The sequence below is a fragment of the Stenotrophomonas sp. SMYL86 genome (assembly GCF_036320025.1).
Lineage (GTDB): Bacteria > Pseudomonadota > Gammaproteobacteria > Xanthomonadales > Xanthomonadaceae > Stenotrophomonas > Stenotrophomonas maltophilia_A.
In genome coordinates this window covers 1-98,035 of the sequence record NZ_JAWIRU010000008.1, presented here as the reverse complement: position 1 = coordinate 98,035, position 98,035 = coordinate 1, and the positions used below count along the sequence as shown (strand labels likewise).

At 66.9% G+C, this 98,035-nt stretch carries 81 protein-coding genes and 1 pseudogene; 36 read left to right on the top strand and 46 right to left on the bottom strand.

Annotated features, from left to right (window positions below; genetic code table 11):
- The first annotated feature begins 222 nt into the window (after positions 1-222).
- Complete coding sequence (locus V3B64_RS10875) at positions 223-1,215, top strand: patatin-like phospholipase family protein (protein ID WP_019337382.1); 993 nt, start codon at positions 223-225, stop codon at positions 1,213-1,215.
- A 39-nt stretch (positions 1,216-1,254) separates the two neighbouring features.
- Here the strand turns inward: V3B64_RS10875 and V3B64_RS10870 are convergent, their stop codons facing one another.
- Together V3B64_RS10870 and V3B64_RS10865 are read right to left on the bottom strand one after the other, a co-directional pair.
- The gene (locus V3B64_RS10870) at positions 1,255-3,255 is read right to left on the bottom strand and encodes a hypothetical protein (protein ID WP_329914135.1); all 2,001 of its coding nucleotides are present in this window, start codon (positions 3,253-3,255) and stop codon (positions 1,255-1,257) included.
- A gap of 87 nt (positions 3,256-3,342) precedes the next feature.
- Positions 3,343-3,825: an Lrp/AsnC family transcriptional regulator gene (locus V3B64_RS10865; protein ID WP_004153377.1), complete on the bottom strand. Its 483-nt coding sequence runs from the start codon at positions 3,823-3,825 to the stop codon at positions 3,343-3,345.
- Between the two features lie 125 nt (positions 3,826-3,950).
- On the opposite strand from V3B64_RS10865, the gene phhA reads away from it, so the two are divergent.
- A complete protein-coding gene (phhA, locus tag V3B64_RS10860; protein WP_094001749.1) occupies positions 3,951-4,844 on the top strand; it encodes a phenylalanine 4-monooxygenase in 894 nt (297 codons plus the stop codon).
- Between the two features lie 105 nt (positions 4,845-4,949).
- On the opposite strand, the gene V3B64_RS10855 is transcribed toward phhA, so the two are convergent.
- Positions 4,950-6,005 carry a LacI family DNA-binding transcriptional regulator gene (locus V3B64_RS10855; protein WP_329914134.1) on the bottom strand — a complete coding sequence of 352 codons (1,056 nt, stop codon included), beginning with the start codon at positions 6,003-6,005 and terminating at the stop codon, positions 4,950-4,952.
- 239 nt (positions 6,006-6,244) lie between these two features.
- Between V3B64_RS10855 and V3B64_RS10850 the strand changes: the two genes are divergently transcribed.
- The 4 genes from V3B64_RS10850 (at position 6,245) to V3B64_RS10835 (ending at position 9,253) form a co-directional block, all read left to right on the top strand.
- Entirely contained in the window at positions 6,245-6,835 is a 591-nt protein-coding gene (locus V3B64_RS10850) for a cysteine dioxygenase family protein (RefSeq protein WP_088023016.1), read from the top strand.
- Positions 6,836-6,951: 116 nt separating this feature from the next.
- Positions 6,952-7,590 (top strand): bifunctional 4-hydroxy-2-oxoglutarate aldolase/2-dehydro-3-deoxy-phosphogluconate aldolase, encoded by a 639-nt coding sequence (eda, locus tag V3B64_RS10845; protein WP_329914133.1) that lies wholly within the window; start codon positions 6,952-6,954, stop codon positions 7,588-7,590.
- Between the two features lie 96 nt (positions 7,591-7,686).
- Entirely contained in the window at positions 7,687-8,715 is a 1,029-nt protein-coding gene (gene adhP / locus V3B64_RS10840; RefSeq protein ID WP_094001751.1) for an alcohol dehydrogenase AdhP, read from the top strand.
- A gap of 127 nt (positions 8,716-8,842) precedes the next feature.
- The gene (locus V3B64_RS10835) at positions 8,843-9,253 is read left to right on the top strand and encodes a hypothetical protein (protein WP_329914132.1); all 411 of its coding nucleotides are present in this window, start codon (positions 8,843-8,845) and stop codon (positions 9,251-9,253) included.
- Positions 9,254-9,290: 37 nt separating this feature from the next.
- Here the strand turns inward: V3B64_RS10835 and V3B64_RS10830 are convergent, their stop codons facing one another.
- The gene (locus V3B64_RS10830) at positions 9,291-10,064 is read right to left on the bottom strand and encodes a hypothetical protein (protein ID WP_329914131.1); all 774 of its coding nucleotides are present in this window, start codon (positions 10,062-10,064) and stop codon (positions 9,291-9,293) included.
- Positions 10,065-10,334: 270 nt separating this feature from the next.
- Here V3B64_RS10830 and V3B64_RS10825 point away from each other — a divergent pair, with 270 nt between their 5' ends.
- A complete protein-coding gene (locus tag V3B64_RS10825) occupies positions 10,335-13,088 on the top strand; it encodes a TonB-dependent receptor (protein ID WP_329914130.1) in 2,754 nt (917 codons plus the stop codon).
- 101 nt (positions 13,089-13,189) lie between these two features.
- Here V3B64_RS10825 and ligD read toward each other — a convergent pair whose 3' ends face one another.
- From ligD to V3B64_RS10810, 3 genes are all read right to left on the bottom strand, one after another.
- The gene (gene ligD / locus V3B64_RS10820; protein ID WP_329914129.1) at positions 13,190-15,676 is read right to left on the bottom strand and encodes a DNA ligase D; all 2,487 of its coding nucleotides are present in this window, start codon (positions 15,674-15,676) and stop codon (positions 13,190-13,192) included.
- A 3-nt stretch (positions 15,677-15,679) separates the two neighbouring features.
- Complete coding sequence (locus tag V3B64_RS10815) at positions 15,680-16,585, bottom strand: Ku protein (RefSeq protein WP_329914128.1); 906 nt, start codon at positions 16,583-16,585, stop codon at positions 15,680-15,682.
- A 139-nt stretch (positions 16,586-16,724) separates the two neighbouring features.
- Positions 16,725-17,123: a hypothetical protein gene (locus tag V3B64_RS10810; protein ID WP_014035432.1), complete on the bottom strand. Its 399-nt coding sequence runs from the start codon at positions 17,121-17,123 to the stop codon at positions 16,725-16,727.
- 146 nt (positions 17,124-17,269) lie between these two features.
- Here V3B64_RS10810 and V3B64_RS10805 point away from each other — a divergent pair, with 146 nt between their 5' ends.
- A complete protein-coding gene (locus tag V3B64_RS10805) occupies positions 17,270-17,614 on the top strand; it encodes a hypothetical protein (RefSeq protein ID WP_088023001.1) in 345 nt (114 codons plus the stop codon).
- A 78-nt stretch (positions 17,615-17,692) separates the two neighbouring features.
- On the opposite strand, the gene V3B64_RS10800 is transcribed toward V3B64_RS10805, so the two are convergent.
- The gene (locus V3B64_RS10800) at positions 17,693-19,783 is read right to left on the bottom strand and encodes a TonB-dependent receptor (protein ID WP_094001756.1); all 2,091 of its coding nucleotides are present in this window, start codon (positions 19,781-19,783) and stop codon (positions 17,693-17,695) included.
- Positions 19,784-19,954: 171 nt separating this feature from the next.
- Here V3B64_RS10800 and V3B64_RS10795 point away from each other — a divergent pair, with 171 nt between their 5' ends.
- The 3 genes from V3B64_RS10795 to V3B64_RS10785 all read left to right on the top strand — a co-directional run bounded on the left by V3B64_RS10795 (position 19,955) and on the right by V3B64_RS10785 (position 23,415).
- Positions 19,955-21,157 (top strand): amino acid aminotransferase, encoded by a 1,203-nt coding sequence (locus V3B64_RS10795; protein WP_088022996.1) that lies wholly within the window; start codon positions 19,955-19,957, stop codon positions 21,155-21,157.
- A 425-nt stretch (positions 21,158-21,582) separates the two neighbouring features.
- Complete coding sequence (locus V3B64_RS10790) at positions 21,583-22,599, top strand: class 1 fructose-bisphosphatase (protein WP_014035428.1); 1,017 nt, start codon at positions 21,583-21,585, stop codon at positions 22,597-22,599.
- Between the two features lie 108 nt (positions 22,600-22,707).
- On the top strand, positions 22,708-23,415 hold the full coding sequence (locus V3B64_RS10785) for a 2OG-Fe(II) oxygenase (RefSeq protein WP_329914127.1): 708 nt from the start codon (positions 22,708-22,710) through the stop codon (positions 23,413-23,415).
- Between the two features lie 55 nt (positions 23,416-23,470).
- On the opposite strand, the gene V3B64_RS10780 is transcribed toward V3B64_RS10785, so the two are convergent.
- From V3B64_RS10780 to dnaA, 15 genes are all read right to left on the bottom strand, one after another.
- On the bottom strand, positions 23,471-24,562 hold the full coding sequence (locus V3B64_RS10780; protein WP_329914126.1) for a PA0069 family radical SAM protein: 1,092 nt from the start codon (positions 24,560-24,562) through the stop codon (positions 23,471-23,473).
- Positions 24,563-24,709: 147 nt separating this feature from the next.
- Positions 24,710-25,453, bottom strand: a complete 744-nt coding sequence (locus V3B64_RS10775) for a pyridoxine 5'-phosphate synthase (protein ID WP_329914125.1) — start codon at positions 25,451-25,453, stop codon at positions 24,710-24,712.
- Between the two features lie 9 nt (positions 25,454-25,462).
- Complete coding sequence (locus V3B64_RS10770; protein WP_032129280.1) at positions 25,463-25,732, bottom strand: hypothetical protein; 270 nt, start codon at positions 25,730-25,732, stop codon at positions 25,463-25,465.
- A gap of 40 nt (positions 25,733-25,772) precedes the next feature.
- Positions 25,773-27,233: a cardiolipin synthase gene (cls, locus tag V3B64_RS10765; protein ID WP_329914124.1), complete on the bottom strand. Its 1,461-nt coding sequence runs from the start codon at positions 27,231-27,233 to the stop codon at positions 25,773-25,775.
- Between the two features lie 101 nt (positions 27,234-27,334).
- Positions 27,335-27,748 (bottom strand): biopolymer transporter ExbD, encoded by a 414-nt coding sequence (locus tag V3B64_RS10760; RefSeq protein ID WP_032129281.1) that lies wholly within the window; start codon positions 27,746-27,748, stop codon positions 27,335-27,337.
- Positions 27,749-27,751: 3 nt separating this feature from the next.
- Positions 27,752-28,177 (bottom strand): biopolymer transporter ExbD, encoded by a 426-nt coding sequence (locus V3B64_RS10755; RefSeq protein ID WP_012509603.1) that lies wholly within the window; start codon positions 28,175-28,177, stop codon positions 27,752-27,754.
- A 57-nt stretch (positions 28,178-28,234) separates the two neighbouring features.
- Positions 28,235-28,996, bottom strand: a complete 762-nt coding sequence (gene exbB, locus V3B64_RS10750) for a TonB-system energizer ExbB (RefSeq protein ID WP_004132614.1) — start codon at positions 28,994-28,996, stop codon at positions 28,235-28,237.
- A 94-nt stretch (positions 28,997-29,090) separates the two neighbouring features.
- Positions 29,091-29,648, bottom strand: a complete 558-nt coding sequence (locus V3B64_RS10745; protein WP_180836271.1) for an energy transducer TonB — start codon at positions 29,646-29,648, stop codon at positions 29,091-29,093.
- Between the two features lie 254 nt (positions 29,649-29,902).
- Positions 29,903-31,090, bottom strand: a complete 1,188-nt coding sequence (locus tag V3B64_RS10740) for a tetratricopeptide repeat protein (RefSeq protein WP_032128511.1) — start codon at positions 31,088-31,090, stop codon at positions 29,903-29,905.
- Between the two features lie 132 nt (positions 31,091-31,222).
- Positions 31,223-32,029, bottom strand: a complete 807-nt coding sequence (locus V3B64_RS10735; RefSeq protein WP_032128510.1) for a M48 family metallopeptidase — start codon at positions 32,027-32,029, stop codon at positions 31,223-31,225.
- Between the two features lie 71 nt (positions 32,030-32,100).
- A complete protein-coding gene (locus tag V3B64_RS10730; protein WP_049399023.1) occupies positions 32,101-32,946 on the bottom strand; it encodes a CPBP family intramembrane glutamic endopeptidase in 846 nt (281 codons plus the stop codon).
- A gap of 67 nt (positions 32,947-33,013) precedes the next feature.
- Positions 33,014-35,473, bottom strand: coding sequence for a DNA topoisomerase (ATP-hydrolyzing) subunit B (gene gyrB / locus V3B64_RS10725; protein WP_032128508.1), 2,460 nt, complete (start codon positions 35,471-35,473; stop codon positions 33,014-33,016).
- Between the two features lie 112 nt (positions 35,474-35,585).
- Entirely contained in the window at positions 35,586-36,680 is a 1,095-nt protein-coding gene (gene recF / locus V3B64_RS10720; RefSeq protein ID WP_032128507.1) for a DNA replication/repair protein RecF, read from the bottom strand.
- 991 nt (positions 36,681-37,671) lie between these two features.
- On the bottom strand, positions 37,672-38,772 hold the full coding sequence (dnaN, locus tag V3B64_RS10715) for a DNA polymerase III subunit beta (RefSeq protein ID WP_005411731.1): 1,101 nt from the start codon (positions 38,770-38,772) through the stop codon (positions 37,672-37,674).
- Between the two features lie 275 nt (positions 38,773-39,047).
- The gene (gene dnaA / locus V3B64_RS10710) at positions 39,048-40,379 is read right to left on the bottom strand and encodes a chromosomal replication initiator protein DnaA (RefSeq protein WP_005411730.1); all 1,332 of its coding nucleotides are present in this window, start codon (positions 40,377-40,379) and stop codon (positions 39,048-39,050) included.
- Positions 40,380-40,634: 255 nt separating this feature from the next.
- Here dnaA and rpmH point away from each other — a divergent pair, with 255 nt between their 5' ends.
- The 6 genes from rpmH (at position 40,635) to V3B64_RS10680 (ending at position 48,495) form a co-directional block, all read left to right on the top strand.
- Positions 40,635-40,775, top strand: a complete 141-nt coding sequence (gene rpmH / locus V3B64_RS10705) for a 50S ribosomal protein L34 (RefSeq protein ID WP_005411729.1) — start codon at positions 40,635-40,637, stop codon at positions 40,773-40,775.
- Between the two features lie 5 nt (positions 40,776-40,780).
- The gene (gene rnpA / locus V3B64_RS10700) at positions 40,781-41,275 is read left to right on the top strand and encodes a ribonuclease P protein component (RefSeq protein ID WP_072168770.1); all 495 of its coding nucleotides are present in this window, start codon (positions 40,781-40,783) and stop codon (positions 41,273-41,275) included.
- Entirely contained in the window at positions 41,275-42,990 is a 1,716-nt protein-coding gene (gene yidC / locus V3B64_RS10695) for a membrane protein insertase YidC (protein ID WP_049399025.1), read from the top strand. Before rnpA ends, yidC begins: the two co-directional genes overlap by 1 nt.
- Before the next feature lie 115 nt (positions 42,991-43,105).
- A complete protein-coding gene (locus V3B64_RS10690; protein ID WP_329914123.1) occupies positions 43,106-45,778 on the top strand; it encodes a polysaccharide deacetylase family protein in 2,673 nt (890 codons plus the stop codon).
- A gap of 3 nt (positions 45,779-45,781) precedes the next feature.
- The gene (gene mnmE, locus V3B64_RS10685) at positions 45,782-47,131 is read left to right on the top strand and encodes a tRNA uridine-5-carboxymethylaminomethyl(34) synthesis GTPase MnmE (RefSeq protein ID WP_329914122.1); all 1,350 of its coding nucleotides are present in this window, start codon (positions 45,782-45,784) and stop codon (positions 47,129-47,131) included.
- Between the two features lie 248 nt (positions 47,132-47,379).
- Entirely contained in the window at positions 47,380-48,495 is a 1,116-nt protein-coding gene (locus tag V3B64_RS10680) for a glycerophosphodiester phosphodiesterase (protein ID WP_329914121.1), read from the top strand.
- A 145-nt stretch (positions 48,496-48,640) separates the two neighbouring features.
- Here the strand turns inward: V3B64_RS10680 and V3B64_RS10675 are convergent, their stop codons facing one another.
- Together V3B64_RS10675 and V3B64_RS10670 are read right to left on the bottom strand one after the other, a co-directional pair.
- Entirely contained in the window at positions 48,641-49,411 is a 771-nt protein-coding gene (locus V3B64_RS10675) for a rhomboid family intramembrane serine protease (RefSeq protein WP_329914120.1), read from the bottom strand.
- Positions 49,412-49,517: 106 nt separating this feature from the next.
- Complete coding sequence (locus tag V3B64_RS10670; protein WP_032128501.1) at positions 49,518-50,480, bottom strand: TerC family protein; 963 nt, start codon at positions 50,478-50,480, stop codon at positions 49,518-49,520.
- Positions 50,481-50,845: 365 nt separating this feature from the next.
- On the opposite strand from V3B64_RS10670, the gene V3B64_RS10665 reads away from it, so the two are divergent.
- Entirely contained in the window at positions 50,846-52,015 is a 1,170-nt protein-coding gene (locus tag V3B64_RS10665; protein WP_049400342.1) for a class I SAM-dependent rRNA methyltransferase, read from the top strand.
- 178 nt (positions 52,016-52,193) lie between these two features.
- Entirely contained in the window at positions 52,194-53,435 is a 1,242-nt protein-coding gene (locus V3B64_RS10660; RefSeq protein WP_329914119.1) for a dipeptidase, read from the top strand.
- 92 nt (positions 53,436-53,527) lie between these two features.
- Here V3B64_RS10660 and V3B64_RS10655 read toward each other — a convergent pair whose 3' ends face one another.
- The 5 genes from V3B64_RS10655 to V3B64_RS10635 form a co-directional block, all read right to left on the bottom strand.
- Positions 53,528-54,955 (bottom strand): amino acid permease, encoded by a 1,428-nt coding sequence (locus V3B64_RS10655; RefSeq protein WP_107432535.1) that lies wholly within the window; start codon positions 54,953-54,955, stop codon positions 53,528-53,530.
- A gap of 177 nt (positions 54,956-55,132) precedes the next feature.
- Entirely contained in the window at positions 55,133-55,822 is a 690-nt protein-coding gene (locus V3B64_RS10650; protein ID WP_329914118.1) for a suppressor of fused domain protein, read from the bottom strand.
- A 5-nt stretch (positions 55,823-55,827) separates the two neighbouring features.
- On the bottom strand, positions 55,828-56,235 hold the full coding sequence (locus V3B64_RS10645; RefSeq protein ID WP_329894051.1) for a hypothetical protein: 408 nt from the start codon (positions 56,233-56,235) through the stop codon (positions 55,828-55,830).
- Between the two features lie 17 nt (positions 56,236-56,252).
- On the bottom strand, positions 56,253-56,882 hold the full coding sequence (leuE, locus tag V3B64_RS10640) for a leucine efflux protein LeuE (RefSeq protein WP_005411716.1): 630 nt from the start codon (positions 56,880-56,882) through the stop codon (positions 56,253-56,255).
- A 15-nt stretch (positions 56,883-56,897) separates the two neighbouring features.
- Positions 56,898-57,869 carry a LysR substrate-binding domain-containing protein gene (locus tag V3B64_RS10635; RefSeq protein ID WP_329914117.1) on the bottom strand — a complete coding sequence of 324 codons (972 nt, stop codon included), beginning with the start codon at positions 57,867-57,869 and terminating at the stop codon, positions 56,898-56,900.
- Between the two features lie 91 nt (positions 57,870-57,960).
- Between V3B64_RS10635 and V3B64_RS10630 the strand changes: the two genes are divergently transcribed.
- Entirely contained in the window at positions 57,961-58,968 is a 1,008-nt protein-coding gene (locus V3B64_RS10630; RefSeq protein WP_049420932.1) for a zinc-binding alcohol dehydrogenase family protein, read from the top strand.
- Positions 58,969-59,089: 121 nt separating this feature from the next.
- On the opposite strand, the gene V3B64_RS10625 is transcribed toward V3B64_RS10630, so the two are convergent.
- Positions 59,090-59,695, bottom strand: a complete 606-nt coding sequence (locus V3B64_RS10625) for a glutathione S-transferase N-terminal domain-containing protein (RefSeq protein ID WP_329914116.1) — start codon at positions 59,693-59,695, stop codon at positions 59,090-59,092.
- 45 nt (positions 59,696-59,740) lie between these two features.
- Here V3B64_RS10625 and rmuC point away from each other — a divergent pair, with 45 nt between their 5' ends.
- The 3 genes from rmuC to V3B64_RS10610 all read left to right on the top strand — a co-directional run bounded on the left by rmuC (position 59,741) and on the right by V3B64_RS10610 (position 62,429).
- Positions 59,741-61,276, top strand: a complete 1,536-nt coding sequence (gene rmuC, locus V3B64_RS10620; RefSeq protein ID WP_329914115.1) for a DNA recombination protein RmuC — start codon at positions 59,741-59,743, stop codon at positions 61,274-61,276.
- 71 nt (positions 61,277-61,347) lie between these two features.
- Positions 61,348-61,746: a hypothetical protein gene (locus V3B64_RS10615; RefSeq protein ID WP_049400350.1), complete on the top strand. Its 399-nt coding sequence runs from the start codon at positions 61,348-61,350 to the stop codon at positions 61,744-61,746.
- A gap of 137 nt (positions 61,747-61,883) precedes the next feature.
- Complete coding sequence (locus V3B64_RS10610; protein ID WP_010487473.1) at positions 61,884-62,429, top strand: glutathione peroxidase; 546 nt, start codon at positions 61,884-61,886, stop codon at positions 62,427-62,429.
- Positions 62,430-62,513: 84 nt separating this feature from the next.
- Here V3B64_RS10610 and V3B64_RS10605 read toward each other — a convergent pair whose 3' ends face one another.
- The 6 genes and pseudogenes from V3B64_RS10605 to V3B64_RS10580 all read right to left on the bottom strand — a co-directional run bounded on the left by V3B64_RS10605 (position 62,514) and on the right by V3B64_RS10580 (position 66,610).
- Positions 62,514-63,527, bottom strand: a complete 1,014-nt coding sequence (locus tag V3B64_RS10605) for a VacJ family lipoprotein (RefSeq protein ID WP_049420935.1) — start codon at positions 63,525-63,527, stop codon at positions 62,514-62,516.
- Between the two features lies 1 nt (position 63,528).
- A complete protein-coding gene (locus tag V3B64_RS10600) occupies positions 63,529-63,840 on the bottom strand; it encodes an STAS domain-containing protein (protein ID WP_032128488.1) in 312 nt (103 codons plus the stop codon).
- Entirely contained in the window at positions 63,830-64,492 is a 663-nt protein-coding gene (locus V3B64_RS10595; protein WP_010487479.1) for an ABC transporter substrate-binding protein, read from the bottom strand. Before V3B64_RS10595 ends, V3B64_RS10600 begins: the two co-directional genes overlap by 11 nt.
- A gap of 56 nt (positions 64,493-64,548) precedes the next feature.
- Positions 64,549-65,013: pseudogene (gene mlaD, locus V3B64_RS10590) on the bottom strand (outer membrane lipid asymmetry maintenance protein MlaD); the annotation flags it as partial.
- 59 nt (positions 65,014-65,072) lie between these two features.
- Complete coding sequence (locus V3B64_RS10585) at positions 65,073-65,822, bottom strand: MlaE family lipid ABC transporter permease subunit (protein WP_005414955.1); 750 nt, start codon at positions 65,820-65,822, stop codon at positions 65,073-65,075.
- The gene (locus V3B64_RS10580; RefSeq protein WP_049462908.1) at positions 65,822-66,610 is read right to left on the bottom strand and encodes an ATP-binding cassette domain-containing protein; all 789 of its coding nucleotides are present in this window, start codon (positions 66,608-66,610) and stop codon (positions 65,822-65,824) included. Before V3B64_RS10580 ends, V3B64_RS10585 begins: the two co-directional genes overlap by 1 nt.
- 189 nt (positions 66,611-66,799) lie before the next feature.
- Between V3B64_RS10580 and recC the strand changes: the two genes are divergently transcribed.
- The 3 genes from recC to recD are packed head-to-tail and all read left to right on the top strand — an operon-like array spanning position 66,800 to position 75,701.
- Entirely contained in the window at positions 66,800-70,147 is a 3,348-nt protein-coding gene (gene recC / locus V3B64_RS10575; protein WP_329914114.1) for an exodeoxyribonuclease V subunit gamma, read from the top strand.
- Positions 70,144-73,824 carry an exodeoxyribonuclease V subunit beta gene (gene recB, locus V3B64_RS10570; RefSeq protein WP_329914113.1) on the top strand — a complete coding sequence of 1,227 codons (3,681 nt, stop codon included), beginning with the start codon at positions 70,144-70,146 and terminating at the stop codon, positions 73,822-73,824. Before recC ends, recB begins: the two co-directional genes overlap by 4 nt.
- Positions 73,821-75,701, top strand: coding sequence for an exodeoxyribonuclease V subunit alpha (gene recD, locus V3B64_RS10565; protein WP_329914112.1), 1,881 nt, complete (start codon positions 73,821-73,823; stop codon positions 75,699-75,701). Before recB ends, recD begins: the two co-directional genes overlap by 4 nt.
- A 162-nt stretch (positions 75,702-75,863) precedes the next feature.
- Here recD and V3B64_RS10560 read toward each other — a convergent pair whose 3' ends face one another.
- The 6 genes from V3B64_RS10560 to V3B64_RS10535 form a co-directional block, all read right to left on the bottom strand.
- The gene (locus tag V3B64_RS10560) at positions 75,864-76,259 is read right to left on the bottom strand and encodes a hypothetical protein (protein ID WP_049446855.1); all 396 of its coding nucleotides are present in this window, start codon (positions 76,257-76,259) and stop codon (positions 75,864-75,866) included.
- A 61-nt stretch (positions 76,260-76,320) separates the two neighbouring features.
- The gene (locus V3B64_RS10555) at positions 76,321-78,360 is read right to left on the bottom strand and encodes an FUSC family protein (protein WP_293799478.1); all 2,040 of its coding nucleotides are present in this window, start codon (positions 78,358-78,360) and stop codon (positions 76,321-76,323) included.
- Between the two features lie 3 nt (positions 78,361-78,363).
- The gene (locus V3B64_RS10550; protein WP_329914111.1) at positions 78,364-79,824 is read right to left on the bottom strand and encodes an efflux transporter outer membrane subunit; all 1,461 of its coding nucleotides are present in this window, start codon (positions 79,822-79,824) and stop codon (positions 78,364-78,366) included.
- Positions 79,821-80,738, bottom strand: coding sequence for an HlyD family secretion protein (locus V3B64_RS10545; RefSeq protein WP_324187357.1), 918 nt, complete (start codon positions 80,736-80,738; stop codon positions 79,821-79,823). Before V3B64_RS10545 ends, V3B64_RS10550 begins: the two co-directional genes overlap by 4 nt.
- On the bottom strand, positions 80,735-80,944 hold the full coding sequence (locus V3B64_RS10540) for a DUF1656 domain-containing protein (protein WP_010487502.1): 210 nt from the start codon (positions 80,942-80,944) through the stop codon (positions 80,735-80,737). The genes V3B64_RS10545 and V3B64_RS10540 overlap by 4 nt, the downstream gene beginning before the upstream one ends.
- Before the next feature lie 108 nt (positions 80,945-81,052).
- Positions 81,053-81,508 carry a MarR family transcriptional regulator gene (locus V3B64_RS10535; protein ID WP_012481667.1) on the bottom strand — a complete coding sequence of 152 codons (456 nt, stop codon included), beginning with the start codon at positions 81,506-81,508 and terminating at the stop codon, positions 81,053-81,055.
- Between the two features lie 668 nt (positions 81,509-82,176).
- Between V3B64_RS10535 and folE the strand changes: the two genes are divergently transcribed.
- The 4 genes from folE to V3B64_RS10515 all read left to right on the top strand — a co-directional run bounded on the left by folE (position 82,177) and on the right by V3B64_RS10515 (position 88,455).
- On the top strand, positions 82,177-82,788 hold the full coding sequence (folE, locus tag V3B64_RS10530) for a GTP cyclohydrolase I FolE (RefSeq protein ID WP_004141296.1): 612 nt from the start codon (positions 82,177-82,179) through the stop codon (positions 82,786-82,788).
- A 112-nt stretch (positions 82,789-82,900) separates the two neighbouring features.
- Positions 82,901-84,370 (top strand): DUF3375 domain-containing protein, encoded by a 1,470-nt coding sequence (locus V3B64_RS10525; protein WP_075675801.1) that lies wholly within the window; start codon positions 82,901-82,903, stop codon positions 84,368-84,370.
- Positions 84,357-85,058, top strand: coding sequence for a DUF4194 domain-containing protein (locus V3B64_RS10520; protein ID WP_087924080.1), 702 nt, complete (start codon positions 84,357-84,359; stop codon positions 85,056-85,058). The genes V3B64_RS10525 and V3B64_RS10520 overlap by 14 nt, the downstream gene beginning before the upstream one ends.
- Positions 85,059-85,074: 16 nt before the next feature.
- Positions 85,075-88,455: an SbcC/MukB-like Walker B domain-containing protein gene (locus tag V3B64_RS10515; RefSeq protein WP_049446864.1), complete on the top strand. Its 3,381-nt coding sequence runs from the start codon at positions 85,075-85,077 to the stop codon at positions 88,453-88,455.
- 291 nt (positions 88,456-88,746) lie between these two features.
- Here the strand turns inward: V3B64_RS10515 and V3B64_RS10510 are convergent, their stop codons facing one another.
- Positions 88,747-89,526, bottom strand: a complete 780-nt coding sequence (locus V3B64_RS10510; RefSeq protein WP_032130226.1) for a TSUP family transporter — start codon at positions 89,524-89,526, stop codon at positions 88,747-88,749.
- Positions 89,527-89,628: 102 nt separating this feature from the next.
- Between V3B64_RS10510 and V3B64_RS10505 the strand changes: the two genes are divergently transcribed.
- Positions 89,629-90,021, top strand: a complete 393-nt coding sequence (locus tag V3B64_RS10505) for a YchJ family protein (protein WP_049400368.1) — start codon at positions 89,629-89,631, stop codon at positions 90,019-90,021.
- Between the two features lie 3 nt (positions 90,022-90,024).
- Here the strand turns inward: V3B64_RS10505 and V3B64_RS10500 are convergent, their stop codons facing one another.
- On the bottom strand, positions 90,025-91,305 hold the full coding sequence (locus V3B64_RS10500) for a GGDEF domain-containing protein (RefSeq protein WP_329914110.1): 1,281 nt from the start codon (positions 91,303-91,305) through the stop codon (positions 90,025-90,027).
- Between the two features lie 150 nt (positions 91,306-91,455).
- Here V3B64_RS10500 and egtB point away from each other — a divergent pair, with 150 nt between their 5' ends.
- From egtB to V3B64_RS10475, 5 genes are all read left to right on the top strand, one after another.
- Positions 91,456-92,727: an ergothioneine biosynthesis protein EgtB gene (egtB, locus tag V3B64_RS10495; protein ID WP_032130220.1), complete on the top strand. Its 1,272-nt coding sequence runs from the start codon at positions 91,456-91,458 to the stop codon at positions 92,725-92,727.
- A complete protein-coding gene (egtD, locus tag V3B64_RS10490; RefSeq protein ID WP_329914109.1) occupies positions 92,724-93,698 on the top strand; it encodes an L-histidine N(alpha)-methyltransferase in 975 nt (324 codons plus the stop codon). The genes egtB and egtD overlap by 4 nt, the downstream gene beginning before the upstream one ends.
- A gap of 84 nt (positions 93,699-93,782) precedes the next feature.
- On the top strand, positions 93,783-95,051 hold the full coding sequence (locus V3B64_RS10485; RefSeq protein WP_329914108.1) for a lytic murein transglycosylase: 1,269 nt from the start codon (positions 93,783-93,785) through the stop codon (positions 95,049-95,051).
- 40 nt (positions 95,052-95,091) lie between these two features.
- Complete coding sequence (locus V3B64_RS10480) at positions 95,092-95,958, top strand: D-hexose-6-phosphate mutarotase (RefSeq protein WP_329914107.1); 867 nt, start codon at positions 95,092-95,094, stop codon at positions 95,956-95,958.
- 49 nt (positions 95,959-96,007) lie between these two features.
- Positions 96,008-96,781, top strand: a complete 774-nt coding sequence (locus tag V3B64_RS10475) for a DUF2628 domain-containing protein (RefSeq protein ID WP_329914106.1) — start codon at positions 96,008-96,010, stop codon at positions 96,779-96,781.
- Positions 96,782-96,787: 6 nt separating this feature from the next.
- Here the strand turns inward: V3B64_RS10475 and V3B64_RS10470 are convergent, their stop codons facing one another.
- Positions 96,788-97,975 carry a benzoate/H(+) symporter BenE family transporter gene (locus V3B64_RS10470; RefSeq protein WP_121504942.1) on the bottom strand — a complete coding sequence of 396 codons (1,188 nt, stop codon included), beginning with the start codon at positions 97,973-97,975 and terminating at the stop codon, positions 96,788-96,790.
- Positions 97,976-98,035 lie beyond the last annotated feature (60 nt).

Genomic DNA, 98,035 nt, shown 5'->3' with positions numbered 1-98,035 from the left:
GCCGGGGCCGGATGCGGGACGGCGACAACGGGTCCTGCCCGCCCCCGGTAGGGCCGGCCGCTGGCCGGCAGCCTCATGAACCGTTGCCAGGTTCCCAATGATTGCCGGCCAGCGGCCGGCACTACCTTTATGAATGGGCGATGTTTCCTACCCTGCCCGCCCCGCCACGGCTTCGGTATGCTGGCGCCCTTTCCTGAATCCGGCGCCGCGAGCGCACTGCCGATGAGCCTGTTCCGCCCCCGCATGCTGCTGTCCGTCGCCCTGATCGGCCTGCTGGCCGGCTGCGGTGGCGACCCGGTCCGCCCCACACCGCCGCCGGCGCCGACCGTGGTGCCGCAGGCCAAGCCGGTGAAGATCGGCATCGCCCTCGGTGGTGGCGCAGCCAAGGGCTTCGCCCACATCGGCGTGATCAAGATGCTGGAGGCCAACGGCTTCGAACCGGCCGTGGTGTCCGGCACCAGCGCCGGCAGCGTGGTCGGTGCGCTGTACGCCAGCGGCATGGACGCGTTCCAGATGCAGAGCAAGGCAGTCGCCCTGGACGAAGCCAGCATCCGCGACGTGCGCCTGTTCTCCGGCGGCCTGGTGCAGGGCCAGAAGCTGCAGGACTACGTCAACGAGCAGGTCGCCAACCGTCCTGCCGAGCGACTGAAGAAGCCGTTCGCCGCCGTCGCCACCCAGCTCGAAACCGGCGAGCGTGCGATCTTCGTGCGCGGCAACGTCGGCCAGGCGGTGCGCGCGTCGAGCAGCATCCCCGGCGTGTTCGAACCGGTGAAGATCGGTGGCCGCAACTACATCGATGGCGGCGTGGTCAGCCCGGTACCGGTGGATGCCGCGCGCCAGCTCGGCGCCGACTTCGTGATCGCCGTGGACATCTCCAGCAAGGCCAGCGGCAAGGCGCCGACCGACATGCTGGGCATCGTCAACCAGTCCATCTCGATCATGGGCCAGCGCCTGGGCGAGCAGGAACTGGCACGCGCCGACATCGTCATCCGCCCGAAGGTGCTGGACATCGGCGCCGCCGATTTCAGCCAGCGTGGCACCGCAATCCTGGAAGGCGAAAAGGCCGCGATGGCAGCCATGCCGCAGATCCGCGCGAAGATCCAGCAGCTGCAGCGCGCACGTGCCGCGGCGGCCGCACCGGCACCGGTGGCCGCGCCGAAGTGCGAGGAAGCCTCGCGCCTGGGCAAGCTGATGGGCCGCAAGGACAAGTGCTGACCTGAGCCAGCGTGTCGCTGCCAGACAGCGACGCGCGTGCTAGCGCGCGGGCCGGTAACCGCTGGCCTGCTGCCGCTCGCGCCTGCGCATCTGGCGCGCCTGCTCCTGCAGTGTCGCCGTGTGCTGCAGCTGTTCCATGCCATCGGCCGGTACGTGCAGCTGGCGTCGCGCACGGGTCAGCGCCAGATAGACCGCGCGCACCGGGTTGTGCCAGATGCGCCCGCCCTGCCCCGCACTGAAGCAACCGGGCGACAGCGAGACCACGTCGAACTGCAGGTTCTTCGCGTGTTCGGCCAGGCACAGCGCCACCCGCCCTTCAGCGGGCGTGTCCTGGTCATCAAGCGCCAGCAGCAGTGACTGCACCCGATCGGCAGACGCAAACAGTTCGACCAGCGCGCCCTGCCCTTCGTCGGCCTGCGTGGCCAGGAAGCGCTCCCATTCCTGGTCCGATGCACTGTCGCGGCGCCGGCGCCACGCATCCAGCGGCCGCTGCAGCACGCTGCGCAGCGCGCGCAGCGATGCCGGATGCAGGTAGGGCCGCAGCCCGAGTGCGTGCAGCTGTGCCGCGTCCAGGGCCAGATCGGCGACGCTGCCATGGATGCGCAGGCCCTCGCTCGGCACCTGCGCCCAGTCGCGGTAATGCAGCACACCGGTGGCGCGGTCGGTGGCACCGACGAACGGCCCACTTTCCTGGCCCAGTCCATCCAGTGCCAGGGTCTGGTTGACCAGGCCCTCGACCTGGTTGCCCTGGCGCACCGACTGGTGCATTTCCAGCACCTTCGACGCGGCCCAGCGCTGCACCGTACCGGTCAGGCACTGGTGCGGATCACCCAGGCTGACCACGCCAGGCGCATGCCCGGCCAGCAACTGCTTCCACGACGGGCTCAGGTCATGCGCCTCGTCCACCAGCAGCATGCCCATGTCCTGCGGCGGGGTAACGCCGCGCAGCGCCAACCACTTGCCGATGTGCGCCGGGCTGAGGCTCAGCAGCGTGCCCCGCTGCAGCTCGGCGTCGAACATGCAGCGCCAGACGTGCTCGGCGGCCGCCATGTACGGCGACACATCGAGCATCGCAGCGGGCACCGAACGGTCGAAATGCTGGAACGCCAAGCCCGGGGCCGACGACGCGCACCAACGGTTGATGGCCTCGAACGCGGTCAGCAGCACCTGCTCCGGGCTGCGCCCACCGATGCCCTGCAGTCCGATGCGGCCGGCAATCTCGCGCGGCGTACGGGTGCTGCGCCGGTAGCTGGCAACGAAGCCACCGGTCTGGCCGCTGCGCGCGGCGTGCTGCGCCACGCGGTTGGCGAACTCGATCTGGGTCAGCAGGCGCACCGCAGTGCTGGCCGGCACGCGGGCGCGGAAGGCTTCCACCTGCCCACGCGAGGGCGCCACGTAGGTGTAGCGGCCCGGCCGCGCCTCCATCAGCGCCAGCACCAGGTGGCCCTTGCCGGTGCCGGCATAGCCATCGAGGTCGATCAGCTCATCGGGGTTGGCGGCGATGGCGCGCAGCACGCGGGCCTGCTCGGAGGTGTACAGGCCATGGTGCTCGACCGACCGCGCATCCGCGGCGGCGACGTCATCCTGCGTGGCCTCGTCGTCGTCACTGGAAAAGGTGGCGGGAAAGCGGATCTCATGTTCAACCAGGGTTTCCTGGCAGGCCTGCTGCAGGGCCAGGCCCGGGTACTCCCGTGGCGATTGCGCGATGACGTCCTGCAGGATCTCCGCCGGCGCCAGCAGCACGCCGTGGGCGGCCAATGCGGTCAACCAGGCATCCAGCTCCGGCTGGCCACCGCCACCGGGGCCGGCCAGCTGCGCGGCGGCACCTTCGTTGTCGGCAAACAGCGCGCAGGCATCATGCAGCAGGCGCTCGATCTCGGCCGCTGGATGCAGGCGCGTCCGGCACAGCTGCGCGGCCATCAGCCCGGCCTGCTCCAAGGCCGTCTGCGGTGGCGTGCCATGGGCGATATAGCGCGCCAGCGACTTGCGCTGCAGCGGCAGGAAGGTGGTGGTAAGCACCGGGTGCTGGAGTTCGGACATGCGTGGAACCGGAAAGGAACGCTGCGGCGCGCGCAGGGCGGAGATGCTCGGCTACCCGACCGGCGCCGTCAAATCGCGGCGGCGCGTTTATTCCAGCTGCGAAAGCGGCAATGCCTGGAAGCCCTTCACCGTGCGCAGCACGAAGCTGGAATTGGCATCGGCCACGCCGCCGGCATTGAGCAGCCGGTCCAGCAGGAAGTGCGAGAAGTGCTCCAGGTCACGCACGTAGACGTGCAGCAGGTAGTCCATGTCACCGGTCAGTGCATGGCAGGCCACCACTTCATCCCAGCCCTGCACGCTGTCCACGAAGTGGCCGATCGCGGCCTGGTCGTGCTTTTCCAGCTGCACGCGCACGAAGGCCTGCAGGCCCAGGCGCAGCTGGCGCGGTTCCAGCCGCGCGCCATAGCCGACGATCACGCCCTCGCTTTCCAGCCGCTGCAGGCGGCGCAGGCAGGCCGAGGGCGAGAGGTTCACCCGTGTCGCCAGCTCGGCGTTGGTGGCGCGCCCATCCCGCTGGATTTCAGCCAGCAGACGTATATCCGTGCGATCGAACTGGACTTCTCCGGCCATTGTTGCCCCGCAACATGGTGAGTACGCAAGGATATTGCGCCAACAAGGCCAATCGGCGCAACTTTTGCAACCCTGTTGCGCGCGCCCTGCCCTAGCATCGTGGGTATCCCGTCAAGGAGTGCCCCATGGACCTCGCCCAGCCCCGCCGCGTCGAACACCAGCAGACCGACAAGGGCTACGTGCCGGTGTATACCACCGCGCTCGTCGAGCAGCCGTGGGACACCTACAGCGCCGACGACCACGCCACCTGGAGCACGCTGTACCAGCGCCAGCGCGAACTGCTGGTCGGCCGCGCCTGCCAGGAATTCCTGGATGCACAGGACGAGATGGGCATGAACGCGCACATGATTCCGCGCTTCGACCAGCTCAACGAGGTACTGGGCGCGGCCACCGGCTGGACCCTGGTCGGCGTGGAAGGCCTGTTGCCGGAACTGGACTTCTTCGACCACCTGGCAAACCGTCGTTTCCCGGTGACCTGGTGGATCCGTCGCCCGGACCAGATCGATTACATCGCCGAACCGGACCTGTTCCACGATCTGTTCGGCCATGTGCCGCTGCTGATGAACCCGGTGTTCGCCGACTACATGGAGGCGTACGGCCGTGGCGGCGTCAAAGCCCACGCGATCGGCCCGGATGCGCTGCAGAACCTGACCCGCCTGTACTGGTACACGGTGGAGTTTGGCCTGATCGATACGCCCGACGGCCTGCGCATCTACGGCGCCGGCATCGTGTCGTCAAAGGGCGAGTCGCTGTACTCGCTGGAATCGGCCGCGCCCAACCGCATCGGTTTCGACCTGCAGCGGATCATGCGCACGAAGTACCGCATCGACACCTTCCAGAAGACCTACTTCGTCATCGACAGCTTCGAACAGCTGATGCAGGCAACGTCGCCGGACTTCACCCCGATCTACGCGGCACTGTCAGACCAGGCGCATTTGCCGGCAGGCGATGTGCAGGGCGATGACCGCGTGTTCCAGGCCGGCACCGGCGAAGGCTGGGCCGACGGCGGCGACGTGTAAGCGCACGGCGCACACCGCTTCGCACTGAAAACGGCGCACCTGGATGCGCCGTTTTCGTTGCTGCCTGCCTGCACCGTTACGGCGGTGCAGGCGAGGGCAGGGCAATCAGGCATCCACGGCCCGGCAGGAACCGCGCACCATCAATTGCGGATGCACGCTGGTTGCGGTCGGCACATCCGGCACGTCGGCCTGCACCAGCATCGCCGCCGCCATGCGTCCGATGTCGGACACATGGCGGCGCACCGAGGTCAGCGGCGGCCACAGCCGCGACGCCAGCGGGCTGTCGTCGTAGCTGACGATCGACAACTGCTGCGGCACCGCGATACCCGCACGCAACGCCACCTGGTACACGCCGGCGGCCATTTCGTCGTTGCCGGCAAAGATCGCACTGGGGCGTTGTCCGCCCATCAGCAGCCGTTCGGCGGCATGCACGCCCGACTCGAACGTATCGCCCGCTTCCAGCACGCGTTCACCCGGCAGGGTCAGGCCCACCTGCGCCAGCCGGTCGAGGAAGCCATGGGTGCGCTCGCGTGCGGTGCGGCGGTCGCCCGGACCGGCAATCACCGCGATGTCGCGGTGGCCGAGCGAGAGCAGGTAGCCCGCTGCCGCGGCCGCACCGTCGCGATCGTGGGTGACCACGGCCTGTGCCTCGTCATCCGATACATGCGCGTTGATGCGGACATAGCGGCATTCGATGCCGTCGAGCATCTCCGTCAACGCGGCCGACTCGGAGGCACGCGGGCCCAGGATCACGCCGTGCAGCTTCTGCTGCTGCACGAAGCGCCGCACGCCGTGCGCGCAGTCCGGAGACTGGCTGTCGCAGGGATGCACCACCAGCTCATAGCCGGTGCCGCGCAGCGCTTCCAGCGCGCCGTGCTGCAGGTCGACAATGCATTGGGCGCCCGGGTCGTCATACACCAGGCCGATCAGGAAGGAGCGGCGGAACGCGAGGCCGCGCGCCAGGGGGTCGGGCACGTAACCGACCTCGCGCATCAACGCCTCGACCTTGTCGCGGGTGTCTTTGCGCACCAGCGGCGAGTTGTTGATGATTCTTGAAACCGTTTTCTTGGAAACTCCCGACAGTCGTGCGATGTCGTTGATCGTGGCAGCCTTGCCCTTCGATGCCGGCAACGCGGCATCGCTAATAATTCGCACTGACATGTATAGAACCAGGTAAGTCGGAGAATTCTAGCCTTGCGCCCGTGGGGCGCGAAGTTGCGGAATGTCGCAGCGAAGATGAATCGCGTCGTGTTCGACCGCTTCTGCTGCGCGAGGTTCCATTGTGATCGCTCTACTTGATGTGCATCTGAACCGTTCTTCCGCGCGTGTTCACCTTGAATGCGGGCGCGACGCGCGCGAACGCCAACATTCCCTTAACCAGGCTCCGCTACAGTCGGGGCATGGACCTGCAGACCTCTCCGTTTCCGGCGTTCCGTGGCCGCGACCGGTTGATCGCCGCAGTCGACGCGGCGATGACCTCCGGTGATGCCGAGCGCATCACCGCCGACCTGCAGCTGGCGCTGCAGGAAGCCATCGCGGACAGCCGCATCGAGTTGCCCGAGTGCGTGCACCGTCCGGTCAGTGATCATTACGCGCGACGCCCGCTGTACCACAGCCGCGAACACGGCTACAGCGTGATTGCCATGAGCTGGGGCCCAGGGCAAGGCACGCCGCTGCACGACCACGATGCCATGTGGTGTGTGGAGGGAGTGTGGTCAGGCGAGCTGGAGATCACCCGGTATGAACTGCTGGAGTGTGCCGGCGAGCGCTGGCGCTTCCGCCGCCACGCCGTGCTGCGCGGGGGCTGCGGCAGTGCCGGCAGCCTGATTCCGCCGCACGAGTACCACACCCTGCGCAACGCCAGCGACGAAGCGCTGGCGATCTCGGTACACGTGTACGAGGCGCAGATGGAGCGCTCGGCGGTGTTCGATCCGCTCGGTGGTGACTGGTACCAGCGTCGCATCCAGGCATTGCAGGCCGACCCGGCCTGAACCGGGGACAGGGCGGGGCGCCACCAGCACCTTGGTGAGCCACGTGGCATCATGCGCCGCTGCGCTGCCGGCCCCGGCGGCGATCCGCGATGCCCCGTCGGGCAAGGAGCAAGACCATGTCCAGCGCTGATCCGCGCCTGCGCGCGCTGTTGAAGCTGGCACCGGTGATTCCGGTGTACACCCCCGAAGATGTGAATGAAGCGGTCGAAGTGGCCCAGGCGCTGTTCCGTGGCGGCCTCCCGGTGATCGAAGTGACACTGCGCACGCCGCAGGCGCTGGATGCGATCAAGGCGATGGTCGAGGCCGTGCCCGATGCCGTGATCGGCGCCGGCACCGTGCTCGACGCCGCGCAGATGCAGGCGGCAAAGCAGGCCGGTGCGCGTTTTGCGGTGTCCCCCGGTGCCACGCCGGCGCTGTATGCCGCCGCGCGCGATGCCGACCTGCCGTACCTGCCCGGTGCCGCCACCGCCTCGGACCTGATCCTGGGCCTGGAGCACGGCCACGACACCTTCAAGTTCTTCCCGGCGGTGCAGGTCGGCGGCGCTGCACTGCTGGCGGCCTGGCACGGCCCGTTCGCCGATGTGCGCTTCTGCCCGACCGGCGGCATCAGCGCGCAGACTGCGCCGCAGTTCCTGCACCTGCCCAACGTGCTGTGCGTGGGCGGCTCGTGGCTGACCACCCCGGCGCTGCTGCAGACCCGTGACTGGGACGCCATCGAACGCCTCGCCCGCGAGGCGTCGGTGCTGGCCGGCTGAACCTGCTGCACGAATCGTCAAAGGTTTGATCGTGATCAAAGCGCCGGCCTCGAGCCGGCGTCATTCTGTGGGCAAGCGCACTACGGAGATCCGAACATGAATTCGACCATGAAGGCCGCTGTCGTGCGTGAGTTCGGCAAGCCACTGGTGATCGAGGAAGTCTCGGTACCGCGCCCGGGGGCGGGCGAGGTACTGGTCAAGATCGAGGCCTGTGGCGTCTGCCACACCGACCTGCACGCCGCCGAGGGCGACTGGCCGGTGAAACCGAACCCGCCGTTCATCCCCGGCCACGAGGGCGTGGGGCACATCGTGGCCGTGGGAGGCGGGGTAGGGCACGTCAAGGAAGGCGACAGGGTCGGCATCCCCTGGTTGTACTCGGCGTGTGGCCATTGCGAACACTGCCTGGGTGGCTGGGAAACGCTGTGCGAGACACAGCGCAACACCGGTTACTCGGTCAACGGCGGCTTCGCCGAGTACGCACTGGCCGATGCCAACTATGTCGGCCTGCTTCCGAAGGAAGTGGGCTTCGTGGAGATCGCGCCGGTGCTATGCGCCGGCGTGACCGTCTACAAGGGCCTGAAAGTTACCGATACCAAGCCAGGGGACTGGGTGGTGATTTCCGGTATCGGCGGCCTGGGCCACATGGCCGTGCAGTATGCCCGCGCAATGGGCCTGAACGTGGCTGCGGTGGACGTGGACGACAACAAGCTGGCGTTGGCCCGGCAGCTCGGCGCGCAGATCACCGTCAACGCGCGCACCACTGACCCTGCTGCCTTCCTGAAGAAGGAAATCGGCGGCGCGCACGGCGCGCTGGTCACGGCGGTGTCGCCGAAGGCGTTCGAGCAGGCACTGGGCATGGTCCGCCGTGGCGGTACCGTTTCGCTCAATGGCCTGCCGCCCGGCAACTTCCCACTGGATATCTTCGGCATGGTGCTCAACGGCATCACCGTGCGTGGCTCGATCGTCGGCACCCGGCTGGACCTGCAGGAGTCGTTGCAGTTCGCTGCCGAAGGCAAGGTTGCCGCCACGGTCAGCACCGACCGCCTGGAAAACATCAACGACGTGTTCGCGCGCATGCACGCGGGCACCATCGAAGGCCGCGTGGTGCTCGACTTCGCCGCCTGACCGCCTGTGCATGGCCGCCGTCGCTCCGTCCCCCTCTCCCACGGACGCGGCGGCCATGCCGATCCATCGGTAGTACCGGCCGCTGGCCGGCAACCCCAGGCACTTCGCGCAGCCGTACAATGCGCGCATGCCTGGCCTGCTCAAGACCCTGTTCCTGTCCCTCGTCGCCCTGATCGGCGGCGTGCTGTCGCTTGCGCTGGTCAGCAGCGTCGCCAGCTGGCTGCCCCCGCTGGTGGGCATGTTGCCGGACAACAACAGCGTGCAGCTGGGGTGGGACCTGGCCTTCAGCGTGCTCGGCGGCGTCGCCGGCATTTCCTTCGCCACCTACTACGCACCGTGCTGGCCGCGTTCGCATGGGTTCTCGATCTGGTCGCTGATCGCGCTGGGCTGCGGCTATGCCATGTGGACGATGGGTGCGGATTTCCCGCTGTGGTTCGTCATTGCATTGCTGGCGTCGCTGCCGGTGCAGCTGCTGGTCGGCTGGTGGTTCGGCCGTCGCGCTTCGCGCAGCGCGGTAGGCAGTGCCGGACTGCATTGATTACGGAATCGTCGCATCCAGTCTGCATGCGGTTGAATCACAGCGTCATAGTCGCTGCAATTGGTGAATCGTGATCCGTGCAGAGCCGCTGGTCGCGCTTCGCTCTGTCCGGTGCAAGTACACCGATACTCTGCAATCCCTGGACATCCATCACCCGCGTCTGACCAGTCCGTTCATCCAAGAAGGCGAGACGAGTGGTTGATTCCGCAATCACCGCCCCGCACCCGAGCTTTTTGTCTTCATCCCACAGCTCGACACATGGCGCTTTTGCTGCTGGCGTGCATACATCACGTCGGATCTCAGCTGCCCATACCTTGCCTGCATGATTGCCAAAGCCAGCAGGGACAGCAATCAGGACAATTGCGAACATGGACATGATCAGTCCCATCATTGGAAGTATGAGGGCCGTTGCAACGCCCAAGGACACTGCCTTTCGGCGCGGCGACCGCTTCGCTCGCGTTTCGGGCTGCGACATCGGCCATAGAAAGTACGTGGTCAATCCGCCAATAGCCAGAGAAAGGAAGGCAAAAATTCCCCATTGTTCTTCCAAAAGGTGTGGATAGTCAGAGGCCATCTGAACAAGCGCGTCCGCACCAAATCCAAGCAATCCTTCCCGGGCCAGCGAGAATCCGTCGTTAGGAATTCCAAGTTCTGCGAGGTAACCATTCCTTGCAGATGCTCCGATCCAATATGTGAAGACACCACACACCGTTATCGCGAATGTGAAGACAATCACCAGATTCGGCCAATCTATCCCCCTCTGCGGGGGCACGCGGGGTACCGCATCTACCTCATGTTCCGTTCGTGCCATGCGTGTGTTTCCGATTTGAGTTGTCCTCCGTAGAGAACGGCATCCCGACCCTCAAATGAAGAGGCGAAGGCGACTTTTTCGCGCAGCGCAACACAGGCTTAATAATTCCTCCCTAGGCTCGGTGCGCGCCGAACGTCGGCAACGCGGCGCAGGGGTCTGTCCCATGGATATCGGGCAGGCGCGGCGCGGATCACCACAGGGAACCGGGGAATCCATCCGATGCGTCACCAGATCCGGGAGGCTGCAGCTGCAGCCCCTCTTGCGAAGCGTTTGTCCCGTGCCGTGCACGCCGTGCTGATCGGCGGCCTGGCCGTGTTGCCCGTCGATGCCATGGCCGAGGCCGAAGAGGCCGACGGCGATACCCGAGAACAGCTGCAGCAGCTGGACACCGTCACCGTCAGTGGCAGCTACGCGAAGAGCCTGGAGCGCGCGGTCGATCTGAAGCGCGCCAACGTCGGCTTCTCCGATTCGATCGTCGCCACCGACGTCGCCGATTTCCCCGAACAGAACCTGGCCGAGGCGCTGCAGCGCATGCCCGGCGTCACCATCGAACGCAACAAGGGGCTGGGCAGCAAGGTCAGCGTGCGTGGCCTGCCCAGTGAGTTCACCCTGGTCTCGATCAACAACCTGGCCACCGCCTCGGGCAGCGGCGGGCGTGATGTGCAGTTCGACATCTTCGCCGCCGATGTGGTGCAGACCGTCACGGTGCAGAAGTCACCGACCGCTGCGGACGAAGAGGGTGGCATCGCCGGTTCGGTCTACATCGAAACCGCCAAGCCGTTCGACTACGCCGAGCCGAAATTCAGCGCCTCGGCCGAGGCCTCGCACAACTCGATCAACGGCAAGGTCGACCCGAAGATCTCGTTCCTGGCCAGTGACACCTGGGGAGACTGGGGCGGCCTGGTGTCGTTCTCCAAGGCCAAGCGCAGCAACCGCACCGATTCCAATTCCGGCATCAACTTCCGCCCGATGGGCCGCTTCCTCGAAGCGTCCGGTTCGCGTTCGTCGCAGGCCGCGGCCGTGCTGGCGCGCGATGCTGGCATCGTGGTGAAGAACCGCATGGACAAGGACGAGACCAGCCGCATCATCTTCCAGGACAAGGTCGGTGACCGTGTCTATCTCAACGAGCAGGACCAGTGGGGTGCCACCGCATCGCTGCAGTTCAAGCCCAGCGAAACGTTTTCGCTGAGCTTCGACGCGATGCTCGGCGGCTACGACACGCATGAAGACGAGTACGATGCGGCGGCCTATTCGGCCTCCAGCCGCAGCACGCTGGACAGCATCTACGACTACGACCGCACCACGCTGGGCGGCTACGGCATCACCGTGCTCAAGGACGTGGCCTACACCGCCACCCAGCACGAGATCCTCAGCAAGGACCGCAACGCCAACACCGACTATCGCCAGTTCAGCAGCAAACTGGACTGGAAGGTGGCAGGCTGGGACATCGATGCGCTGGTCGGCTACTCCGGCGCGCGCAAGGATTCGGACTACGCCAACCTCAAGCACGTCACCTATGCGCCGTCGCGTACGCGCTGGACCGGCAATGGCGGTGAAACGGTGCCGAGCAGCATCGGCGGTTTCGACATGTACAACGCTGCGGACAAGTACCTGTTCGAGGCGTACGAAACCGAAGTGGAAAACGTGAAAGACGACAAGTACGCCGCACAGCTCGACCTGCGCCGGCAGATGAACCTGGCGTTCTTCCCTGCACTGAGCGCGGTGCAGTTCGGTGCGCGCTACACCGACAAGACCAAGCAGCGCGAGTTCGGCAGCGGCAAGATCCAGGGCCCCTCGGCTGGCAGCGCGGCGTGGGTGAACAAGCGCACGCTGGCCGACAGCAACCCGGTGTGGATCAGCCAGCTGGCACCGGGCGGCGCCTACCGCCCAAGCGATCTGGACTGGCAGCAGATCTCCAACGCCTATGCGCGGTCCACCTTCCGCTATCCCGGTTATACGACGCCGCTGGACCCGGGCCAGTATTACGAGGTGAAGGAGAAGACGCTGGCGCTGTATGCCATGGCTGATTTCTACTTCGACATCGGCCAGGTACCGGTGTACGCCAATCTCGGCGTGCGGTCGATCGATACCGACGTCGACTCCTCCGGTTTCCATCCGGTGCAGAAGCCCGATGGCAGCAGCGGTTTCACCGCCACGCCGATCTCCAGCAGCGGCGATTACAGCAAGCTGCTGCCCAGCTTCAACATGACCGCCGAGATTACCGAGGGCCTGGTGCTGCGCGGTGCTGCGTCGGAAACGCTGATGCGTCCGTCGCTGACCGACATCGCCTACCGGCGCACGGTCAGCTGGAGCAGCTTCCGCTTCATGGATGGCAACCCGGCGCTGAAGCCGACCACGGCAAAGCAGTGGGAAGTGGGCCTGGAAAAGTACCTGCAGAACGGTGGCCTGCTGGCGGCGTCGTACTTTTCCAAGAAGATCGACGGTGTGGTGCGGCAGTCGCTGACCGGCATCGTGCCGAACGTCGAGAAGCTCAACGCCAACGGGTCGCTGGATGGCTACTACGACTTCGAGGTGTACCAGCCGGTCAATGCCGATGGTTCGTACAAGGTCAGTGGCGTGGAGCTGGTCGCGCAGCTGCCGCTGTCGATGCTGCACCCGGCACTGGAAGGCTGGGGCATCAATGCCAACTACACACAGCTGGACAACTCGCTGACCGGCGCATCGGATCTCTCGATCCCGACACCGCCGGAGGGGCTGGCCGAGAAGGCGTACAACTTCACCCTGTACTACGAGAACGATCGCTTCAGCGCACGCGCCTCGTACAACTACAAGGACAAGTACGTCGAGTACATCCATCTCAACATGTACCCGGTCTACCGCGATGCCTATGGCCAGCTGGATGCCTCGATCGGCTTCCGCCTCAACGACACCTGGAAGCTGAACCTGGAAGCGATCAACCTGCTGGATGAAAAGACCAGCGGCTATACGATCGACAAGGCGTTCCCGACCCAGTACGAGTTCTCCGGGCGCCGCGTCACCTTCGGCATCCGCGCGGACTTCTGATCGGTCCGGGGCGGCGCCCTCGGGCGCCGCCTTCGTGTAGAGCCGGGCCTATGCTCGACTGCTTCTGATCGCGGACGTGAAAGCCGAGCATGGGCTCGGCTCTACAACTCCGTAGTCGGCAACACCTGCTTCAAGCGTTCGATACCCTGCCACGGATTCCCCTTCAGGCGCTTCGCACGCGCCAGCGCCTTGGCCATCGGAAATGCGTCGGCCGCGCTCACCCGCGCCAGTTCTTCCCAGCGCAGCGGCACCGCCACGCCGGCACCCTCGCGCGCGCGCAGCGACCACGAACACACGCTGGTCGCACCGCGTGTGTTGCGCAACCAGTCGATGAAGATCACGCCGCCGCGCTTGGCCTTGCTCATCGTCGCCACGTAGCGATCAGGCTGCTCCAGCGCCATTGCCTGCGCGAACGCCTCGCAGAACGTCTTCGCTTCGTCCCAGCCAGCCTTGGGCTGCAGGGGGACCACCACGTGCACGCCCTTGCCACCAGACAGGCGTACGAAGCTCTTCAGGCCCACCTGCAGAAGGCGGTCACGCACATCGCGTGCACCGGCTTTCACCTGTGCCCAGCTGACGCCTTCGCCGGGATCGAGATCGAACACCAGGCGATCCGGGTGCTCGGGGTCGGCCACGGTCGCGCCCCAGGGATGCAGTTCCAGGGTGTTCATCTGCACCAGCTGCAGCAGACCGCGCGTGTCGTCGATGTAGACGTAATCCTCGCGGCCGCTTTTCTGCTGCAGGGGCACCGCATGTACTGCATCGCCCAGGCCGGGACCATGGTGCTTCTGGAAGAAGCAGGCCTTGCCCACGCCGTCCGGGCACCGGAGCAGTGACAGCGGACGTCCGGCAAGTTCGGGCAGGATCCAGCGCGCCATGCGCTGGTAGTAGTCGGCCACGTCGCCCTTGCTCAGCTTCTCCTTTGGAAACACCACCCGCTCCGGGTGAGTGATCTGGACCTCGCCTCCAGTCCCGGCATCTGCGGTGCTCATTCCCAGGTCCTCCTTCTGCTTGTCGCTGCGCAGCCGCTTGAAACTGGCCTGGCGCAGCAGGCCTTCCTTGCCCCAGCCACGGAATGCCACCTCCGCCACCGCCACCGGTTTCACCCAGCGTACGTCGGCAGCGCGGAACGACACATGCGCTGGCAGCTGCAGCGCGGGCGTCTTCACTGCCAACGGCTGCAGTGCCCTGAGCAGCGCGCGCAGGCTCTCGTCGTCGAAGCCGGTGCCCACGCGGCCCACATAGCGCAGGCCAGCCTTGTCCGGCGTGGCCAGAAGCAGCGAGCCGAATCCCACCCGGGAACCCTTGGGCGCCGTGTGGCCGACAATCACGAACTCGTCGGTGTCTTCGTGCTTCACCTTCACCCAGCTGCGGGCGCGGGCGTTCACGTACGGCGCATCCACCTGCTTGCTGACGATGCCCTCGAATCCCGCCTCGCCGCTGGCGTCGAACACCTGCGGCCCATGGTCGACCACGTGTTCGCTGAAGGCCAGTGTGCCGGGCGCCGGCCCGATGAGATCCTTCAGCAGCGCCTTGCGTTCCAGCAGCGGCGCACGACTGATGTCCACGCCGGCCACACCCGGAAGATCGAACACGATGTAGCGCAGCGGTTGTTTCGAACTGCCGTCGATCACCCGCTGCAACGCCGCGAAGTCACTGCGTCCTTCCTTGTCCAACACCACCAGCTCACCATCCAGGCGTGCATCGCGCACCGGCAGCGCCTGCACGGCCTGCACGACCTCGGGAAAATCGGACGTCCAGTCCAGACCGTTGCGCGAGCGGAGTTTCACCTCGCCGCCGTGCAGATCGGCCAGCAGGCGATAACCATCCCACTTGATCTCGTGCAGCCAGCGCGCACCGTCCGGCGCGCTGTCGCGATGATCGGTCAACTGCGGTTTGAACGCGCGTGGATAGGGCGTATCGCGTGCATCGTCCAGTTTCAGCGCGCGTGCATGCCAGCGGACATCGGCCTTGCGTGTGATCGTGCGTGTGGCAGGTGCATCGCGCGCCGCCTTCTCTGTGGAACGCTTCTTTGCCGCAGGCGCTCGTTTCGGCATCGAGGCCGTCAGCAGGTCATCTGCCTCGGCGTCGCGCGCTTCGCCGTCGTCACGCTTGATCAGCAGCCACTGTACCTGGCGTGCCTTCATCGCGGTGCGCACCAGCTTCCAGCCACCGGCCAGACGTTGTCCATGCAGCACGAAGTCGATCTTGCCAGCGGCCAGCGCCTGCAGAGGATCACCTTCGCAGGCCCAGGTGCCGTGATCGAACACCTCGACGTGACCTGCACCATAGTGGCCTTCGGGAATGTCACCTTCGAAGCCGGCATAGGACAACGGGTGATCTTCCACTTCCACGGCGAGCCGCTTCTCGCCGACGCGAAGCGAAGGCCCTTTCGGCACCGCCCAGCTCTTCAGCACACCGTCCATCTCAAGGCGGAAGTCATAGTGGCGCGAACTGGCATGGTGCAGCTGGATGACGAAGGTCGGCCGCCGCTTCGGATCACCCTGGGCGCGCGTGTCGTCAGGCTCCGGCGTCTGTCCGGCGCCACCGCCCAGTCTGCGTTTGCGCCGGTACTGGTGCAGCGACATGGTTCAACCTGCCTTGCGCCGCGTGGTCTTTTTCACGGCCTTTTTGGCAGCCTTCTTCGCAGCCTTCTTCGCCGGTGCCTTGCGCGTCGCCGTCTTCTTCGCCGGCGTGCGCGTGTTCGCGTCCAGGCTCTTCTGCAGCAGCGCCATGAAATCGACCACATTGGTGCTGGCATCCTCACGCGGTGCCGGCTCATCGTCCACCCGGGTAGTGCCGCCCTTGGACTTGATGCGCTTGTTCAACACCTGCTGCAGGCGCTCGCGGAACTCGTCGTGGTATTGGGATGGGTCCCAATCGCCGGCCATCGACTTGATCAGCTGCTCGGCCATCGCCGTTTCCTTGCTGGTGATGCGGTAGTCGGAGAGTTTTCCGGTGGGCAGCTTGTAGTCCTCGGGATCCACCAGTTCCTGCGGATAGCGCAGGATCATCAGCACCAGCGCGTCCTCATGCGGCATCACCGCGCACAGGTATTCGCGCGTGCGCACCACCACCCGCGCGATGCCCACCTTGCCGGTACTGCGCAATGTCTCGCGCAGCAGCACGTAGCCCTTTTCAGCCTTCTTGCCGGGCACCAGCAGGTACGGCTTCTCGTAGTAGCGCGCGTCGATCTGCGCCGCATCCACGAACGATTCCACCTCCACCGCCTCGTGGCTTTCCGGTGCCGCCGAACGGATATCTCCTTCCTCCAGCACGACATAGCTGCCCTTGTCGTACTCATAGGCTTTGACGATGTCCTTCCACGGCACTTCCTCGCCGGTGTCGGCGTTGACCCGTTCGAAACGGATCGGCTTGCGGTCGCGGGAGTCGAGCATGCGGAACTGCAGATCGACCTTGCGTTCGCCGGACATCAGCGACACCGGCACATTGAGCAGGCCAAACGACAGCGTGCCGGTCCAGATCGGGCGGGCCATGGGCGCACCTTTGGCGGGGCAGGGTGCCCAGCTTGGGCTGGCAGGCGTAAATCAACCGTGTCCGTGCCGTGCACGCCAAGTGGCGCGGCGACCTGGCTGTAGAGCCGAACCCACGCTCGGCTGCATCAGGTGCCCTGCGCTACTGCAACAACGGCCTCACCGCCGCCGCCGGGATATGGTCCAGCGCCCGCCATGCATCCTCCACCACCGGCCGTGCCTGCGACCAGCCCAGCCGCGACTGCCCGCGCATCTGTTCCCAGTGCTCGGCCAGTTCCTCGCAGGTATCGGCGGCATCACCGCGCGGCCAGTCGGCAGCGTGGGTGGTCAGCGCGAAGGCATAGACCGGGCACAGATCGCGCCAGTTGCGGTGGCTCTGGCCACGCCTCTCCTCGTAGTCGCTGAGCATGTACTGCAGGTAGTCCTGCGCCACTGCCTGCGGATCTTCATGGCGGCGCGTGCGGCGCTGCGCGGTGCGTTGGCCGAGCGGATCGAGCAGGGCGTTGAACACGGACGGTGCGGGTCGTTCAAGACGGGGCATGGCCGGCTCCTGCAACGGGGGCGGGTGGGCAGGAATACGCGCGGTGCCGTTACCGGGGGGTGAGCGAGATGTTCATGACGCCAGGTTCGCGGCGGCTTTACCTGCTGGGCGGTGTAGTGGAAGCCCCCGAGCGCAGGTACCAGACCATGAGCCGAGAGACCTCACGAGACCCGCTGCGGGAAAACCACCCGCCCATTCCCGGCGAGCAGCGCGGCAAGCGCGATGCCGACAACGCCGACTACCGCGGCACCGGTGCACCGTTCTTCGACGCTGAGCACGGTGACGACCACCTGCCGGTGAAGCACGAGGCTGAACAGGCCGCCCAGGACCGCAAGGATGGCGGTGACCGCCATCGCGGCGGCCAGGAAAGCCCGCTCAAGCGGCGTGAGCGCAAGCAGCGCGCCAGCGACAACCAGGACGAGGCGCTGGAGGAGACGTTCCCGGCCAGCGACCCGACCTCGCCGTTCGTGCCAGCCAAGGCCCCCGATTGACGGTAGCGCCGGCCGCTGGCCGGCAACCTCCTGACGTCCTGCACGGCGCGATGCCGGCCAGCGGCCGGCACTACGCCTTCAGCGCCACGACCATTGCAGGCCGACGTTGGCCCGCCTTCCCGGTCCCGGCTCGTAGAAGCGACCATTGCCATCATTGACGATCACCGAGCCGATGTAGGCCTGGTCCAGCACGTTCTCCAGCCGGGCGAAGGCGCGCAGCTCGCCACCCGGCAGGGTCCAGCGACGCCCGGCTTCCAGATGCAGCAGGGCGAAGCCGGGCGCGCGTTCGGTCGCCACGTCGTTGACCACGGTATCGCTGCTGGCGGAGGCCTCCAGCGCCCACTGCCACTCGCGCGGTGACCATTGCAGCCGGGCGAATGCCTGCTGGCGCGGTACCCCGGGAAGGCGGCTGCCGGCAGCAACCAGGGTATTCGAAGTCAGGTACGGCGAGCGCACCTGCGCCTGCAGCCAGGTCCACGCCAGCTGCAGCTCCAGCTGCTCGGCCAGCGGCTGGCGATACTGCAGTTCCACACCCTGGCGGCGGGTGCGGCCGATGTTGCGATAGGTGCTGCGCCCACCAGAATTGCTGGCAACTGCCAACTCATCGTCGGTATCTGCGCGGAACAGGCTGACATCAAGCTGGGTTCCATCCTGTGCGTGCCATTTGCTGCCTACCTCCAGGCTGCGGCTGCGTGCCGCCGCCAGATCCAGTGCCAATCCCGCCTGGCCGTCGGCGCGATAGCCCAGTTCGTTGAAGGTGGGGGTCTCGAAACCACGTCCCACGGCGGCGTGCAGCCGCCACTGCGGGTTGGCCTCGAAGCTGACGCCTGCCACCGGCGTGGTCGCCTGGTAGCGGCGGCGGCCACTGTCGTCGGGGTTCGCACCGACGATGTAGCGGTCGTCGGACGCGAAGCGCACCGCGCTGTGGCGCACGCCCGCCAGCAACGACCAGCGCGGGCTCCACTGCCACCAGGCCTGGGCGAACTGGTCCACGTTCTGCACCGTGTCGATCTGGTCGCGGCGCAGGCGCCCGCGCACGCCGAGGGCGCTGCCGATGAAGTTCTCGTAGCCGGTGCGGTGCTGGCGCTGGCGGTCTGCGCTGAGCCCGGCCACCAGGTCCAACGGCCCGCCGGCGAGGTCGCCGTGCCAGCCCCAGCGCGCGTCCAGGCCGCCATAGCCGCCCTCCAGATCGATCACTCCGCCAGCGTGCAGCGGGTTCGCCTGGGCGGTCGGCGGAATCGGCAGGTATTGCGTCACCGTGCGCTGGCCGGCATAGCCCATCAGCTGCCAGCGCTGCGCGCCGGTTTCCCGGGTCCAGCGCAGACCGGCCTGCTGCTGGCGCACCGATTTGCGGGTGTTGTACTGGTGCGCCACCGCCGTGGCCTGGCGCGGATCAGCCGCCACCTGGGCACGAGTCAGGCCCAGCGGATCCTGCGCATCGGGGGCGTCCAGCGCATTGAGCAACAGCTCCAGCCGCCCACCGCCCAGATCACCACCGATGCGCGCATTGAGCGATTCGCGGCGCGCGCGGCTGTGGTCGCGCCAGCCATCGGTGCGGAAGTGGTTGGCGGCGATGTTGTAGTCCAGCCCGTTGCCGGCACCCTTCAGCTGCGCGCCGACACTGAGCGTGTTGTCGGCGCCGGCGTTCACGCGCAACCGCCACGGGTCCCCGGCCTGGCCCTGCGCGCTCCAGACCTGCAGCACGCCACCAGAGGAATTGCCGTACAGCGCCGAGAACGGCCCGCGCAGCGCCTCGATGCGTTCGGCGCCGAGCAGGCTGGCGTGCGACAGCTGGCCCTGGCCGTCAGGCATGGTGGCCGGCACGCCGTCGATCAACACCCGCACCCCGCGCACGCCAAAGGTCGAGCGCGCACCGAAGCCACGGATCGACAGCTGGGTGTCCTGGGCAAAGTTCTGCCGGTCGCGTGCCAGCAGCCCCGGTACCCCGGCCAACGCCTCGGACAGCTGTGCGCCGGTGCCCGCGCGGCCGGCGTCGATCCAGACCGTGTCCTGGCTGGCCGGCAGCGCGAACGGGTCGATGCCCGGCACCCGTGCGGCCTGTACCTGCACCGCAGGCAGGGCGGTGGGCGCAGGCTCGGCCACCGCCGCCCAGGGCGACAGCAGCAGGGCGGACAACGGCAGGCAACGGCGGCGTGCGGCAGGATTCATGATTCAGGTTGATGGATCGGGCGGCAACGCACGCCATGGTACGGGGCGGCAGATGACGATGGTGGCGGCCAGCCCCGGCAGGCTTTGTTACGATGGGCTGTTTCCGGCCGAAAAGCCGCAAGCCGCGTAGCGCACTTCCTCCCCCTTTCCGTCTACCGAACGAGTACCGCCGTGTCCTTCTTTGCAAACGTGGAACTGGTCCCAGGCGACCCGATCCTGGGCCTGACCGAGGCGTACAACGCCGACAGCCGCCCGACCAAGGTCAACCTGGGTGTGGGCATCTACTACGACGAGAGCGGCCGCATTCCGCTGCTGCGCGCCGTCAAGCAGATCGAGCAGCAGCTCGCCGCTGAAGCCAAACCGCGCGGCTACCTGCCGATCGATGGCCTGCCGGCGTATACGCAGGCTACGCGCGAGCTGGTGTTCGGCAAGGACTCGCCGCTGCTGGCCGCCGGCCGCGTCACCACCGCACAGACCGTCGGTGGCAGCGGTGCGCTGCGTGTCGGCGCCGACGTGCTGAAGAAGCTGCTGCCGCACGCCACCGTTGCGCTGAGCAACCCCAGCTGGGAAAACCACCGCGCCGTGTTCAGCGCGGCCGGCTTCGAGGTGGTGGACTACACCTACTTCGACCCGACCACCCATGGCGTCAACTTCGACGGCCTGCTGGCCGACCTGGGCAAGCTGGACGCCGGCACCGTGGTGCTGCTGCACGCCTGCTGCCATAACCCCACCGGCGCCGACCTCACGGTCACCCAGTGGAAGCAGGTCGCGCAGCTGCTGAAGGAGAAGCAGCTGTTCCCCTTCATCGACATGGCCTACCAGGGCTTCGACAAGGGCATCGAGCAGGACGGCGCCGCCGTGCGCATCATCGCCGAAGCCGGCATCGACAGCTTCATCGTCGCCAACTCGTACTCCAAGTCGTTCTCGCTGTATGGCGAGCGCGTGGGTGCGCTGTCGATGGTGGCGCCGACCGCCGCTGACGCCAAGGCCGTGCAGTCGCAGGTCAAGCGCGTGATCCGCACCATCTACTCCAGCCCGTCCACCCACGGTGCCGCGCTGGTGGCCGGCGTGCTGACCAACCCGGAACTGCGCGCGATGTGGGAGCAGGAGCTGACCGAGATGCGCGAGCGCATCCACGCCCTGCGCCAGGGCCTGGTGGAGAAGCTGGCCGCTGCCGGTGCCCCGCAGTTCGGCTTCATCAACGAACAGGCCGGCATGTTCTCCTACTCCGGCCTGAGCCGTGAGCAGGTCGAACGCCTGCGCGACGAGTTCGGCATCTACGCCGTCGGCACCGGCCGCATCTGCGTGGCCGCGCTGAACCAGAACAACCTGGAGTACGTCGCCAAGGCCGTGGCCACCGTCGCCAAGGGCTGAAGCAACGCTCCAGTCGCTTGAAGACAAAGGCGCCGAAAGGCGCCTTTGTTTTTGCTTCTGCTTTGCCTCTGCCTTTGCCACACCCTCCGCGCTCGCGGCGAACCCTGAAGCGCAGGGCGAGGTACACCGTGGACAGGACCGTGAGGCGCATGGATGCGCCGACCGAGCCCCCATGGGTGAGGGCGCTTTGCCTGCGAAGCACTGCTTCGCAAGCGCCCGAACGCCCTGCCGCCAGCGGCTGGGCCGGACCCCGGAGGGGGGTTTACGGCGTGTCCTGGCCACGGTGTACCTCGCCCTGTGCCTCCATGAAGGAGTGCGCCGACAGCGCAACGCATCTGGAAACGATTACGCCTTCCCGCGCTCACGCACGGCCCCGCCATACGGGCGACAATAGGCGTTTTCCCGCTGCCGAGACCTGCCCGACCATGTCCCGTACTTCGTTGACCCGCTTCCTGATCCAGGAACAGCACGCCGGCCGCATCAATGCCGACCTGCGCCAGCTGATCGCGGTCGTCGCCCGCGCCTGCACCAGCATCTCCATCGCCGTCAGCAAGGGCGCCCTCGGTGGCGTGCTCGGCGACGCCGGTACCGGCAACGTGCAGGGCGAAGCGCAGAAGAAGCTGGATGTGATCAGCAACGAGATCCTGCTCGAAGCCAACGCCTGGGGCGGCCATCTCGCCGCCTGCGCCTCCGAAGAAATGGACCACAGCCAGCCGGTGCCGGACATTTATCCGCGCGGTGATTTCCTGCTGCTGTTCGATCCCCTCGATGGCAGCTCCAACATCGACGTCAACGTCTCCGTCGGCACCATCTTCTCGGTGCTGCGCTGCCCGACCAACGTCGAACTGCCGGGGGATGATGCTTTCCTGCAGCCGGGCAGCAAGCAGATCGCCGCCGGCTACTGCATCTACGGGCCCAGCACCCAGCTGGTGCTGACCGTCGGCCACGGTACCCATGCCTTCACCCTGGACCGCGAGAAGGGCGAGTTCGTGCTGACCACCGAGAACATGCAGATTCCGGCGGCCACCCAGGAATTCGCCATCAACATGTCCAACCAGCGTCACTGGGAAGCGCCGATGCAGGCCTATGTTGGTGATCTGCTGGCGGGCAAGGAAGGCGCGCGCGGCAAGAACTTCAACATGCGCTGGATCGCCAGCATGGTCGCCGACGTGCATCGCATCCTGACCCGCGGCGGCATCTTCATCTACCCGTGGGACAAGAAGGATCCGTCCAAGGCCGGCAAGCTGCGCCTGATGTACGAAGCCAACCCGATGGGCCTGCTGGTCGAACAGGCCGGTGGCGCTGCCTGGACCGGCCGCGAGCGCATCCTCGACATCCAGCCCGACCAGCTGCACCAGCGCGTGCCGGTGTTCCTGGGTTCGCGCGAGGAAGTGGCTGAAGCCGTGCGCTACCACCACGCACACGACGACGCGCAGGGCTGACGGCCTATCGCCTGACAGCGGTCATGGCAGTTCGATGACATGACCGTGGGGTGACACCGAGGGCGGCAAACGGCACCATCAAGCCGTTGCCGCCTAAGGAATGCACGCATGCACGAGCAGGGCCCGGTCGATTTCATCGAAGTCATCCACAACGCCGTCCCCAGCGAGGTCTGCGCGGCCATCGTTGAGCGCCTGCGCGCTACGCGTGGCCTGCAGCCCGGTGCGGTGGGCAGTGGCGTGTTCCCGGAACTCAAGCACAGCAAGGATCTGCGCATCAGTGGCCTGGACGGCTGGCAGGATGTCGATCAGCAGCTGCAGATCGCGGTGTTCAATGGCCTGCTGACTTATCTACGCCGTTATCCACAGGCGTTGATTGCGCCGCTGATGTTGCAGATCCAGGACAGCAACGGCCAACCGCGACGCCTGTCTGCCGAGGACTTCCCTGACATGCCGCAGCAGCAGCTGGCCGATCTGGCCCGCACCTGCCTGCGCCCGGGTGCGATCAACCTGCAGTGGTATGCGGCAGGCGAGGGCGGCTACCCGTACTGGCATTGCGAGCTGTACCCGAAGGATGCGCAGGCCGAGACCCTGCACCGGCACGTGCTGTGGACGCTGTACCTCAACGACGACTTCGAAGAGGGCGAGACCGAATTCCTGTTCCAGGGGCGGAAGATCGCGCCGCGCACCGGCAGCCTGCTGATCGCGCCGACTGCGTTCACCCACACCCATCGTGGCAACCGGCCGCAGGATGGGGACAAGTTCATCGCGACCAGCTGGATCCTGTTCCAGAGTGCGCAGAAGTTGTTTGGGGGGTGAACGTCGAGCATGCTCAACTGCCTTTACGTCTCCAGTCGAGCAAGCTCGACTCTACTCAGAACAACGAACCCTGCGGCGAATCCTTCTTCGGCGGCAGCGGCTTCAGGAACCGGCTGCAATCCAGCTTCGGCCAATGGCTGTTCTGCGCATTGAAGCCCAGACGTTTGCGCGCCAGCTTGAAGCGGTTGTTCAACAGATCGGCATACACGCCCTGGCCCCGCATGCGCGTGCCGAACTGGCTGTCGTAGTCCTTGCCGCCGCGCAACTGCTGGATGGTACTCATCACATGTGCGGCGCGATCTGGATGATGGGTGTCCAGCCACTCGCGGAACAGCGGCGCCACTTCCAGAGGCAGGCGCAGCAGCACATAACCGGCGGTGCTCGCACCTGCGTCGTGTGCGGCCTCCAGCACCGCTTCCAGTTCACTGTCGTTGATCCACGGAATCACCGGCGCCACCATCACGCCCACCGGAATACCGGCTTCATGCAGGCGCTTCATCGCGCGCAGCCGCGCATGCGGTGCAGACGCGCGTGGCTCCAGCTTTGCGGAAAGATGCGGGTCCAGCGAGGTCACCGAGAAATGCACGCTGACCAGGTTCTCCGCCGCCAGCGGTGCAAGCAGGTCGATATCGCGCTCGACCAGTGCGTTCTTGGTGATCAGCGAGAAAGGATGCTTGGTCTCCAGCATCACTTCGATCAGTTGGCGGGTGAGTTTGAACTTGCGCTCGATCGGCTGATACGCGTCGGTGTTGATGCCCAGCGCGATCGGCTGCGGCACGTAGCCCGGCTTCGACAGCTCCTTGCGCAGCAGCTGCGGCGCATTGGTCTTGGCGAACAGCTTGGTTTCGAAATCCAGGCCCGGCGACAGGTTCAGATAGGCATGCGAGGGGCGTGCAAAGCAGTATGAGCATCCATGCTCGCAGCCGCGATACGGATTGACCGACTGGCTGAAGCCGACGTCCGGCGAGTTGTTGCGGGTGATGATGCTGCGCGCGGTCTCGGCACGCACTTCGGTACGCAGGCGAGGGGCAAGGAACTCCTCGCTCTCGTCGACCGCCCAGCCGTCGTCCACCGCCTCGCTGACAGTGCTTTCAAAGCGCCCGGCAAGGTGGGACGTGGAACCTCGGCCCTTGATCGCAATACCCATTGCGGCAGGGTACGTCGTGGTTGTCTCAATGGCTGCGACGGCCGCCTGAAGGGTTCAGCGCCACCCGTAGAGTCGAGCCTTGCTCGGCTCCCACCCAAGGTGGCCCAAGACCGATGTCGAGCATGGCTCGACGCTACAGGGGAGGGGTCAGAGCAGCGCCAGGTACCCGCGCACCGTGGCGTCCAGCCCGTCGTACAGCGCCTCACCGATCAGCGCGTGGCCGATCGACACCTCCAGCACGTCCGGCACGTTGGCCAGGAAATCGCGCAGGTTGTCCTGCGACAGATCGTGGCCGGCGTTCACGCCCAGGCCAACGGCCTGTGCACGGCGTGCGGCAGTGGCGAACAACGCCAGCATCGCGTCAGCATCACCAGCCGCATGCGCCTCCGCATAGGGCCCGGTGTACAGCTCGATGCGGTCCGCACCCACTTCGGCCGCCTGCTCCAGCAGCGGGTTGCCCGCGTCGACGAACAGGCTGACCCGGCAACCCATCGCTTTCAGTTCGGCAATCAGCGGGCGCAGTCGTTCGGCATCGCGCTCGAAGTCGAAACCGTGGTCGGACGTGATCTGCCCATCGCCATCCGGTACCAGGGTGGCCTGCGCCGGGCGGGTCTGCGCGCACAAGGGCAGCAGGCCGGGGTAGCCCTCGCGGGGCGGTGCAAACGGGTTGCCTTCGATGTTGAATTCGACGCCACGGGCACGGGTCAGCGCGGACAGGGCCAGCACATCCTCGGCGGTGATGTGGCGACGGTCCGGTCGCGGATGCACGGTGATGCCATGCGCGCCGGCATCCAGGCAGGCCTGGGCGGCGCGTACCACGTCCGGTTCGGCACCGCCGCGCGAATTGCGCAGGACGGCGATCTTGTTGACGTTGACGCTGAGCTGGGTCATGGAACGAAACTACTTGGAAAGAGGGGATGGATCGTGATCGTTGGGGTCGTCACCGCGGCGGGCCTGGGCCTGTTCGCGCAGGCGGCGCAGTTCTTCGGCATCGACCAGTGTGGACGGATCGCGCTGTGGATCACCGAAACGGGCCACATAGCGGCCACGCACCCAGGCCAACAGGAAGGCGAGGGCGGCCAGCAGGCACAGGGTCATCAGCCCGGGGCTGGGGGTCTTCAGCGCGAAGGCGAAACAGCCCAGCGCCAGCAGCAGGTACAACCAGTACATAGTCGGGCTCCCCGGATGATCGGCGCAGTGTAGCGCTGCGTCAGAGCAGCGGCGAGGCCAGCCGGGCGAAGGCCTCGGGCAGGCGGTGCAGCCACAGCGAACGACCGGCCTGGTCGTGCACCCGCGTGGAACGGTCGAATTCGCCCTGCAGCAGTTCGGCCAGCGCAGCCACCCGGTCACGGTCGCTGATCATCATCGACAGCTCGAAGTTCAGCCGGAAGCTGCGGTGATCGAAGTTGGCACTGCCGACGATGCAGACGTCGTCATCGGCGATGAAGGCCTTGGTATGCAGCATGCGTGGGCCGTACTCGTAGATCTTCACCCCGGCATGCAGCAGCTCGTCGAAGTAGGAGCGGGCGGCCTGGGTGACGAACCAGGAATCGCTCATCTTCGGCACCAGCAGGCGCACGTCCAGCCCGCCCAGCGCGGCCGAGGTCAGTGCCATCCGCGCCGCTTCGCCCGGCACGAAGTAGGGCGTGACCAGCCAGACGCGCTCGTGCGCTTCCTGGATCGCCGCCACATGCAGGCGATGGATCGTTTCCCAGCCCGAGTCCGGGCCGGAGACCAGCACCTGGGCGTTGATCGCACCATCGCCGCGCAGCGGCATGTCAGCTGGCCACAGACGCGCGATGTCCATGCGCGAGGGATCCTGTCCACTGGCGTAGAGCCAGTCCTCGGCGAACACCAGCTGCAGGCTGCGCACCACGTGGCCGCGGATGCGCATGTGCAGGTCGCGGTAGGCATCCGCCCTGCGGCTTTCATCCTCGTCGTCGGTGATGTTGATGCCGCCGGTGAGGGCGAGGCGGCCGTCGACGATCACCAGCTTGCGGTGGGTACGCAGGTTCAACCACGGGCGCTTGAATGGCTTCAGCAGCTGCCGTGGGTGGAACCAGATCGCTTCGCCACCGGCGTCGAGCAGCGGCTGCAGGAAGCGGCGGGGCAGGGCCGACGAACCCACCGCGTCGAGCAGCAGGCGCACCTGCACACCCGCGCGGGCGCGCTCGACCAGGGCGTCGCGCAGCGCGGTGCCGGCATGGTCCGGGTTGAAGATGTAGTACTCCAGGTGCACGTGATCGCGGGCCTGCGCGATGGCGTCCAGCAGGGCCGCGTAGGTTGCCGCGCCGTCCACCAGCCAGGTGACTTCGGTGGCGCTGCTCGGCGCGAGCCCGGTCGTGGCCTGTGCGACCTTGGCCAGCTCGGTGCAGTCGGCGTCGGGTGGGCAGACATCGCTGTAGTGCTCCATCCCCGAGCGGGCACGGCCACGGCGCAGGCGCTGCCGCTTCACCTTCTGCGGGCCCAGCAGGTAGTAGATGAAGAGACCCAGGTAGGGCAGCAGCGCCAGCGACAGGATCCAGCTCAGCGTGGCCACCGGCTCGCGCTTCTGCAGCATGATCCAGCCCGCCAGCGCGAACAGGTACAGCAGATAGGCGACCGCCAGGATCGTGCCAAGGTGGGCGATGCCGTCGAGCCAGTGGCGCAGGGAGTCGAAGAGGGCGAGCATCCGCCGATCATAACGGTCCAGGCCGTCAGGCATAAAAAAGACGCCCCTGTTTCCAGGGGCGTCTGCAGTCGCGTCATGACTGTTGTATTGCGGTGTAGCAGTTACTGCTGCACAAAACCGATCTTCTTCATCTGAGCGTTCTTCGCGGCAGCCAGAACCTTGGCCATCACGTCGTACTCGGAATCCGGGCTCGCATCGATGCGCAGTTCCGGCTGGTTGGTCGGGTCCTTCTGGACCTCGTTCTCCATCCGCTGCTGCAGCTCGCTCGCATTGATCGGGCTGTTGTTCCACGAGACCTGGTTGCTGGCGTCGATCTTGAGTTCGATCGGCGGCGGCGGTTCGACCAGCTGCGGCGGTGGGTTGAGCACGCGCTGCGGCAGGTCCACGGCGATCGGGTACGTCATGATCGGCGCGGTCACGATGAAGATGATCAGCAGAACCAGCATCACGTCCACGAGGGGCGTGACGTTGATGTCTGCCATGGGGCCTTTGCCACCACCACTACTGAATGCCATGGCTTACTGCCCCTTCTCTTTGGTCGCGACGAAGCCGACGTCCAGCATGCCCTGTTCCTGCGCGATCTTGGTCATCTCGTTGATGACACGCATCTTGGTGGTGCGGTCACCACGCAGGTTCAACGGCGGCTGCGGGGTCTGCTGGGCGGCGGTCGCCAAGCGCGACTCGAGAGTCTGCTTGTTGATTTCTTCGTCGTTCCAGTAGATCGAGCCATCTTCCTTGACTGCCAGGGTGATGGGGCCCTTGCGGTCGTTGGTGTCGTCCGGCTTCTGGACCAGGTTGGCCTCCGGCAGATCCACCTTGACCTTGTGGGACATCAGGGGCGCCGTGATGATGAAGATGATCAGCAGCACCAGCATCACGTCCACGAGGGGCGTAACGTTGATGTCGGCCATGGGGCCGCCGCTGTTACCACTACTGAAAGCCATAACGGGCTCCGTCTAGATCGTGTTGACTACGTTCTCGCTGGGTACAGCGCGTCGCAATTAGCGGACGCGCGAACCGGTGGCGAAGAAGTCGTGCAGGTCGTGCGCGAAGGTATCGAACTTGCTGATGGTCGCGCTGTTGATCTTGCTGAAGAAGTTGAAGGCGAACACGGCCGGGATCGCGACGAACAGACCGATCGCGGTCATGATCAGCGCTTCACCCACCGGGCCGGCAACGGCGTCGATCGAAGCGGAGCCGGTGGCACCGATCTTGATCAGCGCGCCGTAGATGCCCCACACGGTACCCAGCAGACCGACGAACGGAGCGGTCGCGCCGACGGTGGCCAGCAGGGTCATGCCCGACTGCAGCTTGTTGCTTTCGCGGGTCACGGCCTGACGCAGAGCGCGGTCGACGAACTCCGAACGGCTCAGGTTCTCACCCACGCCGCCGGTGGCGCCGCCTTCAGCGCGCTGGTGGTGGGCAGCCGCCTGGGCAGCGTCCAGGGCGATCTTGGAGAACGGCTCGGAAGCCGGCTGTTCTTCCATCGCACGGATGGCGTCCTGCGCGTTCGGGGTATCCCAGAACAGGCTGACGACGCGATCAGCGGCGCTCTTCAGGCGGGTGGCGCGGAAGATGTTGATGACGGTCCAGTACCAGGACATGGCCGACATGACGACCAGGGTCAGCAGCACGACCCAGGAAACCGCGAAATCACCCGGCTTGGTGGTCATTTCGTGGATCAGGTGCTCGAAGCCCATCTGCGACAGGGCGTTGGACGGATTGCCCCCGGCAGCAGCGGCGATGAAAATTTCCTGCAGCATGACGCTTACCTTTGTTGTGTGTGGTGATAAAGGGTGTAGCTAAGCTAAACAATCGAACTGGGAGCGGGGGTGGCCAGGCGGCCACCCGGACGCATCAGTTCAGCGCAAAGTTGACCGGGACGCGAACGCGACCTGCCGCCTTCTTACCGCCAGATTCAGCGGCGTTGAAGCGCCACTTGCGAGCTGCTTCCATCGCAGCACGGTCCAGGTCGCGGTTACGGCTGGACTTTTCCACCGTGACATTGGTGACGTTGCCGCTGGCATCGACATCAATGATCAGGATCACTTCGCCCTGGATACCCGCGCGGAAGGCTGCCGGCGGGTAGCGCGGCGGGTTCATGGCCTTCGACGAGATGTCCACGCTGGCCTCGATCGAGGTCGGCGGAGCCGGCGGCGACGGAGGCGACGGCGGGGTGACGATATCGCTCGGGCGCGGTTCCGGCACGTCCACGACCGGCGCCTGCGGCGGCGGCGGGACCGGCGACGGCTTCGGCGGCGACAGGTTCTTCACCGGCGGCGGCGGAGTATCCGTCGGCGGCGGCGGCGGCGGCGGCGGTGGCGGCGGCGGCGGGGCGTCGACGATCGTCACCATGACGTTGCGCTCCTTCTCAGCCACGGCCTTGGGAGCCACGGCGGGGATCAGGAGCATCATGAACGCGGCCAGATGCAGGGCAATTACAAACGCGATGCCGACGATGCGAGGCCAGCTCAGCCCCTTGTCATCGGGTTGTTCGTACCGGTGAACGACTAGTTGTTCCGTCATGCGCCAAGAGCTCAATAGTGGGGCCGGGATGCCGGGGGCGGAATCCCTGATCAGCGGTGCATGACACCGCAGGAACCTCCAAGCTTATACCAATCCTGAGCGCCTGCGCATCAACTGTGCAGGCATTCAGGCGTTATTCCTACTTACTTCAGGTTGATGATTTTTTTGGCATCAGCCTGGTTCTTCACACCCTTCGCCAGCGCCTGCTGGGCGGCCTGCTTGGCCTCCGGGATGCGACCTTCGGCATGCAGGACGCGTGCCAGGTTCAGGTAGGTCTCACCGTCCTTGGACAGCGGGGCAGCCTTCTGCCACGCATCGATCGCCTGCGGCACCTGGTCGGAGTAGTAGTAGGACTGGGCCAGCGCCAGGTAGACCTGGTAATCCGGCTTCAGGATGCCCTTCTGCAACCCTTCGTTGATGACCGCGATGACGTCCTTTTCCTTGTGTTCGGTGTTGGCATAGATCGAGTACAGCTGCTTGTACTCGCGCTCTTCGGTGAGCTGGCCGCTGCTGCGCAGCTTGTCCATCACCGCGGCAGCCTTCTCCATCTGATCGGCCTGCATGTACATGCTGGCCAGGTTCAGCTGGGCCTTCTTGTCGTTCGGGTTCTTGGCGGCCAGTGCCTCGGCTTCCTTCACCGCTTCACCGGACTGGCCGGCTTCGGAGAGGGCCGCCATCAGCAGCTGGTTCCAGTTGTCCTTCGGTTCGGTGGCGCCGGCGATGGCCTGCTTCAGCACCGGGATCGCTTCCTGGTAGCGCTCCAGCTGGTACAGCGCCTGGCCCTTGGCGATCAGCTCTTCCGGCTTGGTCGACTTGCTCTCGGCGAAGTACTTGTCCAGGGTCGCCAGGCCTTCGGCGGTCTGGTCTTCCTGCAGCTGCAGCTGGCCCAGCATCAGCATCGACTGGAAGTGGCCGTTGTTGTCCAGGCCGTTGAACTGCAGGACCTGCTTCAGGTAGGCCACGGCAGCCGGGGTGTCGTCGGTCTGGTAGGCGGCCTGCGAGGCCAGCTGCGCGGCCAGCGACTTGTCGTACTCGTTCGCGGCGCTGTCAGCCAGGATCGCGTCGGCCTGCGTGCGCGTCTCCGGGAACTTTTCCTTGTTGTAGCTGTCGATCATCTTCTGCAGCTTGCTGCCCAGCTTGGCCGATGCCTTGACGGTCGGCTCCTCGCGGGTCGCGTTCGGGTACAGCGCTTCGGCCTTGGCCTGCTTGCCGCCGCGGTTGCCACGCTCGGAGGAACGCGAGGACTGCGCGAAGGCATCGGTGACCACGGCGCCGGTCAGGGCGGTCGCGACGAGGACGGAAAGCACAGCTTTGTGGTTACGGAAAATCATCGTTCACCTCGATCGAACCGCCGGATAGCGGCAAAGTCGGACTGTCAGAAAAATCTGAGCCGCCAAACGTATCAGAAACAGATGGCGTGAGAAATCGTTTTATGTGCTGCAATACAGCATAGAACTGCGCACTCATCCGCACTTTGGCCGCAGCCCGGCCGCCTGCGCCTGCTGATAGACCGGCGTCAGTCCCGGTGCATCGCGTCGCAGTTCCTGGATACGGTTGGCTGGATCGGGGTGGGTGGACAGCCATTGCGGGCTGCGGCCGCCACTGGCGGCCATCATGTTCTGCCACAGGTCGACCGCCTGCGCCGGGTTGAAACCGGCCTGGGCCATCAGTCGCTGGCCGATCACGTCGGCCTCGCTTTCCTGGGTGCGTGAACCGGGCAGCAGGAAGGCGGTCTGCGCGCCCATGCCCCCGAGCTGGTTGACGGTGCTGGCAGCGCCTTCTCCGTAGGCCGCGCCGGCCAGCGCACCGAGCACGGCCAGCCCGGTCTGCGCACCCATCTGCCGGGTGATGCGCTCTTCGTGGTGGCGGGCGATGACGTGGCCGATTTCATGGCCGATTACGGCAGCCAGCTGATCCTGGTTCTTGGCGACGGTGAAGATGCCGGTGTTCACGCCGACCTTGCCACCGGGCAGGGCGAAGGCGTTGGGCTCCTTGTCGACGAACACGGCCGTCTCCCACCGTACGCCACGGTATTGAGGCGGCAGCTGCGCGACCAGGGCGTTGACCACGCACTGCACGTAACCGTTCTGGCGGCCGTCGGTGCTGATCTTTTCCTTCTGCTTGGTTTCGGCGAACGCCTGTGCGCCGAGCTGGTCCAGCTGCGCCTGCGACACCCCGCCCACCATCTGCCGACGGCCGGTAGGAGAGGTCGTGGTCGCGCAGGCGCTGACCAGGGTGGTGATGACAAGGGCCAGCAGCAGTTGTTTCATGGATCCACCCCCGTGTTCATATGCGCAGTGTGTAGCGTAGCGGCTTAATCTTTCGTCAAGCGGACACGGCGCTACGTTGCCCCGAAGAACACAAGCGCGGCAAGCGCCACGCCGTTGTTCAGCGCGTGCGCGGTGATCGCGGCCCAGAGCGTGCCGGTGCGCTGGTACAACCAGCAGAACGCGGCACCCATGCCGCCATAGACCAGCCACAGCTGCGCGATCTCGGCCGGGCCGTTGGCACTGGTGCCAGGGATTTCATGGATCAGGGCGAAAGCAAGGCTGCTCAGTACCACGCCCAGCCACGGGCGCCCGGCCTTCCACAGGCGGCCAAACAGCACGCGGCGGAACAGCAGCTCCTCGTAGGCCGGTGCCAGTACCACCGCGAACAGCACCAGGAACAACGGGAAGCGCGCGATCGCGCTCTGCATCAGCGCCAGATTGGTGGGAACCGGCTCGATGCCGAACTGCTTGGCCAGGAAGGCGATGCCATTGCTGCCGAGCACGATCAGGGTCGCCACCAGCAGGGTCCAGCCCCAGGTGGAGGGACGGCGCAGCGCCTGGCGCGACGCGTGGCGCTCGGCGGCATTGGCCGGCCGTCGCCAGAAGTACAGCAGCAGCGCGGCGCCGCCGGTGGCAAACAGCGCCATGAGAATCTGCGCAAGCGCGCCCGGCTGGCCCAGTGACGCCGCTACCGAACTGGCGTCGGGGGCACCAGCGCCGGCCTGCGCGTTCGCGTAACCGACCACCACGCCACGGTACAGGCCCCATAGCAGGCCGCTGATCAGGCTCAGGCCGAACAGGGTGACAGCGGCGATACCCAGGTCGATGAAAAACCCCGCCAGCGGCGAAACGGCACGCGGCGCGGCAGAAGCCGGCGGAACCGGGGGCGGAGCGGAAACCGGGGCGGATGCGGACATCAGGTACCTGCGTTCAAGAGTCGAAGGCCGGCGCGCCTCCCCGCGCACCGGCCGTGTCCCGATTGTGTCAGATATCCAGGTTTGCGACCTTCAGCGCGTTGTCTTCGATGAAGTCGCGACGCGGTTCGACGACATCGCCCATCAGCGTGCTGAAAATCTGGTCGGCAGCGACAGCATCTTCGATGCGCACCTGCAGCAGTCGACGGGTTTCCGGATTCACCGTGGTGTCCCACAACTGCTCCGGATTCATTTCACCCAGACCCTTGAATCGCTGGATCTGGCGGCCGCGCTTGGCCTCCTCGAGCAGCCAGTTCTGTGCCTTGGCAAAGCTGTCGACTTCGATCGACTTGGCACCGCGGGAAATGGTCGCGCCTTCGCGGACCAGACCGTGCAGCAGCTTCGATGCCTGGTGGATTGCGCGCAGTTCGCCGCTTTCGAAGGCCGACATCGGCAGCACCTGGATGTGCTGTTCGCCCATGTGGCGACGGGTCACCAGCACAGCGGCCGGGCGCTCATCGTTGGCGTCCTGCAGCTCCAGCGTGAAACGCGGGCTGCCCAGGCTGCCCTGGTTGAGACGCTTGGCCAGTGCATCCAGGCCCTCGCCTTCGCCGGCAGCGCGCAGGCTTTCCAGGTCCATCGGGACGAAGTCGACCAGCGCTTCAAGCAGGTTGCGGTCGTAGCGGTGTGCGTTGCGCTCGATCGAATCCAGCGCCGCCGCGTAGGCCAGCAGCAGCTTCTCCAGCGCCAGGCCTTCGATGCCGGGCTCGCCGGTGGCCGGCACCAGTGCAGCATTTTCCACTGCGCTGCTGGCCAGGTAGCTGTCCAGCGCCGGGTCGTCCTTCAGGTACAGCTCCTGCTTGCCCTGCTTGATCTTGTACAGCGGCGGCAGGCCGATGTAGACGTAACCGCGCTCGATCAGCTCCGGCATCTGACGGTAGAAGAACGTCAGCAGCAGGGTGCGGATGTGGGCACCGTCGACGTCGGCGTCGGTCATGATGATGATCTTGTGGTAACGCAGCTTGTCCGGGTTGTACTCGTCACGGCCGATGCCGGTGCCCAGCGCGGTGATCAGCGTACCCACCTGGTCGGAGGACAGCATGCGGTCGAAACGCGCGCGTTCCACGTTGAGGATCTTGCCGCGCAGCGGCAGCACCGCCTGGTTCTTGCGGTTGCGGCCCTGCTTGGCCGAACCACCTGCCGAGTCACCCTCGACGATGAACAGTTCGGACAGCGCCGGATCCTTTTCCTGGCAGTCGGCCAGCTTGCCCGGCAGGCCAGCGATGTCCAGCGCGCCCTTGCGGCGGGTCAGGTCGCGGGCCTTGCGCGCGGCTTCACGTGCACGTGCGGCATCGACGATCTTGCCGGCGATCGCCTTGGCTTCGTTCGGGTTTTCCTGCAGGAACTCTTCCAGGCGCGCACCGAAGGCGTTTTCCACCGCCGGGCGCACGTCGGAGCTGACCAGCTTTTCCTTGGTCTGGCTGGAGAAGCTCGGGTCCGGCACCTTCACCGACAGCACTGCGATCATGCCTTCGCGCATGTCATCGCCGGTCAGGTTGATCTTGGCCTGCTTGGCGATGCCGTTCTGCTCGATGTAGTTGTTCAGCACACGGGTCAGCGCACCGCGGAAACCGGCCAGGTGGGTACCGCCGTCCTTCTGCGGAATGTTGTTGGTGAAGCAGTACATCGTCTCCTGGTAGGAGTCGGTCCACTGCAGCGCCACGTCCACGACGATGCCGTTGTGCTCGCCGGTGACTGAAATGACGTTCGGGTGCAGCGGGGTCTTCAGCTGGGCCAGATGCTCCACGAAGCTGCGGATGCCGCCTTCGTAGTGGAAGTCATCGCGACGGCCGTCGCCACGCTCGTCGGCAAGGACGATCTTGACGCCGGAGTTCAGGAACGACAGCTCGCGCAGGCGGCGGGCCAGGATGTCGTAGTGGAATTCCACGTTGTCGTGGAAGGCGACGGTCGACGGCCAGAAGCGCACGGTGGTACCGCGCTTGGTGGTGGCTTCCAGCTTGGCCAGCGCAGTCACGGCTGCGCCGTTGCTGAATTCCTGCTGGTAGTGGGAGCCATTCTGGAACACGTCCACCAGCAGCTTCTGCGACAGCGCGTTGACCACGCTGACGCCGACGCCGTGCAGGCCGCCCGAAACCTTGTAGCTGTTGTCGTCGAACTTGCCGCCTGCGTGCAGGACGGTCATGACCACTTCGGCCGCAGACACTTCGCGACCGAGCTTGGCGCTCATCTGCTCGTGCTTGCCGGTCGGAATACCACGGCCGTTGTCGGACACCGAGACCGAGCCGTCGGCGTGGATCGTCACTGCAACGTGGTCGGCGTGGCCGGCCAACGCTTCGTCGATCGAGTTGTCGACGACCTCGAACACCATGTGGTGCAGACCGGTGCCGTCATGCACGTCGCCGATGTACATGCCGGGACGCTTGCGGACAGCCTCCAGGCCTTCCAGGGCGGTAATGCTGTTGGCGTCGTAATTGCCGTTGTTTGCCGGGGTGTTCTGTTCGTCGCTCATTGCGCTTGCCGTAGGCTCCGCAGGTCGGGCACCGCTTGGGGCGATGCGCCGAGAATGAAAGGATTCCAACCCGAATTATACCAGCCGGGGTCGAGCGGCCCTGGTGTGCCCACTATGGCACAGCCACGATCTGTGCATGTTCCACGTGGAACCGGGCGATGTGGGTCAGTTCCTGCAGCGCCGCCGGGGTTTCGGTGGCGGTGATGAAGATCTGTGCCGGCCCATTGAGCAGGCGCTCCAGTACCCGCGCCTGATGGGTGCGATCCAGCTCCGAGGCCAGATCGTCCAATGCGATCACCGGCCATTCGCCTCGCTGTTCCGCATAGTCCTCCGCCTGTGCCAACAGGCACGCCAACGCCGTCAGCTTGGCCTGGCCGCGGGACAGCGCATCACGACCTGGAATGCTGTGGAAATCCACACTCCAGTCCGCGCGGTGCGGGCCCACCGAGGTATACCCGGCCTGCCGGTCACGTTCCCGGGCCAGAAGCAGGGCATCGGCCAAGGGAAGCTCGTGCCGCCGCCAACCGGGGCTCAGCTCCAATCCCTGGATACCGAGCTGTGGAGCGAGGCTGGCGGCCAAGGCGACCGTGCGCTGCTGCAGACGCTCCAGGTAGTGCTGGCGGCGGCTGGTCAGTGGTTCTCCTGCCTCGGCCAGCTCGTGATCCCAGGTATCGAGCATCCGCGACGGCCCGCCCTGCTTGAGCAGGGCATTGCGCTGCTTCAGCGCCCGGGAGTAGCGACGCCACAGGGACAGAAAATCCGGTTCCACGTGGAACAAGCCCCAATCGAGGAAGCGGCGGCGGGGTTCACCACCACCACTGACCAGTGCATGGCTCCCGGGCTCGAACGTCACCACGGCCAGCGCTGCGCAGAGATTACCCAGCTGTGCGACATCCTCGCCGTCCAGTCGCCCCTTCCAGTCCTGACCACTGTGGCGCAGGCCGGCTTTTCGGCGGTGGGGCGGGTGATGGGCACGCTGTTCGTCCCATTCCACGAAGATTTCCAGCGCTTCCTGGCCCTGGCGTACCAGACCGTCGCGCACCCGGCCACGGAAGCTGCGGCCATAGGCCATCAAGTGCAGAGCTTCGAGCACGCTGGTCTTGCCGGCACCGTTGTCGCCGGTCAGCAGGTTCAATCCCGGCTGGGGCGACAGGTCCACCGCACTGAAACGACGCAGTTGATGCAAGGCGAGGCGGCGGATCTGCATGGGGCGCGAAAGACCATCCGCACAAGGCGGTAGAGGGGCAGGGAATCCATCAGCTTACTGCATCGGTCAAGCCAGCCGTGCCGCGCCAGACATCGCCACTGTGCTGAAGCTTCCGTCTGGCAACCCTACGCGTGTTCCACGTGGTGGCGCTCCCTCACGTGGGCTCGCCTGGGTCTGGATACGCCCGGGAATCCTTGAATTCTGAGCGGCGGCGCAGGGTACCGGCCCTCAGATTTCAGCGATTTCAGCCTCATTCCGCGAGCATCGCCAGGTGCCCCGACGGTGGTTTGCGCGAACACCGCGCAGATTTCTTGAAATCTACGATGCGATGCCCTGGAGGGTTCCACAGATTTCAAGGAATTCGAGCCCGCCGTTTCACACTGTCCACAGCAGGTCTGTATGACTTATACACAAGGTATGGGCAAACTGTGGATAAAAAAGCCCTTTTGCCCGACCTGCGAAACTATCCACAGGTTCCCCCCCAGCCTGAGGGGCCTCTATACAGGGGGTTTCAGGTGCATAAATCTTTTCAAAATCAAATAGATAATGCATTTCTCCACGAAATCTGGACCTACCATCACCACCATGCTTTAGATTTATACCCAGATTTAGAAGCTAGGCCGGCCCCAATCCGACCCCAACGAGACCTGTGGACAGTGGCGTCTGCAGATGAAGCAACCGCAGCGTTGCGTCCCACGATCTGCTTCACCCCTCCGGCAAGTTCGGGGAACGTGCATCAGGCTGAAGACCCAGAGCGGCATACTCGATCGAAAGCGGCTGGACAGCGCCCACGCTCACAACCTGGATTCCAATCGCTCAGCACCGATTGCATCGGAAGGGCAGCCAGGATCAATCGGCAACCAGCAATCTCAAGGAAGGCATTCACCCATACCTGGAGATCCGGCCATCGCGATGCTCCACGTGGAACCTGCAAAAAAAACGCCCGGGAAGATCCCGGGCGTCGTTCGGTTCCACGTGGAACACGCTTCTGTCAGAGACGCAGCGGCATCACCACATGGCGCGACTTCTCGCTGCTGGACTCACGCACCAGTGCCGAGGAGTTGGAGTCGCGCAGCTGGATGATGACTTCCTCGTCGCGCAGGGCAGACAGGGCATCCAGCAGGTAGTTCACGTTGAAGCCGATGGCCAGATCGCTGACCGTGGTGTCGGCTTCGATCTCTTCCTGGGCTTCTTCCTGTTCCGGGTTGTGCGCGCTGATCTTCAGGTTGCCCGGCGAGACTTCCACGCGGATGCCGCGGTACTTCTCGTTGGACAGGATTGCGGCACGCTGCAGCGAGGCACGCAGTGCTTCGCGATCAACCTTCACTTCGCGGTCGGCACCGATCGGAATCACCGCTTCGTAATCCGGGAAACGGCCGTCGATCAGCTTCGAGGTGAAGGTGACATCGTCGCGCTTGACGCGGACGTGGCTGCGGCCGACTTCCAGCTCGATCTCGCGATCGCCGCTCTCCAGCAGGCGCTGCAGTTCGGTCACGCCCTTGCGCGGCACGATGATCTGGCGCTTGGAACCACTGGGCTTGGCCAGGTCGGTTTCACACAGCGCCAGGCGGTGGCCGTCGGTGGCGACGGTACGCAGCGCATCGCCGCGCAGATCGAACAGCAGGCCGTTGAGGTAGTAGCGCACGTCCTGCTGGGCCATCGCGAACGCGGTGCGTTCGATCAGTTCCTTCAGGGTCGCTTCGCCGATGGCCACGCGCTCGGTGGCTTCCACTTCGTCAACCGACGGGAAGTCGTTGGAGGGCAGGGTGGCCAGGGTGAAGCGGCTGCGGCCGGCCTGCACGGTGATCTTGTCACCGGTCTGCGAGACGGTGATCCGGCTGCCGTCGGGCAGGGCACGGATGATCTCGAACAGCTTGCGGGCGGGGATGGTGGTTTCGCCGTCCTGGGCATCTTCAACCGCGATCCGCGACACCATCTCCACTTCCAGGTCGGTACCGGTCAGCGACAGCTGGCCGTTCTGCACCTGGACCAGGAAATTGGCCAGAACCGGAAGGGTCTGGCGGCGTTCGACCACGTTGACGACCTGTGCCAACGGCTTGAGAAAGGCTTCGCGCTGCAGTGTGAAACGCATGTGGTTCCGTGCCCCTATGCTTTAAAAAATGTGGAATAAATCAAAAGCTTGGTGGTGCTGGTAGAGACAGAATCGCTGGAAAACAATGCTAAGTCTTTGTAAATAAAAGAATTTCAGACATCGAAACCCTCTGTATTACCGACCCCCAGGGGGTGGGGAAAGCTGTGGATAAATCCAGCGCGATTTCAGACGCCATTTTTATCCACAACGTGTCCCGCGCTTGCTACCGGATTCTGCACCGTTTTGTGCGATGACGCCTCATCGGCATCCGTGCATCATTCGCTCAGCTTCCGGATCAGCTTGTCCCAGTCCTCGCGGAGCTTGCCGTCGGTTTCCATCAGGGTCCGGATCTGGCGGCAGGCATGCAGCACCGTGGTGTGGTCGCGACCGGCAAAGGCGTCGCCGATCTCGGGCAGGCTGTGCTCGGTCAGTTCCTTGGTCAGGGCCATGGCGACCTGGCGGGGGCGGGCCAGCGAGCGGGTCCGACGCTTCGACAGCAGATCCTTGATCTGCAGGCCGTAGTAGTCGGCAACGGTTTTCTGGATGTTGGGAATGCTGATCGCCTGCTGCTGGGCGCGCAGCAGATCGCGCAGGGTTTCCTGGGCGAACTCGGTGGTGATCGCGCGGCCGGTGAAATTGGCGCGGGCGGTCAGGGTATTGAGCGCACCTTCGAGGTCGCGCACGTTGGAGCGCATCTTCTTGGCGATCAGGAACGCAACATCATCGGGAATCTCTGCACCGCGTTCGCGTGCCTTGGCCAGCACGATCGCAGCGCGGGTCTCGAAGTCCGGCGGTTCGATCGCGACCGACAGGCCCCAGGCAAGCCGCGACTTCAGGCGTGCTTCCAGGCCTTCAACCTCGCGCGGATAGCGGTCGCAGGTCAGGATGATCTGCTGCTTGCCATCGAACAACGCGTTGAAGGTGTGGAAGAACTCTTCCTGGGTGCGGTCCTTGCCGGCGAAGAACTGGATGTCATCGATCAGCAGCGCGTCCACCTGCTGGAACTGGCGCTTGAACTGATCCATGGTCTTTTCCTGCAGAGCCCGGATCATCGCGCTGAAGAACTGTTCCGAACGCAGGTACAGCACCTTCGCACCCGGATTGGCCTGGCGCATGGCATTGCCGGCGGCGAACATCAGGTGGGTCTTGCCCAGGCCCGTGCCTCCGTACAGCAGCAGCGGGTTGTGCGCGCGGTCGCCCGGCTTCTGCGCTGCCTGGAAGGCGGCGGCCAGGCCCAGCTGGTTGCTGCGGCCTTCGACGAAGTTGGCGAACGTGTAGTGATTGTCCAGGTTGCCGGCAAACGGCACCTGCGGTTCGCTGGACACATGCGCCGACGGCGTGGAAACCGGCGCGTTCTGCGCCTCCACGGGACGCGGGCGCGAGCCGATTTCAAGAAAAACGTCGCTGAAACCGGCGAAATGGGCCAGCAGTTCGCGGATCCGGGCCAGGTACAGCTCGCGGACCTGGTCGACGATGAAGGCATTCGGTGCATACAGCACCAGGCTGTCCACGCGCAGATCGGCCTGCAGCGGCTTCAACCAGGTATGAACGTCTTCCGGCGGGAACTCCGCTTCGAGGCGCTCGAGACTACGGGACCAAGCATCCATCAGCAATAATCGTCCGGTGGCCGGGGCATGGACGCGACAAGGCGCCCAAACACAGGCCGGAAAGGGGGGAAATGGATGGCTCAGACTACCACCGAGCGCCCGCCTTCGGAATGCTTGTCCCCTACTTATTCACAAAAACATCCACAGCTATTGCACAGCCCAGTGAATTCGCGTAGCTGCCAGGGGTTGACTTGGGGCGGGGTACCTCTCTAGAATTTCCGGTTCTTTCCGTCCCATTCATACGAGAGGCCCCCAATGGCCACGAAGCGCACCTACCAGCCCAGCAACCTCAAGCGTAAGCGCGACCACGGCTTCCGTGCCCGTATGAAGACCGCTGACGGCCGCAAGATCCTGTCGCGTCGCCGCGCCAAGGGCCGCAAAGTCCTGAGCGCCTGATTGCCATGCCGCACCCCGCGGCAGACGCAATCCCTTCGACAGTGAATACTGCAGACCCGCGCAAGCGATTCCCTCGCTCTGCGCGGGTTCGCACGCGTGCCGAATACTCAACGGTCTTCAACGGCGCCCGCCGTGTGTCCGATCCGCTGATGACCCTGCACTGGCTGCCGGCTGACCGGCCGGCCAGGCTGGGTCTGGCGGTTTCCCGCAAGGTTGATCCGAACGCCGTTGGGCGTAACCGGATCAAGCGCGTCCTGCGCGACATCCTGCGTCAGACACGTACCGACATCCAGCCAGGCGACTTCGTCGTCGTGGCTCGTAGTGCTGCGCGTTCCGCCAGCAACGACGAGATCCGCCAGGCCTTCCTGCGCCTGCTGCGTCGCCTGCGTGCATTGCCCGCGCCGGGCGTGGACGGCACAATGCCGCCGCCTGATGGCATCGCAACTCCTTCTTTGACCGAGCCGGCATCGCGTCCCGGCCCCGCCGAGCCTGTCCGCTGATGAACCAGACCCGCGTATTCCTCATTTTTGCCTGGCTGATGGTGGCCGTGCTGCTGTGGATGGAGTGGAGCCGTGAAAAGGCTGCTCCGACCCCGGCACCGACGACCACGTCGGCCCCGGCCGCCGCACAGAGCGTTCCGGGCGCAACCCCGGGCGCCATCCCCAGCGCCCAGGTGCCGGGTGCCCCCGGCCAGGCCGCCGTGCAGGCCCAGGCCAGCGCCACCCCGGCCAGCCAGCGCGTGACCGTCACCACCGACGTGCTGCGCCTGGTGCTCGACGGCGGCCGCGTGCTCGATGCCGAGCTGCTGCAGTTCCCGCAGACCAAGGACGAAGGCAGCCCGCCGGTCCGCCTGCTGACCGAAGACCCCGCGCACCCGTACAGCGCGATCAGTGGCTGGGCCAGCGAAGACAAGAACACCCCGGTCCCCGGCGCCGACGGCTTCAAGCTGGTCGGTGACACCAAGGACTTCGTGCTGGCCAAGGGCCAGAACGAGCTGCAGATCCCGTTCGTGTGGACCGCCGACAACGGCGTGACCATCAAGCGCACGCTGACCGTCTCGCGCAACGAGTATGCCGTGCGCTTCAAGGATGAAGTCAGCAACGCCGGCGCCGCGCCGTGGAACGGCTACGTCTACCGCACCCTGGACCGCACCCCGACCATCCTGTCGCGGAGCATGACCAACCCGGATTCCTTCAGCTTCAACGGTGCCACCTGGTACGACAACGACAAGAAGTACCAGCGTCGTGCGTTCAAGGACTACCTGGAAGACGGCACGCTGAACCAGAACATCACCGGCGGCTGGCTGGCGATGCTGCAGCACCACTTCTTCACCGCCTGGATCCCGCAGAAGGACCAGACCGCACACTACGTGCTGTCGCAGGTGGCCGGTCGTGACCTGATCGAAGCGCGTGGCCCGGCCTTCACCGTGGCCCCGGGCCAGTCCACCAGCACCGAAGCCCGCCTGTGGGTCGGCCCGAAGCTGGTCAACCTGATTGCCAAGGAAGACGTGCCGGGCCTGGACCGCGTGGTCGACTACAGCCGCTTCTCGATGATGGCGGTGATCGGCCAGGGCCTGTTCTGGGTGCTGAACCAGGTGCACAAGCTGGTCGGCAACTGGGGCTGGGCGATCGTCGGCCTGGTGGTGCTGCTGAAGCTGGTGCTGTACCCGCTGTCGGCGACCCAGTACAAGAGCGGCGCCAAGATGCGTCGTTTCCAGCCGCGCATCGCGCAGCTGAAGGAACGCTATGGCGATGACCGCCAGAAGTTCCAGACCGCGATGATGGAGCTGTACAAGAAAGAAAAGATCAATCCGATGGGCGGCTGCCTGCCGATCCTCATCCAGATGCCGATCTTCTTCGCCCTGTACTGGGTGCTGGTGGAATCGGTCGAACTGCGCCAGGCGCCCTGGTTCGGCTGGATCCAGGACCTGACCGCACGCGACCCGTACTTCATCCTGCCGGTGATCAACGTGGCGGTGATGTGGTTCACGCAGAAGCTGACCCCGGCACCGGGCATGGACCCGATGCAGCAGAAGATGATGCAGTTCATGCCGCTGGTGTTCGGCGTCATGATGGCCTTCATGCCGTCCGGCCTGGTTCTGTACTGGGTGGTCAACGGCGGCCTGGGCCTGCTGCAGCAGTGGTGGATGACCAAGCGCCATGGCGGCGAGCCGGTCCCGGCCACCACCGCCCCGGCCCCGGTCAAGAAAAAGTAATCGGTAGAGCCGGCCGCTAGCCGGCTGACCCCAGCAGAAGCCCGCCGCAAGGCGGGCTTTTCGCATGCGGCGTTAGAATCGCCGGCACACCGTTCCTCCATCCATCGAGTCCGCCATGCCGCGTGCGTCGTCGTTCCGCCTGTTCCTGCCCTCGCTGTTGTTGACCCTGGTCGTTGCCGGCTGTGGCGACAAAGACGCGAAGGCACCGGTAACCGGCGTGACCCAGCCCAGCGCGCAGGCCGCGGCCGCCGCCGACCCGGCCGCCGCGCCGTTGCTGGCTGCGCTGCAGAAGCAGCTCGACGGTTACCGTCGGATCATCGTGCTGCTGGCCGACGAAGAACAGCAGTCGGCCGCCGACCGCGGCACCTCCACGCGTGTGGGCCAGCAGCTGTTCCATGATGGCCTGGAACAACGTACGGCCATCGCCGCGCAGTTCGACACCCTGCTGCGCGGTTCCAGTCCGCAGCGCTTCGCCACCCTGGGTACCGTGCTGGACTACATCGAGTCCGCGCCGGAACTGTTCGATGCCGACCGCCTGGCCTTCCGCGAAGTGCTGCGTGATCTGCATGAGCGCGTCGGTACCGATTCGTCGCTGCCGGCGGTGAAGCTGCACCAGCGCATCGGCGAGGACCTGGAGGCGCTCGACGAGATCGAACGCAACTACAACCAGGAACTAACCCGCATCTTCAGCCGCTTCGAGCGCACCCGCGCCATCGAGCTGAAGCGCGAGAAGTGGGACGATTACATCGCGCACCTGCACAAGGACTACAGCCGCGAAGCGATCCTGCGCGACTACGGGGTGATCGAGCCGTACCCGATGTCCATGAAGGACAGCGACCGCGAAATCTTCGGCCGCGACCTGCCGGCCAAGACCGTGGTGCTGACCTTCGACGATGGCCCGCACAAGGCCTACACCGATGAAGTGGTGGCCATCCTCAAGCGCTACGACGTGCCGGGCGTGTTCTTCGAAGTGGGCCGAAACCTGGGCAAGGTCGAGGCCGATGGCAAGGTCAGCCTGGGCCCGATGGCGAAGATCAGCCGCAACCTGATGGAGGAGGGCTACGCTGTGGGCAACCACAGCCTGACCCATGCCCAGCTGTCGCGCACCACCGGCGATGCGCTGCGCCAGCAGGTACTCGACACCGACACGCTGCTGAAGGACGTCGACAGCAAGCGCGCGCCGCTGTTCCGCTTCCCGTATGGCGCGCGTAATGCTGAAGGCCTGCAGCTGCTCAACGAAGCCGGCCTGAAGTCGATCATGTGGAACATCGACTCGATGGACTGGGCCGACCCGGTACCGGAGTCGATCGTGCAGCGCGTGCTCGACCAGGTGAACAAGGAACAGCGCGGCATCATCCTGTTCCACGACATCCACGATCGTGCGGTGAAGGCGCTGCCGCAGATCCTCGACCGGCTGATCGCCGATGGCTACCAGTTCGCCGGCTGGAATGGCCGAGACTTCACCGTCGCCCGTGCGCGAAAGGGCGACGCCGGTGCCGCCACCGTCACCACCGGCTACGAGAAGTCGTGGGCGATCGTGGTCGGCATCGACACCTACGCCAAGTGGCCGAAGCTGGAATACGCCAGCCATGATGCTCAGGCAGTGGCCGATACCTTGACCGGGCAGTTCGGCTTCCCGTCCTCGCAGGTGATCGTGCTGAAGAACGAGCAGGCCACCCGCAACAACATCCTGGCCGCCTTCCACGACCGCCTGGCCGACGACCGCACCGGTAAGAACGATCGCGTGTTCGTGTTCTTCGCCGGTCATGGCGCGACCCGCCAGCTCGCCTCCGGGCGCGACCTCGGCTACATCATTCCGGTCGATTCGGATCCGAAGGAATTTGCCACCGACGCGATCGCGATGACCGACATCCAGAACATCGCCGAAAGCATGCAGGCCAAGCATGTGATGTTCGTGATGGATGCCTGCTACAGCGGCCTGGGCCTGACCCGTGGCGGTCCCTCGTCGTCGTCGTTCCTGCGCGAGAACGCGCGACGCAGTGCGCGGCAGATGCTGACCGCCGGTGGTGCCGACCAGCAGGTGGCCGATGCCGGCCCGAACGGCCATTCGGTGTTCACCTGGGTGCTGCTGCAGGCGTTGGCCGGCAAGGGCGACCTCAACGGCGACGGCCTGATCACCGGTACCGAACTGGCCGCCTACGTGGCGCCGGCGGTCTCGGCGGTCTCGCACCAGACCCCGGCCTTCGGCAGCCTGCCCGGCTCGCAGGGCGGCGAGTTCGTGTTCCAGGTGCCGGACAGCCAGGAATTCCTCAACGCCGATACGCGCCAGCTGACCGCCGATGCGATCGCGCTGAACAACAAGGTGGATGCGGCCAGCGAGGCCAAGGGCAGCCAGGCACCGGTAACCGTGGCCGACCTGCAGGGTGGCAAGGCCAAGCTGGTGGTGCCCACCGCCGGCCCGGCGTCCGACCGCCAGCGCGCGCAGCAGGCCAATGACCGTGGCCTGCAGCTGTACCGCGAGAAGCAGTACGACGAAGCGGTAGCCCAGTTCACCGAGGCGCTGAAGCTGCGCCCGGACTTCGCCCAGGCCGCCAACAACCTCGGCTTCGTCTACTACCGCCAGCAGCGCTATGCCGAAGCGGCGCGCTGGCTGGAGAACACACTGAAGATCGACCCCTCGCGCGCCGTGGCCTATCTCAACCTGGGCGACGCCTACTTCAACGCCGGCGACAAGGCCAAGGCCAAACAGGCCTACACCACCTACCTGGCGCTGCAGCCGCAGGGCAGCGGCGCGGCCCAGGCGCGTGCGCAGCTGGAGAAACTCTGAGCCATGAACGACGCGATCCACACCGACACCATCGTGGCCATCGCCAGTGCGCCCGGCGCCGGCGGTGTCGGCCTGCTGCGCCTGTCCGGCCCGCGCGCTGCAGCGATTGCCAATGCGCTGGGTGCACCTGCACTGCGTCCGCGCCACGCGCACTACGCGCGCCTGCGTGATGCCGACGGCGAGGTCATCGACGATGGCATCGTGCTGTGGTTCCCGGCACCGAACAGCTTCACCGGCGAAGAGGTGGTGGAGCTGCAGGGCCATGGCAGCCCGGTGCTGCTGCAGCAACTGGTCGCGCGCTGCATCGCGCTCGGTGCGCGTCAGGCGCGCCCGGGTGAGTTCAGCGAACGCGCGTTCCTCAACGGCAAGCTCGACCTGGCCCAGGCTGAGGCCATCGCCGACCTGATCGCCGCGGGTGACAACCGCGCCGCACGCGCTGCACGCCGTTCGCTGGACGGCGTGTTCTCCCGCCGCATCGACGCGGTGGTCGAGCAGTTGGTGCTGCTGCGCATCCATGTGGAAGCAGCGATCGACTTCGCCGACGAACCGCTGGATACGCTTGGTGGGGCACAGGTGCGGCGTGGCCTGGAGCAGGCGCGCGGCGATCTTGCCCTGCTGCGGCGGGATGCCGAGCGCGGCCGCCGCCTGCGCGATGGCCTGCATGCGGTGCTGATCGGGCCGCCGAATGCCGGCAAGAGTTCATTGCTCAATGCGCTGGCCGGCAGCGAACGCGCCATCGTCACCGACATCGCCGGCACCACCCGCGACACCCTGCGCGAAACCATCCGCCTGGACGGCCTGGAGCTGACCCTGGTCGACACCGCCGGCCTGCGCGACGGCGGCGATGCCATCGAACGCGAAGGCATGCGCCGCGCGCACGTGGAAATCGAACGCACCGACCTGGCGCTGATCGTGCTGGATGCGCGCGATCCAGCGGCCGGCGAAGCGGCGCTGGGCGATGCCGTGGCGGCGGTGCCGCACAAGGTCTACATCCACAACAAGTCGGATCTGCTGACGGCGCTGCCGACGCTGGACGATCCGGATCGGGTGTTCGTTTCGGCGGCCACCGGCGCCGGACTCGAAGATCTGCATGCGCGCCTGCGTTCGATTGCCTCGGCCGGGGCAGGCGAGCAGGTGGACGGCGAGTTCTCCGCACGCACGCGCCATGTGGATGCGATCGAGCGCGCGCAGGAACATGCGCAGCGCGCCGATGGTGAGCTGGCGCATGAGCACCTGGAACTGGCCGCCGAGGAACTGCGGCTGGCGCATGACGCGCTGGGTGAGATCACTGGGCAGATGAGTGCCGATGACCTGCTGGGAAGGATCTTCTCCAGCTTCTGCATCGGCAAGTAAGGTCGGGGCCAGATCCCCGAAGGGATCTCTGACCCCGTCATCGATCAATCGCGCGGCTCATGCTCTGGCAGGCGCCAACCTTCGCTCTGGTAGGTGCCAACCTTGGTTGGCACAGGGCGTCCGGGGTCATGGACGCCGGCTGGCAGAGCGCCGACCAAGGTCGGCGACTACCGGATCCATGGGGTCCCCCGCCTGTCACATTGCCGCCGCATACTGGCGCCCATCACATACCGCTTGGGGAAGTCGCAGTGAAGTCGTGGGGTTGTGCGTTGCTGTTGTCGCTGGCCGTGGCACCATCGGTGGCCATGAGTGCTGAATCCTCCACCCCGGCCACGCACAAGGTGTCGGTCTATGGCCACCGCGGGGCAAGCGCACTGCTGCCCGAGCACACCTTGGCGGCCTACGCGCAGGCCATCGCCGATGGCGCCGACTACATCGAACCGGACCTGGTGATGACCAAGGACGGGGTGATGGTGGCCCGCCACGAGAACGAGATCAGTGGCACCACCGATGTCGCCTCGCATCCGGAATTCGCCAGCCGCCGCACCAGCAAGGTCATCGACGGGCAGAAGGTCGATGGCTGGTTCACCGAAGACTTCACCCTGGCCGAGCTGAAGACGCTGTACGCGCGTGAGCGCCTGCCGGAACTGCGCAGCACCGCCTACGATGGCCAGTTCCGCATCGCCAGCCTCGACGAGATCCTGGCCTTCCTGGTGCAACAGGCCGGCCGCGCCAACCGCGGCATCGGCCTGGTGCCGGAGATCAAGCATCCGACCTACTTCCAGTCGATCGGCCTGCCGATGGAAGACAAGCTCCTGACCGCGCTGCGCGGCAACGCCTATACCAACGTGGGCCCGGTCACCATCCAGTCGTTCGAGACCGCCAACCTGCGCTACCTGCGCGGCAAGATCGGGCGGGGCAGCAACATCCGCCTGCTGCAGCTGCTGTGGAAAGGCGATACCCAGCCGGCCGACATCGCCAAGGCCGGTGGCACGCTGACCTACGCGCAGATGATGACGCCGGCCGGACTGAAGGACATTGCCAGCTACGCCGACAGCATCGGCCCGGAGCTGCGCTCGATCATTCCGCTGGACGCCAAGGGTGCACTGGGGACACCGACCACGCTGGTACAGGACGCACATGCAGTGGGCCTGATGGTGATTCCGTATACCTTCCGCCCGGAGAACCATTTCCAGGCCAGCAACCTGCGCAAGGGCGCCGACAACGCGCGCAATGCCGAGGGGTCAATTGCCGAGATGCGCGCCTACCTGGCCACCGGCATCGATGCCTTCTTCACCGACGACCCGGCACTGGGCCGGCAGGCGGTGGATGGCATGGGCGAGGCGGGGAATGCGGCGAACTGACCGGCCAATGCCGCCGGGCATGGCCCGGCGCTACCGGATGTGACGGAATGCTCTGGTAGTTGCCAACCTTGGTTGGCATGCAGCGGGAGCGCCGACCAAGGTCGGCCACTACCGGGTCATGAAGGTGCCGGACCCCGTCACCCGATCAACCGCGCGGCTCGTCCGGCCGGCGGAACGGGATCACCACGTAGTCCTGGCCCTCGCGCGGCTGCCACAGCACCGGCACGCGCTGCGGTGACGGCGGCTCCAGCTCGTCGTCGGCCAGCGGTTCGACGTCTTCTTCTTCGTCTTCCCAGCTGTAGCGCGGGCGCGGCGGCAGCGGGTCGGCGTTGCGGAACAGCAGCGCAGCGATGATGCCGGCGAAGGCGCCGCCCATGTGCGACTGCCAGGACACACCATCGGCGTGCGGCAGGATGGTCATCAGCATGCCGCCGTAGAACAGCATGCCGATCAGGCCGGTGGCGATGGCCGCGCGGTCGCGGCGCAGCAGGCCCAGGCTGGCCAGCAGGAACATCAGGCCGTGGGTCACGCCGCTGGCGCCCAGGTGCACGCTGCCCGGATTGCCCAGCATCCACGCACCGATGCCCGAGCCCAGCCACAGCAGGGGCAGGGCGCGCACGGTGGCTTTCGGGTAGACGCTGCCGGCCAGCGTGCCGAGGATCAGGATCGCGATGCTGTTGGCGGCGATGTGCTCGACCGAGGCATGCAGCATCGGGCCGCCGATCAGGCCAAGCAGGCCCTTGGCTTCCAGCGGCGCGACCGCCCACGGTCGCCAATCGAACGTGCCCTGCAGGGCGAACACGGCCACCAGCACCAGCACGGCGGCCAGGCTGACATTGAACGCCCGCAGGATGCGCGAGCGGTCATTGCGGGGTGCCGGCGCGTCGCCGGCGGGCAGGGGCGCGTTGTTGTTCATACCTCAGCAATGGCGGTGGTTGGCGCGAAACCAAGGCCACCGCTGCGGGAGAGTGGAAACGGCCGGCGGGACAATCCCACCGGCCGCGCCATCCAGCGGGTCAGGCTCAGGCCTGGCCTTCGCCTTCCTTCGGCGGGTACTTCAGGCTCAACACCACGGTAGCGGCGATGATCACCGCCACCACGCCCAGCGAGATCGGGGTCGGGATCTTGAACAGGTCGATGATCATCATCTTGATGCCGATGAAGCCCAGCACCAGCGCCAGACCATACGGCAACAGGTGGAAGCGGTCGGCCATGCCGGCCAGCAGGAAGAACATCGCGCGCAGGCCCAGCACCGCGAACACGTTGGAAGTGAGCACGATGAACGGGTCGGTGGTGATGGCGAAGATCGCCGGGATGCTGTCCACCGCGAAGATCACGTCGGTGACCGCGATCAGGATCAGCACCGCGAACAGCGGGGTGAACCAACGCACGCCGTCGCGCTTCACGCTCATCGCGTTGCCGGCGTAATCCGGCAGCAGGCGCAGGTGCTTGCGCATCCAGCGCAGGGCGGGGTTGGCCTCCAGGTCCGGCTCCTGGCCGGCGGCGAACCACATCTTCCAGCCGGTGAACAGCAGGAAGGCGCCGAACACGTAGAGCAGCCAATGGAACTGGGTGATCAGCACGCTGCCGGCGAAGATCATGATCGTACGCAGCACGATCGCGCCCAGGATGCCGATGATCAGCACCTTCTGGCGCTGCTCCTCCGGCACCGCGAAGTAGCTCATGATCATCAGGAAGACAAAGATGTTGTCGACCGCCAGCGCCTTCTCGACCAGGTAACCGGTCAGGAATTCGAGGCCGACCTTGTTGGCCACCACCTGGCCCGCGGTCTCATTCAGGTAGTACCAGAGGCCCGCATTGAACAGCAGGGCCAGCGCGACCCAGCCGATGGACCACCACAGGGCCTCCTTGAAGGTGACCTTGTGCGGCCCACCATGGCGCATCAACACGAGGTCGACCAGCAGGGCGATGACCACCACCGCTGCGAAGCCGCCCCACAACCACACGTTACCGATCGTCTGCATTGGGAATGTCCGTTGGAAAGATGAATGCCAGGCCGGACGGCGAGGATCTGCAACGGAGGATCGGGAGGGGGATCCAGGGACAGAGCTTCGCCAGTACGGCGAAGGTCTCGCTCGCAGTTCCAGTCGGCTGGAACTGCCGTTGCACCGGAGCCTGCGGGCTCGAAATGACGGCGACAACGTCTGGGAGCTACTCCCCTTCTGGCGCCGATTCTGCGGCCTGGCCGGGCTGCCGTCAAATGCCGGGTGGCCGGGGCCCCCGCCCTGGTAGATGCCAACCTTGGTTGGCACGCCTTGCCCGGGCCGTTCAGCAACGCCCGTCGCGCCAGCTCGACTCTACGAAAGCGCCCCCCGGCTACAATAGGTGGATGAATACCCCCCTTCCGATTGTCCGCCTCAAGAATGCGTGGCGTTCCAGCCACCCGTGGATCTTCCAGAAACTGGTCGAGAAGCCGACCGTCCGGCCCAAGCCCGGTTCCATCGTCGACGTGGTCGGCGTGGACGGGGAGTTCATCGGCCGCGGGTTCTACAACGGGCACTCGCGCATTGCCGTGCGCATCCTCGAAACCGACCAGAACGTGCCGGTGGATGCCGGCTGGTTCTCGCGCAAGATCGCCCAGGCGGTGTCGCTGCGCCGTGAGGTGCTGAAGCTCGACGCGGTGTCCGACGCCTGGCGCGTGGTGCACAGCGAGGGCGATGGCCTGTCCGGCCTGGTGGTGGACCGCTACGGCGACCTGGTGGTGGTCGAATTCTTCGCCGCCGGCATGTTCCGCCACCGCGAGTGGATCTACGACGCTCTGCGCGAGCAGTTCCCGGGCTGCCGCTTCCACAGCTTTGCCGACGAGCACGTGCAGAAGCAGGAAAGCTTCGACTTCCACGGCAACACCACCACCGAAGCGGCGGTGATCACCGAGTACGGCATCAAGTTCCGCGCTGACCCGGCCGGTGCGCACAAGACCGGCTTCTTTGCCGACCAGCGCGAGAACCGCGAGTGGCTGAGCCAGCAGGTGGAAGGCAAGAGCGTGCTCGACCTGTGCTGCAACACCGGCGGTTTCGCCGTGTACGCGGCGGCGCGTGGTGCCACTGAAGTGGTCGGCATCGACATCGATGAAGACGTCATCCAGATCGCCAAGGGCAATTCGCGCCTGAACAACGTGCGCCCGAAGTTCGTCCAGTCCGACATCTTCCCGTGGCTGCGCGACGCCGCCAACCGCGGTGAGCAGTACGACGTGGTGATCCTGGACCCGGCGAAGATGACCCGCGACCGCGACCAGGTCATCACCGCGCTGAAGAAGTACCTGGACATGAACAAGCTGGCGCTGGGCGTGGTCAAGCCGGGTGGCCTGTTCGCCACGTTCTCCTGCACCGGCCTGGTGGCCGAGGACCAGTTCCTCGACATGCTGCGCCGCGCGGCCTATTTCTCCGGCCGCACGATCCAGATCCTGAAGGTGGCCGGCGCCGGTCCGGACCATCCGTTCATGGCCCACGTGCAGGAATCGCGTTACCTCAAGGCCGTGTTCTGCCGCGTGGTGGACTGACGGTCCGCTTCTGCGTTCGCCGGGCATGAATCATGTCCACTGCCCGGCGGTCAACTTTCCGCGCATTGCGATGCGTTCGTGAAAGTGGCGCCCCATTGATGAGGGGGCGCAGCTCGACTCTACAAATCCGCGGTCCGCAGCGCTATGGTCGGGCTCTTCCCATTGCCGGTGAGAGCCCATGCCATCGTTGCGCCACCTGTCCGTCGTGCTTGCCCTGGCGCTGTGCGCGCCGCTGTCGGCTCATGCCATCGAGTTCAGCGCACAGGAGCTGGCGCGCGCCAAGGCCCTGCAGCAGCGCCTGGTCACCCTCGACAGCCACCTGGATACGCCGGCCAATTTCGGCCGAACCGGCTTCGACATCGAGCAGCGTCACGACCGCAACGCGCTTTCGCAGGTCGACTACCCGCGCATGGTCGAAGGTGCGCTGGACGGCGGTTTCTGGGCGATCTACACCGATCAGGGCGACCGCAGCCCCGCCGCGCACCTCGCCGAGCGTGACCATGGCCTGCAGCGGCTGCTGGAGATCCGCGAAATGCTGGCGGCCAACCCCGAGCGCTTCGCGCTGGCATTGACCGCCGATGACGCGGCGCGGATCAAGGCCGCCGGCAAGCGCGTGGTCTACATCAGCATGGAAAACGCCAGCCCGCTGGTGGAAGACCCGAGCCTGCTGTCGTTCTACCACCGCGCCGGCCTGCGCCTGCTCAGCACCGTGCACTTCGCCAACAACGAGTTTGCCGATTCGGCCACCGACCCCAACGGGGCGGAGTGGAAAGGCCTGAGCCCGGCCGGCAAGGACCTGGTGCGGCAGGCGGTGAAGCTGGGCATCGTGATCGACCAGTCACATGCCTCGGATGCGGTGTTCGACGACCTGCTGGCGATGATGCCGGTGCCGTTCGTGCTCTCGCACAGCTCGGCCAAGGCGGTCTACGACCATCCGCGCAATCTGGATGACGCGCGCCTGCGCAGGCTGGCCAAGGCCGGCGGTGTGATCCAGGTGAACGCCTATGGTGGCTACCTGATCGACACCGCAAAGACGCCCGAGCGCAAGCAGGCCGAGGAAGCGCTGAGCAAGCAGCTGGGTGGCTGGGAAGGCATGGGCATCGAACAGGGCGTTGCCCTGCTGAAGGCCGAGCAGGCGCTGGACCACGAGCACCCGGTGCGCCATGCCAGCCTCGACGACTTCTTCGCCCACTTCGAGCACATCCTCAAGGTGGTCGGCCCCGAGCACGTGGGCATCGGCCTGGACTGGGATGGCGGCGGTGGCCTGAGTGACCTGCCCGATGTCAGCCAGCTGCCAAAGATCACCGCGTGGCTGCTGCGCAAGGGCTATACCGAGAAGCAGATTGCCGGCATCTGGGGCGGCAACCTGCTGCGGGTGATGCGCCAGGCGCAGGACTACGCTGCAAAGCAGGGCGGTTGACCGCCCTGCGGTAGTGCCGGCCGCTGGCCGGCATTGCCCGTATCAACAGGATGCGAGGTGCCGGCCAGCGGCCGGCACTACCGGTGATCCGGTTATTTCGCGATCAGCGCGTGGCGACGGCTGTACAGGAAGTACAGCACCAGGCCGGCCACGTTCCACAGCAGGAAATACAGCTGGGTGGTGTGCGGCAGGCTGAGGAACAGGTAGATGCAGCCCAGCGCGGCCAGCGGGCCGACCACGAAGGCCAGCGGCGTGCGGAACGTGCGCTCGCGGTTCGGCTCGCGCAGGCGCAGCACCACCAGGCAGATGCCCACGGCGGTGAACGCGGCCAGGGTGCCGGCATTGGCCAGCGCCGCGATCTCGTCCAGGCGTGCCACGCCGGCCAGCGCCGACACCACCACCGCGGTGAACAGCGTGGTCGCCACCGGCGTGCCGGTACGTGCGTTGACCTTGGACAGGCCACGCGGCAGCAGGCCATCGCGGCTCATCACGAAGAAGATGCGGCTCTGGCCGTACAGGAAGGCCAGCAGTACGGTCGGCAGCGCGATGATCGCGATCACGCCGATCACCATCGCCGCGGTCGGATGGCCCAGCTGGCGCATGATCAGGGCCAGCGGCTCGGCGCTGTGGCCGAACACCGCGTAGCTCATCGCACCGACCGCGGCCAGCGCCACCAGCACGTAGACGATGGTGCAGCCGATCATCGAACCGATGATGCCGATCGACAGGTCGCGGCCGGGGTTCTTGGTTTCCTCGGCGGCGGTGGAGATCGCATCGAAGCCGTAGAAGGCGAAGAAGATGATCGCTGCCGCCGCCATTACGCCGTGTTCGACGCCATCAGGGCCCATCGACTTGGCAAAGCCATACGGCATGAACGGCTGCAGGTTGGCGCTGTCGAAGGCGGGCAGGGCCACGGCCACGAAGATGGCCAGCGCGATCAGCTTGAACACCACCAGGATGGCATTGAGGGTGGCGCTTTCCTTGGTGCCGGCCATCAGCATGCCGGCCACCAGCCAGGTGATGACGATCGCCGGCAGGTTGATCATGCCGCCTTCCACGTGCGGGCCGGCTGCGAGCCACGCTGGCAGGTGCACGTTCCAGCCGAACTGGGTGTGGACCCATTCGAGGAAGCCGACGAAGTAGCCGGACCAGCCCACCGCCACCGTACTCACCACCAGCGAGTACTCCAGGATCAGGCTCCAGCCCACCACCCAGGCAAACACTTCGCCCAGCGCGCTGTAGCTGTAGGTGTAGGCACTGCCGGCGGCCGGCATCATCGTCGACAGCTCGGCGTAGGACAGTGCCGCACAGGCACAGACCGCACCAGCGATGGCGAAGGAGATCAGCACCGCCGGGCCGGCCAGGTTGGCACCGACGCCGATCAGCGTGTAGATGCCGGTACCGACGATGGCGCCAATACCCAGCGCGATCAGGTGCGGCCAGCTGAGCGTCGGGATCAGGCGCCTGCCGGCTTCATGGACGGTGACGGAATCTAGGGACTTGCGCCGGAACAGGGACATGCAGGCCTCGGAAGGGGTGACTAAGAACGACAAGTTCCCGAGTGTGACCGAACGCAGCGCAGCATTACCACTGACGGGGGTCATGCGAGGGTCAGATGCGTCACCGGCGCGGCTGTACTCCGAGCATTCTGCCGGAATCGGCACAAATTCCGGCAGGATTCGAAATGATTCGATCCCTCAAGGCGAGCCGGGAGGCGCTTGAAGCGTGAGAGCAGGGGCCAGATCGATGCTGACCCGCTGCGGATCGACCACCGGCGCCGCACCTTGGGTTCTCAACTGGGCCACCAGCACTTCGAAGCCCTGGGCGCGGCCGAACGCATGCTCGTCCAGGGTCAATGGCAGCAGCTGCAGGAAGTCGAATCGTCCCGATGGCAGTTGCTGGGGTCCAGGAAAATGCAGTGACGGAACGAAGACGGCCGCCTGCAGCATGCTCCCTGCGTGATCCACCGGCCCCCCCAGCTTCAGCCGGTCCCATGGCGCCAACGGATTGCCGGGCATGCGTGAGTGGCACAGCAGCAGGTGGTACGCGGTGAACCAGCGCAAGGTGGTCAGCGCCCACGTCGCTTCATCCTGCGTCTCAAGCATCAGTTCGATGCCCAACCCCGAATCGCCATCTTCGTGCCGCCCTTCCCAGGGGTTGGACAGGCCGGAGCTGACATAGATCCAGTGCCTTCGATCACCGTGCGGAGGGCAGGCATTGACGCCGACATGCAGCCAGCGCGGGTCGATCTGGTCCTGCTTGAAGACGTTGCGCAGCAGATCCATGTCGATCGGATAGATCCCCGGCCCGGTATCGCCGAACAACCGCCGGTACAGCGTCTCCTCCCGATATTCCCAGCTGCGCTCCAGCAGGGTGTCGTCGTCCATGGTGCTCACTCGGCCACCTTGCCGGGCCAGCGGCAGCCGTCTTCCTGCCAGGCCTCGACGTCATCGTGGAAGGTGGTGCGACGTCCGTCGCGGCTACGCTCGTAGCTCAGGTCCAGCACCAGCGCGCCCTGCGTGCTCAGCAGGTAGCGGCCATTGAGGCGCCCGTTGATGCGCTCTTCCCAGACGCTGTCGAACTGGTAGGGGCGGTCTTCGGCCAGCACCGTGGTCTCCATCGAAACCCGGCGCAGCAGCAGGCGTTCGCGCTGCCCGGCATAGCGAACGTCGGCCTGGCCGTCATCCAGCCAACGCCATTCCAGATGGATGCCGTCATTGCGGCCGCCGCTCAGGCAGCGATGATCCTGCGCGGTGGCCGCCGGGGCGGTCGTGTTGGCCAGAAGCAGCAGGGCGCCCATCGCCGTCGACCAGGGTTTCATCCGTTCAGCCCCAACCGGATGCCGAACCCCACCAGGAACAGGCCGGCCACGCGGCGCAGCGCGTCGCTGATCCGCGGATGCTGGATCAGCCGGCGACGGGCCAGGTTGCCCACGCCGATCAGCATCGAGCAGTAGGCGATGCTGACCACCAGGATGATGCCGGCCAACGCCGCGAAGGTGGCGATGCCCTGGTGTGCCTTCGGATCGATGAACAACGGCAGGAAGGCCATGTAGAACAGGATCGCCTTCGGATTGAGCAGGCTGACCAGGATCGCCTGCTGGAAGTAGCGCCCCGGCTGCATGCGGATCGGACCGGCGTCGCCGCCCTCGTGCTTCGGCGTGCGCAGCAGGCTGATGCCGACCCACACCAGGTAGGCCGCACCCAGGTACTGCACCGCGTGGAACACCAGCGGGTTGGCCTTGAGCAGCGCCGCCACGCCCGCCAACGCCAGCCACATCAGGATCTGGTCGCCGACCAGCAGGCCGGCCAGCGCGGTATAGCCACCACGCACGCCGCCACGGCCGGTGGCGGTCAGCAGCGTGAAGGTGCCGGGGCCAGGCAGGGCGAGAAACACCAGCACAGCGACCAGAAATGTCCACAGGTCCTGGATGCCCATCCACGGCATGGCGGCGTTCTCTTGTTACGGGGGGCCGCCATTGTCGGCCAGTGCCGCCGTTGGCGACAGGGGGCGGGTGAGGCCAGTGGGCATGCCAGACAGCAGCGGTTGCAGGTGCTGGTGCAGCTGCGCATGCAGTTGCCGTACCGCTGGCGAGAACTGCTTGCGGTGCGGGCATACCAGCTGCAGCGGGATGCTGCTGCCAACACCATCGAGCAGCAGCTGCAGGCGCCCGGCCAGCACGTCCTCGCGCAGGTCCAGCCAGGACTTGTAAGTGATGCCTTCGCCGGCCACGGCCCAGCGTCGCACTACATCGGCGTCGTCGCAGACCAGCGGACCGCGCACCGGAATCACGCTGCGACGCCCGTCGACCTCGAATGACCAGCGATCGTAGGCGCGGCCGTTGAGTTGATAGACCAGGCAGTCGTGCTCGCGCAGATCCTCCAGGCGGGTGGGCGTGCCACGCCGCTGCAGGTAGCCGGGCGAGGCGGCCAGCACGCGTCGATTGCCTTCCAGCAGCGGCAGGGCGACGTAGTTGGCGTCGTCGAAGTGGCCGATGCGGATGGCCACGTCGACCGGGTCGCGGAATACATCGGCCACCTCGTCGGACAGGCGCAGGTGCAGGCGCAGCCGCGGGTGCGCAGCGCGGAAGGCGCTCAGCCAGGGCAGCAGCAGGTTGCGGCCGAGGTCCGAGGGCGCCGACAGCTGCAGGGTGCCGTGCAGCTCGGTGTCCTCGCCCTGCACGCGCGCCTGGCCCTCGCGCAGGGTGGCCAGTACCTCCTGCGCATACGGCAGGTACAGCGCACCCTCGCCGGTGAGGCGCAGGCTGCGGGTGGTGCGCACGAACAGGCGCAGGTCCAGCTCGCGTTCCAGCCGCGCCACCGCCGCGGCGACCTGTCCGGGCAGCAGGTCGGCCTCGCGCGCCGCCTGCGAGAAGCTGCCCAGTGCGGCAGTGCGGACGAACAGCTGCAGATCGTCGAAGCGGATCATCTTCATTGCCAGAGTGAAAGTGCTGCCCGATTCTGCGCCTTTCTGCGGGAGCGCGTGCGGCGCAACCTGTCGCCTCCTTCCCCACTGGACCGCTGCCATGCGCGCCATTGCCTACACCCAAGCCGGCCTGCCGATCGATGATGCCCAGGCCCTGATCGACATCGAACTGGAGCTGCCGCAGCCTGGCCCGCGTGACCTGCGCGTGGCGGTGCGCGCGGTGGCGGTGAACCCGGTCGACACCAAGGTCCGTCGCGGCGTGGCCACCGATGGCCCACGCGTGCTGGGCTGGGATGCGGTCGGCATCGTCGACGCGGTGGGCAGCGAGGTGACCCTGTTCCAGCCCGGCGATGCGGTCTACTACGCCGGCGTCATCGATCGCCCGGGCAGCAACGCCGAGTACCAGCTGGTGGACGAACGCAGCGTCGGCCGCAAGCCGGCCAGCCTCGACGATGCCGCCGCCGCCGCGCTGCCACTGACCGCGATCACCGCCTGGGAACTGCTGTTCGACCGCCTGCGCATCCCCGAGGGCGGTGGCGAAGGCCAGACCCTGCTGGTGATCGGCGCTGCCGGCGGTGTCGGTTCGATCCTGGTGCAGCTGGCGCGGAAGCTGACGAAACTGACGGTGATCGGCACCGCCTCGCGTCCGGATACCCAGGACTGGGCGTACGCAATGGGCGCACACCATGTGATCGACCACAGCCTGCCGCTGGCCGAGGGCCTGGCGCGGCTCGGCATCAGCGAGGTGCAGCACGTGGCCAGCCTGACCCACTCCGACCAGCACTACGCGCAGATCGTGGAACTGCTGGCGCCGCAGGGCCAGCTGGGGCTGATCGATGATCCCGGCCAGGTCGACGTGATGGCGCTCAAGCGCAAGGCGTTGTCACTGCACTGGGAGTCGATGTTTACCCGGCCGCTCTACAAGACCGCCGACATGCAGCGCCAGCATGACCTGTTGAACCGGGTGGCCGAGCTGATCGACACAGGCGTGCTGCAGACCACCCTGGGCGAGCATTTCGGGCGCATCGACGCGGCCAACCTGCGGCGTGCCCACGCGCTGCTGGAGAGCCACCGCGCCAAGGGCAAGATCGTGCTGGAAGGCTGGTAAGGCCCGGTTTTTCCTGTGGAGCCGAGCCTGCGCCCGGCTCTACAGCGTTTCATCCACGCATGGCGTGGATCAGCCGTGTCGACCAAGGTCGACACCTGCCAACAGCTGCGGAAGCCACTGCTCAGGCCACACCGTTGTCGACGTACTCGGCGAAACCGGGCTGCTGGCGCAGGCGTTCGAACCAGGCATCTACGTGTGCCAGTACCGGCTTGCTGCCCGGCGTGCTGCGCCAGCGTTGGGTCGACAGCCCGAGCACGATGTCGGCGAGGGTGAAGGTGTTGCCCGCCACGTAGCCGTCGGTAGTGGCGAGCTGTGCATCAAGGACGCCCATCAGCCGGTTCCACTGCGCCAGGCTGGCCTCGGCACGGGCGTCATCCGGATAGTCCGGATGCTGGCGCACGCGTGCCATGAACACATGGCGCCATGCGCTGTTGAGGTCGCTGGCCTGCCAGTCCATCCACTGCTCCACCCGGGCCCGGTCCTTTGCTGCATGTGGCAGCAGATCCTCGCGACCGGCGCGTGCGGCCAGGTAGCGGCAGATGCTGTTGGATTCCCACAGCACGAAGTCGCCATCACGCAGCACGGGCACCTGCCGGTTGGGGTTCAGCGTGGCCAGCAGGCCCGGCGAGGGGGCCGGTTCGTGGTGCAGGGGCAGACCCAGCCCCGCGCACAGCCACAGCACTTTACGCACATTGATGGAGGTGGGCTTTCCGTAGAGGACGGCCATGGTCGTGACGCAGCAGTTGAGACTCGGCCAGCCTACACTTGCCCCATGCAAACCGAATGTCTGCTCATTGGCGGCCTTCTATTGGCCGTGCTCATCCTGCAGCTGGTCGCCCTGCTGCGCCGCCCGCCGCATGACCGCCTGGAACAGGCGGTGCGCGAGGAGGCGCGGGCCGGGCGCAGCGAGCTGCGCGAACAGCTCGATGGCTTCGCCCGCGCGCTGACCGATCTGTCCACCCGCACCGACCAGCGCCTGGACCTGCTGCGCGAAGCGCTGGGCGAAGATGCCCGCAAGGCGCGCGCCGAAGCGGCCGAGAGCCAGCAGCGCGGCGCGGCGTTGATGGGACAGCGGCTGCAGGAGCTGCGCGGCCAGCTGGAGACCTTCGGCCAGCAGCAGGAAGCCCGCATCCATGCGTTTGGCCAGCAGCTGCAGGAGCTCACCGGGCGTACCGATACCCAGCTCGGCGCGCTGCGGCAGACCCTGGTGGACGATGCACGCAAGGGCCGCGAGGAGGGCGCGCAGTCGCAGCAGCGCCTGACTGAAAGCCTTGGCCTGCGCCTGCAGGAACTGACCCAGCGCAACGAGCAGCGCATCGCCGAGATGCGCACGACGCTGGAAGAGCAGCTGCGCGCGCTGCAGAGCGACAATGCGCAGAAGCTGGAACAGATGCGCGTGACGGTGGATGAGAAGTTGCAGTCCACCCTGGAAACACGCCTTGGCCAGTCCTTCAAACTGGTCTCGGAGCGCCTGGAACAGGTGCAGCGCGGCCTCGGCGAGATGCAGCAGCTGGCCACCGGCGTGGGTGACCTCAAGCGCGTGCTGACCAACGTCAAAACGCGCGGCAGCTGGGGTGAAGTACAGCTGGAGAACATCCTCGAGCAGACCCTGATCCAGGAGCAGTACGCGCGCGGGGTGAAGGTACGTCCGGATAGTGGCGAGATGGTCGACATCGCCGTGCGCCTGCCGGGTCGCAGCAGCGACGACACGCCGGTGTGGCTGCCGATCGACTCCAAGTTCCCACGCGAAGACTACGAGCGCCTGCTGGACGCACAGGAGCAGGGTGACGCCGAACTGGTACGCGTGCAGGGTGCGCAGCTGGAGCGTGCGGTGAAGGTGCAGGCCAAGTCGATCTGCGAGAAGTACATCGTGCCGCCGCACACCACCGACTTCGCGGTGATGTTCCTGCCTACCGAAGGCCTGTATGCCGAGGTGATCCGGCGCCCCGGCCTGGTCGATCTGCTGCAGCGCGACCACCGCGTGGTGGTCGCCGGGCCGACCACGATCACCGCACTGCTCAACAGCCTGCAGATGGGCTTCCGCACGCTGGCCATCGAGAAGCGGTCCAGCGAGGTGTGGAGCCTGCTGGGTGCGGTGAAGACCGAGTTCGGCAAGTTCGGTGATGTACTGGACAACGTGAAGGCCAAGCTGGACCAGGCCAGCAAGCAGATCGACCAGACCGGGGTGCGCACCCGCGCGATTGCCCGCAAGCTGAGGGATGTCGAGTCGCTGCCGGTTGAGCAGAGCCGCCAGTTGCTGCCGGACGCGCTGCCAGCAGAGGAAGGCAGTGACGGCGACGAGGCCTGAGCCACGCTGACACGCCGCCTGCATCGCCGATGCGTATGCTGGCGGCCTGTCCGCCTCGATCAGGTATCGTCATGCGCCTGCGCCGCTTCACCAGCCTTGTCCTGACCGCGCTGCTTGCCGCCTGCAGCAGCGCACCACCGGCTGCCGATACGACCGCGGCACCTGCCGCAGCCACCAGCCCTGAAGCGGCCGAGGCGTATCGCGAAGCGCGCGACGTCGACTGCCAGGCCGCCGGTGGCACCCTGCAGCGGCTCGGCCGGCTGCAGCGCGAGCAGTGCGTGATTCCCTATGCCGATGCCGGAAAGGCCTGCAGCCGCAAAAGCGACTGCACGGGCCAGTGCCTGGCCGGTCCCGAGGTGGGCGCTGGCAGCGCCGCTACCGGTACCTGCCAGCGCGATGTGCGCCAGAACTTCGGCTGCCGCCAGCGCATTGATGACGGCAAGGCGCAGGGCACGATCTGCGTGGACTGATCGTAGTGCCGGCCACTGGCCGCCACCCGCATCACCCCTTGCGAACGGTCGCACGATTGCCGGCCAGCGGCCGGCACTACCGCCATCGCGCGGCGCTATGCTGGTGGGCCATTCCCCGCTGTTGCCGGAGCCCCCGCGTGAGCACCCCGATCCAGGACATTTCCCTCACCACCATCGACGGCCAGCCGTCCTCGCTTGCCGACTACCAGGGCAAGGTACTGCTGCTGGTCAACGTCGCCTCCAAGTGCGGCCTGACCCCGCAGTACGAAGGCCTGCAGGCGCTGTATGCGGAAAAGCACGCGCAGGGTCTGGAAGTACTGGGCTTCCCCGCCAACAACTTCCTCGGCCAGGAGCCGGGCAGCGAGGCAGAGATCCAGCAGTTCTGCCAGCTCACCTACGACGTCAGCTTCCCGATGTTCTCCAAGATCAGCGTGGCCGGTGACGATACCCATCCGCTGTACCAGCAGCTGACCGCCGCCCAGCCGCAGTCGATCGGCGAAGGCCCGCTGCGTGAGCGCCTGGCCAGCAAGGAGATCCCGATCCACGCAGCACCGGCGGTGCTGTGGAACTTCGAGAAGTTCCTGGTTGGCCGCGACGGCAAGGTCATCGCGCGTTTCGCCCCGGACGTGGCTGCCGATGACGCGCGCCTGCGCGAGGCCATCGAGGCAGCGCTGGCAGCCTGAGGAAAGCGTGCCAACCAAGGTTGGCACCTGCCGGAAAAGAAAAACCCCGCCGAGGCGGGGTTTCTCATGCGCTACAGACCGGACTCAGTGCGTCCACTGCGGCATTGGCATCGCATCGACCGGGATCGGCGAATTGGCATCGTCGTGGCCACGGTCGCGCTTGCTGCGCAGATCGTTCTCGATCTGGTAGTTGCGGCGCTGCATCCACGCATCGCGTACCAGCGAGTACTCGTCCACGGCGGTGTCACGCAGGTCGTCGATCGCCAGCAGCTGCGCGCGGGTATCGACCAGCTGCATGCCTTGCAGGCCGATGCGGATCTTGTCCTCTTCGATGCGGCGGATCGGCGACAGCGGAATGTCACCGGCCAGGCCGAACACATCGCGCACGGTGCGAGGGCCGAAGAACGGCAGTTCCACGTAACGCGAACGACGCCAGCCCCAGGCACCCAGGGTCTGCCCGAAGTCCTCATTGCGACGCGGCACCATCGCCTTGCTGGCCGGATCGAACAGGCCGCCGATACCCAGCGTGCTGTTCATCAGGAAGCGGCCCAGGCTGTCCCACGCATCGGCACCGCGGCCCTGCAGCAGCTGGTTGGTGATGGTCACCGGTGCGCGCAGGTTGCTGAAGAAGTTGCTGACGCCGGTGCGGGCGAAGCGCGGCACCACGTGGGTGTAGGCCGTGGCCAGCGGGCGGGCGATGCCACGGTCAACCGCGTTGTTGAACGTGTGCACCTTGCGGTTGAACGGTTCCCACGGATCGTAGGCTGCCGCGCTGCCAGTGTTGCCGGCACCGCCGTAGAGGGCATCGAAGTCGTCGTCACCACCGGGGGCGGTCGCCGCCGCGGCCCTGGCCGCATCGGTGTCGGCGCTGCGGGCCGGTGCGGATGGCGGCGTGGCCGGCGCAGGTGCGGCAACCACGGCTGTTGCCGGTGCGGCATCGACCGTAGCGGTATCGGCGGTGGCGGCAGAGGCCTCGGCGATGGTGCTGGCCGGGACCACGGTGCTGGCTGCGGGCGCATCGCTGCGTGCGGGCTTGCCGGCGCAGGCGGTCAGGGCGGTGGCCAGGACGATCAGGGGGAAAGTGCGTACGACGTTCATGTCAGCTCGCAGCAGAAGTAGCGTTGAAATCCAGGTCGGGCGACAGCCGGTAGGCTGCGCTCAGCTCGTTGTAGCCGGCCGGCGCGCCGGAGACTGCCAGCGGGTGACCGCTCTTGCGCGCACGTGCGGCCAGCTCGGCCAGCAGCGCCAGGCCGGCGCTGTCCACGCGTTCGACCTCACCCAGCTCCAGCCGTGACAGCTTTGCCGGCAGGGCCTGCAGCTGCGGCCACAGCGCGATCACCGCGGCACGGTCGAGCACCCCGCGCAGGCGCAGGGTGTCGCCTTCCAGCAGCGCCAGTGCGTTACTTGCCATTGCCCGCGGGCCCGGCCTGCATGCTGCCGCTGTGCAGTTCGTTGGCCACCTGCTTGATGCCCTTCTGGCGCAGCGGGGTGTCGAACTGGTTGCGGAAGGTCTGCACGTAGGAAATGCCTTCGATGTTGACGTCGAAGATCTTCCACTGGCCGTTCACGTTGCGCATCCAGTACTCGACCGGGGTCGGTTCGTTGCCAGCGCGCACCAGTTCGGTGCTCACGCGCACGCCACGATTGCCCGGCAGCGGGCTTTCACCCTTCAGGCGGAAGCTCGGCTTGCCCTGGATGTTGAGCAGGGTGGAGCCGTAGCGCTGCATCAGGCTGTCGGCCATGGCATCGGCGAACAGCTTGATGTCGGCGTCGGAGGCGCCGCGGGCGTGCGGGCCCAGCACCAGGCGCGCGGCGTAGTCGCGGTCGAAGGTGCGGGTCAGCTCGCTGTCGATGTAGCTGCGCAGGCTGGCCGGGTTGCTGGTGAACTCGCTCTTGCGCTGCTGCAGCGTGGACAGGATGCGGCTGCTGGCATCGATCACCACCTTGCCGGCCTGGCTCTGCGTTGCGGCAGCGGCCGGCGCAGCGGCCTGGGCCTGGGCCAGGAACGGGGTGGCCGCCAGCAGCGCCGAGGCGAGCAGGGCCGGGATCAGTTTCATCTTCATGGTTGCGGTTCCGTTGCAGGCGCCTGCGCGCCATCGTTGGGCTTCTGAGCAGCGCCGCCACCGGCACCGCCACTGAACATGTACTTGCCGACCAGCTGGATCAGGTCCACCGCCGGCTGGGTGAAGACGATCTCGTCACCGGCCTTCAGCACGTCCGGATCACCGCCCGGCTGCAGACCGATATAGCTCTCGCCGAGCAAACCGCTGGTGAAGATGCCGGCCGAGGTGTCCGCCGGCAGGTCCTTGACCTTGCTGTCCATGCGCAGGGTGACGATCGATTCGAACTTCACCGGGTCCAGGTCGATCGAAGCGACCTGGCCGACAGTGACCCCGCCGATCTTCACCGGTGCCTGCTTGCGTAGCTGGCCGACCTGGGAGAAGCGTGCCTTCAGGTCGTAGCCTTCGCTGCCCCAGCTCCAGCGCTGGTTGGTCGAGGCCACGGCCAGCACCATCAGCGAGGCCAGGGCCAGCAGCAGGAAGGCGCCGACGGAAAATTCGAGTCTGGGACCGCGGATGGCCATGTGGATTACCTGATCGAGTCGTTGTGGCCGCGCGCGCCTGCGCACCGCCGGTGGAGGGGTTAGGTGAACAACATTGCCGACAGCACGAAGTTGAACATCAGCACCAGCAGTGAAGCGTTGACCACCGCACGGGTGGTCGCCACCGAAGTGCCTTCAATGGTCGGCTCGGCGTGGAAACCCACATAGGCGGCAACCAGCGCGGCAGTGCCGCCGAAGATCGCCGACTTCAGCATTGCCACGCCGAAGTCGTCCCAGAAGTCCACGCTGTTGCGCAGCGCCGACCAGAACACGCCATTGTCCAGGCCCAGCACGTGCACCGCTTCGAAGTAGCTGGCACTGATTGCAAGCGAACAGAAGATGCCGGTCAGCAGCGGCACCGTCAGCACCGCCGCCCAGAAGCGCGGCGCCACCGCCTTGGCCACCGGGTCGATCGCCATCAGCTCCAGCGCCTTGATCTGGTCGGTGGCACGCATCAGGCCTAGCTCGGCGGCGATCGAGCTGCCAGCGCGGCCAATGAACAGCAGCGCGGTCAGCACCGGTGCCAGCTCGCGGTACAGCGACAGCCCGAGCAGGGTCGACAGTGCGTCGGCCGCACCGAAGGTGGTCAGCGTGCGGTAGCCCTGCAGGGTCAGCACCAGGCCGACGAAGGCACCGCCGACGGCGATGATCGGCAGCGAGCGCGCACCGATCTTGTAGATCTCGCGGGTCAACTCGGCCAGGAAATCACGGGTCGGCAGCGAACCGCGCAGCACGGTCAGCGAGAACAGGCCGGCACGACCCAGCGAGCGGGTGGCTTGAACGAACGGCATCAGGCGACCCTCGCGCGCGGCGCGGCATCGAACGGGATGGGACCATCGGGCTGGCCGTGCAGGAACTGCCGCAGCAGCGGGTCCTGGCTGGACTGCAGTGCCTCGGGCGTGCCCTGGAACACGATGCCGCCATTGGCGATCGCGATCACCTGGTCGCAGATCGGCAGGGTCTCGTGCACGTGGTGGCTGACGATGATGCTGGTCAGGCCCAGGCTGTGGTTGAGGCGCTGGATCAGGCTCATGATCACCCCCGAGGCGATCGGGTCCAGCCCGGTCAGCGGCTCGTCGTAGATCATCAGCGGCGGATCCAGTGCCAGCGCGCGGGCCAGCGCCACGCGGCGCGCCATGCCACCGGACAGCTCGCGCGGCCAGGCATCGGCGGCGGCCAGCAGGCCCACCGAATGCAGCTTCATCTGCACCAGCCGCCGCAGCACGGCGGTCGGCAGGCGGGTGTGCGTACGCAGCGGCAGCGCCACGTTTTCCGCCACGGTCAGGTCGGTCAGCAGGCCGTTGCCCTGCAGCAGCACGCCCACGCTCTTGCGCATTTCCAGCAGCGCGCCGCTGTCATGCGGAATCGGCTTGCCGAACAGGGTGACCTCGCCGGCGACCGGGCGCAGTTCGCCGGTCAGCGCCGCCAGCAGGGTCGACTTGCCGCTGCCGGACGGACCCAGAACGGCGGTGATGCTGCCCTTGGGCACCTGCAGCGACACGTCGCGCAGGATCGTGCGTCCGCTCCGGTCGATGCGGACGTTGGATAACTGCACCAGACTGGAGGTGGAAGCCGACATGGGCACCATTAACGTTTTTTAGACATCGAAGGATCGGGCCCGTCGGCTGAACATAAGCAGACTGGACGGTGCAGTATTGTTGCACGACAAGCCTCGGCGGAGGCCGGGACAATCGGCCGGCGTCCCGGAACAATCCGTACCGCTCGCGGCCCAACCATTGAATACTGCCTGCTGTCCTGCACACTGTGCATGATGAGTGACCCAGGCAGCGATTTCCGCCTCTACCATTCCAACTCCCTGGACGTGCTGGCCGCGCTGCTGGCGCGCAATGTGCGTGCGCCCGTTCCTGGCCAGCCGCTGCTGGCACCGGAAGTGGTGCTGATCCCGCAGGTAGCGATGCGGCGTTGGCTGCAAGCGACACTGGCCGCCGAGTTCGGTGTGGCTGCGAACCTCGAATTCCTCACCCCGGGTGAGTTCGTGGCGCGCGCGCTGAAGGCCAACGTCAGCGGCGAGCAGGACGACCTGGACGCGGCCGGCCTGCACTGGAAGCTGTACCAGGCCCTGCGCGACCCGGGGTTGCTGGCGCAGCCACCGATGCGCGCGCTGCAGTCCTATCTTGCTGGCGATGACGCATTGAAGCCGTGGGCGCTGGCTGGCGAGCTGGCCTCGGTGTTCGAGAAGTACCAGGCGTGGCGCCGCGACTGGCTGCTGCGCTGGGCCGCCGGTGCCGATCCAGCCGACCCGCAGGCGATCCTGTGGCGCACCATCACCCACGGCCACGACTATCGCGCGCGCCGCATCCAGGAGTACCTGGACCGCTTCGAGGGTGCCGGTAAGCCGCTGCCGCAGGGCTTGCCGCTGCGCATGTCCGCGTTTGCGACGCTCAACATCTCGCCCGATGTGCTGCGGGTGATGGCCACCCAGGCACGTGTTGGGGAGCTGCACTTCTATATGCCCACCCCGGTGCAGTCGTACTGGGGCGATCTGCAGACCCTGGCCGAGCGCCTGCGCAGCGGCGCGCCCGATCCCTTCGGCGAAGCAGCCGGCGAAAACCGCCTGCTGGAAGCCTGGGGCGCGGCCGGGCGCGACTTCATGGCGGTGCTGGGCAGTTACGAGGTGGTGCACCCGGCCGGCGAAATCGCCGCCTATTCCGATCCGGAGGACGACACCCGGCCGACCCTGGACGAAGGCGGCCTGTCCGACAGCCTGCTGCATCGCCTGCAGCGCGATCTGTTCCACCGCCGCGCGCTGCCCTCGGGCGAGCTGCGCGACGGCCTGCGCAGCGACGACCCCAGCCTGCAGGTGCACGCCTGCCACACCCGCCTGCGCGAGTTGCAGGTGCTGCACGACCAGCTGCGCAGCCTGCTGCAGGACCCGCGCTTCGACCCGCCGCTGCAGGCGCGCGAGATCGCGGTGCTGGCGCCGGACATCGATCCCTACGTGCCGTACCTGGAAGCGGTGTTCGGCGGCCGTGGTGGCGAGGAGGAGCACATCCCCTATGCGCTGGCCGACAGCAGCCCGCTGGCCGGTGAACCGCTGGCCGATGTGTTCGTGCACCTGCTGGGCCTGCCTGTCTCGCGCTTTGGCCTGAATGAAGTGCTGGACCTGCTGGCCAGCGCGCCGCTGGCCGAAGCGGCCGGGCTGGAAGCGGTGGACTTCGACCGCCTGCATGGCTGGCTGCAGCAGGCCGGTGCACGCTGGGGCCTGGATGCGAAGCACCGCCACCAGCACCAGGCGCCGGCGGACGACGCCTACACCTGGCAGTTCGCGCTGGATCGCCTGGTGCTCGGCCATGCCACCGGCAGCGAGGCCGACCTGGCCGGTGTCGCACCGTGGATCGAACTGGAAGGCGGCGCGCTGGACGCGCTGGACCGGCTGCTGCGCCTGCTGCGCGTGCTGGCGATCTACCAGCGTCGCCTCGGCGAGCTGCTGACCCCGGCGCAATGGCGACAGCGCCTGCTGTCGTTGCTGGATGCACTGCTGCCCTCCGCGCCGAGTTCACCCAACAGCCAGCGCGCGCTGGAGCGCCTGCGCAAGCTGCTGAACCAGTTTGCCGAGGATGCTGCCAAGGCCGGTTTCGAAGACGGTGTGCCACCGGAGGTGGTGCGTTCGCACTTCGCCGGCGCGCTGGGCGAGGCCGATACGCGCGCACCGTTGCTGACCGGTGGCATCAGTTTCGGCCGCATGGTGCCGATGCGCCTGCTGCCGTTCCGGGTGATCTGCGTGCTCGGTCTCAATGATGGCGACTTCCCGCGCCGTGACCCGGCGGCCGGTCTCAACCAGCTCACCGCCGAGTTGGACACGCCGCGCCGCCGTCCGGGCGACCGCTCCACCCGCGAAGACGACCGTTTCCTGTTCCTGCAGCTGTTCGCTGCCGCGCAGGAGGTGTTCTACCTGAGCTACCTCGGTGCCGATCCGCGCGATGGCAGCGTGCGCGAGCCGTCGGTGCTGGTCAGTGAACTGATCGATGCCGCCGCTGCGTATCACCTCGATCCGCCTGCGGCGGTCCGCGACTTCACCGTGCGCCACGCACTGCAGCCGTTCTCACCGGCGGCGTTTGGCGATGGCGATCCGCGTCGCTTCAGCTATCGCCGCCAGTGGCATCCGGCGGCCGGTCGCCTCACCGGCCAGCGCGGTGGACTGCAGCCGTGGTTCGACGCACCGCTGCCGCCGCCGCTCGATGACGCAGTGGAGGACGAGGTCGCGCTCGATACCCTGCGCCGTTTCCTGTGCGACCCGGCCGGACAGTTCCTCGCACAGTCGCTGGGCCTGCGCCTGGCCGACGATGTCGAGGAGGTCGATGACCTGGAACCGCTGGTGCTGTCAACGCGCGGCCCGGAAAAGCGCAGCGTGCAGGCGGCGGTGGTGCGTGCCACGCTCAGCGGCGATACCGAGCCGTTGTACCCGCGGCTGCGCGCGCGCGGCCTGCTGCCGTCCGGCCCATTGGGCGAGCGCCAGTTCGAGGGGGAGCAGTTGAAGACGCGCCCGTATGCCAGTGCGTTGCTGGGCTGGATGCAGGGCGAACCGCTGGAAAGCCGTCGCTACGAAGTGGACATCGACGGCGTGCGCCTGCATGGCCGCGTGGCCGATCGGCATCCCGAGGGCTTGGTGCGCCTGCGCGCCGGTACCCTCAATGGCAATGCAGTGATCCGCCAGGGCCTGGACTGGCTGCTGGCCAACGCCGCTGGCGATGCGTTGCCGCTGGTGCAGTTCCACGATGGCGGTGACGCCGGTCCCGGCCCGCATGTGCTGCCAGCACTGAGCGCCCCCGCTGCACGCGCGGCGCTGCGTGCGCTGCTGCAATTGCGCCAGCGCGGCCTGCGTGAGCCGCTGCGCTTTGCCCCGTATACCGGCTGGGTGCTGTACAACGCGCCAGCAGAAAAACAGCGCAGCGAAGGCTGGAAGCAGTGGCATGGCAGCGACCGCAGTTGGGGTGAATCCAGCAGCGACGCCTGGCAGCTGCTGCTGCGCGGTGCCGACCCGTTTGCCACCGATGCCAGCTATGCCGAGCTGCTGCGCAACAGCCAGGTGGTCTTCAGCGCGGTGCGCGAAGGCCGCACTCTCGGTACCGAAGCACGCCAGGAGGGCAACGCATGAACACCGCCATCGCTGATCAGGAAACCCGGCGTATGGCGGGCGATCCCTACCTGGCCCTGCCGCTGGACGGCATCCGCCTGATCGAGGCCAGCGCAGGCACCGGCAAGACCTTCACCCTGGCCACGTTGTTCACCCGACTGGTGGTCGAGCAGGGCCTGCGTATCGGCCAGATCCTGGCGGTGACCTTCACCGATGCCGCCACCCAGGAACTGCGCAAGCGCATCCGCGAGCGCCTGGCGCTGGCCGCGCGCCTGGTCGATCTGGAACCGGCCGAGGGCGAAGCGCCAGACCTGCGGTTGACCCGCGAGGTACTGCAGCGCCATCTACAGGGCGGAACCGAGAGCGCGGTCGCACTGAAACGCCGCCTGCAGGTGGCTGCCGACGAGATCGACCTGGCTTCGATCTTCACCATCCACGGCTTCTGCACCCGCGTGCTGCGCGAGCATGCACTGGAAAGCGGCCATACCTTTGATCCGCCGGAACTGCTGGCCAGCGATCGTGAACTGCTGGAGGAGCTGGCCGCTGATCTATGGCGCGTGCATGCCAATGACCCGGCCACATTGGAGCCGCTGACCTGGCTGTGGTCCAACCCGGACGCGCTGGCCGCCGATCTGCGCGCGCTGCTGGGCACGCCGCCCCTGCACCCGTTGCCACAGCCGGTGACGCTGGCTGATCCACACCCGGCGCTGCAGAGCGCGGCCGAGGCACTGTCCGCAAGCGTGCGCGAACATGGCGAGCAGTTCTTCATCGACCTCTGCGATGCCGTCGACAACAAGTGGATCAACGGCGTGTCCTACAAGCTGGGCTGGCTGCACCCGCTGGGCCGACAGCTGCTGGCCTGGGCTGAGCGCGGCGACCCGCGCGAGATGCTGGCCAGCGAGCGCCTGCCGGCACTGCTGCCGGAGGTGCTGGCCGACAAGACCAACAAGAAATTCCCCGATCGCACGCCATCGTCGCCATTGCAGGCGCCGTTGGCGCGCTATGTCGCGCTGCTGGCCGAACGCGATGCCTGGTTGCGTGGTACCGCGTTGAACTTCCTGCACGCGCTTCGCGCCGAAGCCACGCAGCGCCTGCAGGCGCTGAAGCGCACGCGCCGGGTACAGACCTACGACGACCTGATCGATGGCGTGGCGTTGGCGCTGGAAGGCCCGCAACGGCTGACACTGGTGAAACAACTGCGTGCGCAGTACCGCATCGCGCTGGTCGATGAGTTCCAGGACACCGACGATCGCCAGTGGGGCATCTTCCACACCGTGTTCGGCGATTCGCCGGAGGTGCGCGAACTCGGCCTGGCGCCGGCACTGTTCCTGATCGGCGACCCCAAGCAGGCGATCTACGGTTTCCGCGGCGGTGATATCCACACCTACCTGAAGGCCAAGCAGGTGGCGCAGCAGGCGCCGGTGCTGGACCAGAACTTCCGCTCGCGACCGGCTGTGTTGCGCGCGTTGCAGGCGCTGTACGACAACGGTGGCGAAGACGCCTTCCTCGAACGCGACATCCAGTTCGAGCCGGTGCGGCCCGGTGGCGTGCGCATCGACGAGGACTACCAGCGTGATGGCCATGCCGCCACGGCACTCACCCTGCGCGTGCTGCGCAGTGGCGGTGACAAGGCGATGAGTGCGGACGCCTCGCGTGATGCCGCGACCCAGGCCTGCGTGGCTGCGATTCACCAGATCCTGGTCGAGGCGCGTGCGGGCAATGCCGTGCTGCGTGGGCGCCCGGTTCAACCCGGTGATATCGCGGTGCTGGTGCGCTCGCATCGCGAGGCCACGCTGGTGCAGCGCGCGCTGGCGGCGGTCGGCATTCCCGCGGTGGCAGCCGGCAAGCAGAGCCTGTTTTCCACCCCTGAAGCGCGTGATCTCCGCGCGCTGCTGCTGGCACTGCTGCAACCGGCTGACGAAGGCCGCCTGCGTGCGGTGCTGGCCACCGTGCTGCTTGGCCAGCGGGCAAGTGCGATCGCCGCGATGGAGCGCGAGGGCGACCTGCAACGCGAATTCCAGGCGCAGCTGCTGCACTGGCGCGAGCGCTGGCAGCGCGGCGGACCGTTCGCAGTGATCGCCGACGTCTGTGCCGCACAGGGCGAACGCCTGCTGGCGCTGATCGATGGCGAGCGCCGCCTGACCAATTACCTGCAGCTGGGCGAACTGCTGCAGGAAGCCTCGGCGCAGGCGCTGGGCATGCACGGCCTGCTGGATTGGCTGCAGGGGCAGATGGCCAGCGCCGATCAGGATGACGAGCAACAGCTGCTGCGCCTGGAATCGGATGCGCGCCGGGTACAGATCATCACCCTGCACAAGAGCAAGGGCCTGGAGTACCCGCTGGTGTTCCTGCCGTTCGTCGGCATCGACGGCGGCGCGCCGAACACGGCGTCGCACTGCACGGTGCATGTGGATGGCCAGCGCCAGCTGCACTGGAAGCTGGACAAGGACGAAGCCTGGGAAGCGGCCAGTGCCCAGCGCGAGCGCGAGCAGCGCGCCGAGGATGCGCGCCTGCTGTATGTGGGACTGACCCGTGCCGAGCATGCGCTGTGGATCGCCGTGGGTGATCTGGCCGGGCTCGGCAGGACACGGCTGGCGCCGTTGCTGGGCGACCTGCAGGCGCTGCGCGCGCATGCCGACGTGCACATCGATGACAGCGAGACAGCGGCCGCGCTGCCGCAGCTGGCGGCTGAAGTGGAGGGCGACCTTCCGGCGGTGCGTGCCCTGACCCGGCGCGTCCCGCACGACTGGTGGGTGTACAGCTTCACCCAGCTGGCGCATGCCGATGCGGGCGCTGACAGTGATATCGAAGCCGCCGCCACCGAGCTGCCGGCACCGGCCGCCGATGAACCGGTCGGCCCGGAACTACCGCTGGAGCCCGCGCTGCCGGAACCCGCCGCGGCGGCCGAAGACAGCACATCGATCGACCCGCGCTTCATGGGCAGTCGCTTCGGCAACGTGCTGCACGAAGCGATGGAGAACGTCGACTTCGCCGCATGGGGTGACTGGCAGCCAGGTCTGCAAGCCCCTGAGGGCCAGGCCGAGGTGCTGCGCAAGGCACTGCACGACGAAGGATATGCTGACGTCGATCTGGATGATGGCGTGTCCGTACTGGTGCCGCTGGTCGGCCACACGCTCACCGTGCCGCTACCCGAAGGCGGCGCGCTGCACAGCCTGGGTGAAGGCGAGCGCCGCGCGGAAATCGACTTCCATTTCGCCATCGAACCGACCACGGTGCCGGCGCTGTTGCAGGTGCTGCATGCACATGGGGTTTCCAGTACGCGTCGCGGCTTCGGCCAGCGCCGCCGCCTGGAAGGGCTGATGACCGGCATGATCGACCTGACCTACGTGCGCGACGGGCGCTGGTACGTGCTCGACTACAAGTCCAACCGCCTGCCCGGTTACAGCCCGGACCTGCTGGCCATTGCCATGCGCCACAGCGAGTACGACCTGCAGGCACTGATCTACACCGTGGCCCTGCATCGCTGGCTGCGTTTCCGCCTGGGTGCGGCCTACGACTACGAGCGCGACATGGGGGGCATCCGCTACCTGTTCTGCCGCGGCCTGGATGCCGCCGGCAACGGTGTGCATGTGGACCGCTTCCCGTTGGCGCTGGTGGATTCTCTGGATGCGTTGTTCGCCGGTGGCGAACAGGCCCAGGCCGAACTGGCCGCGCGTGCCCGTGGAGCCAGTGCATGAGCCTGCTGAAGGAACTGCACCAGAAGGGCCTGCTGCGCACCCTCGACCATGCACTGGCGACCAGCCTGCAGCGGCTGCGCGACGACACGCCCGAGAGCGTGGCGTTGGCGGCCGCGCTTGCGTCGCTGGCGGTATCGCAAGGCCATGCTGCGTTCGATCCGGCACAACCGCAGCGACTGCTGGAAGGCGTATCCGAGTGGCCTGCCGCACAGGACTGGCTGGCACAGTTGCGCGCATCGCCGTGGGTCGCGACACCCGAGCAGGCCGATGCCATCGCCGAGGATGCGCCGCTGGTGCTGGAAAACGGATTGCTCTACCTGCGCCGTTACCGCGAGTACGAGCGTCAGCTGGCGGCTGGGCTGCAGCGCATCGGCCGGCATCCGCTGCCGGCGCCGGACATGGCAGCGTTGGCGCCTTTGTTCGCGCAGCTGTTCCCGCAGGCACTGGGCGGCGAAGATCATCAGGCACGCGCCGCCGGCGTGACCCTGCGCCATCCGCTGGCGTTGGTCACCGGCGGCCCCGGCACCGGCAAGACCACCACCATCGCGCGCCTGTTGCTGCTGCTGGCCGCGCAGGCCGGGCACGCCGGCCAGCCGCTGCCTGAGGTGGCATTGGCCGCGCCCACCGGGCGCGCCGCCGAGCGCATGGCCGAGAGCCTGCGTGTGGCTGTGCAACGCCTGCAGGAACAAGGACTGGACCCGGCGTTGTGCGCGGCGCTGCCCAGTACCGGCACCACCCTGCATCGCCTGCTCGGGGTGATTCCTGATTCACCGCGCTTCCGTCACCACGCCGACAATCCGCTGCCGGTGGACGTGGTCGTAGTCGACGAAGCCTCGATGATCGATCTGCCGATGATGGCCAAGCTGGTCGATGCGATCGCCAGCGGCACCCGGTTGATCCTGCTCGGCGATCCCGACCAGCTGCCGTCGGTCGAGGCCGGTGATGTGCTCAGCGCGATCCTGCGTGCCAGCGGCGACGGCATCGGCACCCGTGCCGACGACGCGCAGGCGCTGCATGGCCTGCTGGCGCCGGCCACCTTGCAGCCACAGGCCGCACCACGCGCCTTCGCCGGCCGTCGCGTACAGCTGCAGCGCGGCTACCGGCAGAGCAATGCGCTGGACCTGGCACCGCTGGCCCATGCCGTGCGCGAGGGCGACAGCAGCACCGCGCTGCAGCTGCTGCGCAGTGGTGAACTGGCCGGCGTGCACTTCCACGAAGGCGAAGCCGACCCGTTGCGTGGCCAGCGCGAGCACCTGCTGGGCCACTGGCGCGCGCTGGCCGACGCCGCCGATCCGGTACTCGCCCTGCAGCAGGCCGGACGCCTGCGCGTGCTGACCGCACTGCGCGAAGGCCCGCAGGGCGCACGCGGGCTCAACAGCCGCATTGAACAGCTGCTGGCCGGCAATGCGCCGGGCTATTTCCAGGGCCGGCTGCTGCTGGTCACCGAGAACAGCTACCGTCATCGCCTGTTCAACGGCGATATCGGTATCTGCCTGCGCGATGGTAGCGGCGCGATGGTGGCCTGGTTCCCCGGAGACAGCGTCGACCAGCCGCGCGCCTTCCATCCAGCGGCGCTGCCCGCGCACGAAAGCGCCTTTGCGATGACCGTGCACAAGGCACAGGGCTCGGAGTTTGACGAGGTCTGGCTGCAGCTGCCACGCCAGGACAGCCGTGTGCTGTCGCGCGAACTGGTCTACACCGGCCTGACCCGCGCCCGCCGGGTGCTGCATGTGGCGGGCAGCGCCGATGTGCTGCAGGCCGCATTGAAACGCCACGCCAGCCGATTGGGTGGTCTGGCCTGGCGGCTGGGTGCGGAGGCAGTGGCCGAAGCACCGGCGCGCATTGAACAGCCCACGGTGCAGGGCACGTTGTTCTGAAACGGGCGCGATGCGCCCCTGTAGAGTCGAGCCATGCTCGACTGCGCCGCAATAATGTAGAGCCGAGCCATGCTCGGCTGATGGGCCATGGAGTCGAGCATGGCTCGACTCTACAAAAGAGCGTCCTGATCGCTTCGGGGTTCATCCACGCATTGCGTGGATCTACGCGATCAGTACCAGGCCATCCGGGAACACGATCGCCGCTTCATCGGCACTCACGTCGAAGAAGCCCACACCGTGCTTCTCGGCCAGGTCCTGCACGCGGCCGTGCGCACGTTCGGCCACCGAATAGGCGAACGCGCCGTAGATCACCTGACTACCGATGCTGTACTCGGTCACCTCGGCACGATCATCGTCGTCATTGCTCAACGGCCCGTTCATTGGCGGAAATTCCTGTGCCATCTCCGCGAACCACGCCTGCAACGCGGGACTGCTGACCGCCGGGTCGTCGTACTCGTGGCGTTCGTTCCACTGCGTCTGCTTCTCGAACCAGGCGATGAAGGCCGCCGCCTCACGTGGAGCGGCGCTGGCCTCGAACACCATCATGTCGTAACTCATTGAACCGTCCTGCGGGCGTGGTGAAAGGCTGCCGGGCGTCGCCCGGCGCTAGTGCTCATTATCAGGCCGATGCAGTGTTGGCATCCGCCAGCCCCGGCGCCAACGCCTTCGCCTCCGGGAACAGCGCGAAGCGCAGGCCGATCAGGCCCATCAGGGCTTCATCGCGGGCCTTGCAGGCGGCCACACTGCCGACCCGGCCCAGCGAGGTATCCAGCCGCTCCCGCAGCGCCTCGGCCGCCACAATCGGTTTGTGCGCGGCAATCTGACGGCGGTAATGCACGGCGATTTCTTCCAGGATGTGCTCGACCGCTTCGCGGCTGCGTTCGGGCAGTTCCAGCCGTGCGCGACGCAGCTGCAGGATGTTCAGGCCGATGCGCGCTTCGTTGAGCATGTCCACCGAGGCGATGTCGCTGCCCTCTGGCGTCGCCGCCAGGCGCGGCGCGAGCAGGCCCAGCAGGTCGAGCATGCGTGCGGCGAAGCGCTGGCGGTCCTGCTGGCCGCGGCCTTCGGCGGCTTCGGCCAGCGTCGTCCAGCCCTGCCGCACCAGCCGGCGTGCGGTCCACTCGGCACCCACCGAGCGGAACAGGCGGGTCATCACCACCGCAAAGCCAATGCCGATGAACATCGCAATCGACGAGTTGAGGAAGGTCTGGATGTTGGCGCTGTAGGTGTTCTGCAGGCTCAGCAGCGCGGCCAGGTTCACCGTCAACGGCAACGCGAACAGCGCGCTCTTGGGGTGGTGCAGCATCAAGCCCAGCGGCAGGAACGCCACCGCCAGCACCAATGCCAGCAGGCCGAAGTCGTGCACCGCCGGGAACACGCCGAACAGGTACACACCGGCCACCACCGAGGCGACCATCGCCCACACCAGGAACGACACCATGCTCGGTGCCGGGTCGTCCTGTGCAGCGAAGAATGCAGCGGTCACCGCGGCCATCATCGCGCCGTTGCCACCACCTTCCCAACCCAGCGCGATCCACAGCACGCAGTAGCTCATCAGCGCCACGCCGGCACTGAGCGCGGAGAACAGCGCCATGCCGTAGTCGACGTGCTTGTCGGCGGCCACGCGTTCGGTGCGGATGCGGTAGTGCGCGCGGTCCAGCGGCGCGGTGCCGTGGTCGATCGCGTGCTGCAGGGTGCGGCAGTCCTGCCACAGGTCCACCAGTTCCTCCAGGCGCAGCAGCAGGCTGGCCAGCTGCAGGTGCTGCAGGTCGCGGTCCACCTGCGGCTTCAGTGCGCTGATGCGCGCGCGCAGGCGGGCGTATTCGCTGGCGTTGGTCGGCCCGTCCAGCCAGTCATGGATATCGTCGACCAGTGCCGGCAGTCCTTCCGGCAGGGCCTGGCCATCGCTGCGCAGCGCGCTCAGGCGGTCGGCAATCGAGGACAGCACTGGCAACAGCAGCAGCATGCGCTCGCGCAGGCGCTCCATCGACACCGCCGAACCGGCATGGCGTGGATCATCACGGCGCAGGAACTCGATCAGCGCCTCGAACTGCACCAGGTCGGCGGCCAGCCGGTTGCGCGGCGCATGCGCGCGGCCACGTTCAAGGATCTGCCGGCACCACTGCGCGGCGTCCTCCATCCAGTTGCCGATGCGCGCGCGCAGCATCGGACGTACCGAGGCCGGGAACAGCAGCGACGCGAACAGCACCGCCACCACCGTGCCAAGGATGATCTCCTCGCTGCGTGCCACCACCGTGTCGAAGATGGTTTCCGGCGAGGTCACCGCCGGGAAGCCGATGAAGGCCGTCGTGTAACCGGCCAGCAGGAACGCGTAGCCGCGCGGGCCGCGGTTGAGCAGGGCCATGAACAGGCAGCCGGCCAGCCAGATCGACATTGCCGCGCTCAGCACCAGCGGCGATTCCACCAGCGCCGGCAGCACCAGCAGGGTGGCCAGGCCCGCCACCAGCGTACCGACGATGCGGTACACGCCCTTGGCGCGGGTCGGGCCCAGCAGCGGCTGGCTGACGATGTACACCGTGCCCATCGCCCAGTACGGGCGCGACAGGTTGCCGGCCATGGCGATGTACAGCGCGGCCACCGCGGCCAGGTAGGTCTTGATCGAGAACAGCCAGGCCTGGCGGTCGGTCAGCGCGTTCATGGCTTACTTCGCTGCGGTCGAGGCGTTGGGCGCGGCGGCGCTGGCCTGCCAACCGCCACCCAGCACCAGGAACAGGTGGATCTGGTCGCGCGAGACCTGCGCTTCGGCGGCGGCCAGGGTGGCGTCGCTGGTGGCCAGGCTGCGGTCGGCATCCAGGCTGGACAGGTACGGCGTGCGGCCGCCCTGGTACAGCCGGCGGTTCTGCTCGGCGGCCAGCGCGGCCTGCTCCTGCGCGATGCGCAGCGACTGCAGGCGGCGCAGGTCCTGTGCGTAGCGGTCCAGTGCGGTCTGGGTCTCGCGCAGCGCCTGCAGCACGGTGTGGTCGAACTCGGCCAGTGCGGCATCGGCGCCGGCCTCTGCGGCATGGATGCGCGCATGGGTGCCCGACGACGGCAACGTCCACGAGATCAGCGGGCCGATCGACCACTGCTGGGTCATCGGCGTGCCGAAATCCTCCAGCAGGCCGGCGGCACCGAGCGAGGCCCCCAAGCGGATGTCCGGGTACAGCTCGGCAGTGGCGACGCCAATCCGTGCCGTGGCCGAAGCCAGCTTGCGCTCGGCCTGGCGCACGTCCGGGCGGCGCTGCAGCAGCGCGCGGCCATCACCGACCGGCAGCGGCTGCGCCAGGCCGGGGGCATGCGCACAGTCGATCACGCCGGCCGGCAGCTGTCCCGGGGTCTGGCCCAGCAGGGCGGCCAGTGAATAGGCAGCGGCCGAGCGCTGCGCCTGCAGCGGCGGCAGTGCAGCTTCCAGCAGCGCGACCTGGGCATTGGCGCGGGCCAGCTCCGGCGGCGTGCCACGGCCGGCAGCGATCAGGCGCTGGGTGACCGAGCGGCTGCGCTGCTGCAGCTGCAGCGAATGCTCGGCCACGTGCAGTTCGTGGTTGGCGTGGCAGATTTCCAGGTAGCTGTCGGCCACCTGCGCGACCACGCTGACCTGGGCCAGGTCACGTGCTGCGGCAACCGACTGCTCGTCGGCCCGCGCCGCTTCGGCACCGCGCTTGAGCTTGCCGAACAGGTCGAACTGGTAGCTGACCGCGAACTTGCCATCGGCCAGGTTGATCACCGGCAGCTCGTGCTCCTGCAGGAACGATTCGGCCGACAGCTGTGCACGGCTGACGCCGGCCTCGGCTTCGTACTCGAAGCCACCGGCATCCAGCGCCTGCTCATACACCGCCGCCGCGCGGCGCAGATGTGCATCGGCAGCCTTCAGCTCAACATTGTCACGCAGTGCCTGGGTGATCAGGCCATCCAGCACCGGGTCGTTGTACAGCGACCACCAGCGGTCGGGCAGCGCCTGGTTGGCGGCCACCTGCGGGTTCTGGGTATCGATGAAGGCCGCATTGGCCTCCGGGCGCTTGAACGCCGAGCCTTCCGGCAATGCATAGTCCGGGCCGACGGTCCTGCACGCGGCCAGGCTGGCCAGCGCGACGATCAGGCCGAGACGGGGAAGGGCGGCGTTCACAGGCCCGCCTGTGTCGGCGCGGCGCCGGCCTTGTCGTTGTGCGGGTGGCGGCCGGTGTCCACGGTGACCGTGGCGGTGCGGCCGGCGATCAGTTCCACGCCCTTGGGTACTTCGTCGATGGCGATGCGCACCGGGATGCGCTGCGCCAGGCGCACCCAGTCGAAGGCCGGGGTCACGTTCGGCAGCAGGGTGCTGCCATTGCTGCGGTAGCGGTCCTCGATGCCGGCGGCGATGCTCTCGACATGGCCGCGCAGCGGGGTCGATTCACCCATCAGGCGGATGTCCACACGCTGCCCCGGCGCCACGCCACGCAGTCGGGTTTCCTCGAAGTAGCCATCGATGCGGAACGAGCCGGTATCCAGCAGCGCCAGCACCGGCTTGCCGGCCACCACGTAGTCGCCCACGCGCATGGTGCGGTCGTTGACGCGGCCATCGGCCGGTGCGCGCACCTCGGTGCGGCCCAGGTTGAGCTCGGCCAGGTCGACCGCGGCCTGCGCGGTGGCCAGCGCGGCCTGTGCAGCCTGCAGCTTGGCGCGGCGCACTTCGGCGTCCTCGGCGGCGACCAGGTCCTGCAGGCTGCGGTCACGGCCGATCTCGCGGCGCAGCTGTGCCACCGAGGCCTGGCGCTCGCCCAGGCTGGCCTTGGCCTGCTCCAGCGCGATGCGGTAACGGGCACGGTCGACCACGAACAGCAGGTCACCCTTCTTCACCGCCTGGTTGTCGGCCACCTGCACCGTTTCCACCAGCCCGGATACGTCCGGCGCCACCTGCACCACGTCGGCGCCGACATGGGCATCGCGGGTCCACGGCTCATCCATGTAATAGACCCACAGCTGGCGCAGCACCAGCAGGGCGACGATCACGGCTGCGCTGGTGAGCAGCACCGGCAGGGTCTTCTTCACGATCTTGTTCACGATTGCATCCAACGCAGGAGGTGGAACAGCAGGCCAAGCACGATCCCGTACAGGGCCAGGTTGAACAGCGCCGGGTGCCATACATGGCGATAGGCGCCGGCACGCTGCAGCAGCGCGTGCAGGCCGCTGTTGACCAGATAGGCCAACAACATCAACCCGAGCAGGGTCGGGACGAACACTCCGTGGAGACTGAATTCACCGGGCATCGGTAGGGGCGGGGGCGAGGTGGGGGAGGGGAGGAACAACGAAACAACAGCAACGGGCAAAAGCCGCTGGCGTGTGCACGGCAGCGGCGGTATTCGGGGGCAGCGCTCTTACGTGATGCGGTCGGCGGCCTCGGCCAGCAGGCGCCATGCCTTCAGCACGGCGTGCAGTTCATCCATGGAAAGCTCGCCGAACACGTCCTGGCGCAGGCCGATCAACTGGTCTTCCAGCTCGCTGACCAGCGCGTGTCCCGCGTCGGTCAGCCACAGCAGGTTGGCGCGGCGGTCGCTGGCGTCGCTCTCGCGGCGGACCAGGTCGCTGGCGCACAGCTTGTCCAGCAGGCGCACCAGGGAAGGACCCTCCATGCCCAGCTGCTGGGCCAGCGCCACCTGGCGGATGCCACCGCCGGAGCGGCCGATCATCAGCAGGGGCATGGTGCAGGCGGTGGAGATGCCGTAGCTGCCGAGCCGGCTGTCGGCCAGGCGCTGCCACTGCCGCCCTGCGTACAGCAGGCCGGAGCTGAGCTGCATCTGCAGCACGGTGCGCTCGTCGAGGGGTCGGTCCATAAGAGATAGATAGGATACTACTAATTTCATTCCTATCAATGGGTTTTTATGAATGGGCGGGTGTAGTGAGGAAAGCGTTGCGCCTGCCTGGTGTCGGGTGGGGCAGCGGGGGCCGGACGGTGCAGGACACGCCGTGAACCCATCCTTGGGGGCTCGGCCGCGGCTTGCTCGTGTGCGCGTCCTGCGCACACGGCAAGACCGGCGTTGGGCGTCCTGCCCAACCCGCCCGAGGCATGCCTCGGACCCATGCCGCGGACGGTCCTGCCCCGCCCGGCCCCCGCTGCCTTCCCATCCCCCCGCGGGCGCGGTGGGTTGGCTCTTTAAAGGCAGAAGCAGTGCGGACCAACGGTCCGCACCCACCAGGGCAGCAGCCTGCGTACTCTCCGAAGCCATGAAACCCAGCTCTTGACCCCGCTTTCGGGCGGTCCGGCCGCGCCCGCAGGAAACTGTCAGGGATGGGGAAGGGCGGCAGGGCAGGACCGTGAGGCGCATGGATGCGCCGACCGAGCCCCCAAGGATGGGTTTACGGCGTGTCCTGCCCTGCCGCCCTTCCCCATCCAGACCCGTAACAGGCAGGCGCCGCCAGACCCCCGATGAACCGTCCCAACAGGACGACCCACCCCCCGGTCGGGTACGATGCTCGCCCCCCGTTCGGGACGCTGTACGCAATGAGCAAGAACAACGAAAAGGCCGCCCCGCAGGGCGACGTGACCCAGGACCAGGCCGAGGATGCCGTGCGCACCCTGCTGCGCTGGGCCGGTGAGGACCCGTCCCGTGAAGGCCTGCTGGATACCCCCCGCCGTGTCGCCGAAGCCTATGGCGACTGGTTCAGCGGTTACCGCGACGACCCCCGCGCCTACATGGAGCGGACCTTCGAGGAGGTGGCCGGCTATGACGAACTGATCGTCCTGCGTGACATCGAGTACGAAAGCCACTGCGAACACCACATGGCGCCGATCATCGGCCGCGTGCACGTCGGCTACCTGCCGGCCGGCAAGGTGGTGGGCATCAGCAAGCTGGCCCGCGTCGTCGAAGCCTACGCCCGCCGTTTCCAGGTGCAGGAGAAGATGACCGCGCAGATCGCCCAGTGCATCCAGGATGTGCTGCAGCCGATCGGTGTCGGCGTGGTCGTCGAAGGCGCCCACGAATGCATGACCACCCGCGGCATCCACAAGCGCGGCGTCAGCATGGTTACCTCCAAGATGCTGGGCAGCTTCCGCGACGACGCGCGGACCCGCGCCGAGTTCCTGCGCTTCATCGAAGTGGGCGGCAAGCGCTGAGCCGCTTGCCCGCACCCCGCCGGCCGCTGCGGGCCGGCATGCCCACGGCTGCCCGCGCGGCAGCCGTGCGTGGCGGCTCGTCCCTGTCAGCCCAACAGACCTCTTTCGCTGCATGAAGCATCGCGAACGCATCTCCCGTTACCGCCATCTGCGCGAACAGCCCCAGTGGAAGCTGCTCGCCGCCGACCACGCTCCGGAAATCATCGGCCTGCTGCAGGGGCTGCTGATGGACGGCGAGCGCACGCTGTCCTCGTCGGTGCTCAACGAGCGCCTGCAACGTGCGCTGGACCAGCTCAACGGCGACGAACTGTCGCGCGACCTGCCGCGTACCGCGCAGGCCTACATCGCGCACTGGCTGGCCCAGGGCTGGCTCGAACGCCGCCTGCCCGAAGGTGCCGACCAGGAGCAGTACGAGCTGTCGACCGCAGCGCTGCAGGCGATCCGCTTCGCCGATGGCCTGGAGCAGGCCCGCGTGGCTGCCACCGAAAGCCGCCTGGCGCTGGTCATCGAACAGCTCTCGCAGCTGGCCGCGCAGACCGAATCCGATCCGGACGCGCGCCTGTCGGCGTTGCGCGACGAGCGCGACCGCATCGACGCCGAGATCGCCCGCGTTGGTGCCGGCCGCGTGATCGCGCTGGACGGCAAGCGCGCGCTGGAACGTGCGCGCCAGATCATCGGCCTGGCCGACGAGCTGACCGAGGACTTCCGCCGCGTGCGCGACGACTTCGAGCAGCTCAACCGCGATTTCCGCGAGCGCATCATCGACGACGAGGGTGAGCGCGGCGATGTACTGTCGCAGTTGTTCGAAGGCGTGGACGTGATCGGCGAGAGCGATGCCGGCCGCAGCTTCCAGGCGTTCTGGCGCCTGCTCAACGACGCCGAACAGAGCGCCCAGCTCGATGCTGCGCTGGAAGCGGTGCTGGCGCGTGGCTTTGCGCGCCGCCTGGACCGCAACGAACGCAACTTCCTGCGTGGCTTCACCAGCACCATGCTCGAGCGCGGTGGCCAGGTACACGATGTGCTGCAGAACTTCGCGCGCAGCCTGCGCGGCTTCGTGCAGAGCCGTGGCTACCTGGAACAGCGCCGCCTCAACCAGCTGCTGAAGCAGGCGCAGTCCGAAGCGCTGGCGCTGCGCGACGAGTTCCCCGCACAGCGCGGCATCGGCCGTGACCTGCAGCTGACCACCAGCCGCCTGCGTTCGTGGTCGCAGTGGAAGCTGCATGATCCACGCAGTGCCCAGGTCGATGGCAACGTCGAGTACAACGACGCGGCCGCGATCAGCCTGGAGAGTGTCGGCGACCTGGTCGCTTCGTCCGAAATCGACTTCCGCACCCTGCGCCGCGACCTGCATGACCTGCTCGATGCGCAGCCGCGGCTCAGCATCGCCCAGGCCCTGTCGCAGCGCGAGGCGCCGCAGGGTCTTGGCAGCGTCATCGGCTATCTGTCGCTGGGCACGCGCTTCGGCAACGTGGTCGCCGGCGAGCAGGAGCTTGCCGAATGGCGTGGTGGCGACGGCCAGGTCCGTCGCGCCCGCATCCCGCTGGTTTGGTTCACCCAGGAGAGACGCCATGAGCTGGCATGAAGATCCCATCGACGCACCGCAGGCCGACGTGGCGGAAGACGCCTACGAAGCCGAACCGGTGGCGGCCGTGGCGCAGCCCCGCCGTGGCAACGACGTGTACTACCTCGGCGATACCGGGCGCCTGCCGCTGGATGCGCGCCGCGCGCTGTGCCAGCTGCTGATCGGCCCCAGCATTGACCAGCTGCGCCACGCCAAGCTGTGGCCGGCACTGATCCGCAGCGAGGCGGCCATCCGTTCGGCGCTGGCCGACCTGTTCCTGGAACTGGTGCTCGACCGTGACAGCGGCGTGGCGTTCACCCGCCAGGCCGATACCGAAGACGTTGATGCGCCGGTGCTGCTGCGCACCTCGCCGCTGACCTTCATCGATTCGGTGCTGCTGCTGTACCTGCGCCAGCAGCTGGCCGAGGCCGATGCGCGCGGCAACCGCGCGGTGGTCGCCGACGCCGAGATGGCCGAAGCGCTGGCCATTTACGAGAAGAACCTGTCCACCGACCGCGCCGGCTTCAACCGCCGCGTGGCCTCGGCGGTGCAGAAGATGAAGGACAACCACATCCTGACCCGCCTCAGCGGCCAGGAAGACCGCCACGAAGTCTCGCCGGCGCTGAAGCTGCTGTTCTCCGCCGAAGACGTGTCCCAGCTTTCGGCGGTCTACCGCCAGCTGCGCGAAACCCCGGCCGCCGAGGCCTGAGAGACCCGACCATCGCATGGCTATCTCCAAGCACACTCCCGCCCTGTTCAACGAAGGCCTGCCGGACCCGCGCCTGCAGCAGTTCCGCATGCGCCGCCTGCAGGTGCACAACTGGGGCACCTTCAACGGCCTGACCGAAGTACCGATCGCCGAGCGCGGCTTCCTGTTCGTCGGCCGTTCCGGCTCGGGCAAGTCGACCCTGCTCGATGCCATGTCCGCGCTGCTGACGCCGCCGGCCATCGTCGACTTCAATGCGGCTGCGCGTGAAGCCGAGCGCAGTGGCCGCGACCGCAACCTGGTGTCCTACGTGCGTGGCGCCTGGGCCGACCAGCAGGACAGCGGCACCGGCGAAATCGCCACCCAGTACCTGCGCAAGGGCGCGACCTGGACCGCACTGGTGCTGGAGTACCGCGCCGGCGATGGCCGCGTGGTCAGCCTGGTGCGCCTGCTGTGGATCTCCGGCAATGGCACCTCGGCCGGCGACGTGCGCAAGCACTACATGATTGCCGAGCGCCCGTTCGACATCGCCAAGGATCTCGGCGGCTTCGACCTGGACCTGCGCAAGCTCAAGCAGAAGCTGTCCGACCTGCACCACTTCGACACCTTCTCCGGCTACGCCGAGCGCTTCCGCGACCTGCTCGGTATCGACAACGAAATGGCGCTGCGCCTGCTGCACAAGACGCAGTCGGCGAAGAACCTGGGCGACCTCAACGTCTTCCTGCGCGACTTCATGCTCGACACGCCGAAGACCTTCGACGCCGCCGAGCGCCTGGTCAGCGACTTCGCCGAGCTCGATGGCGCGCACCAGGCCGTGGTCACCGCGCGCCGTCAGGTGGAAACCCTGCTGCCGGCACGCGCCTACTACAACGATCTGAAAGAGATGCACCGCCAGCGTGGCGACGACGAAGCACTGAAGCTCGGCGTCGACAGCTTCCGCGAAAGCCGCCGCCAGGCGCTGATCGAAGCGCGCCTGCGCGAGATGGACGTGCGTGACCGTGGCCTGCTCGGCGAAGAAGCCCAGCGCCGTGCCGCACTCGACAACCACACCGAGCGCCTGGCCGAACTGGAACTGCAGCGCCGCCAGCAGGGCGGTGAACGCATCGAGGAACTGGAACGCGAGCAGGGCCGCGCCGAAGCCGAGCGCGACCGGCGCAAGGCCAAGCGTGACCAGGCCCAGGAAGCGGCGCAGCAGCTGCAGGCCGAACTGCCCGACGATGCCCATGGCTTCGCCGAGCTGGTCGAGCGCGCGCAGAACGAACTGCAGGACCGCCAGCGTGCCTCGGCGGCACTGGACGATGCGATCAGCGATCGCCTCGGCGGCAAGCGCGACGACGAGCGCCGCTTCGGTGAAGTGCGCAGCGAACTCGAAGCGATGCAGCGCACCCCCTCCAACATCCCGGCGCCGATGCAGAAGCTGCGTGCGCGCCTGGCCGAGGAAACCGGCATCGCCGAAGCGGCGCTGCCGTTCGTCGGCGAGCTGATCCAGGTCCGCTCGGAAGAGCAGGGCTGGCAGGGCGCCATCGAGCGCGTGCTGGGCGGCTTCGCGCTGTCGCTGCTGGTCGATGACAAGCACTACAACGACGTCGCCGAGTGGGTGAACCGTACCCACCTGGGCATGCGCTTCACCTACTACCGCGTGCGCCGCAACGATGATGCGTTCGCGCGCGAGCCGTCGGCGAAGTCGCTGCTGCACAAGCTGGAACTGCGCGAGCATGTGTTCGAAAGCTGGCTGCGGCGCGAGCTCGGCAAGCGCTTCGACTACGAGTGCGTGGATGCCAAGCAGCTGCGCAACGTCGACCGCGGCATCACCCGCGAAGGCCAGGTCAAGCATCCGGGCGACCGTTTCGAGAAGGACGACCGCAGTGCGGTGGGCGACCGCCGCCGCTGGATCCTCGGCTTCAACAACCACGACAAGGTGGGCGCCTTCGAGCGCGAAGCACAGGAACTGGCCAAGCGCATCGCCAGCTGCGAGACCGACATCGCACGCCTGCGCGGCCAGCGCGACCGCGACAATGAGCGCCGCCTGGCCTGCCACGAGCTGGTCAGCATCAGCTGGAACGAGATCGACATCGCTGCCCCGCAGCAGCGCCTGAGCGATATCGAGGCCACCCTGCGCGACCTGCGCGAAGGCAATGCCGATCTGGCCAAGCTGGCCAAGCAGATCGACGCCGTGCGCGCGGATATCGAACAATCCCGCCGCACCTATGAAGACGTCCGCGTCGAGCGTGGCCAGCTGGTCAAGGAACGTGATCGCCTCGACCGCGCCCGCCAGCAGAGCCGTGCACTGGTGCTGCCGAGCCTGGCCCAGGAGCAGGAAGCCGGGCTGGCCGAGCGCCTGCAGGAGCAGGGCCCGCTCAGCCTGGAAACGCTCGAAGCGCACATGCGCCAGGTCAGCAACGCGCTGAACGAGCAGCTGTCGTCCTCGCAGCAGGACCTCAACCGCATCGAGAACCAGCTGATCGGCTGCTTCCGTCGCTTCATCCAGCAATGGCCGGAGGAATCGGGCGACTTCACCGTCTCGGTGGCCTCGGCCGAAGACTTCCTCGCCCGCCTCGAACGCCTGGAGCGCGACGGCCTGCCGCAGCACGAAGAGCGCTTCTTCGATCTGCTGCAGAACCAGAGCAAGAACAACCTGCTGGCCCTGCAGCGCCACAGTGCAGAGGCCCGCAAGTCGATCGGCCAGCGCCTGGACGAAGTCAACGCCAGCCTGGAGCAGGTGCCGTTCAACCGTGGCACGCTGCTGACCATCGAACTGAGCGACCGCCGCCTGCCGGAAGTCGGCGAGTTCCACCTGCAGCTGCGCGAGGTGCTGTCGCAGCAGCAGACCGAGCAGCGCGAGCTGGCCGAATCGCAGTTCACCGTGCTGCGCCAGCTGGTCAACCGCCTGGGTTCGCAGGAAGGCGAGGACAAGCGTTGGCGCGAGCTGGTGCTGGACGTGCGCATGCACGTGGAGTTCATCGGCGTCGAGCTGGATGCGGAAACGCGCCAGCAGGTCGAGATCTACCGCAGCGGTGCCGGCAAGTCCGGTGGCCAGCGCCAGAAACTGGCCACCACCTGCCTGGCTGCGGCACTGCGCTACCAGCTCGGCGGCGCCGACAGCCAGCTGCCCAGCTACGCCGCGGTCGTGCTCGACGAAGCCTTCGACAAGGCCGACAACGAGTTCACCGCACTGGCGATGAACATCTTCGACAACTTCGGCTTCCAGATGGTGGTCGCCACCCCGCTGAAGTCGGTGATGACGCTGGAGCCGTTCATCGGTGGTGCCTGCTTCGTCGAAATCAGCGGCCGCCACGACTCCGGCGTGCTGCTGATCGAGTACGACGAGGAAGGCAAGCGCCTGAAGCTGCCCGAGCGCAGCCGCCAGCAGGCCAACGAACCGGAAGAAGCCGAGGCCTGACCGCCTCGGTCCAGCGACCTGTAGAGCCGAGCCATGCTCGGCTGCTCTTCGCGCTCGGAAACAGTGTGCCAACCAAGGTTGGCACCTACCGGAAGTCGCTCTGCTCTTGCCCTTGCTCCCAGCTTCCGCGCTCGCGCAGAGGCCGGGTAGCGGTTGGGTGAGGGGGCATGGCAGGACCGCGAGCGCCATGGATGGCGCTCACGAGCCCCCATGGACGGGTTCACGGCGTGTCCTGCCATGCCCCCTCATCCGATCGCCCACATGGGAGTCAGGCGCCAGCGACGCGGTGGATCACGCTCCGCGCAACGTATCCCACGCCATCCGCGCGATCAGCACCACCACCAGCCCCACGAACAGCTTGCGGATGAACGGCGTACCGCCCTTCAGCGCCAACCGCGTGCCCACCACCGAACCGATGATGTTGGCCGCCGCCATCGGCAGCGCGAACAGCCACAGGATGTTGCCGGTCGGCACGAAGAACGAGATCGCCGCCACATTGGTCGCCAGGTTCACCACCTTCGACGCGGCCGAGGCGCGCAGGAAATCCAGGCCGAAGAAGCGCACGAACAGGAAGATCAGGAAGCTGCCGGTGCCCGGCCCGAAGAAGCCATCGTAGAAGCCGATCGCTGCACCGATCGCCAGCGCGATCACCAGCTCGCGGCGGCCGATCTCCTGCGGCCGGTGCAGTGCACCGAAATCCTTCTTCCACAGCGTGTAAGCCAGCATCGCGATCAGCAGCACCAGTACCAGCGGGCGCACCGCATCCTTGGGCAGCAGGCTCACCGCAGTGGCCCCGGCGAAGGAGAAGATGAAGGCGGTGCCGGCCGCGAACAGCACCGGCTTCCACGGGAAGCGCACGTTGCGCGCATAGCGCCAGGCAGCCGCACCGGTGCCGAACATCGAACTGAACTTGTTGGTACCAAACAGCATCGCCGGCGTCTGCTGCGGCAGCACCGTGAACAGGCCGGGCAGCTGCACCAGGCCGCCGCCACCCACGGCAGCATCCACAAGACCGGCGATGAAGGCGATCACCACCAGCCACCACAACTCAGGGGGAACCAGTTCCAGCACGGCGATCAATCAAGGTGGGGGCGCGACAGCATACGCCTGTCCTGCTTCAGCTGGCCCGTGCCGCGCGTGGATCAATCCCTGCAACCCGGCGACAATGCCGGCATGAGCCGAAAACCCGCCGATCCCTGTCCCTGTGGCCTTCCCGCCGACTATGCCGCCTGCTGCGGCCGTTTCCACGCCGGTGAAGCCGCGCCCGATGCCGAGCGCCTGATGCGATCGCGCTACAGCGCCTACGTGCGCGGTCTGGCTGACTACCTGCGCCAGAGCTGGCATCCGGACACGCGTCCGGCCGAGTTGACGCTGGATGATGCACCCGGCCAGCGTACCCATTGGCTGGGCCTGACCGTGCACGAGCACACCGTCACCGGTGCTGACAGCGCCGATGTCCGCTTCACCGCGCGCTATCGCGTCGGCGGCGGCAGTGCGGTCAAGATGACCGAGCACAGCCGCTTCCAGCGCATCGACGGCCGCTGGTACTACTTCGACGCTGCCTGAGCCCTACGCGCTGCGCGCAGCCAGCACGCGCTGGCCGCCGTGCGCGCGCACCTGGTTGCGGCCGCCGTCCTTGGCCACGTACAGGGCCTGGTCGGCGGCCTTGACCACCGCCATCGGGCGCGGATCCACGCGGCTGTCGGCCAGCCCGATGCTCACCGTCACCTGTACCACCTGGCCGCTGCCACCGCGTCCGCGCTGCTGTCGGCCGGCTTCGTCATCACGGCTGCGGGTGCTGCGGTCGCGCAGCTGCATGCGGGTCTCCTCGATGCTCTGCCGCAGCGCCTCCACGGCATCCATGCAGGCCGCCGCCGAGCGGTCCAGGAACACCACCGCGAACTCCTCACCGCCATAGCGGAATGCACGGCCACCGTCGCCCACCCGGGCCAGGCGCGAGGCCACCAGGCGCAGTACATCGTCTCCGGTGTCGTGGCCATGGGTGTCGTTGAATGACTTGAAGTGGTCCACGTCCACCATCGCGATGCTGTAGGTGCCGCGTGCCCGCTGCAGGGTCTCGTTGAATGCCCGTCGCCCCGGCAGGCCGGTCAACTCATCGCGGAAGGCCATGTGGAAGGACTCCTGCAGCATCGCGCCCAGCATCAACAGCAGGGCGGCGCTGCTCAGCGCCGGCAGCAGTACCGGGTGCAGGAAGATCCGCGGCAGCATCCACCACAGGCACAGCAGGGTCAGCAGCATCGCCGTGTGCAGTGGCCGAGGATGCCGCCACGCCTGCCAGCCCAACGCTGCGGTCGCCAGCAGGAACAGCAGCGCCGGCAGCTGCGCCAGCGCGTTCCAGTCGGCGGGAATCCAGGCCCAGTGACGGTTCGACAGCAGATCGTGCATGCCGCGCGGCTGCTGTGTGGCTAGCAGCAGGAAGATCATCACCGCGGTGCCGCTGGCAATACCGCGCAGCAGCAGGTCCTGGCGCCGCCGTCCGCGCTCCGGCCACAACGCAAGGCCGGCAGACAACAGCGGCAACCAGGCCGAGATGGCGTGGAAGCGCAGCGGTGTCAGCGTGGTGACATGGCCATTGCGCAGGTAGCCAGCGACGTCCTGGTGCAGCAGCGCGAACATCACCGCCACAACCATCAGCAGGCACAACGTGCGCACCTGGTGGTAGAGCAGGGCCAGGCCGGCACCGAGGCAGGCCAGCAGCCAGGGCAGGACGCGCTGCGCCGGGCTGGCCACGTCTGCGGTATCCAATGCGGTCCACACCACCACGGCAACCAGCACGGCAGGCAGCACGAACAGGTAATGCGCAGGCTGGCGGAGCGGATGCAGGGGCAAGCAGGAATTCCAGCGCGGTGACGACGCGGCCGCAGCATTGCCGTTAGCGGCGTTCGTGGTGGCTTCTTGAATGCGGCAGGCTCATCCATGTGAACGAAGTGACGCCGAACCATGACGTCGCACTCACCGTCCAGCGCCGATGCTGCCCACATGGACAGCGTACCCGCCGCCGTCGCTGCCCCGCAGCACGATCTCGCCCGCCAGTTCGCCCATGTACGGACGCGCAGCCTGCAGCTGGCCGCGCCGCTCAGCGCCGAGGACGCCATGCTGCAGAGCATGGCTGACGCCAGCCCGAGCAAATGGCACCTGGCCCACACCACCTGGTTCTTCGAACGCTTCGTGCTGGCGGGTTTCGCCACCGCGCCAGCGCATGACCCGGGCTGGGACTACCTGTTCAACAGCTACTACAAGAGCATCGGCCCGGCGCATGCGCGGCCACAGCGCGGGTTGCTGTCGCGGCCCTCGTTGCAGCAGGTGCGCGACTACCGCCAGCAGGTCGATGCGCAGGTGCAATCGCGGTTGGCGGCGGGCGATCTCGATGAACAGGCACTGCAGCATCTGCAGCTGGGCCTGCAGCACGAGCAGCAGCACCAGGAACTGCTGCTCACCGACATCAAGCATGCGTTCTGGTGCAACCCGCTGCAGCCCACCTACCGCGAGGACCTGCAGCCTGCCACCAGCGCTGCCAGTGCGCAGGGCTGGATCGAATCACCCGAGCGCATCGTCACCGTCGGCGCCGCGGCATGGCCGCAGCAGGCCGCGTTCGCCTACGACAACGAATCGCCAGCGCACCGCGTGCTGCTCCCCGCGCACGCATTGGCCGAGCGTCCCGTCAGCAATGCCGAGTATCGGGCCTTCATCGACGCCGGTGGCTATCGCGAACCGCGCTGGTGGCTCAGCGAAGGCTGGGCGCTGCGCGAAGCCGAGGGCTGGCAGCATCCGCTGTACTGGGATGACGCCCTGCAGCGCGAGTACACCCTGGGCGGTTGGCGCGAACTGGATCCGCACGCGCCGGTCTGCCACCTCAGCTACTACGAGGCCGATGCCTGCGCCCGCTGGTCCGGTGCGCGCCTGCCCAGCGAGTACGAATGGGAAGCCGCCGCTGCGTCGCAGCCGCTGCGTGGCCATTTCGCTGACGACGACCGGCTGCATCCGCTGGCAGCGCAGGGCAGTGGAATACGGCAGCTGTTCGGCGATGTCTGGGAGTGGACCCACAGCGCGTATGGCGCCTATCCGGGCTTCCGTCCCTTCGCCGGCAACCTCGGTGAGTACAACGGCAAGTTCATGTGCGGGCAGTGGGTGCTGCGTGGCGGCAGCTGCGCGACACCCCGCGGCCATGTGCGCGCCAGCTACCGCAACTTCTTCATGCCGCCGGCGCGCTGGCAGTTCTCCGGGCTGCGCCTGGCCAGGGACCTCACATGAGCACCGTGCATGACGCGCTGCAGGCATTGACCGATCTCACCCCCGGGCGGCAGCAGATCCTCTCCGACGTAGTGGCCGGACTCTCACGTACGCCGCGCCAGCTGCCGTCCAAGTACTTCTACGATGCGCGTGGCTCGCGCCTGTTCGAGCAGATCACGCAGACCCCCGAGTACTACCCCACGCGCACCGAGCTGGCCCTGCTGAAGCGTGTGCTGCCGGACATCGCCCGCAGCGTTGGCCCGCGTCTGCACGTGGTGGAGCTGGGCAGCGGCAGCGGACGCAAGACCGCGCTGCTGCTTGCCGCACTTCACGACCCGGTGGCCTATACGCCGATTGAAATCTCGCGGGCCGCGCTGCTGTCCAGCATCGATCATCTGGCGCCAGCGTTGCCGGAGGTGGAGATGCTGCCGGTCTGTGCCGACTTCACCCGCCCCGTCGCCGTTCCCATGCCCGAGCGCGAACCCGCGCGACGGCTGCTGTTCTTCCCCGGTTCCACGCTGGGCAACTTTGAAGGCGAAGACGCGGTCGCACTGCTGCGGGCGATGCGCCAGACGATGGGCCGCGACGGCCTGGCCCTGGTCGGCATCGATCTGCACAAGGACCCGGCTCTGATCGAAGCGGCCTACAACGACGCGCAGGGCGTCACCGCCGCGTTCACTCTCAACCTGCTGGCCCGGCTCAATCGCGAGATCGGCAGCGACTTCGACCTCGACGGCTTCCACCACCGTGCCTGCTACAGCACCGCGCGGCTGCGCATCGAAACCGATCTGGTCAGCCGCTGGGCGCAGGATGTGCATCTGGACGGCCGCACCTTCCACTTCGCCGCCGACGAACCAATCCGTGTGGAGTACAGCCACAAGTACACCGACGACAGCTTCGAGGCGCTGCAGCAGCAGGCGGGCCTGCAGGTCACGCAGCGCTGGAATGCCGACAGTCCCGCCTACGGCCTGCGCCTGCTGCGTGCCATCTAGGGCGGCCGGCCAGCCGGTACCCCTTCAGGTTCTGCAGCACCGCTACCCCTAAGATGGCCGTGCAACGGCAACACGGAGGACGCCATGCCCATTCTGACCACCCTCGGCCTGGCGGCCGCTCTCGCCTCGCCCCCCGCGCTGCCTGCAGCACCGGATGCCAGCGTCGATCCGGCCTTCAGCCGCTGCCTTTCGGGCCTGCAGGCCACGGCCGCCAGCCAGGGCATCAGTGCCGAGCGCTTCAACGAAATCACCGCCGGCCTCACCCCGGACCCCAGCGTGCTCGGCCTGCTCGACGCGCAGCCGGAATTCACCACGCCGATCTGGGACTACCTGGCCGCGCTGGTCGATCGCCAGCGCGTGGCTGATGGTCGCGCCATGCTGCAGCAGCATCGCGACCTGCTCGATCGGGTGTCGGCGCAGTACGGCGTCGATCCGGCCACCATCGTCGCGGTCTGGGGCGTGGAGAGCGACTACGGCCGCGTGTTCGGCAAGCGCCCCCTGCTGCAGTCACTGGCCACGCTGTCCTGCGCCGGCCGTCGCCAACCCTTCTTCCGCGGTGAATTGCTGGCACTGCTCAAGCTGATCGACCGCGGCGACCTGCAGGCACAGGGCCTCACCGGTTCCTGGGCCGGTGCCTTCGGGCATACGCAGTTCATGCCCAGCACCTACGCACGCATCGCCGTGGACGGTGATGGCGATGGCCGCCGCGATCTGGTCGGCAGCATTCCCGATGCGCTGGCCTCCACTGCCAACTACCTCAAGCGCGCCGGCTGGCGCAGTGGCGAGCCGTGGGGCATGGAAGTCCGCATCCCACCGGGCTTCAATGCCAGCCAGGCGGGGCGTACCCAGCGTCGCGCCCTGGCCGACTGGCGCGCGCAGGGCGTGACCGCGCTGGATGGCAGCGCGCTGGCACCGGCCAACCTCCCGGCCGACGCGCGCGCGGCGCTGCTGCTGCCGGCGGGCATCAAGGGCCCGGCATTGCTGGTGTTCCGCAACTATGACGCGATCTACAGCTACAACGCCGCCGAAAGCTATGCGCTGGCGATCGCCACGCTGGCCGACCAGCTGCGTGGCGGCAACGGGCTGGCTACCGCCTGGCCGACGGATGATCCCGGCATCGGCCGCGATGAACGCCGTCAGCTGCAGACCCTGCTGCTGGCGCGTGGCCACGACATCGGTACCGCCGACGGCATGATCGGTACCGCCACCCGTCGCGCGATCCAGTCCGAGCAGCAGCGCCTGGGCTGGGCCAACGCCGATGGGCGTGCCGGCCAACGCATCCTGCGCGCGCTGCAGGAAGAGGCGGCCGCCATCGCACCCGCTGCGCAGAAGGCCTTGCCCCAGGCACGCTGACCGCGACATCATCGCCGCGGTCTTCAAGGAGCGTCATCGCATGCAGTCGGATCCGGACATCAGCAGCGGCCTGTATCACGGGCTGGAGGCCTGGCACGTGCGCACCCCCAGCGCGACGGCGGTCATCAGCGTGTTCGGCGGACAGCTGCTGTCGTTCATTCCCGATGGGCAGCCCGATGTACTGTGGCTTTCGCCCACGCGCGCCGAGCTGCCCACGCCCATCCGCGGTGGCGTCCCGGTGTGCTGGCCGTGGTTCGGCCGCCAGGGCCAGAACAATGATGTGCCCGCGCATGGCCTGGTGCGCACCGCGCGTTGGGAGCTTCTGCAGGCCAGCCAGAGCGATGACGGTGAGGTCGAGCTGCAGTTGGCACCTGCACCCTGCGCCGATCCCGGCCTGCGCCTGCAGATGCAGTTGCGCATCGGCCGCCAGCTGCGTCAGCAGCTCGTCACCGAAAACACCGGAACCTCGCCGGTGACCTTCACCCAGGCCCTGCACAGCTATTTCCGGGTGGGCGATGCCAACCAGGTCGAGGTCGAGGGCCTTGACGGCCTGCAGTACCTGGACAAGTACGAGGACTATGCGCAGCTGCGCCTGCAACAGGGACCGTGGTCATTGCGCGATCCGCGTGACCCCGGTCGCAGCGATCGCATCTGTACCGGTGCCGGAGGCCATTACGTGCTGCGTGATCCAGTACTGCAGCGGCGGATCGAGATCCGCAGCGAAGGCAGCCAGACGCTGGTGGCCTGGAATCCCGGTGCGGAGGCGGCAGCGAAAATGGCCGATGTCGGCGATGGCTGGCAAGATTACGTTTGCCTGGAAGTGGCCAACGCAGGCCCGGAGCAGATTACGCTTGCGCCGGGTGAGCGCCATCAACTGGTGCAGACCCTGGCCAGTACCGCGCTGTAGGCGCTGGCGGCGGTTTCAGTTTGTCGATGCAGTAGCAAGGACGGAAAACATGCAGGAAGCACAATGGTGGTACGCCAATGGCAGGCAGAGCAGTGGGCCGGTGGGTCTGGCCGGTCTTCGCCAGCTGCAGCGGGAAGGGACGGTCACGGCGCGAACGCTGCTCTGGTGCGAGGGCATGCCCTCGTGGCGGCCGTTGGCGGAGCTGGATCAGGCCTCAACGCAGGTCGAGGTGGCTCCGGTCCTGGATATCGACGCAGCGCCTGCGGCTGAGGGCATCGCGCCGAGTGTCGGCGATCCGTCCGATCCCTATCGTGCACCGGTTGCGGCACCGGAGACGGCCGCGGCGGCTGGGCTGGAGGGCGAAATGGCCTTGTACGCCAGCGTGGTCGGTGGCAACTTCCCGATCTATCGCCAGCGCTGGCGGCTGGATCAGGGCATCGCCACGGGCAGTGGCACCTGGCACTGGCCGGCCTTCCTGCTCGGCCTGATCTGGATGATGTACCGCAAGATGTACCGCCTGGCGGCGATGTGGGCTGGCCTGCTGCTGTTGATCAGTGTGGTGGAGACCTTGCTGGATGTGCCGGATGGCCTGTCACTGGTCATCACCTTTGCGCTCAGCATCACCACCGGCATCTTTGGCAACAGCTGGTACCTGGCACACTGCCAGCGCCTGATCGCCCAGGCCCGTGCCGTCACCGGCGGCGATGACGCACGGCTGCGCAGCGAGCTGACCGCGCGCGGCGGCACCAGCGTGGTCGCCACACTGATCGCCATCGTCATCGCGGTGGTGCTGAGCACCGTCGGCGCCGCATTGGCGGGGTAGGGCAGGTCAGCGTCCCTGGCGGGGCCGCAGCACTACCAGGCACAGCGCACCGGCCACCAGGCCCCAGAACGCCGAGCCGATGCCGGCCAGTGAGACGCCCGAGGCGGTGACCAGGAAGGTGACCAGTGCCGCCTCGCGGTCCCGCTCTACTGCCAGCGCACTGGCCAGGCTGTTGGCGATGGTGCCGAACAGCGCGATACCGGCCACGCAGGCCACCAGCTCTTTCGGGAACGCCGCGAACAGTGCGGCCACGGTGGCGCCGAACAGCCCGACGACAATGTAGAAGGCGCCGGCCGCCATCGCGGCGGTATAGCGTCGTGCCGGGTCCTCATGCGCATCGCGGCCCATGCAGATCGCTGCGGTGATTGCCGCCAGGTTCAGTGCGTATGCACCGAACGGTGCCAGCAGCGTATTGACCACACCGATCCAGCCGATCAGTGGCGACACCGGGGCGTCGTAGCCGGATGCGCGCATCACCGCCACGCCCGGAATGTTCTGCGAGGCCATGGTGACCACGAACAGGGGCAGGGCGATGCCAGCCACTGCAGTCCAGGACAGGGATGGGGTCACCCATTGCGGTACCGCCAGTTGCAGCTGCACCTGCTGTGCGTGCAGCAGGCCACGGCTGGCCGCAACCGCGATGCCGACCAGCAGGGTGGCGATGACCGCATAGCTGGGGAACAGGCGGCGTCCGCCCAGCCAGGTGGCGAACATGGCCAGCGCCAGTACCAGTTGGGTGTTCATGGCCACGAACACGTCCAGGCCGAAGCGCAGCAGCACCCCGGCCAGCATGCCGGCGGCCAGCGCCATCGGCACCCGCTGCATCAACCGGGCGAAGATGCCGGAGAAGCCTGCCAGCATGCCAAGCACCGCAGCGAGCAGGAATGCACCGGTGGCTTCAGCGAGCGAGGCACCGCCTGCACCGACCACCAGCATCGCCGCGCCCGGGGTTGACCACGCGGTCACCACCGGCACGCGATAGCGCAGCGACAGCCCGATGCAGGTGACACCCATGCCCAGTCCCAGTGCCCACATCCATGAGGCGATCTGTGCCTGGTTGGCACCGACGGCTTGTGCAGCCTGGAACACGATGACGGCCGAACTGGCGAAGCCGACCAGCACAGTAATGAAGCCGGCAACGAGGGCCGGTACTGAAAGGTCGCGCCACCACGCTTGCCGCACCTGCATGTTCATTGCCGTCTCTCCACTGTGCATCCGTGCATTGATAGCCCTTGTGGGGTGGGGGGGGGGGGG

Coding starts and splice junctions, on each gene's coding strand:
- V3B64_RS10630 (WP_049420932.1), top strand. CDS start 57,961: ATGCGCGCCATTGCCTACACCCAAGCCGGCCTGCCGATCGATGATGCC.
- recF (WP_032128507.1), bottom strand. CDS start 36,680: ATGCAGATCCGCCGCCTCGCCTTGCATCAACTGCGTCGTTTCAGTGCG.
- V3B64_RS10665 (WP_049400342.1), top strand. CDS start 50,846: ATGAATACCCCCCTTCCGATTGTCCGCCTCAAGAATGCGTGGCGTTCC.
- V3B64_RS10730 (WP_049399023.1), bottom strand. CDS start 32,946: ATGTCCGCATCCGCCCCGGTTTCCGCTCCGCCCCCGGTTCCGCCGGCT.
- V3B64_RS10535 (WP_012481667.1), bottom strand. CDS start 81,508: ATGGACCGACCCCTCGACGAGCGCACCGTGCTGCAGATGCAGCTCAGC.
- rmuC (WP_329914115.1), top strand. CDS start 59,741: ATGCAAACCGAATGTCTGCTCATTGGCGGCCTTCTATTGGCCGTGCTC.
- V3B64_RS10870 (WP_329914135.1), bottom strand. CDS start 3,255: ATGTCCGAACTCCAGCACCCGGTGCTTACCACCACCTTCCTGCCGCTG.
- V3B64_RS10655 (WP_107432535.1), bottom strand. CDS start 54,955: ATGTCCCTGTTCCGGCGCAAGTCCCTAGATTCCGTCACCGTCCATGAA.
- V3B64_RS10735 (WP_032128510.1), bottom strand. CDS start 32,029: ATGAAACAACTGCTGCTGGCCCTTGTCATCACCACCCTGGTCAGCGCC.
- dnaN (WP_005411731.1), bottom strand. CDS start 38,772: ATGCGTTTCACACTGCAGCGCGAAGCCTTTCTCAAGCCGTTGGCACAG.
- V3B64_RS10560 (WP_049446855.1), bottom strand. CDS start 76,259: ATGAGTTACGACATGATGGTGTTCGAGGCCAGCGCCGCTCCACGTGAG.
- V3B64_RS10745 (WP_180836271.1), bottom strand. CDS start 29,648: ATGATGCTCCTGATCCCCGCCGTGGCTCCCAAGGCCGTGGCTGAGAAG.
- V3B64_RS10540 (WP_010487502.1), bottom strand. CDS start 80,944: ATGCCCGGTGAATTCAGTCTCCACGGAGTGTTCGTCCCGACCCTGCTC.
- folE (WP_004141296.1), top strand. CDS start 82,177: ATGAGCAAGAACAACGAAAAGGCCGCCCCGCAGGGCGACGTGACCCAG.
- cls (WP_329914124.1), bottom strand. CDS start 27,233: ATGCTCGCCCTCTTCGACTCCCTGCGCCACTGGCTCGACGGCATCGCC.
- V3B64_RS10865 (WP_004153377.1), bottom strand. CDS start 3,825: ATGGCCGGAGAAGTCCAGTTCGATCGCACGGATATACGTCTGCTGGCT.
- leuE (WP_005411716.1), bottom strand. CDS start 56,882: ATGCCGTGGATGGGCATCCAGGACCTGTGGACATTTCTGGTCGCTGTG.
- exbB (WP_004132614.1), bottom strand. CDS start 28,996: ATGCTGCAGGAAATTTTCATCGCCGCTGCTGCCGGGGGCAATCCGTCC.
- recB (WP_329914113.1), top strand. CDS start 70,144: ATGAACACCGCCATCGCTGATCAGGAAACCCGGCGTATGGCGGGCGAT.
- V3B64_RS10785 (WP_329914127.1), top strand. CDS start 22,708: ATGCACGAGCAGGGCCCGGTCGATTTCATCGAAGTCATCCACAACGCC.
- phhA (WP_094001749.1), top strand. CDS start 3,951: ATGGACCTCGCCCAGCCCCGCCGCGTCGAACACCAGCAGACCGACAAG.
- egtB (WP_032130220.1), top strand. CDS start 91,456: ATGGACAGCGTACCCGCCGCCGTCGCTGCCCCGCAGCACGATCTCGCC.
- V3B64_RS10615 (WP_049400350.1), top strand. CDS start 61,348: ATGCGCCTGCGCCGCTTCACCAGCCTTGTCCTGACCGCGCTGCTTGCC.
- V3B64_RS10830 (WP_329914131.1), bottom strand. CDS start 10,064: ATGGCACGAACGGAACATGAGGTAGATGCGGTACCCCGCGTGCCCCCG.
- V3B64_RS10850 (WP_088023016.1), top strand. CDS start 6,245: ATGGACCTGCAGACCTCTCCGTTTCCGGCGTTCCGTGGCCGCGACCGG.
- V3B64_RS10555 (WP_293799478.1), bottom strand. CDS start 78,360: ATGAACGCGCTGACCGACCGCCAGGCCTGGCTGTTCTCGATCAAGACC.
- V3B64_RS10520 (WP_087924080.1), top strand. CDS start 84,357: ATGAGCTGGCATGAAGATCCCATCGACGCACCGCAGGCCGACGTGGCG.
- V3B64_RS10515 (WP_049446864.1), top strand. CDS start 85,075: ATGGCTATCTCCAAGCACACTCCCGCCCTGTTCAACGAAGGCCTGCCG.
- V3B64_RS10780 (WP_329914126.1), bottom strand. CDS start 24,562: ATGGGTATTGCGATCAAGGGCCGAGGTTCCACGTCCCACCTTGCCGGG.
- V3B64_RS10480 (WP_329914107.1), top strand. CDS start 95,092: ATGCAGTCGGATCCGGACATCAGCAGCGGCCTGTATCACGGGCTGGAG.
- dnaA (WP_005411730.1), bottom strand. CDS start 40,379: ATGGATGCTTGGTCCCGTAGTCTCGAGCGCCTCGAAGCGGAGTTCCCG.
- V3B64_RS10815 (WP_329914128.1), bottom strand. CDS start 16,585: ATGGCCCGCCCGATCTGGACCGGCACGCTGTCGTTTGGCCTGCTCAAT.
- V3B64_RS10755 (WP_012509603.1), bottom strand. CDS start 28,177: ATGGCTTTCAGTAGTGGTAACAGCGGCGGCCCCATGGCCGACATCAAC.
- eda (WP_329914133.1), top strand. CDS start 6,952: ATGTCCAGCGCTGATCCGCGCCTGCGCGCGCTGTTGAAGCTGGCACCG.
- rnpA (WP_072168770.1), top strand. CDS start 40,781: ATGCCGCACCCCGCGGCAGACGCAATCCCTTCGACAGTGAATACTGCA.
- V3B64_RS10740 (WP_032128511.1), bottom strand. CDS start 31,090: ATGATTTTCCGTAACCACAAAGCTGTGCTTTCCGTCCTCGTCGCGACC.
- ligD (WP_329914129.1), bottom strand. CDS start 15,676: ATGTCGCTGCACCAGTACCGGCGCAAACGCAGACTGGGCGGTGGCGCC.
- V3B64_RS10525 (WP_075675801.1), top strand. CDS start 82,901: ATGAAGCATCGCGAACGCATCTCCCGTTACCGCCATCTGCGCGAACAG.
- V3B64_RS10595 (WP_010487479.1), bottom strand. CDS start 64,492: ATGAAGATGAAACTGATCCCGGCCCTGCTCGCCTCGGCGCTGCTGGCG.
- V3B64_RS10475 (WP_329914106.1), top strand. CDS start 96,008: ATGCAGGAAGCACAATGGTGGTACGCCAATGGCAGGCAGAGCAGTGGG.
- V3B64_RS10875 (WP_019337382.1), top strand. CDS start 223: ATGAGCCTGTTCCGCCCCCGCATGCTGCTGTCCGTCGCCCTGATCGGC.
- V3B64_RS10650 (WP_329914118.1), bottom strand. CDS start 55,822: ATGGACGACGACACCCTGCTGGAGCGCAGCTGGGAATATCGGGAGGAG.
- V3B64_RS10605 (WP_049420935.1), bottom strand. CDS start 63,527: ATGAACGTCGTACGCACTTTCCCCCTGATCGTCCTGGCCACCGCCCTG.
- V3B64_RS10775 (WP_329914125.1), bottom strand. CDS start 25,453: ATGACCCAGCTCAGCGTCAACGTCAACAAGATCGCCGTCCTGCGCAAT.
- V3B64_RS10690 (WP_329914123.1), top strand. CDS start 43,106: ATGCCGCGTGCGTCGTCGTTCCGCCTGTTCCTGCCCTCGCTGTTGTTG.
- egtD (WP_329914109.1), top strand. CDS start 92,724: ATGAGCACCGTGCATGACGCGCTGCAGGCATTGACCGATCTCACCCCC.
- V3B64_RS10855 (WP_329914134.1), bottom strand. CDS start 6,005: ATGTCAGTGCGAATTATTAGCGATGCCGCGTTGCCGGCATCGAAGGGC.
- V3B64_RS10770 (WP_032129280.1), bottom strand. CDS start 25,732: ATGTACTGGTTGTACCTGCTGCTGGCGCTGGGCTGTTTCGCCTTCGCG.
- V3B64_RS10585 (WP_005414955.1), bottom strand. CDS start 65,822: ATGCCGTTCGTTCAAGCCACCCGCTCGCTGGGTCGTGCCGGCCTGTTC.
- V3B64_RS10800 (WP_094001756.1), bottom strand. CDS start 19,783: ATGAATCCTGCCGCACGCCGCCGTTGCCTGCCGTTGTCCGCCCTGCTG.
- V3B64_RS10805 (WP_088023001.1), top strand. CDS start 17,270: ATGAGCCGAGAGACCTCACGAGACCCGCTGCGGGAAAACCACCCGCCC.
- V3B64_RS10645 (WP_329894051.1), bottom strand. CDS start 56,235: ATGGGCGCCCTGCTGCTTCTGGCCAACACGACCGCCCCGGCGGCCACC.
- recD (WP_329914112.1), top strand. CDS start 73,821: ATGAGCCTGCTGAAGGAACTGCACCAGAAGGGCCTGCTGCGCACCCTC.
- V3B64_RS10675 (WP_329914120.1), bottom strand. CDS start 49,411: ATGAACAACAACGCGCCCCTGCCCGCCGGCGACGCGCCGGCACCCCGC.
- V3B64_RS10600 (WP_032128488.1), bottom strand. CDS start 63,840: ATGGCAAGTAACGCACTGGCGCTGCTGGAAGGCGACACCCTGCGCCTG.
- V3B64_RS10580 (WP_049462908.1), bottom strand. CDS start 66,610: ATGTCGGCTTCCACCTCCAGTCTGGTGCAGTTATCCAACGTCCGCATC.
- rpmH (WP_005411729.1), top strand. CDS start 40,635: ATGGCCACGAAGCGCACCTACCAGCCCAGCAACCTCAAGCGTAAGCGC.
- V3B64_RS10470 (WP_121504942.1), bottom strand. CDS start 97,975: ATGAACATGCAGGTGCGGCAAGCGTGGTGGCGCGACCTTTCAGTACCG.
- V3B64_RS10670 (WP_032128501.1), bottom strand. CDS start 50,480: ATGCAGACGATCGGTAACGTGTGGTTGTGGGGCGGCTTCGCAGCGGTG.
- V3B64_RS10635 (WP_329914117.1), bottom strand. CDS start 57,869: ATGAAGATGATCCGCTTCGACGATCTGCAGCTGTTCGTCCGCACTGCC.
- yidC (WP_049399025.1), top strand. CDS start 41,275: ATGAACCAGACCCGCGTATTCCTCATTTTTGCCTGGCTGATGGTGGCC.
- V3B64_RS10505 (WP_049400368.1), top strand. CDS start 89,629: ATGAGCCGAAAACCCGCCGATCCCTGTCCCTGTGGCCTTCCCGCCGAC.
- V3B64_RS10760 (WP_032129281.1), bottom strand. CDS start 27,748: ATGGCATTCAGTAGTGGTGGTGGCAAAGGCCCCATGGCAGACATCAAC.
- gyrB (WP_032128508.1), bottom strand. CDS start 35,473: ATGAGCGACGAACAGAACACCCCGGCAAACAACGGCAATTACGACGCC.
- recC (WP_329914114.1), top strand. CDS start 66,800: ATGATGAGTGACCCAGGCAGCGATTTCCGCCTCTACCATTCCAACTCC.
- V3B64_RS10810 (WP_014035432.1), bottom strand. CDS start 17,123: ATGCCCCGTCTTGAACGACCCGCACCGTCCGTGTTCAACGCCCTGCTC.
- mnmE (WP_329914122.1), top strand. CDS start 45,782: ATGAACGACGCGATCCACACCGACACCATCGTGGCCATCGCCAGTGCG.
- V3B64_RS10835 (WP_329914132.1), top strand. CDS start 8,843: ATGCCTGGCCTGCTCAAGACCCTGTTCCTGTCCCTCGTCGCCCTGATC.
- adhP (WP_094001751.1), top strand. CDS start 7,687: ATGAATTCGACCATGAAGGCCGCTGTCGTGCGTGAGTTCGGCAAGCCA.
- V3B64_RS10625 (WP_329914116.1), bottom strand. CDS start 59,695: ATGGCCGTCCTCTACGGAAAGCCCACCTCCATCAATGTGCGTAAAGTG.
- V3B64_RS10485 (WP_329914108.1), top strand. CDS start 93,783: ATGCCCATTCTGACCACCCTCGGCCTGGCGGCCGCTCTCGCCTCGCCC.
- V3B64_RS10660 (WP_329914119.1), top strand. CDS start 52,194: ATGCCATCGTTGCGCCACCTGTCCGTCGTGCTTGCCCTGGCGCTGTGC.
- V3B64_RS10790 (WP_014035428.1), top strand. CDS start 21,583: ATGTCCCGTACTTCGTTGACCCGCTTCCTGATCCAGGAACAGCACGCC.